The sequence below is a fragment of the Streptomyces tailanensis genome, assembly GCF_008386495.1.
In the GTDB taxonomy this organism is placed as follows: Bacteria; Actinomycetota; Actinomycetes; order Streptomycetales; family Streptomycetaceae; genus Streptomyces; species Streptomyces tailanensis.
Map to the genome: position 1 here is coordinate 1 of NZ_VTHJ01000001.1, position 115,343 is coordinate 115,343.

Genomic DNA, 115,343 nt, shown 5'->3' on the forward strand with positions numbered 1-115,343 from the left:
GAAGGGCCGGGCGCAACGAACGGCGCCGCCAACTCCCGCAGCCCACCCACCCCGTCACCCCCACCCCGGTGCCGCAGAAACACGTCACCACACCCAACGACCACCACCGGCGAAGGTCACGCATTCGATGCAAGAACTGCCGTTCCCTTCCCCCGGGAGTGCTCCTGCCGCCGGCCGGAGACTCACTCCCGCACCACCAGAACACGCTCGCGTGTCCCTGATTGCCACCTGCTCAACACCCTCCCCCACTCTCGGCTTCTCCCCCACTCTCGGCTTCGCTCGAGCGTGGGGGACCCCCATGAGCGGGGGGACCCCCACGCCCGACAGGAGCCCTCCTCTCACCAGTTGGACGCCTCTCGACCGGTACGCGGATCTGCCGTTCCCTCAGCCGACCAGGCGTTTGCGCCAGTCCAGCGGGGTGACGGTGATGGCCCTGGTGGGATCGCCGTCCCACTCCGTGGACAGTCCTTCCGCGGCGAGGGCCGCCACGACCTCGTGACCGACGGCCGTCGTGGTGTCGTCGGCTCCGTCGAACCCGCCGTACAGCAGCATCAGTCCGTGTCCGGCGGCGGCGCCCTCGGTGCACTGCGAGTGGAAGAACACGAACCCCCGGGCGCCGTCGGTGCTTTCGGCGCCTATCTCGCTCGTACCGCAGTTGCGGCAGCAGGTGAAGTTCTCCCGGGCGGTGATGCCGTGCTCGGCCTGGAGCGTCTCGAAGGCGCGGGTGATCCGCTCGGGGTCGGTGATTCCGTCCCAGGTCTCCTGCTCGGCGAGCCGCTCCACCCACAGCCGGTCGACGAGCTCCCGGGCCTGCGGCCGGGAGACGGGCCGGTAGTCACCGTCGACCAGATACTCCTCGGCGGCCTCGCTCAGCTGGGCCCGGTCGCCGTACCCACAGGCCAGCAGCTCCCGTACCCGCTCCTCGACCTCTTCCCGTACGTCGTCCGGGAGTTCCGGCACCTCCTCGGGGGCGTCGAGCTCGACGGGGGTCCACTCGATGCCGCCGTCCCAGCCGTCCGTGCGCCGCGCCCAGCCGGTCATGGCCTCGGCGACCCGCTCCCGGTCGGTGAGGACCGCCCCGAAGAAGCGGTCACGTCCCTCCCGGTACTCCAGCTGGTACTCCCCGCTGCCCTCCTCGTGCCAGACCTGGATGAAGACATCCGGCACGTCCGGTATCCGCTGCGCGACCAGGAACCGGTCGCCGTCACCGCCGATCCGGCACACCAGCTTCCGCAGCAGCTCCGCCGAAACCCGGGCGTGCTTCTGCCAGTTCTCCGTCTCGATCTTGACGGCCAGCTCGGACGTGTCGGACGTACCGGTCGGGTCGCCCCCGTAGATCTTCATGCCCCCCACCATGACATGCCCCACTGACAACGCGATCATGGGGCAAGGCGAAGGGGGCGCCCACCTCGACGGTGGACGCCCCCTTCAAAGAGCCCTCAGTGGACCGGCGATCAGACCTGGCCGGCCTTCTCCAGCGCCGAGCAGCAGGTGTCGACGAGCAGACGCGTCACGACGTACGGGTCGACGTTGGCGTTGGGACGGCGGTCCTCGATGTAGCCCTTGCCGTCCTTCTCGACCTGCCACGGGATACGGACCGAGGCACCGCGGTTGGAGACGCCGTAGCTGTACTCGTTCCACGGGGCGGTCTCGTGCAGACCGGTCAGACGGTCGTCGATGCCGGCGCCGTAGTTCTTGACGTGGTCGAGCGGCTTCGAGCCCTCGCCCAGCGACTCGCACGCGGTGATGATCGCGTCGTAGCCCTCGCGCATCGCCTTCGTGGAGAAGTTGGTGTGCGCACCGGCGCCGTTCCAGTCACCCTTGGCCGGCTTGGGGTCGAGGGTGGCGGCGACGTCGAAGTCCTCGGCGGTGCGGTAGAGCAGCCAGCGGGCCACCCACAGGTGGTCGGAGACCTCCAGCGGGGAGACCGGACCGACCTGGAACTCCCACTGGCCGGGCATGACCTCGGCGTTGATGCCGGAGATGGCGAGACCGGCGGCCAGGCAGTTCTCCAGGTGGGCCTCGACGATGTCACGGCCGAAGATCTCGTCGGCGCCGACACCGCAGTAGTAGCCGCCCTGGGGGGCCGGGAAGCCGCCCTTGGGGAAGCCGAGCGGGGTGCCGTCCTGGAAGAAGGTGTACTCCTGCTCGATGCCGAAGATCGGCTCCTGGGAGGCGAACTTCTCGGCGACCTCACGCAGCGCGGCACGGGTGTTGGACTCGTGCGGGGTGAAGTCGATGTTGAGGACCTCGCAGAGCACGAGGACGTCGTCGCCACCGCGGATCGGGTCGGGGCAGGTGAAGACCGGCTGGAGCACGCGGTCCGAGGAGTGGCCCTCGGCCTGGTTCGTGGAGGACCCGTCGAAGCCCCAGATCGGCAGCGCGTCCAGACCGGCGGGTTCACCCGCGATGATCTTGGTCTTGGAACGGAGCTTGGCCGTCGGCTCGGTGCCGTCGATCCAGATGTACTCAGCCTTGAAGGTCACGGGACACATCCTTCGGGGTGGGTCACTAGGCGCAATTGCGGGTGCTACGGGTGCTGCGGCGCTGCGGCACTGAAACGCCGCGCTGATGCCCGGCAGCCTGTCAACGTGCGATTTCCCGATCATTGCTCGAATGTGAACCCCGTGTTACCGGGTGTCGCTGTGGCACGACTCACGTTCCGATTCCGACGCCCGCGGGGCGGCTCGTATGCGACTACCGCGACAGAGCGTCCCGTACGGCCTCGTCCGTGCGGGCCAGTACCGCCGTGCCGTCGTCCGCGGTGATGATCGGCCGCTGGATCAGCTTCGGATGCCCGGCGAGCGCCTTGATCCACTGCTCGCGCGAACCGGTGTCCCGCGCCCACTCCTTGAGCCCGAGCTCCTTGGCGGCGGCCTCCTGGGTCCGGGTGATCTCCCACGGCTCGAGCCCGAGCCGCTCCAGCACCTCGCGGATCTCGTCCTCGCTCGGTACGTCCTCCAGATAGCGGCGGACGGTGTAGTCGGCGCCCTCGGCGTCGAGCAGGCTGATCGCGCTACGGCACTTCGAGCAGGCCGGATTGATCCAGATCTCCATGGCGCCCACGGTAGCGGGCGGTCGGGCGGTCCAGGAAAACCCGTGTTCCACCTCTGTCACAGGACCACTCAAAACCCTTCTGGCCAGGGGCGATTGTCAGTGGTGGGTAGTAAAATAGAAGCAGTGTTCGAGGGTTGCCGACGGGGGATTTCCGGCGGCGCCCAGACCGCGACAGGAGGATGTCCGTGCCCGCTGCCGCACTGAAGTCGAAGCCGCTGCCCACCCAGTCCACCGTCCAGCATCCCGTCCTGCTCGACCTGCCGTACGCGCCCGTGGTGAAGCACACCCTGCCGCCGGGCCGTCCGCGGGAGTGGTACATCACGCACAACCGGCGACTGAAGGCCATGCGCCTCGCGATCGCCCTGCTCGACTCCGGTGTCTACATGCCGAATCAGGCGCGCAACGAGACGATCCGGAGCACCGCCGAGGTGATCGGCGTGCACCCGCCGTCGGACACCACGTGCCACATGGTGCGGGCGCTGATGCGGTACAGCCGCTGACGCCGACGCTCCGCTGAGAAAAAGGGCGATCTCCGGCCGCCAGGGTTGGCCGGAGATCGCCCTAGCTCTGCCCGCCCGGGGTCCATAAGATGCGGTCGCCCCTCGGTCTTCACAGCTCTTTCACAGGCGGCCCTTTCGTGGGTCGGTCATTCGCGGGCCGAGGGGGGCATCGCGCTGTCTTTGACATGTGCATGACTCTGATTGGAGAACCCCCCATGGCTCGTGGTCTCCTGCTGGGCGGCGCCGTAGCCGCCCTGTTCGCCACCGCGCTTCCCGCGCAGACGGCGTCGGCGGACTCGCCGTTCGACAACCCGCCCCCGGACAAGATCGTCATCAAGGTCGCCACGGTGAACGGCTCCGGCTGTCCCCAGGGCACTGCCGCGGTCGCCGTCTCGCCCGACAACACCGCGTTCACCGTGACCTACAGCGACTACCTCGCCCAGGTCGGCGGCGGCGCCCCGTCCACCGCGTTCCGCAAGAACTGCCAGCTCAACCTGATCGTCCACGTGCCCGGCGGCTTCACCTACGCCATCGCCAGCGTCGACTACCGCGGCTTCGCCTCGCTCCAGCGCGGCGCGAGTGGCGTCGAGAAGGCCTCGTACTACTTCCAGGGCTCCCCGGACACCGCCGCCAGAACCCACACCTTCAACGGCCCCTACGAGGACAACTGGCAGGCCACCGACGAGACCGACTGGGCCCAGCTGGTCTGGGCGCCCTGTGGTGTCGAGCGCAACTTCAACATCAACACGGAGCTGCGCGTCAACCGGGGTTCGTCACCGGCCGGCAGCACGAGCTTCATGACGATGGACTCGACGGACGGTGACATCAGCACGGTGTACCACTTGGCGTGGAAGGAGTGCCCCTCCGGGTGAGCCGGGGTGCCGGGTGCCCTCTTTTTTCTGGGCACCCGGTGCTCGTGCGGGCCTCGCTGGGGGCTGCGCCCCCAGACCCCCTCGGCGGGTTGATCGGCTGCGGGTGAGTGGGGGCTTGTCGCGCCCACGCGGCGGAGCCGCATATTGATACAGCCCCGCGCCCCTTAAAAGCCCCGGACGCGACCCATGCCGTCAAGGGGCGCGGGGAACTGCGCGAGCAACCACGAACCACCCGCAGCCGCCACACAACCCAAACCCTCAAGCTCTCCCGCCCTCCGCTCAGCCCAACTCCCGTTCCAGCGGCGTCCGGAAGCGCGGTGTGACCCGGGTGTCGCCGAGCCACCCCCGCAACCGCTCGGCCTCCACCGCGATCGCGGCCTCGGCCTCCCCGCCGACCCCCTCCGCGTCCAGCACCCGCCACACGATCTCCCCGTCGGACCGCTGGGCCCAGCCGCCCACCACGCGGCCGTTCCACCACACGGTCGGGCCTATGTTGCCGCTGCGGTCGAACAACGCGGGGCGAAGCTCGGGGGAGAGGAACCAGTCACGCTGCTGCCAGCCCATCGCGGTGGGGTCGAGGGCGGGCAGCAGCGCGGCCCAGGGCTCGGCAGGGCAGGCGACCGGCTCCTCGTCCCCGGCCACCACATACCCCATGCCCTCGTCCAGCGTCACGGCCCGCGCGCCTATCGCCGTGAGCGCCCGGCGGACCTCCGTCACCCGCCACCCCGTCCACCACTTCAGGTCGGCCTCGGTCGCCGGACCGCACGCGGCCAGCCAGCGACCGAGCAGCGACGCCTGGGCCTCAGCCACGTCCAACTCGGCGTGCGGGGGCGCGACGGCCCAGCGGAACTGGCTGGACGTCCAGGAGCCGAGCGGGCGTCCCCGTACGACTCTGCCCTCCACGCCCAGCACCTTCAGCAGCCGGGTCGAGACGGTGTGCATGCCCTCGTAGCTCTTGCCGGCGGCGTACACGAACTGCTGCCGCAACCGCGGTTCGTCCTCGGCGAGTTCGGCCGCCGTCGCCTGGCCGCGTCGGCCCAGCGCGGCCAGCGCCGACTCCTCGACCTCCTTCAGCCAGGCCGCGTCGGGCGCCCCGGCCGCCGCCATCTGCTTCAGCAGCGCGGCCCTCTCCTTCGCCGCGACAGCCATTCCGGTCGACGCGTGCACCACGGCGGTCAGGCCGGTGGGGAACACGAAGACGGTGTGCCGCATGCCGTGCATCCGCACCAGGGCCCGGTCCGCGTACAGCGCCCGCTCGGTTTCGGCCACCGTCCGCCCCGGATCGGCGAGCCGCGCGCCCACCGCCAAGTACACCGTCGCGGGATCCGTACCGTGCAACGCGACCAGCGAGTCCGCGATCTCCTCCGGGCCCGCCGCCCGCCTGGATCCGGCCAACCGCTGCCGCGCCGCGAGCCGGTCCCGCCGCTCGCCCGCGCCGATGTACCGCCGCTCGTCCCCCATACCCGCCGCCCCTCCGCCCGTACGTCACACCCGCCGTCGAAAACATCCTCCCGGACACCACTGACAATCGGCTCCCGCCGGCGACAACCGGCTCCCATCGGCGTCCGGCCCCCGTCACCCGATCGCCGTACTGGACATGCGGACGCCCCCCATCCGCCCTTGACTGCCATCAGGAGACGGGACGGGACCAGGGAGGCGGGATGGAGTCATACGGCATACGGCGCACGTGGCAGTCGGCCCGATGACCACGCCCTCGGCCACGTCCTCGACCACGACGCCCGTGACCACGCCCGCGGACCGCGCCCGCGAGGGCAGGGCCGCCCGCAAGCACGTGCCGCGTTCCGCGCACGCCACCTGGATCCCGCCGGTCGACCGCCCGGACCCCGTCGCCGTACTCGAACGCCAGGGCCGGGACCGTCTCCCGGAGCTGCTTCCCATCCGGTACGGGCGGATGGGCGTTTCCCCGTTCGCCTTTCTGCGCGGGGCAGCCGCCGTGATGGCCGCCGATCTCGCCGGCCAGCCGCACACCGGCCTCACCGTCCAGCTCTGCGGTGACGCGCACCTGCTCAACTTCGGTCTGTACGCCTCCCCGGACCGGTCCCTGCTGTTCGACCTGAACGACTTCGACGAGACGTTCCCGGGGCCCTTCGAATGGGACGTGAAACGGCTCGCGGCCTCCGTCGCCGTGGCCGCCCGGGAGAACGGCCATGCGGAGGCCGACGTACGCAAAGCGGCGTACGGCGCGGTCGCCGGGTACCGCCGGACCATGCGGGACCTCGCGGGGCAGGGCGAACTCGCCGTCTGGTACGCGCGCGTGGACGCCGACCGGCTGCCGCCGCTGGCCCGCCCGGGCCGCCGCCGACGCGTCGAGTCGACCCTCGCGCGCGCCCGCCGCCGCACCAGCCTGCACGCGCTCGGCAAACTCACCGAGGTCGTCGACGGACAGCGCCGTATCGTCCAGGACCCGCCGTTGCTGGAGCCCGCGGGCGCCCCCGACATGGCGGCCCTGCGCAAGATCTTCAGCGACTACCGTTCCACCCTCGCCGAGGAGCGCCGTGTCCTCCTCGACCGGTTCCGCTTCGTCGACGCCGCCCGCAAGGTCGTCGGCGTCGGCAGCGTCGGCACCCGCTGCTTCATCGTCCTGCTCGTCGGCCGCGACGCCGACGACCCGCTGTTCCTGCAGATCAAGCAAGCCGGCCGGTCCGTCCTCGAAGAACATCTGCCGAGCGGCCCGTACGACCACCCTGGGCACCGTGTCGTGGCAGGTCAGCGCCTCCTCCAGGCCGCCGGGGACATCTTCCTCGGCTGGATGACCGGACCTCAGGGGCGGCCCTTCTACTGGCGCCAACTGCGCGACATGAAGGGCTCGGCGGAGGTCGTCGGCATGCCTCCCGCCGACCTCCGCGCCTACGCCCGCCTCTGCGGCACCACCCTGGCCCGCGCCCACGCCCGCTCCGGCGACCGGATCGCCATCGCCGCCTACCTCGGCGGCAAGGACACCTTCGAACGCGCCCTCACCGACTTCGCCCTCGGCTACGCCGACCAGACCGCCCAGGACCACGCGGCCCTAGGCGCGGCGATCACGGCGGGCGTGGTGACGGCCCAGCCCGGAGTGTGACCCCCGGACCTGGCCGACTACGCGTACCGCCCCAACAGCCCGCCGACATAGGCCTCCAGCCGTGCCCCCAACACCTCCGGCGTCAGATCCGTCCGCCCCAGCTCCCGCCACGGCACCGCCAGCTTCTCCGCGTCGGGCGCGTAGGCGAGCGCGTCCAGCAGCCGCCAGTACAAGTGCTCCTGATCCCCTGCCAGTTGACGCCCACCCAGCACCTCGTACCGCTCACGGAAGCCGAGCCCGTACTCCGCCCCGTGCAGCAGCGCCAGCGCGGTCGAACAGTGGGCGACATCGAGGTCCGCCGGCCCCCACGAGGTCTCCACCCAGTCCACGACCCCGCTGATCCGCAACTCCTCGCCCTCGCCGGTGAACAGCACGTTCCCCGGATGGAAGTCCCGGTGCAGAAAACACCCCTCGTACGCGGGTGCTTCGCGGCGGATCACGTCCACGGCCCGCTCCCACAGCGGGCCGCCGGGCGTGCGGACCCGCTCGGGCGACGTCCACGCCTGGTACGTACGCGGCCGTTCCGCCGGTACGACCGCGTGGATACGGGCGAGTTGGCCGGCCAACAGGTCCAGCCGCCCGTCCAGGTCCAGGTCCCCGTCGTCCTCCACCCGTACCGACCCCGGCAGCAGGGACATCAACAGCGAGGGGTGATCGGCGAGTTCGGCGGTCGGGTCGGCGGCGTACAGCCGGGGCGTCGGGATGTCGTCGTACGACGCGAGCAAGGTGAGCACCGCCGCCTCACGGGCCAGCAGCCCGGGAGCGTGCCGCCGGAAGAACGGCTTCACGAACGACCGCAGTACAGCGGCCGACCCGTCGTCCAGCGTCAGCCGCCGCATCTGCGAACTCCAGCCACCGCGCAGCGACTCCCACTCACGCACACTCCGACCTTCCGGAAGCTGCTTGTCCACCCAGGCGCGGGTCGCCGTCCAGCCCCGGTCGCCCAGCCCCGCCAGTACGGCGTCGACGAACCGTCGGCGGCCGTCGTCATGGTCCCGGAACCACAGGCCCACGTAGTGGTCGGCGGCGGGGATGTCGACCCGGGTGAACTGGGCCCGGGCGGCCAGCGCGTCCGTGACGGCGTCGGTCACGTCGGTCGGGATGACATGATCCGTGCCCGGTACGACGAGAACGGCCCGCCCGGTGTACGCCCGGAACGCCTCCAGCGCCGGAGACCGGCGCCAACTGCCCGGCGTACGAATGATGTCGCTGAACCGGCCGATCCCCTCCCCGAACGGCACCGGCCACGCCTCCGCCCCGTACACCGCGGGCGAACACAGCCCGATCGCCGCCACCCGCTCGCCGTAGTACACGGCGAGATCGGCCACCGTCTGCCCGCTCATGCTGAACCCGACGAGGATCAGGGGCGCGCCGGCCGGAACACGCGCCCCGATCACGGCGACCGCCTGCTCGAAACGCCGACGCAGACTCAACTCCGCCAGCGCGCCCGTGCTCTCACCATGCCCCGAGAAGTCGAAGGCGACCGCTCGGCAGCCCCGCGCCACGAACTCCCCGAGCAGCGGAACCAGCCGCTCCTTGCTGCCGTTGCCCGCGCCGTGCAGCAGCACCACGGTGGCCGCGGCCGGATCACCCCCGTCCCCGTACACCCCCCTCAGCAGCTCGCCGTCGCACTCGTGTGTGAAGACAGTGACTCCGCTCATGCGCCCCATTCACTCACGTGACGCACTCCCCGTTGTCCGCGATATTCAGATGCGCGCACACGCGCCCGACGAGCATCCTGGAGACGCGCAGCCGAGTCGCCCGGCACCGGATCCCGCGTAGGACAGGCACCACTTTCCGGTCCCAGGGCTACTCTTCTACGCATCGACGGCCGGTCGCCCTCACCCCCAGCGCGCCGTCGGGACAGTCACCGCATCCAGATCCAGGCACAGTCATCACCCACGCCCCAAGGAGTCCCGTCATGGGCACCTTGATCCTTTCGGCGACCGCGGTTCTGGTCGTCCTCGGTTTCTCGAACGAAGTCCTCTGGCTCGCCGCAGTAGCCCTGCTCTACCTCTACGTCCGCTACGGCCGCACGGGGGGAGGCTCGTCGACGGCGCCCTCGTCCGGTTCCCCGGCGAGCGGCGGCTCGGCGCAGCCCGCCTCCTACCGCGCGTACCGCGACCGCCGTGACCAGCAGGCGAAGTGGGAGCGCCGCTACCGACGCGAACGGCCTTTCGAAACGCGTCGGCAGGAGCGCGAAAAGGGCAACAAGTAGACACCGTTGGCTCGGCGCCCCGGGGCCGGTCACAGCCCCGGGGCGTCCCAGAGCGGGAACCAGCGCGTCTTGTCCTTCTCGATGCGCAGGTCGTTCTCCAGTAGAGCGGCTATCTGCAGCTCCAGCGCGTTGTCGCGTTCGTGCCGGCCAGGGAGCGTACACAGCGGATAGAACGTCCCGCGCTTGTAGAGGTAGACGAGCGCCAGCCGTACGTCATCCCTCCCCTCGCCGCCCCGGAACCCGACTACCGAGCACAGCAGTTGCGGCCCGAACCCGCCGCCCTCCATCGCGCTGTTGACGGCATGCAGATCGGTCACCAGCTCGGGCAACTCACGCGGCCCTCGCCGGGACACCAGCCACGAGTACCCGTACTCGTCCCGAGAGACCTCGACACGCACCCCACCCCGTCCCGCATCCGCGTCGAGCAGCGCCCGCACCTCCCGTCGTACGTCCTCGAAGGCCCCGCCCTCGACGGAGGCGAAGCACACCGCGCCCCTTCCGGTCGGGGTGAGGGAGGCCGCCGCCTCCAGGGTGACCGCGGCCGACGGCAGGGCGAAGAGCCGGTCGAGGTCGGGCGGGACGGGCTTCGTACGGCCGAGGATGATGTCCAGAAGTCCCATGCCCGCTCAGCCCGCCTTCCCGGATCCGGGCGGGGCCGCCTCGCCCAACTCCACGGAGATCCGGCCCAGTTGTGCGAGCCGCTGCTCCAGGGGCGGATGGGTGGCGAAGAACCGCACCAGCTGCGGACGGCTGCCCAGCACGGGGGTGAAGTAGAACGCGCTGAAGGCCTGCTGCGTCCGCAGGTCCCGGGTCGGGATGCGCGCGATGTCGCCGGTGACCTTGGTCAGCGCGGAGGCGAGTGCCGAGGGCCGTCCGGTGAGGAGGGCGCCCGCCCGGTCGGCGGCCAGCTCGCGGTACCGGGACAGCACCCGGATCAGCAGGAAGCTCAGCACGTACACGGCCGCCGAGACGCCCATGACCGTGCTGAACACGAGGGCCGTGTTCTGGTCCCGGCGCCCGGCGAACACGTGCGAGTAGAACGCGAAGCGTACGACGAGCCCGGCGATCACCCCGAGGAACGAGGCGATCGTCATCACGGCGACATCCCGGTGCGCCACATGCGACAGCTCGTGCGCGAGCACGCCTTCCAGCTCGTCCGGCTCCAGCCGCGTGAGCAGCCCGGTCGTCACGCACAGCACCGCGTGATCGGCGTTCCGCCCGGTCGCGAACGCGTTCGGCATGTCCATGTTTGCCACCGCGACCTGCGGCTTCGGCACATCCGCCACCGCGCACAGCCGGTCCACCACGCCGTGCAGCCGCGGATACTCCTCCCGCTCCACGATCCGCCCGCGCATCGCATACAGCGCGATCCGGTCGGAGAACCAGAACTGCGCGGCCAGGAACCCCGCCGCGATCACCACGACCAGCACCCAGGACTTCAGCAGCGCGATCAACGCGGCCACGAAGACCACGTACAACAACCCGAGCAGAAACATCGTGACCGTCATCCGAACGGTCAGCCGCGGATCACTCCGGAACCGGTTGGACATCCGTACCACCCCACACTCAGGCAGCCGCTCGTCCCCCGACTTCCATTGTGCGCCCGCAGTCCGTCCCTGCGGACGGCAACCCCGGCCGCCCCCGGCCCTCGGCAGCCCTCAGCCGCCGAGCCCGGCCAGCCGCTTGCGCTGCCGTAGCACGTAGTCGCTGAACAGATGCCGGCCGCGATCGAGCAGCTCGCCCACCTCCGGGTCCCCGAGGCGTACGTCTGCCGATGGGAACCAGCCCTGCACGGACTGGCCGGCCCATGCCCGGAGCTTGTCGTCCGGGTCGTCCAGTACGGCCACGGCTGCCCGCAGCCGTACCACCCCGCCGCACGCGTACAGCAGCCGGAAGGCGGCCACGCGCGTGTGCCGGGCCCGCCCGGCCGCGAGCCTCTCCATCAGCCAATCGGCGGGAAGCCGGCCCGCCGACGGCAGCAGGGCGGTGGTCGTCTCGCGTACGACTCCGGGCGCGGGATCGTCGAGCAGGGGCCGCAGCCGCCGTACGTCGGACACGTCCAGCAGCCGCAGGGCCGCCACCGCACGGGCCCGTACCGGGGGCGCCGGATGGGTGAGCAGCGGCCACAGCAGCTCGGCGTCCGCCCGTTCCCCGCACTCGGCGAGCCCGATGACGGCCCCGGGCCGCAGTGCCGGGTCGTCCGGCGCCGAGCACCAGGCCCGGTGCAGGGGCAGCGGATCGGTCCCGTACTGCCGTACGACATACCGCGCACAGGCCCGCACCAGCGCCGACCGATCGCCCAGGAACTCCACCGCACGCTCGGGCCGCCGTGCCCGCCGCAGCGCGGTGACCCCGGCGGAGCGGGCGCGGGGATTGCGGGCGGTGAGCAGCGGTTCGAGTACGCCGTCGTACGACTCCTCCGGTACGGCGGCGGCCAGGGCGGCGTCCGCGCACAGGTTCTGGACGACGGCGTCCCCGTCGCGGGCGGCGGCGCGGGCCAGCTCGGCGGGAGAGAGGAGCCGTTCCTCGACGACGAGCCGGTACGCGAAGCGGCGTACGGCACGGTCGGGGTCGATGAGGAGGGGCGCGAGCCGGTCCGGCGGCGCCCCGCGCAGGACCTCGGCGAGAAGGGCCGCGGCGAAAGTCCCCCGGTCGCGGCGGCCGACGAGCAGGATCAGCGGCGCCAGGGCGAGGGCGGCGCCCATGTCGAGTGCCTCCCGCAACAGGGCGCGGGCACGCTCACGCACCGGCTCGGCCCAGTCGGCGGCACGGACGGCTACGAGCGGCAGCAGATCCGGGTACGCCATGGCCGGCCGGAGCGCCGCCTCACGGACCCGTCCGTCGCGATGGCACAGGGCGAGCGCGAGCCTGCCCTCGCCGAGGTCCGAATTACGACGCGAAAGGGCGGCGAACCGCCCGCGTCGCCCCTCGACCTCCTCCCGCGTGGGCAGCAGCTCCCGGCCGAGCCAGCAGCGGGTGCCCGCGTCCAGGTCGAGCCAGGCGCGGGGCGAGGTGACTTCGACCGCGTCCCGCAGCGGCACCCCCTGCGCGAGCTTCCGCGCCGCCTCGCCCCCGCTCCGAAAGTCTTCCCGCACGCCCGGCCTCAGTACGACGACCGATAGCTGACGTACCCGATCAGCGCGATCAGCCCCGCCACGCACCCGAACACGATCACCGTCGACACCCACGACGACCGCCGCGGCCCCACCGGATCGGGATCGGCCCGGAACGGCTGCGGCGCGGGCGGGTTCTCCTTCCAGCGCGCGGCCAACATCCGGGCCCGTGCGGAGGGCTCCTTGTGCTCGGCGTTGTCGGCCCACTTGAGGTCGAACTCGCGCTGGCTGTCGTCCTGTTCGGACATCTCCGTATCTCCCCGTAGCGATTCATAACGCTGCTCGAACAGCAGTCCACGGAACCATACGACGGCGCCCCCGCCCTGAGAAACAGGAACGGGGGCGCCGACGGAACAGCGACCGGTGAACGGCCTACGCGTCGATCACACGTCGAAGTAGAGCTCGAACTCGTGCGGGTGCGGACGCAGCTGCAGCGGGGCGATCTCGTTGGCGCGCTTGTACTCGATCCACGTCTCGATCAGGTCGGACGTGAAGACGTCACCGGCGAGCAGGAACTCGTGGTCGCGCTCGAGCGAGTCGAGGACGGCCGGGAGGGAGGTCGGGACCTGCGGAACGCCCGCGTGCTCCTCGGGGGCGAGCTCGTACAGGTCCTTGTCGATCGGCTCGGCCGGCTCGATCTTGTTCTTGATGCCGTCGAGGCCCGCGAGGAGGAGGGCCGAGAAGGCGAGGTACGGGTTGCCGGAGGAGTCGGGCGCGCGGAACTCGACGCGCTTGGCCTTCGGGTTCGAACCCGTGATCGGGATACGCATGGCCGCGGAGCGGTTGCGCTGCGAGTACACCAGGTTGACCGGGGCCTCGAAGCCGGGGACCAGGCGGTGGTACGAGTTCACCGTCGGGTTGGTGAAGGCCAGCAGCGACGGGGCGTGCTTGAGGATGCCGCCGATGTAGTAGCGGGCGGTGTCCGACAGGCCCGCGTAACCGGCCTCGTCGTAGAACAGCGGGTCGCCGTTGCTCCACAGCGACTGGTGGACGTGCATGCCCGAGCCGTTGTCACCGAAGATCGGCTTCGGCATGAAGGTCGCGGTCTTGCCGTTGCGCCAGGCCACGTTCTTCACGATGTACTTGAAGAGCTGGAGGTCGTCGGCGGCGGCGAGCAGCGTGTTGAACTTGTAGTTGATCTCGGCCTGACCGGCGGTGCCCACCTCGTGGTGCTGACGCTCGACCTGGAGGCCGGACTTGGCCAGCTCCAGGGAGATCTCGGCACGCAGGTCGGCGAAGTGGTCGACCGGCGGGGTCGGGAAGTAACCGCCCTTGTAACGGACCTTGTAACCGCGGTTGTCCTCCAGCGCACCGGTGTTCCAGGCGCCCGCCTCGGAGTCGATGTGGTAGAAGGACTCGTTCTCCGAGGTCTTGAAGCGCACGCTGTCGAAAACGTAGAACTCGGCCTCGGGACCGAAGTACGCGGTGTCGGCGATACCGGTGGAGGCGAGGTACGCCTCGGCCTTCTTCGCCACGTTCCGCGGGTCACGGGAGTACTGCTCGCCCGTGATCGGGTCGTGGATGAAGAAGTTGATGTTGACCGTCTTGTCGCGGCGGAACGGGTCGACGCGCGCGGTGGACAGGTCGGCGCGCAGGGCCATGTCGGACTCGTGGATGGCCTGGAAGCCGCGGATCGAGGAGCCGTCGAACGCGAGCTCCTCGGCCGGGTCGAAGGCCTCGGCCGGAATCGTGAAGTGCTGCATCACACCCGGCAGGTCGCAGAAGCGGACGTCGACGAACTTGACGTCCTCGTCCGCGATGAACTTCTTGGCCTCGTCGGCGTTCTGGAACATCCAGCTCCTCCTACTCCCGACCGTCCCGCCGGGGTGGTAGTTCGTTCGTGCGGCCAGTGCGGTGGCACACGCTGCCTTCGACACTAGGGACGCGTGGTTTCTCGTGCGTGACCCATTTGTTTCGCCCACGTTAATCGGACATCCTGCCCCGCACCCCACCTGTCCGTATGTCAAAACGGTCGCAGTACGGTGGTCGCGTGGACAAGAGGCAAGCAATCGGTTCGTGGCTCTCCGGCCCCCGCGCGGCCGCGGAAGAGGCGGGTGTCGACTTCGGATACCGGGGTGAACAACTCGGTCTGCCGGAGGAGGGGCCGGGCTCCATCGCCCGCCCCGGCCGGCGCCTCGGCGCCCTGGCCGTCGACTGGGGGCTGTGCCTCTTGATCGCATACGGTTTGATCACCGACGGCTACGACCAGGCGACCAGCAACTGGGCCCTGCTCATCTTCTTCCTGCTCCACGCCCTGACGCTGGGCACGGTCGGCTTCACTCCGGGTAAGCGCCTCTTCGGCCTCCGCGTGGTCTCCCAGGACGCCGGCGCCGTGAACCCCCTGCGCGCCCTCATCCGCACGGCCCTGTTGTGCCTCGCCATCCCGGCCCTGGTCTGGGACCGCGACGGGCGGGGGCTGCACGACCGGCTGGCGCGGACGGTGGAAGTACGGATCTGATCCGGCTGGTACGACGATGGGGGCGCCCGGAGTGATCCGGGCGCCCCCATCGTCGTACGCATGTCGTCAGCGGGCCTTCGGGCCGCCCTTCGGCATCCGCATGCCCTTGGGCATCGGGCCCTTTGGCAATGGCATGTTGCTCATCAGGTCGCCCATGGCGCGGAGCCGGTCGTTGGTGGCGGTCACCTGGGGGCCGGAGAGGACGCGGGGCAGCTTCAGCATGGTCGTGCGGAGCTTCTTCAGCTCGACCTGGCCCTCGCCGGTGCCCACGACGAGGTCGTGCACCGGCACGTCCGCGACGATCCGGGCCATCTTCTTCTTCTCGGCGGCCAGCAGGCTCTTGACCCGGTTCGGGTTGCCCTCGGCGACCAGGACGATGCCGGCCTTGCCGACGGCCCGGTGCACCACGTCCTGGCTGCGGTTCATCGCCACCGCCGGGGTGGTGGTCCAGCCGCGGCCGACGTTGTCCAGTACCGCCGCGGCGGCACCCGGCTGGCCCTCCATCTGCCCGAACGCGGCACGCTCGGCCCGGCGTCCGAAGACGATCGCCATCGCGAGGAAGGCGATCAGGAAGCCGAAGATGCCGAGATAGATGGGGTGACCGATCAAGAAACCGATCGCGAGGAAGACACCGAAGGTGATGATTCCGAGAGCCGCGAGTACAAGACCGATCTTCTTGTCGGCCCTGCGGGTCATCTTGTACGTGAGGGCGATCTGCTTGAGTCGCCCGGGGTTCGCAGCGTCCGCTGCGGTTTCCTTCCTCGCCATGGCACGAAGTCTACGTGCCCGGGAAAGCGCGGCCGACGGCGGTGCCGGTGGGGACCGGTGACCGGCGACAACGCTGGGGAGCGACGCCGGGCGGCGGCGGTACCGGGGTGGAGCGGTGGGTTACGACATGCGCGGTGGGTTACGACATACGCGAGGCGACGACCTCTTCGAGGACGCGCTCGGCCTCGACACGGTCCTTGGCGCGGCGGCGGTCCTCCAGGACGGAGGTCCAGGCGTTGCGACGGGCGGTGCGCTGACCGCTGCTCATGAGCAGCGACTCGACGGCACGGAGTGCATCGGTGAAGGACGGGATGGCGGTGGCGCGTACGGGCGCGGCCTGCATGATGGAGGTCCCCCCTCGGGAGTGGTGCTCTGGTGAGAGCTGTACGGGGTGTAAAACCAGGGTCACTGATTGGTGTTACCAGGGCGTGACCGACCGGTCAAACACCAATGAAACCTTGATGGGCGGCCCTTGAACGCCGACGCGACCCCGACAGGGCCCTCATCTGCGAGGACGGTCGGGGCCGCGGTCAATCGGCCGTTACTGACGGGTAGCCGCTTGTGCTCAGATTCACACGACCGTGTGGCACTGCGTGCCATTTGGCGGAGTGGTCAGACGGCCTGCGAAGCGACGTAGGAACCCCGCTTCTCGATGGCCATCTGGTACAGGCGGCCGGCGCGGTACGAGGAGCGGACGAGCGGGCCGGACATCACGCCGGAGAAGCCGATCCCGTCGGCCTCCTGCTTCAGTTCGACGAACTCCTGCGGCTTGACCCAGCGCTCCACGGGGTGGTGGCGGACGCTCGGGCGCAGGTACTGGGTGATGGTGACCAGCTCGCAGCCGGCGTCGTGCAGCTGCCGGAGCGCCTCGCTGACCTCCTCGCGGGTCTCGCCCATGCCGAGGATCAGGTTCGACTTGGTGACCAGGCCGTAGTCGCGGGCCTCGGTGATGACCTTCAGGGAGCGCTCGTAGCGGAAGCCGGGGCGGATGCGCTTGAAGATGCGGGGGACCGTCTCGACGTTGTGCGCGAAGACCTCGGGGCGGGAGGCGAAGACCTCTTCCAGCAGCTCCGGGACGGCGTTGAAGTCGGGGGCGAGGAGCTCGACCTTGGTCTGGCCGGCCTCGCGCTCCGCCGTCTGCTGGTGGATCTGCCGTACGGTCTCGGCGTACAGCCAGGCGCCGCCGTCGGGGAGGTCGTCGCGGGCGACGCCGGTGATGGTGGCGTAGTTCAGGTCCATGGTGACCACGGACTCGCCGACGCGGCGGGGCTCGTCGCGGTCGAGGGCCTCGGGCTTGCCGGTGTCGATCTGGCAGAAGTCGCAGCGGCGGGTGCACTGGTCGCCGCCGATGAGGAAGGTGGCCTCGCGGTCTTCCCAGCACTCGTAGATGTTGGGGCAGCCCGCCTCCTGGCAGACCGTGTGCAGGCCCTCGCTCTTCACGAGGCTCTGCATCTTCGTGTACTCGGGGCCCATTTTCGCCCGGGTCTTGATCCACTCGGGCTTGCGCTCGATGGGGGTCTGGCTGTTGCGGACCTCCAGGCGCAGCATCTTGCGTCCGTCGGGTGAGACTGCGGACACATCGGCTCCCTGTGCTTCGATTCTTCGGCGTACACCAGCGTACGCCCGTGCGGTTCTCGGTTCCCTGGGTGGGCAACCTTCGCGATCGGGGCGGCATTCCCTTTTCGCCCCCGCCGCCCCTACCCGTCCCTCCCCCACTCTCGGCTTCGCTCGAGAGTGGGGGGACCCCCATCCAGGGGCTGCCGCCCCTTCGACCCCGCACGCCTGAGAGCTCGGGGGTTGCGGGTTCGTGGGCGGGTGCGGGTTGTGTTGGGTTGCTCGCGCAGTTCCCCGCGCCCCTTAAAAGCAGGGAGTGCCCCCGGGTAACCAGGGGCGCGGGGCTGTGGCATATGCGGCCCCGCCGCGTGGGCGCGACAAGCCCCCACCCACCCGCACCCGCAAACGCACCCAAGGGGGTCGAAGGGGCGCAGCCCCTGGATGGGGGAGGGACGGGTAGGGGCGGCGGGGGCGAGGAACTCTCCGGCGGGTCACGCCGGTGCCCGTTCCACCTCTCGTGGCTTCAGGTCCGCGTTCTCCAGAACCTCCCGCAGGTGCTTCTCGGCCACGGGTAGGACCTCGGCGATGGTGATGTCGCGGGCGAGTTCGTTCGCCAGGGACGTGACACCGGCGTCACGGATACCGCAGGGAATGATGCGGTCGAACCACACGTTGTCCGGGTTCACGTTCAGCGCGAAGCCATGCATCGTGACGCCCTTTGCGACGCGGATGCCGATCGCCGCGACCTTGCGGTCCTCGCGCCGCTGGCCGGCGTTGGAGGGCGCGTACTCGGGCCCGTTGAAGCGCGGGTCGAACTCCTCGTCGGTCATCCGGGGGTCGAGATCCAGCGACAGCCCGCCCAGCCGCTGCTCGACCGGGGCGCCCAGCACCCACACCCCGCTCCGGCCCTCGACCCGGGTCGTCTCCAGGCCGAACTCCGCGCACGTGAGGATCAGGGCCTCTTCGAGCCGCCGTACATGGGCCACGACGTCCACCGGGCGCGGCAGCTTCTGGATGGGGTAGCCGACGAGCTGCCCGGGGCCGTGCCAGGTGATCTTGCCGCCGCGGTCGACGTCCACGACGGGCGTGCCGTCGAGGGGGCGCTCGTTGTCGGCCGTGCGCCGGCCCGCCGTGTAGACCGGGGGGTGCTCCAGGAGCAGCACGGTGTCGTCGATCTCGTCGGCGAAGCGCGCCGCGTGCACCCGGCGCTGCTCGTCCCACGCCTCCTGGTACTCGACGGCCTCCGTGCCGAACCCCATGCGGACGAACCGCAACCCACTCACGGCAAGCGCCTCCCTCGGCGGTACGGCCGTGCGGCGGCACCGCGATAGCTGTGTCAGCCAAGCTGTGTCAGGCACATAACGCGCCCACGCCACTGTACGACCGTACGACCGGGTGCCGTACTCCATGCCCGCCCCCGTCGTACTCCGTGACCGCCCGGCGTACGACGGGAAGCACCGGCGCGCGACGGAGGCCTTTCTCGTCAGCCGCGCAGTGAATCCTCACACGATCGGATGAATGGACACGAAAGTGTGCGATCAGGCGCTTACTCTCCGCTACATTCGCGCCGTTCACAAGGCCGCAAAAGGCTTCTCACCAGGCAATCCGGGAAACCCCGCCAACACCCGGAAGGCAGGAGACCGCACCGCAGATGACGGAACGACCCGCGCAGCGCACCCCCAACCGCCAGCTCGCCGCCCTCATCGCAGAAGCGGGGTTCTCGAACGCGGGACTAGCGCGCCGTGTGGACCAGCTCGGTCTCGAACACGGCCTCGATCTCAGATACGACAAGACGTCGGTCACCCGGTGGCTGCGCGGTCAGCAGCCCAGGGGGACGACCCCCGCGCTCATCGCCGAGGTGTTCACCCGCCGCCTCGGCCGCAGGCTCACCGCCCAGGACCTCGGCCTGGACGCCTGCGCCCCCGTGTACGCGGGGCTGGAGTTCGCCGCGACCCCCGAGGAGGCCATCGACATCGTCAGCGGGCTGTGGCGCAAGGACTCCGGCAGCCACGCCGAGCTGCGGAAGATCGCCTTCACACCCGCCGGGCTCGTCGTGCCGAGCCGGGACTGGCTGATCGGCCGCGCCGACGACCGGGTGGGCCGGGGTGATCCCGGCGGCACCCCCCGCGTCCCCCCGCAGGGCCGCCCGGCCCTGCCCCGGCAGCGCAGCCAGACCGAGCGCGGCCCCGGCCAGAAGGTCACCGGCGGGGACATCGCCGCCCTCCGCTCGGTCGGCGAACTCTTCCGCGCCCTCGACGACGCCTACGGCGGCGGCCACGCCCGCCAGGCCCTGGTGCGCTATCTGGAGCACGAGGCCGAGCCGATGCTGCGCGGCGCGTACGGCGAACAGACCGGCCGGAGGCTCTTCGCCGCCGCCGCCGACCTCACCCGGCTGGCCGGCTGGACCTCGTACGACATCGGTGCCCACGGGCTCGCCCAGCGGTACTTCGTGCAGGCGCTCAGGCTGGCGCAGGCGGCGGGGGACCGGGCGTACGGGGCGTACGTCCTGGTCACGATGAGCCGTCAGGCGGTCTATCTGGGGCACGGACGGGAGGCCGTGCAGCTCGCGCGCGTCGCTCAGCAGGGCGTCGGGTCGGCCGTGCCGCCGGTCGTGCAGTCGCTGCTGCACGCCGTCGAGGCGCGCGGGCACGCGGTGCTCGGGGAGGTGCGGGCCTCCACGGCCGCGCTGGTCCGGGCCGAGCGGGCCCTGGAGACGGCCCGGCCCGGGGATGAAGTCCCCTACTGGGCACGGTTCTTCGACGAGGCCCAGCTCGCCGACGAGTTCGGGCACAGCCACCGCGACCTCCAGCAGTACCGCGCCGCCGCCCAGCACGCCGAGCGCTCGCTGCAACTGCGCGCCCCCGCGTACGCCCGCAGCCGCCTCTTCTGCCGGGTCGTCCTCGCCTCCGCCCGGCTCGGGCTCGGGGAGCTGGACCAAGCCTGTCAGTTGGGCGCGGAGGCCGCAGGGCAGGCCGCGGAGATGCGGTCGGTGCGGGCCGTGGAGTACGTACGGGACTTCGAGCGCAGGCTGGAGCCGTACCGGGACGCGGCACCGGTCCGGGGGTATCGGGACAAGGTGGCGGCGTTGGGATAGGGGGACGATGAGGAGGGGGCGCCCGGTGACAGGGCGCCCCCTCCCGGCCTACGCGGCGTTTTCCAGGGGCTCTTCCTGCGGCGTCGGGTGGGCGTCGAGGTCGGTGAGGATGGCGTGGGCGGCTCGGCGGGCCGAGTGGAGGGCGCCCTGGACGGTGCTGGTGTCGCGGTGGTCGCCGCAGACGTAGAGGCCGGCGAGGAGGCGTACCGGGCGGCGCGGGTCGTGCGGTGCGGGCATCGCGGGGACGGCCTCGGGGGTGTGGTGGACCGCGAGGAGCTCCCAGCGGGTCGTGGACGTCCGGTAGAGACGGGCCAGTTGGGCGCGGACCGTGGCGTCGAGGTGCGCGGGGTCCGGGGGAGTGCCCAGCACGGTGGACGTGATCAGAGCGCGGCCCGCCGGGGCCCGGGCCGGGTCGACCTGGCTGATGACCGCGGTGTGCGAGACGGGCCCGCTGCGGTCCGCGTCGAGGAGCAGCGCCGGTTCGCCGAGCGGGGGCTCGTCCGTCGCGTGGTGCAGGACCGTCACCGGGTGGAACTCCGGTACGCGCAGCCCGGGGAGCAGTTCCGCGGCGGACCGGGCGTCCGTGGCCAGCACCACGGAACGGCAGGGGAGTTCACCGTGGTCCGCCGTCGTCACCGAGGTCGTGCTGATCTCGGTGGCCCGGACCCCCGTGCGGACGGTGCCCGGCGGAAGGGCGGCCGCGAGGAGCTCCGGCAGGGTGTCGGCGCCGCCCTCCGGTATGCACAGTCGGCCCGTCGCGAAGGCGTGCAGGGCCAGGTCGGCGCAGCGGCTGGAGGTCTGGAGCGTCGGGTCGGCGAGCAGGGCGGCCAGCAGCGGCCGTACGAAACCGTCGATCGTCCGGGGCGGGAAACCCCGGGTCGCCAGCGCCTCGGCGATCGGCACCTCCGCCCGGGTGGCGAGCCGCGCCGGCGCGGTCGCGGCGAGCCGGGCCAGGGCCATGGCCAGCCGGGACTGGTCGGCGGGGGAGCCCAGGCGGCCCGGACGCGTACCGGCCGAACGGCCCGGGGAACGGCTCTGGTTGCGGGGCAGCCTGGGGGCGCTTGCGAGGGCGCGCGCGGCTGTGAGTGCGCCCCTTGCGCTTCGGAGGGTCGGGGTGGCGCCGGCGCGGTGATGATGGCCGTCGGCGTGCAGCAGGACGCCGGGGGCGAACGGGCGCAGCGGCAGGGTGTCCAGGCCCGGCGTTCGACGCAGCTCGGGGTAGGACGTGGAGAGCAGTGGGGCGGTGCGGTCGAGGCGGAAGCCGTCGACCTTCTCCGTGGCCATCCGGCCGCCGATGGCCGGCGTGGCCTCCAGGACCGTGGTCGTCAGACCCGCCCTGGTCAGATGACCGGCCGCCGCGAGGCCGGCCACGCCGGCTCCCACGACGATGACGTCCACGGGTTCCGTGTCCGCTGAGTACGTCGATTGGTACACCGGCTCAAGCACGGGCCCCTCCCGGAGGTCGCGCGGCTGCTGGGGAGGTCATGCCCCCAACGCCCTTCTGAAATACCTGAGTTCGCGACGAGGGTGAAGGGGTGGGGGCGAGCCGGGGAAGTAGCGTGTGACCTCGCACGGGGGCATGGCCGGGGCACCTGTGCGCCCGGCGTCCGGCCGGGGAGGTTTCGCCCCCGCCGCCCCTACCCGTCCCATCCCCAGGGGAGGCTGCCCCTTCGACCCCGCCAGGGGCCGTGCCTCCTCGCCCCCGCACCGCCACGGGCCTCCGCCCCCAGACCCCCGCTGGGGGATGAGGGGGGTGGCTGAGGTGCGTGTGTCCGTGACGGTTGTGTTGGGTTGCTCGCGCAGTTCCCCGCGCCCCTAAAAAGCCTGGGTGCCTGTGTAGGGGTCCGGGTGTGACTGGGGGGTGGGCCGTACGGCCAAGGCGTCGTGCAGGTCGGAGAGGCGGTCCAAGATCGCGGCCCGTTGTTCGACGAGGCCGCCGACCGGGGTGAACTTGCTGTCGGCGAGAATCGCGGCCACGGTCTCGCGCAGGTCGCTGAACGCGTCCAGCCCTTGGATCCGGTCGGTTTTGGCGTTGGCGTCGGCCACGATGTCCTCGGCCTGACGCATGGCGGTGGCTACCACCTGGCGGGCACGGCGCTCGGCGTCGACGCGCAGCTTCTCGGCCTCCAGACGCAGCTGCTCCGCGCGGTGCTCGATCTCGGCGAGCCGCTGCTGGGCCTTGGCCTGGCGGGTGGCCAGGTCGCGCTCGGACTGCTCACGCCGCTTGGCGAGGTTCGTCTCGAAGTCTGCGGCGGCCCGCGCGGCCTTTGCACGGGTCTCCTCGAAGAGGGCGTCAGCCTCCTCGCGCTTGAGCCGCACGTCCGTCTGCGCCTCAGCCCGCAGCCGGGAGGCCTCGCTCTTGGCCCTCTCGACGATCCGGACGCCCTCGTTCTCGGCCTCGGCCTTGCGCTCCTCGGCATAGGCCTCGACATCGTCGCGTACCTGCTGGGCCGCGGACTCCGCGAGCGCGCGGTGCTGCTGGGCCGCGCGCAGGGCCTCCTCGCGTATCGCGTCGGCGTCCACCGCGTGGGCCCCGGACGGAACGGATGCCGGCCTCTCCTCCAACGCGGCGAGTTGGTCGACGACCTCGCGGGCAGCGCCGGGGCGGGCGTCGGGCTCGCGGGCCAGCAGGCGCATCACCAACGCGCTCAGCTCGGCCGGAACTTCGGGGTTCAGCAGGTGCGGTGGCTCGACCTGCCCGACGGCGATCAAGTGCATCTGCGCGAACTGGTTGTCGGCGACGAGCGGCGGCCGGCCGGTGAGCATGAAGTAGAGCACGCAGCCGAAGGAGTACAGATCGGTGCGGTGATCCACGGACTGCTCGCCGCGCGCCTGCTCCGGTGACATGTACAGCAGCGTGCCCATGACCACACCGGTGCCGGTGAGCCCGCTGACCAGCACCGTGTCACCGAGGAACTTGGCGATGCCGAAGTCGAGCACCTTTAGGTCGCCGTCCCCGGCGAACATGATGTTGTCCGGCTTGATGTCGCGGTGCACGATGCCCTGCCCGTGCGCGGCGTCGAGGGCCTGCGCGACCTGGCGCCCCCAGCCGACCGCCCGTGTCCAGTGCGGCCGTCGCTCGAAGACGGCGTCGGCGAGGGTGCGCCCGGTGAGGCGCTCCATCACCATGTACAGGGCCCGTTCGCCGTCGAGGTCGGCCTCGCCGCAGTCGTGGGCGATCACGGTGTGGCGGCCGGGCAGCCCGGCGGCGGACCTGATCTCGCGCTGGAACCTGAGGAACGTCTCGTGCTCGCCCAGCCGCGGCAGCGCGGTGACGAGCTTGACCGCGACGTCGCGCTGCATCCGCTTGTCACGGGCGCCCCACACCTGGCCCATCGCGCCCCGCCCCAGCCGCTCGACCAGTTCATACCGGCCGTCCAGCATCGCCCCCCGCATAGCGCCCTCCCCGCTGCCCGCCGAGTCCGCCGCCAAGCCTAGAAGATCGCCCGCACGCACGGGCGTCGGGGAGCGGATTCCCGGAAGGCGGATCATGGCAGGCTGAACGCATGCGTGCTGCTCGGCTCATCAAGATGGTGCTGCTTCTTCAGTCGCGGGCGTCCATGACCGCCGCTGAACTGGCCCGCGAGCTGGAGGTGTCGGAGCGGACGGTCACCCGGGACGCCCAGGCGCTGTCGGAGGCCGGGGTTCCGGTTTATGCGGACCGGGGCCGGGCGGGCGGGTACCGGCTCATCGGTGGCTATCGGACACGCCTCACCGGGCTGGCCCGGAACGAGGCCGAGGCGCTGTTCCTGTCCGGCGTACCGGGCGCCCTGCGCGACATGGGTCTGGAGGACGCGGCCTCCGCCGCCCGGCTGAAGGTGTCGGCCGCCCTCCTCCCCTCCCTCCGCGACGCCCCCCGCACCGCCGCCCAGCGGTTCCACCTCGACGCCCCGGGCTGGTTCAACGAACCCAAGACCCCCGAACTCCTCCCCGCCATCGCGGACGCGGTGTGGGACGACCGCCGGATCACCGCGCGCTACCGGCGGGGAGATACCGAGGTCGAGCGGGTGCTGGAGCCGTACGGTCTCGTACTCAAGGCCGGGGTCTGGTACCTGTGCGCACGCGTCCCGGAGCCCGCCCCCGGCTCCTTCCGTACGTATCGCATCGACCGCTTCACCACGGTCGACACCGGCTCCGATCGGTTCGTCCGTGACGAAGACTTCGACCTTCCCCGCTACTGGGACGACCAAGCCGAGCGGTTCGCCCGCTCGATCCTGCGTGCCGAGGTCGTCGTACGGCTCTCGGCGGAAGGTGTGCGGAGGCTGCCGTACGCCGTGGATCCCGTCGCGGCCCGGGACGCGCTCACGGCGGTGACCGACGGCCCCGACGACTGCGGCCGGGTCACGGTCACGCTCGGGGTCGAGTCGGAGGAGGTCGCGCACAGCCAGCTCACGGCGCTCGGACCGGAGGTCGAGGTGCTGGCGCCCGAAACCCTCCGGGCCCGGTTCGCGGACGACGCGCGGCGGCTCGCCGCGCTGTACACGTGACGCGGGACACAGCGCGCGGGCCGACAATCCGTCGCCCTCCACGTGCGTCCCACCCCTCCAGGCACGATGCTTGTCCCGTGATGGACGAGACGGAGTTCTGGGAGTTGGTGGACACAACCCGGGAGGACGCCGAGGGCGATCCCGAGGACCACGCCGACCTGCTCGTGGAACGGCTCGGCCGGCTCGACCCGGAGGCCGTGCTGGACTTCGCCCGGCACTTCGAGTCGCGTTACAACCGCGCGTACACCTGGGATGTGTGGGGCGCCGCCTGGGTGCTGCTGGACGGGGCCAGCGACGACGCGTTCGACTTCTTCCGGTGCTGGCTGATCGGCCAGGGCCGGGAGGTCTTCGAGGGCGCGGTGCACGACCCGGACTCGCTCGCCGACCTGCTGGACGACTTCGACGAGGAGATCGACGGCGACGGCGAGGAGCTGGGATACGCCGCGGACGAGGCGTACGAGCAGCTCACCGGCGTCGTCGCCCCGGACCTCGGCATCCCGCCCGCGCCCGGCGAACCCGAGGGCACCCCGGTCGACTTCGAGAACGAGACCGCCCTCGCGGAACGCTATCCGAAGCTCTGGGAGCGGTTCCGGACCCAAGTTTAAGCAGGTGTAAGCAGGTGTAAGAGGGTCAGGCGCGCAGGCCGCGGCTCGTCGTGCGCGGCAGGTACGCGTACTGCTCGGTGGTGTGCGGCTGGGCGCGGTGGCGTTCCCTGCCCGGGGCCGGGTGCTCGGGGGCCGACGCGCCGTGCAGCGGGGCCGAGTTGGCCCGCTCCAGCGCGGACGCGGTGACCGCGGACGGGCCGAGCACGACGACGGCGGTCGCGCAGGCCACCGTCCAGGGGCTCCGCAGGGCGGAGGACCAGGACCTCTTCGGGTTCCGGTTCCGGGACGTGTTCGACATGTTCTTCGTACGGCTGCTCATCATCTTCCCCACCTCCGGTCGGCGTGACACGACGAAGTTAGGGCGCGGATCTTGGAGAAGTCTGTGAGACCTCGGCGCGCTGTCTGTGAAGCTCATGAGATCCGGCTCAGACCGATGAGAACCGTCTGTAAGAGCCCTCCTACCCCGTCCTACGACCGTCGTCCCTGGAGCCGTGCCGCCAGTTCTCTGATCGCGGGCAGGCGTTCCGCGAGGGCCGCGCCGGGGCAGCTGGTCATGTAGCCGTCGCTGTGACCCGCGAGGGTGGGCAGCAGGGCGGTGGTGCCGGCGGCGTAGCGGCTGAGGCTGTTGCTGGAGGTGAGGCGCACGCTGCCGCGTGGGTCGAGGCCCGTCAGGCCGAGTTTCCAGGCGGCGAGGGCGGCGATCGCGTCGGTCATGGCCTGCGGGACCGGCACGCCGGCGGTGAAGGTGCCGAGGGCGGCGATGCCGGTGGTGCGGTGGTTGAAGCCCTGGGTGTGGGCGCCGGTGACGGGGCGGTCGACGCCGCCCGCGCGGCCCTCGTAGATGGTGCCGCAGCGGTCGACGAGGAAGTTGTAGCCGATGTCGTCCCAGTCCTTGGCGCCGGTCTGGCCCGCGTACAGGTATCGGATGATGCGGGGGGCGTCGGCGCAGTCGTAGTCGATCGGCGAGTCCGTGTGGTGGATGAAGACGGCGGTGACCCGGTCGTCGTAGCGGGCGGGCGGCTGGCTGCGGGCGTCCCCGGCCAGCCAGCGGGCCCTCGGCACGATGGGGGGTCTGGGCGCCTGGTGCGGGAGGGCGGGACGGGTCTCGACGGGCTGCCGGGCGGGGCGGTGCGCCGTACGGTCCACGCCGATCGCGTACAGCACCAGCGCCAGGACGGCGGCCAGCCCCGGCAGACAGGCCAGCGTGAGGAGGAGGGGACGGGGCAGGGTCGTCCGCGCGCGGAGCACGGCGTCGGCGAGTCGTGTCCGCTCCCGGAGCAGCCGTATACGCGCGTGACTTGTCCGGCGCCGCCACACGCGTGACAGCCGCCGCATTCGCGCCCCTCGCGACACCCGGAACACACGCATGCGCCCAGCCTCCCCCGACTGTCCGCCCGCCGCATGTGGGGTGTGCCACCCGGTGGAAGTGGAAGGAACCAACTGCGCGGTCCGGGACGTTTTACGGTTCCAGGCAGATTTCGCGGTTCCAGGCAGATGTGGCGCACCGGTGGCCGATTTTCGTACGCCGCCGACGCGCCGTACGGACGTAGCTGATCACTGCGCCCAACCCACGCGTACTACAGGGTCCCAAGAGAAAGGCGGCTGGAGTGGACGTGCTCGACATCCTGCTGATGCTGGTGATCCTGGCCTACGCGGCGTCCGGGTACCGTCGCGGCCTGGTCGCGGGATGTGTGTCCCTGGCCGGTTTCGTGGGCGGCGCGGCGATCGGCGTGTGGGTGCTGCCCTGGGTGATGGAGCTGGTGGAGGCGGGCACTCCGGCGGCGACGGTCACGGCGGTGCTGACGGTGCTGGTACCGGGGGTGATCGGGCACGAACTGGCGGGCCGGCTGGCGCTGACGCTGCGCCGGGAGATAGACCGCAGCCCGCTGCGCATGGCCGACGGCATCGGCGGGGCGGCGGCCAACACGGTCGCCGTGCTCATCGTGGCCTGGGTGGCCGCGAGCGTCCTCGGGGCCTCCTCCTCCGCGGTGGTCACCAACTCGATCCGCAACTCCGCGCTGCTCGGCGCCGTGCAGAACACCATGCCGGACACCACCCCGGCCTGGTTCTCCAACGCCACCTCCGCGCTCACCGAGGCGGGCTTCCCCCAGGTCTTCAACCCGTTCGAGAACGAGGCGACGGCCGAGGTCGCCAAGCCCTCCGGGGACAGCGTCACGGCGGCCGCGACCAGCGCCGCCAAGCACAGCACGGTCAAGATCGAGGGCGTCTCGGGCACCCAGGGCCGCGAGGGCAGCGGCTTCGTGTACGCCACCGAGCATGTGATGACCAACGCCCATGTGGTGGCCGGCATCGACGACCCGAGCGTGCGCGTGGGCGGCGTGGGCAAGGCGTACGAGGCGCGCGTGGTGCTCTTCGACGCCGACAAGGACGTGGCGGTGCTCTACGTCCCCGGTCTGCGGGCGCCCCTCCTGCGCTTCGACGACAGCGCCTCGCGCGGCGACGCGGCGGTCGTCGCCGGCTACCCGGAGGACGGTGGCCTCGACCTCCAGGCGGCCACCGTCGCCAGCCGTATCGACGCGACCGGCCGCAACATCTACAACACCGACACGGTCACCCGCGACATCTACTCGATTCGCTCCACCGTCCGCCCCGGCAACTCCGGCGGCCCCCTCCTCACCACCCAGGGCCAGGTCTACGGCGTCGTCTTCGCCCGCTCGACCTCGGACGCCGAGACGGGATACGTCCTGACCGTGGACGAGGTCGCAGCCGAGGCGGAGCGGGCGGCGACCTCGACGACGGCGGTGGACACGGGAGAGCTCACGACTTCGTGACGTCGTAAGGGGGTTGGTGGGTGGTCAGAGCCGACAGCCCATCAGTACGTCGTCCACGTACGCCCCGTCCAGCAGGAACTCCTCCGGCAGGATCCCCTCCACCACGAACCCCTCGGACTCGTAGAGCTTCCTGGCCGGGGTGTTGTGCCCGAGGACCCGCAGGGTGAGCCGGCGGGCTCCTCTGCGCCGGGCCTCGTCCTGCGCGGCCCGCAGCAGCGTCCGTCCGACCCCGGCCCCGCGCGCCTCGTCGGCGACGACGAGCCCCTGGATCTGGCGGACGTGCGCGTTGCAGGCGAGGGGTGACGGCAGACCGAGCCGGACGTAGCCGACGACGATGCCGGCGACTTCGGCGACGAGGTGGTCCCCGGGTCCGTAACGCTCGTTGAAGAAGGGGGCGTACGGCTGTCTGGGGCGCTCCTGGACGGAGTGCGGCGGGGACCAGGTGACGCGGTCGAGTCGGCCGAGGGTCTCCTCGTCGTCCGGGGTCGCGAGGCGTATGTACGGAACAGGCATGCCGGTCACTGTACGGCGGCCGGTACGCCACCCCTGGCCCGCGTGCTCGGCCGCTGACCGGCAGGATGGGGGCATGAACGATGATGCGTCCGTGCCGTCCGTGCCGCCGCCCGGTTCCCGTGTCGTGATCGCCGGGGCGTCCGGCCTGATCGGTTCGGCGCTGGCCCGTTCCCTCACGGCGGACGGGTACGAGGTGCTGCGGCTCGTACGGCGGGAGCCGCGGGCGCGGGACGAGGCGCGCTGGGATCCGGAGGCCGGGCGGGTCGACGCGGCGGCGCTGGAGGGGTGCGCGGCCGTGGTGAACCTCGCGGGCGCGGGGGTCGCGTCCCGCCGCTGGACGAAGGCGTACAAGGCGACGATCCGCCGCAGCCGGGTGCTCGGCACCTCGACGCTCGCGAAGGCCGTCGCGTCCCTGGACGCGCCGCCGGGTGTGTTCGTCAACGGCAGCGCGATCGGGTTCTACGGCTCCACGGGCGACCGGGTGGTGGACGAGTCGGCGCCGGCCGGGGAGGGGTTCCTGCCGTCGTTGTGTGTGGAGTGGGAGGGGGCGACGGAGGCCGCGTCGGCTGCCGGGATCCGGACGGTGTTCGCCCGTACGGGGCTGGTAGTGGCCCGGGGTGGGGGTGCGTGGGGGCCGTTGTTCCCGCTGTTCAAGGCCGGGCTCGGGGGGCGGATGGGGGACGGGCGGCAGTACTGGAGCTTCATCGCGCTGCGGGACGAGGTCGCGGCGTTGCGTCATCTCATCGACTCGCCGTCGCTGTCCGGGCCGTTCAATCTGACGGCGCCGGCGCCGCTGACGAATCGTGAGATCACGGCGGCGATGGGGCGGGTTCTCCGCCGGCCCACTCTCTTCACCGTGCCGGCGCCCGTGCTTCGGCTGGTTCTCGGTGAGGTGTCCGGGGATGTTCTCGGGAGTACGCGGGCGGTGCCGACGCGGTTGCTGGAGTCGGGGTTCGAGTTCGCGTATCCGGGGATCGAGGAGACGATTCGGGTGGCGGCGAGCGGCTGAGCGGGGTCTTTTCTCGCCCCCGCCGCCCCTACCCCTCCCACTCCGCCGCCGTGCGGAACTTCCCCGTCTCCCGGGGCAGGGGTCCTCCTCGGTCTTCACCCAGGCACCCTCGCGGTTGCCGTTCCAGATGCCGGCGCTCTACGCGACGAGGTGGGACATACTGCGAGGCACGAGGGCGGCACGCATGATCCTCGTGCCGGACGGGGCCCTACGTCGTGTCTGACAAAGATCATGACGTGGCGGCGGTCTTCCTCCAGGCACGTGGTGGGACTGCGTGTGGGAAGGTCATGCGTGTGATCAACCAGGATGGCGGCTCAGGCCGCCGCGAACTCGTACTCGTGGGCGAAATGAGCCCTGCGGACGTCGTGCTTGTCTACCGCGAGGCGCTTCGCGTGCTGCGTTCCGGCATCGACGCAGCCCACCTCGACGCCTATAGCGACGATGCCTGGCCAACCGCTGTGCTGCACTCGTACGAACGCGCGCTGTCCCTGGCACGGGAGGCGGTGGCGGATGGCCATCGCTCCCGGCGCGCCGATCCCGGGATGGGGATCGACATCGACGTCCACGACGACGCGCAGTTCGAGCTGATGTTGGACTTGGCTCCCCACACGATCAACGCCGAAGGCCGACGAGGGAACCGGCTGATCTTCAGCGCCAGTGACTCGGGAACCTCCCTGTGGATTGCCGTGACACAGGAACAGGAAGTGGAACTCCTGTCCCGACTGGACGCGTTGGGAATACCACCAACCGCGCTCGCCGTTCAGCCACGCGGCCGCTGAGGCGCATTATTTACCTCAGCGTCATGGGACGGGTAGGGGCGGCGCGGGGCGAAAACCCCTCGCCGCCCCCCGGCGTCAGAGCCCGTACCGCTCCCGCGCCTCCTTTACCGCCGTCGCCTTGACCTCACCCCGCCGCGCCAGCTGGGCCAGCGCGGCGACGACGATGGACTGGGCGTCGACGCCGAAGTGGCGGCGGGCGGCCTCGCGGGTGTCCGACAGGCCGAAGCCGTCGGCGCCCAGCGAGGAGTAGTCCTGCTCGACCCACTGGGCGATCTGATCGGGAACCTGGCGCATGTAGTCGGAGACCGCCAGCACCGGCCCGTCGGCACCCTGCAGCGCCTGCCGGACGTACGGCACCCGCTCCTCGCCGCGCAGGAGGGCCGCGTCGGCCTCCAGGGCGTCACGGCGGAGCTCCGACCAGGACGTCGCCGACCAGACGTCCGCCGCCACACCCCATTCCTCGGCGAGCAGCTTCTGCGCCTCGACGGCCCAGTGGATCGCCGTGCCGGACCCCAGCAGCTGGATCCGCGGGGCGTTGGCCACCGGCGACAGCCCCGCCGACTCCGCCGTGTTGAAGCGGTACAGGCCCTTGACGATGCCCTCGTCGATGCCGAGGCCGGCCGGCTTGGCGGGCTGGGGGAGGGGCTCGTTGTAGACCGTCAGGTAGTAGAAGACGTTCGGGTCCTCACCCGGGGCCGCCTCGCCGTACATGCGGCGGAGACCGTCCTTCACGATCGCCGCGACCTCGTACGCGAACGCCGGGTCGTACGTCAGCGCCGCCGGGTTCGTGGCCGCGATCACCGGCGAGTGACCGTCCGCGTGCTGGAGGCCCTCGCCCGTCAGCGTCGTACGGCCGGCCGTGGCGCCGACGAGGAAGCCGCGGCCGAGCTGGTCGCCGAGCTGCCACATCTGGTCGGCGGTGCGCTGCCAGCCGAACATCGAGTAGAAGATGTAGAAGGGGATCATCGCCTCGCCGTGCGTGGAGTACGCGGTGGACGCGGCGATGAAGTCCGCCATCGAACCGGCCTCGGTGATCCCCTCGTTGAGGATCTGGCCGTCCTTGGCCTCCTTGTAGTACATCAGCTGGTCACGGTCGACCGGCTCGTACGTCTGGCCCTTGGGGGAGTAGATCCCGAGGGAGGGGAAGAGCGACTCCATACCGAAGGTGCGTGCCTCGTCCGGCACGATCGGCACCCAGCGCCTGCCCGTCTCCTTGTCGCGGACCAGGTCCTTGATGAGGCGTACGAAGGCCATCGTCGTCGCCACGTTCTGGGAGCCCGAGCCCTTGTCGAAGGACGTGAACGCCTTCTCGGCGGGGGCGGGCAGGGGCGCGAGCGCGTGCGTACGGCGGGCCGGGGCCGGGCCGCCGAGGGCCGCGCGGCGCTCCTGGAGGTAGCGGACCTCGGGGGAGTCGGCGCCCGGGTGGCCGTAAGGCACCACACCGTCGACGAACCGCGCGTCCGAGATCGGCAGTTCCAGCAGATCCCGCATCGCCTTGAACTCGTCCACCGACAGCTTCTTCATCTGGTGGTTGGCGTTCTTCGACGCGAAGCCCTCGCCGAGGGTGAAGCCCTTGACGGTCTGGGCCAGGATGACGGTCGGGGCGCCCTTGAACTCGACGGCGGCCTTGTAGGCGGCGTACACCTTGCGCGCCTCGTGACCACCACGGGAGAGGTGGAAGCACTCCAGGATCTTGTCGTCGCTCAGCAGCTTCGCCATCTCGACGAGTGCCGGGTCGGCGCCGAAGAAGTCCTGGCGGATGTAGGCCGCGTCGCGGGTCTGGTACGTCTGGACCTGCGCGTCCGGTACCTCGCGCAGACGGCGTACGAGCGCGCCGGTGGTGTCGAGCTGGAACAACTCGTCCCATGCCGAGCCCCAGAGCGACTTGATGACGTTCCAGCCGGCGCCGCGGAACTGGGCCTCCAGCTCCTGCACGATCTTGAAGTTGGCGCGGACCGGGCCGTCGAGGCGCTGCAGGTTGCAGTTGATGACGAAGGTGAGGTTGTCCAGGCCTTCGCGGCTCGCGAGGGCGAGGGCCGCCGTCGACTCCGGCTCGTCCATCTCGCCGTCGCCGAGGAACGCCCAGACGTGGGAGTTGGAGACGTCCTTGATGCCGCGGCTGGTCAGGTAGCGGTTGAAGCGCGCCTGGTAGATCGCCGAGAGCGGGCCGAGGCCCATCGACACCGTCGGGAACTCCCACAGCCAGGGCAGGCGCCGCGGGTGCGGATACGACGGGAGGCCGTTGCCGCCCGACTCGCGGCGGAAGTTGTCGAGGTGCTGCTCGTTCAGGCGGCCGTCGAGGAAAGCGCGGGCGTAGATACCGGGGGAGGCGTGGCCCTGGATGTAGAGCTGGTCGCCCGAGCCGTCGGCCTCCTTGCCCTTGAAGAAGTGGTTGAAGCCCGTCTCGTAGAGCCAGGCTGCGGAGGCGAAGGTGGCGATGTGGCCGCCGACGCCGTATTTGGAGCCGCGGGTGACCATCGCGGCCGCGTTCCAGCGGTTCCACGCGGTGATACGGCGCTCCATCGCCTCGTCACCGGGCACGCCCGGCTCGGCGGCGGTGGGGATGGTGTTGACGTAGTCCGTCTCGAGCAGCTTGGGCAGCGCGATGCCGTTGCCCTCCGCGCGCTCCAGGGTGCGGCGCATCAGATACGCGGCACGGTGCGGCCCGGCCGCCTTGGTGACGGCGTCCAGCGAGGCCTGCCATTCGGCGGTCTCCTCCGGATCGCGGTCGGGGAGCTGGTCGAGCGCGCTCGGCTGGATGGCGTTGGGGTCGGTCATTGCGCCGCCTTCCTCAGTCGAAGGGGGTTCCCTCATCGGTAAGGGTTCGGGGTTGCCCTTGGTCTTTGGCAGGACAGGGCGAAGGGCTTGGGTGCGGTAACACCCTGCGGCTCCCGCCGCGCGGCCCGTCGGCGACTGTAACTCGCTGATCGATGATCGATCAAAGGGTTGAGAGGCAAAACTTCTTGATCACGAGAAAGTAGGCACGCGGTGCCTCCGGCGGGGACACCGGGTGCCGTGTTACTCGGGAGTTTGCGCAGGTGGGGCGGCGTTTGAGTGGGGGATGCGGCGGGGCCGGGCGCATATCGGCTCCGGCCCTGTGGGTTTTGGGATGCGAAAGGTCAGCTCGTGGCTGTCTGTGCGGTCGGCGGCACCATGCCGGCGGGCTGCTCGGTACGGGCGGAGGCCTCGTCGGCGCCTTGCTCGCGCTGTCCCTGTTCTTGTTCGGCGCTGCGGCGCTGTGCGGCCTGCTCGCGGGTGATCACTTCGGTGGCGGCGCCGACGGCGAGGGCGATCGGCCACTCGATGATCTGGGCGGCGGCCATACCGCCGAGCGCTCCGTAGAAGGCCAGCTTGCGCGGTGAGGGAAGCCGCGCCATGCCCTGCTGCCCCGACCGCGCCATGCCCTTGCGGACACCCGTGAACAGGTCACCGGGTGTCACATACGGGATCGGTACCCGTGGGTGCGCGGTGTGCAGGTGGACGACCTTGTCGTACGCGTGATGCTCGGCCGACTGTTGCCGCTCGGATTCCGGCTGCGCCTGCTCGGTTTGCGGTGCTTGCTGCGTCTGTGGGGAAGTCATCTCCGTCCCTCCCGATACTGGGCGACGTGAGTGAAAGTCTTCTCCCTACTGCGCCTTCCATCCTTGGGTGGCGATAAACGACTCAAACCCGAAAAATCGGGTAAACGAGACGATCCCGACGAACCCTGTGAAGCGAGCGGCCTCAGGCGTACGCGGCCGCCGGGCGCCCGCTGTTGAGGAACGCCTTCCAGAGGGCCATGGACAGGCGGATCAGCGCGGCCTCGATCACGGCGATGGCTACGTTGGTCAGGATCGCGGCGAGGAAGTGCGGCATGGTTCCGTCTACTTTCATATGAATCGTGCGGGGGGCCATTCCTTTGTCCGGTATCAGGGCTTCCGGGAGGCAGCCGCAAGATGACGTCCAGGTGAACTCGCGACGGATCCCATCACCGAAGGCAGCGCGACGGACCCCGCCGCCGAGGCCAGCGCGATCGTCCAGCCCACCGGGCCGAGCGGCCGGCTGCCGAAGAAGTGGCTGAGCCCCGGCACGCTCACCACCCCGCCCAGCACCACCAGGGACCCCACCACGGCCGCCGCGACCACCGGATCGCGGCCCGCGTCCGCCAGCGTCTGGAAAAGCTGGGAGGAGACCAGGGCGACCAGCGCGACGGTGTCGGCGCGCCCCCGCGTACCGGTCGCCCGGGCCACCAGCCAGGCCACGGCGGCGGCCGCCGTGGTGACGACGGCACGCAACCGGATGTGCCGGTTCAGGGCCGCGCCGAGCGACGCCTCGGGCCCCTCCGTGAGCAGCCTGTCGGTGGCGTGGTCGGCGGGCGGGCGGGCGGCGATGGCCATGGCGGGCAGCATGTCCGTGAGCAGGTTGACCAGCAGGAGCTGGCGGGCGTTCAGCGCGCTGCGCCCGGTGAGCACACTCGTCGCCAGGGTGAAGACGATCTCCCCGACGTTCCCGCCGAGCAGGACGCCCAGCGCCTTGCGCACCGACGCCCACATCGCCCGGCCCTCGACGATGGCGTCGACGATGGTCTCGATGCGGTCGTCGGTGACCACCACGTCGGCGGCGGAACGGGCCGCCGGAGTCGCCCGGGAGCCCAGCGCGATGCCGACGTCGGCGATCCGGATGGCGGGCGCGTCGTTGGCGCCGTCGCCGGTCACGGCCACGATCCGGCCCGCCAAGCGCAGCGCGCGCACGATACGCACCTTGTGCGCCGGGGTGACCCGGGCGAACACGGTGACGCCCGGCAGCGCCCGCGCGAGCCCGGCGTCGTCGAGGGCGTCCAGCTCCACCCCGGTCATCAGCCGGGGCTCCTCCTCAGGCCGCAGCTCCCGGGCGATCGCCGCCGCCGTACTGGGATGGTCCCCGGTGACCATGACGATGCGCACCCCGGCCGTGGCCAGCCGCCGTACGCTCTCGGCCGCGGTCGCCCGTACGGGATCGGCGAGGCCCAGCAGCCCCAGCAGACACAGCCCGTCGAGGTTCTCGTCGCTGAAGTCCGCGAGGTCGGCCAGCGCGGTGTCGTCCCGCGGCGCGTCCTCGGGCAGGACGTGCTCGGCCACCGCGAGGACCCTCAGGCCCTGGCGGGCCAGCCGGTCGGTCTCCGCCTCCATGACCTCCCGCGCCCGGTCGTCGAAGGGCATGCTGCCGCCGTCCCGGCGGATCCGGTCGCAACGGGCCAGTACGACCTCGGGGGCCCCCTTGACGACGATCCGCGCCCGGTCGCCGGAGCGCCCCAGCACGGCGTGGAAGCCCCGACCGGGCTCGAACGGCAGCTCCGTCACCCGGTCCCAGGCCTCGTCGGGCAGCCCCGCCGCCCGGGCCGGGGCGGCACCCAGCAGCTCGGCCCCGGCCGCGATGGCACGGTCGGTGGGATGGGCGAGGGACGCGGCGGGCCCCGGCGGACCGGCCAGCGCCGCCACGGCCACGACCCGGCGCAGCGCCGGGCTCAGCCGGTCGGGCGAGCTCCGCTCCACCCCGTCGGACACCTGCTGGAGGCTGATCCGGCCCTCGGTGAGCGTGCCGGTCTTGTCGAAGCACAGCACATCGGTACGCCCCAGCGCCTCGATGGTGGAGGCGCCGCGTACGAGGGTGTCGCGGGTGGACAGCCGACGGGCCGCGGCCAGTTCCGCGACCGTAGCGACGAACGGCAGCCCCTCCGGTACGGCGGCCACGCACAGGCTGACCGCCGACCCCAGGGCGGCGCCCGGCGGACGCCTGCGGAGCAGTTCGACGGCGAGGAGGACGACGCCCGAGGCGACCGACATCGGCAGGAACCACCGGCCCAGGGTCTTCAGCCGCCGCTCCACACCGCTCGCCGGCGGCTCCTCCCCGGGAGCGGTCTGCGCCGCGCTGCCCGCCTCGGTGGCCGTCCCGGTGGCCACGACCACGGCGACCGCGTGACCGGCCGCCACCGTCGTCCCCTGGTACAGCATCGACGTACGGTCCGCGACGACCCGGGCCGACGTCGGAGCCGTGCTCTTCACGACGGTCTGCGACTCGCCGGTGAGACTGGACTCCTCGGTCTCCAGCCCCGTCGCCCGCACCACCCGGCAGTCGGCCGGGACCGAGTCACCGGGTTCGAGTTCGATCACATCGCCGCGCACCAGGTGCTCGGCGGCCGCCTCGACCGCCTCGGACCGGTCCGGGCGGCGCACCCGCACCCGTACGGAGGTCGCCTCGACCAGCCGCTGGGCCGCCCGGTCGGCCTTCTGCCGCTGCACCCCGCCCACCAGCGCGTCCGTACCCAGCACCCCGCCGATGAGGACGGCGTCCACCACGGAACCCAGCGCCGCCGAGATGCCGCCGCCGATCGCCAGCACGGGCGTGAGCGGATTGGCCAGTTCCTCCACGAACCGGCCGAGCAGGGTGGCGGCACCGGCGCGCCGGTCACCGCCCTCGACCTGACGGCGCCGTACGGCCTCGGTCTCGTCCAGCCCCCGGGAGGAGGTGCCGAGCCGCGCCATCACCTGACGTACCGTCATGGCGTGCCAGGGCGTGGGCTCGATGGCCGCCGGAGCCGGGCGGGTGTGCAGCCGCCGGCCCGCCCAGAAGCCCGCGGCGATCCCCGCGATGGTCATCCCGTCGCTCACCAGCCGGGCCTGCGCCCAGGCCCTCGGATGGGGTACGAAGAGGCCGAGGGCCGAGCCCGCGAGGGCGCCGCCGCCCTCCAGCCGGGTGCACAGCACACTCACCCGGCGGGCCTCCGGCACCGCCGTCAGCAGCAGATGGACGACATCCGGCGGGGCCGCGACATGGGCGTCCCACGGCACATGGCGGCCACTGCCGAGCACCCCGACGGCCAGATCCGCCCGGGCGAAGGCGCGCCGCGTCCGGGCCGCGACCACCGCCACACCATGGCCCTCGGCCTGGAGCGAGCGGACCAGCGCGGCCGTACGGCGGTGCCCGGTCGGGGCCGCCTCGGGAAGGCCGAAGCGGCGGTGCAGCCCCGGCGGGCCGCCCACCAGCCGGACCTCGCCGCACTCCCGCGCCGCCCGCACCAAGTGCTGGGCCAGCGGCTGCAGTTGGGGTACCAGTCCGGCCACGGCGACCGGCGTACCCTCCCGCGACACGAGCACGACCCGCGCACCCTCCTGGGCCCACCGCTCCATCAACGCGGCCGTCTCCTCGGACACCACCGCGCCCCCCGGCACACCGCCCGCGTCCGTGAACGGCTCCAACGCCCACCCCGCCAACTGGGATGGCACGGCGCGCCCCTTGCCGCGTCGCGGACCCGGCTCGCCTGGCGCGCCCGGCTCGATCAGTTCGAGGATCCGCGCGTGCAACTCGTCGTCTTCCGGGGTGGGTTGAGCGTCGTCGGCGGGGCGGCCGTTCGGGCCCTGTCGGGGGCCGTCGGTGTGCTGACCGTTCGGGTCGGCTTGTGGGCCGTCGGTGCGTCGGCCGTCCGGCCCGGCTTCCGTCGTGGCCGCGTGCGGCCCATCCGCGGCGCCCCCCAGCCCGTCGGGGCGTGCGGCCTCCTCCGTGTCGTCCCCCGCCCCGTCCGGGTGCGCGGAGTCCGTTCCGGTCCGCACCTCCTTCGGGTGCTCGGCGTCCGTGCCGCCCTCCGTTCCGTCCGGGAGTTCGCCATTCAGGCCCGCCGCCCCTTCTCCCGGCCCGCCGGGCGGTGTCAGGCGGGCCACGCCCTCGACCATCCAGCCGCCGTCGGCCAGCACGCGGGCGTCCAGGACGACGGTGTCGATGCGGTCGAGGCGGCGCAGGGCCTGCGGCCGTAGGACCAGGGCTCCCCGGTCGGAGAGGGTCCTGGACACCGAGGAGGCGTACGACTCGCCGCCGTAGCGGGGGCCGCGCGGTGTCCCGGCGGTCAGCAGCGCCAGCCCTCGGTCGTGGCTGAGCGTGCCGACCGCGGTGAGGCCGTACGCCGCGACGGACGCCGGCACCGCCACATTGGCGTACCGCTCGCTCGGCCCCGGCGGCAGCGGGGCGGGCCGCGCGTAGGCGGGCGCCGCGTCATGGCGGTACGCCCCCTCGTGCGCGGCGAGCCTGCGCGCCCACTCCTCCCAGGTCCTGCGGCGGCCCTGGACCTCCGCGTACCGGGCGGCGGCCAGAACGGTGTTCACCGCGGCGCCGAGCGGCCGGAACGTCAACGTCGTCAACAGCAGGTTCGTCGCATGCCAGCCCCGCTCCGCGGCGACCTCGCCGAACCGGTCGGCGATGCCCTCGCGCAGCCACGGGGTGGCCTCCACGAGCTGGACCGCCGAGATCACCACCGGCGGCAGCCCGCGCAGCCGCAGAAGGTTGCCGACCGACGCCACCCCCACCGCCACCAGGCCCGCACCGAGGTGAACGCCCGCCTCGACCAGCACCCCCGCCCGGCCGGGAAAGCCCAGCGCGGCGGCGCCCCGTTCACCCTTGTCCGGTCCGGTGCCGCCCGCCTCCGGCCCCGCGGCGTCCGCGGCCGAGACCAGGGCGACGACGCGCTCCAGATCGGTCTCGGGCGCGCAGCCGACGTACACACAGCCCAGGGCGCCGTTCACCTCGGCCCGGCTCACACCCGGCACCCCGCGCAGTGCCTTCTCCACCTCGCGCGCCTCGCCCGCCGTGCCGGGAAGCCCCAGCCGCCGGGTCTCGACCTGCACACCGCCGGCGGTCCGCCAGAGCCGTGGCGTACGGGGCGCGTCCCCTTTCCCTGGTGCTGCCACGGTGGTCAACCACTCGGTCGCGGAGCGCACAGACCGGGAGATCATGGACGGCGACAGCACGGGCCAGATCACGTGGACCTCCACGATCGGCCTCGGGGGGCGTGACCGGAGTCCCGAACGACTCACGGCTCCCACCAGTATGCGCACGCCCTACCAGCGCCGTCCTGCGCAGGAGAGCGAACGGGGGGAGAGGCTCGCGGGCTCAGGCGGGTACGTCGGCGACGCGGGGAGCGCAGCCGAGCACATGCTCCTTCACCAGGCGCCCGATGTCCGGATCCCGACGCTTGAACGCGTCGACCAGCGCCTGGTGCTCCTCCGCGTACGACTCCTGCCGAGTCCCCAGCCACCGGATCGACAGGGCCGTGAACACCTCGATGCCCAGCCCCTCCCAGGTGTGCAGCAGCACGCTGTTCCCGGCCGCCCGGACCATCTCCCGGTGGAAGGCCACGGTGTGCCGTACCTGGGCCGTGCCGTCGGCGGTGCGGTCCGCCTCGTACAACGCCGCGACCTGTGGTTCCAGCGCCGAGGTGTCCTCCGCCAGCCGCGCCGCCGCCAACTCGGCGGCGATCTGCTCCAGGCCCGCGCGGACCGGGTAGATCTCCTCCAGATCGGTGGCCGTGAGGTTCCGTACGCGTACGCCCTTGTTCGGCGCGGACTCGATCAGCCGCAGCGACTCCAGCTCGCGCAACGCCTCGCGTACGGGTGTCTGGCTGACCTCCAGCTCCGTCGCGATCCGCCGCTCCACGATCCGCTCACCCGGCTTCCAGCGCCCGCTCACGATCCCCTCCACGATGTGCTCGCGGATCTGTTCGCGCAGCGAGTGGATGACGGGCGCGGTGGTCATGAGGGCTCCTTAGGGCGCGTCGACGTTTAGACAATAAGGCCGGTTCCCTCCGGGGGTTAGCCGCACAGGGGCGCTTTAGTGCAGGTGAGACGAGACTTACACGGTGTGAGGGGTGACCGGGCGCCCAGTAGCTCGGTTCGGTCTGTCGTCGGGCGGGTGCGGGTCGTGTGTGGTTGCTCGCGCCCACGCGGCGGAGCCGCACATCGACACAGCCCCGCGCCCCTGAAAAAGCCGGTGCCCGCCCGGAAGCTCCGGACGGGCACCGTTGTGCTGTGGTGAAGGACCCTTACAGGCCGAGCTCGACCTCGAACTCGCCCGCCTCCAGGATCGCCTTGACCGCCGTCAGGTAACGGGCCGCGTCGGCGCCGTCGACCAGGCGGTGGTCGTAGGAGAGGGTCAGGTAGGTCATGTCGCGGACGCCGATGACCGTGCCCTCCTCCGTCTCGATCACGGCGGGGCGCTTGACCGTGGCGCCGATGCCGAGGATCGCGACCTGGTTCGGCGGCACGATGATCGTGTCGAAGAGCGCGCCGCGCGAGCCGGTGTTGGAGATGGTGAAGGTCGCGCCGGAGAGCTCGTCCGGGGTGATCTTGTTGGCCCGGACCTTGCCCGCCAGGTCGGCGGTGGCCTTGGCGATACCGGCGATGTTGAGGTCGCCCGCGCCCTTGATGACCGGGGTCATCAGGCCCTTCTCGGAGTCCACCGCGATACCGATGTTCTCGGCGTCGAAGTAGGTGATGGTGCCCTCGGCCTCGTTGATCCGGGCGTTGATGACCGGGTGGGCCTTCAGCGCCTGGGCCGCCGCCTTCACGAAGAACGGCATCGGGGAGAGCTTGACGCCCTCGCGCGCGGCGAAGGAGTCCTTGGCCTGGGCGCGCAGGCGCATCAGGCGGGTGACGTCGACCTCGACGACCGAGGACAGCTGCGCCTGCTCGTGCAGCGCCTTGACCATGTTGTCGCCGATGACCTTGCGAATGCGCGGCATCTTGACGGTCTGGCCGCGCAGCGGGGAGACCTCCAACTTCGGCGCCTTCTTCGCGGCAGCCGGAGCGGCGGCGGCCGGAGCCGGAGCAGCGGCGGCGGCCTTCGCGGCCTCGGCGGCGGCGATGACGTCCTGCTTGCGGATACGACCGCCGACGCCGGTGCCCTTGACGGTGGCCAGGTCGACACCGTTCTCGGCGGCGAGCTTGCGCACCAGCGGGGTCACGTAGGCACCCTCGTCGGTCGCCTGGGCCGCGGCGGGCACGGCGGCCGGAGCCGGGGTGACCGGGGCGGGCGCCGGAGCGGCGGCCACGGGAGCCGGAGCCGGAGCGGCAGGCGCGGGGGCCGGAGCCGGAGCGGCAGGCGCGGGGGCCGGAGCCGGCGGGGCGACCGGAGCCGCGGGCGCGGGAGCAGCCGGGGCCGGAGCCGGGGCAGCGGCGGCGGGCGCCGGAGCCGGGGCGGCCGGAGCGGGGGCGGCCGCCGGAGCGGCACCCGGGGCGCCGATGACGGCCAGCTTGGCGCCGACCTCGGCCGTCTCGTCCTCGCCGACCACGATCTCCAGCAGCACACCGGAGGTGGGCGCCGGAATCTCGGTGTCCACCTTGTCGGTCGACACCTCCAGCAGCGGCTCGTCGGCCTCGACGGAGTCGCCGACCTCCTTGAGCCAGCGGGTGACGGTGCCCTCGGTGACCGACTCGCCCAGCGCGGGCAGGACGACGTCGGTGCCGGAGGCGCCGACCCCTGCGGGAGAAGGCGTCGCGGCGGGGGCAGCGGCGGCAGGCGCGGGCGCCGGAGCGGCCGGGGCCTCGGCGACCGGCGCCGGGGCGGGCGCGGCGGCCGGAGCCGGAGCCTCGGCGGCGGGGGCCGGGGCGGCGGCGGGCGCGCCCGTGCCGTCGTCGATCACGGCCAGCTCGGCGCCGACCTCGACCGTCTCGTCCTCGGCGACCTTGATGGACGCGAGGACACCGGCGGCGGGGGAGGGGATCTCGGTGTCGACCTTGTCGGTGGAGACCTCGAGCAGCGGCTCGTCGGCCTCGACGCGCTCACCCTCGGCCTTCAGCCAGCGGGTGACGGTGCCCTCGGTGACGCTCTCTCCGAGCGCCGGAAGGGTTACGGAAACCGCCATGGTTTCTGTTGCTCCTTAGGAATTGCGGAAGTCTGGATCGTCGCTTCGTCGACCGAGGGTCAGTCGTGCGAGTGCAGCGGCTTGCCGGCCAGAGCAAGGTGGGCCTCGCCCATCGCCTCGTTCTGCGTCGGGTGGGCGTGGATGAGCTGGGCGACCTCGGCGGGGAGCGCCTCCCAGTTGTAGATCAGCTGGGCCTCGCCCACCTGCTCGCCCATGCGGTCGCCGACCATGTGGACGCCGACCACGGCACCGTCCTTCACCTGGACGAGCTTGATCTCGCCAGTGGTGTTGAGGATCTTGCTCTTGCCGTTGCCCGCCAGGTTGTACTTCAGAGCGACGACCTTGTCCGCGCCGTAGATCTCCTTGGCCTTGGCCTCGGTGATGCCCACGGAGGCGACCTCGGGGTGGCAGTACGTCACCCGCGGCACACCGTCGTAGTCGATCGGGACGACCTTCAGACCGGCCAGACGCTCCGCCACCAGCATGCCCTCGGCGAAGCCGACGTGCGCGAGCTGGAGCGTCGGGACCAGGTCACCGACGGCGGAGATGGTCGGGACGTTCGTACGCATGTACTCGTCGACCAGGACGTAGCCGCGGTCCATGGCGACGCCCTGCTCCTCGTAACCGAGACCGGCGGAGACCGGGCCGCGGCCGACGGCGACGAGCAGCACCTCGGCCTCGAACTCCTTGCCGTCGGCGAGGGTGACCTTGACACCGTCCTGGGTGTACTCGGCCTTCGAGAAGAAGGTGCCCAGGTTGAACTTGATGCCGCGCTTGCGGAACGCGCGCTCAAGAAGCTTGGAGGAGTTCTCGTCCTCGACCGGGACGAGGTGCTTCAGACCCTCGATGACCGTGACGTCCGTACCGAAGGACTTCCACGCGGAGGCGAACTCGACGCCGATGACACCGCCGCCGAGGACGATCGCCGACTTCGGCACACGGTCCAGGACGAGGGCGTGGTCCGAGGAGATGATGCGGTTGCCGTCGATGTCCAGGCCCGGCAGCGACTTCGGCACGGAGCCGGTCGCCAGCAGGACGTGGCGGCCCTGGACGCGTCGGCCGCCCACGTCGACGGAGGTCGGGGAGGACAGGCGGCCCTCGCCCTCGATGTAGGTGACCTTGCGGGAGGCGATGAGCCCCTGCAGTCCCTTGTACAGGCCGGCGACGACGCCGTCCTTGTACTTGTGGACGGCCGGTACGTCGATGCCCTCGAAGGTGGCCTTCACACCGAACTGCTCGCTCTCGCGGGCCTGGTCGGCGATCTCGCCCGCGTGCAGCAGGGCCTTCGTGGGGATGCATCCCCGGTGCAGGCAGGTGCCGCCGACCTTGTCCTTCTCGATCAGGGCGACGTCCAGGCCCAGCTGCGCCCCGCGCAGGGCCGCGGCGTAACCACCGCTACCACCGCCGAGGATCACTAGGTCGAAAACGGTGCTGGCGTCGTTCGCCACGTCACGTCCTCCATGCATGTGCGCCACGCCGGTCTGCGGTGACCGGTCGGCGGCTGGTGTCCGGCCGCTCTTCTTCGGCCCTGTGGTGGGGGCCCTGTCCTGCCGTGCCCCATCTTCGCACTTGTCGCCACCGAACGAGACGCCGGGCCGGGGTGTGAGACACCACACGCTCACTTGTGACGAGGGGCTGAGGTGAGACACCCGAGGGGCGCGGGGCTGTATCGATATGCGGCTCCGCCGCGTGGGCGCGACAAGCCACAACGGCCTCGCAGTCGCCCACGCCCCTTAGGCATCGAGCTCTTAGGCGAACATCACCCCAGGTCACCCGAGGCAGCCAGCTCGGCAAGCCGCACCAGAGTCCGCACCGCCGTCCCCGTCCCACCCTTCGGCGTGTACCCGAAGGCACCCCCCTCATTGAACGCAGGCCCGGCGATGTCCAGATGAGCCCAGGTGATCCCCTCACCCACGAACTCCTTCAGGAACAGCCCGGCGACCAGCCCACCCCCGTACCGCTCACCCATGTTCGCGATGTCGGCGGTGGGGGAGTCCATCCCCTTGCGCAGATGGTCCGGCAGCGGCATGGGCCAAGCCGCCTCGCCGACCTCCTCCGCCGCCTCGTGCACCGCGGAGCGAAACGCGTCGTCGTTCGCCATGATCCCGAACGTCCGGTTCCCCAGCGCCAGCATCATCGCCCCGGTCAGCGTCGCCACATCGACGATCGCGTCCGGCTTGTCCTCCGACGCCTTGGCGAGCGCGTCGGCGAGGACGAGCCGCCCCTCGGCGTCGGTGTTGAGGACCTCGACGGTCTTCCCGCTGTACATGCGCAGCACGTCACCCGGCCGCGTGGCGGAGCCGGACGGCATGTTCTCGGCGAGGGCCAGCCAGCCGGTGATGTTGACCTCGAGACCGAGGCGCGCGGCGGCGACGACCGCCGCGAACACCGCGGCCGCGCCGCTCATGTCGCACTTCATCGTCTCGTTGTGCCCGGCGGGCTTCAGCGAGATACCGCCCGAGTCGTACGTGATGCCCTTGCCGACGAACGCCAGGTGCTTCTTCGCCTTGGCGGACGTGTACGACAGCTTCACCAGCCGGGGCGCGGCGGCCGAGCCCGCGCCGACGCCGAGGATGCCGCCGTAGCCGCCCTTGGCCAGCGCCTTCTCGTCGAGGACCTGCACCTTGATGCCGTGGTCCTTGCCCGCAGCCGAGGCGATCGCGGCGAACGACTCGGGGTTGAGGTCGTTCGGCGGGGTGTTGATCAGGTCGCGGGCCCGGTTGAGCTCCTCGGTCACGGCGATCGCGCGCGCGGCGGCGGCCTTGTGGGCGTTGTCGCGCGGCTTGGCGCCGAGCAGGGCGACCTCGGCGAGCGGTGCCTTGCCGTTCTTCGCCTTGGCGTCCTGACTGTTCTGCTTGTACGTGTCGAAGGAGTACGCGCCCAGCAGCGCGCCCTCCGCGATCGCGCCGACGGCCGCGGCGTCCTCGACCGGCAGCGCGAACGCCGCCTTCTTCGATCCGGACAGCGCCCGGGCCGCGGCACCGGCCGCCCGGCGCAGCGCCTCGGCGCCGAACGACCCGTCCTTCTCGGGCTCCGCTCCCAGGCCCACCGCCACCACGAGCGGCGCCTTGAAGCCGGACGGCGCGGGCAGCTTCGTCACCTCGCCCTCCGCGCCCGAGGCGCCGAGGGTCTCCAGGACGTTGGCCAGCTTGCTGTCGTACGCCTTGTCCACAGCCTCGGCGCCGAGGGCCACGAGCGGCCCCTTGGCGCCCTTCGCGACACCGACCACGATCGCGTCGGCGCGGAGGCCCGACGCGGCGGCGGTGCTGAGAGTGAGAGCAGTCACGGTGGTGAAATCTCGCTTCCAATTGAGTTTCGGGGCGAACAGATGGCGAACGGATGGAGTCGACCTGCCGAGAACGAGCCTAGGCCCTGTTCGGCCCATCGGATCTGGGGCACGGGGACGATTGCGCACTCGCCGCCCGACGGCGTCCGCTCCGACCAGCCTCCCCGACTTTCGGCTCCACCCGTGCAGGGAGATCCCCATGACTTCGCCGTAGGGGGATCCCTTATCGAAGAAGTGGGAGCTCGGGGTGTGGTGGGGGCCGGCCGATCACCCGAAGGTGAGGACGACCAGCGTCGCCGTCGCCGCGGTCTCCGCAAGCCCCCCGAACACGTCACCCGTCACCCCGCCGAACCGCCGTACGCAGTGGCGCACGAGGAGTTCGGCGACGGCGAGGGCGGCGACGACGGCGAGGACCGCGCGGGCGGCGTCGTACGCCCCGAAGAGTGCCCCCGCGCAGGCCACCGCCAGTACGGCGGCCACGACGGCGATCACCGCGCCCCGCACCGGCACCACGCCCGCGACCGCCGCCCCCAGCCCCTCCGGCCGGGCGGCCGGTACGCCGGTACGCGCGGCAAGCGTCAGCGCGAGCCGGGCGGTGGTCGCCGACACGGCGGCGGCGAACGCACCCAGGGCCCAGGACTCGCCGTACGCCTCGGTGAGCGCGGCGACCTGGGCGAACAGCACGAACACGAGGGCGATGACGCCGAACGGCCCGATGTCCGACTGCTTCATGATCCGCAGTGCGTCCTCCGCGGGTTTGCCGCTGCCGAGCCCGTCGGCGGTGTCGGCGAGCCCGTCCAGGTGCAGACCACGGGTGAGTACGGCCGGTACGGCCACGGAGGCCACGGCGGCGAGCAGCGCCCCCGAACCCAGGACCAGCAGGAGGCCGCCGAGCGCGGCTGAGACCAGGCCGACCACGACCCCGGCGGCGGGCGCGCACAGCATCCCGGCGCGCGCGGCCTCGCGGTCCCAGCGGCTCACCGTCACCGGCAGCACGGTCAGGGTGCCGAAGGCGAAACGGAGGCCGTCGGAGAGCGTCGGCTCGGGCGCAGGGGTCGTGGATTCGGGCTCTGGGGCCGGGGGCTCGGGGGTCGTGGACACCGGCGCAGGGTACCGGGCGGGCTCGACGGCACCCCGGGGCGGTCGTGGATAAAGTGCGCATATGGGTCACTGGTGGGAGCGGAACATCATCGAGCCGGGCAAACTGCCGCTGCTCCTCGCGCTCAGCGCGTTCGTGCTGACGTTCCTCATCACCCGGCTGATCACCCGTCTCATCCGGGCGAACAAGGGGCCGTTCCGCAACATCAGCGGCAGCGGCGGCGTGCACATCCACCACGTGGTCCCCGGTGTCCTCCTCACCATCGTCGGCGGCTTCGGCGCGATGGCCGCCCACGGGCGTGGCATCGGCTCACTGATCTCCGCCGTGCTGTTCGGCATGGGCGCCGGGCTGGTGCTGGACGAGTTCGCGCTGATCCTGCATCTCGACGACGTGTACTGGAGCGAGGAGGGCCGCAAGAGCGTCGAGGTGGTGGTGCTGACGGCGGCCCTGGTGGGCCTGGTCCTCAGCGGCTTCCTCCCCTTCGGCGTCAACGACCTCAGCGAAGAGGAACTCCAGGACCGCGGGACCGCCATCCTCACCATCGGGACGAACTTCCTGATCGCCCTGATCGCACTGAGCAAGGGCAAGGCACGGATGGCCATCTTCGGCGTGATCATCCCGCTCATCGCCGTCATCGGCGCGATCCGCCTCGCCCGCCCCACCTCGACCTGGGCCCGCCATTTCTACCGCCGCCGCCCCCGAGCCCGAGCCAGGGCCCGCCTACGCGCCTACCACCACGACCGCCGCTGGTCCGCCCCAACCCGCCGCCTCCAAAACTGGATCGGCGGCACCCCCGACCCCGATTCCACCCCGGCCGACCGCAGCTGAAAAAACCGGGCGCAGCCCGTTTTTTCAGGGGTGCGGGGAACTGCGCGAGCAACCCAACACAACCCGCACCCGCCCACGAACCCGCAACCCCCGAGCTCTCAGGCGAAGCGGGGCCGAAGGGGCGGCGGGGGCGAGAAAAACCCGATGACAGACCTACGTGGCGTCCAGATCGTCGATCACCGACTCCTCGACATCGACCTTCTCCTCGACCTCATCGACGGCCTCCTCCCGCTCCGGAAGCTCCGCGGCCAGCGCGGCGGCAGCCCGCACCAACGGCAACGCCAACAACGCCCCCGCCCCCTCCCCCACCTTCACCCCATGGTCGAGCAGCGGCTCGATCGCCATCCGGTCCAACGCCTTGGCCTGCGCCGGCTCCCCACTGCTCTGCCCGGCAAGCCACCAGTCCGGCGCCCGGAAAGCCACCCGCTGAGCCACCAACGCACACGCGGCCGAGACCACCCCGTCCAGAATCACCGGCATCTTCCGCACCGCGCTCTGCAACAGGAAACCGGTCATGGCCGCGAGATCCGCCCCACCCACGGTCGCCAGCAGCGTCAGCTGATCACCGAGCACCGGCCGGGCCCGCCGCAGCGCGTCCCGCACGGCCGCGCACTTCCGCATCCACGTCAGATCGTCGATCGCCCGCCCACCCCGCCCGGTGACGACGGACGCGTCGGTCCCGCACAACCCGGCGACGAGCACCGCCGCCGCCGTGGTCCCCCCGACGCTCACATCACCGAGGACGACGAGGTCGGTCCCGGAGTCGGCCTCCTCGTCCGCGAGCGCGACACCCACCCGGAACGCGGCCTCCGCCTCCTCGATCGTCAGCGCGTCCTCGACATCGATCCGCCCGGACCCGCGCCGCACCCGATGCCGTACGACGTCCTCGGGCAGCGAGTCCGGGTCGCAGTCGAGCGCCAGATCCACCACGCGCACGGGTACGTCGAGCCGCCGGGCGAGCACCGACACCGGACTGCTTCCGTCGAGCACGGCCCGCACCAACTGGTCGGCGGTACCCGCGGCCCGCGCGGAGACGCCGAGTTCGGCGGCCCCGTGGTCGCCCGCGAACAACAGCACCCGGGCCTGCCGGATCGGCCGCACCGGCACGGCCGACTGCGCCGCCGCCAGCCACTCACCCAGGTCGTCGAGGCGGCCCAGCGCCCCGGGCGGCACGATCTGCCGCTCCCGCCGCGCCTCGGCATCGCGGCGCACCCCACCGTCGGGGCGCTCGATCAGATCGGTGAAGTCGTCGAGATTAAGCGAGCTCATTCGCCGAACAGTACCGGCAGCGATCGAACACGACCGCGCCACACCGGGCCCCACAGCGCTCAGAGCCTTTACCGCACCACCGCCACGTCATTGCACCGGGGAGCGCGATCACTTCCGTACCTTTTTGAGGCCAATGTCCGTACGTGCGTCGCCGTCGCCCCCCAGGAGCCGAAATGCCCTCCACCCCGCGGCCGGACCCCGGCCAACTCGCCCCGGGTGCCGATCCCTTCCACGAACCGCGCCGGGACGACTGCCCCTGGTGCGGCTCGCGGAGGTTGCGCACACGGGAGCGTGCGCCGGAGGGGGCGCGGCGCACGCCGGGCACGTACGCCGCTGTCGACGAGTGCCGGGACTGCTCCCACGCCTTCCAGAACCCCCGGCTCACCCTGGAGGGTCTGCTCCTGCGTCACCGCCGGCACCCCGTCGAGGACCACATCCACGCGAACCCCGCCGGACGCCTGCGCCGCCGGCACCACCGCACCGCCGCCCGCGCGATGCTGCCGTACGCCGAGCCCGAGAGCTGGCTCGACGTCGGCACCGGCCTCGGCCACTTCCCGGAGGCCGCGCGCGAGGTCCACCCGTACACCGCCTTCGACGGCCTCGACCCGACGGAACGCGTCGAACGGGCCTGGGCGGCCGGGCGGATCGAGGAGGCGCACCAGGGGCTGCTCACCGACCCGGCGATCGCCGCCCGGCTGCGCGCCCGCTACGACGTGGTCAGCATGTTCCACCACCTGGAACACACCACCGACCCCCGCGAGGAACTCCGCGCCGCCCGCACCGTCCTGCGCCCCGACGGCCACCTCCTCGTCGAAGTCCCGGACCCCGCCCGCCCGTTCGGCGTCCTGCCCCACGGCCGGTGGTGGCCCTGGAAGACGCACGACAGACCGCGCCCCCTCCACCTCATGCCCCCGCGCAACCTGCTCGCCGAACTGGAGGCCCAGGGCTACCAAGTGATCGCCACACGGGCCTCCGCGCCCTTCCCGCCCCGCGCCCACCGCATCGTCGCGCGCCGCACAGCACTCCCGCCCGCCCCCTCAGCCTCGTAGGACCCGCTCAGCCCCGAAGGGGCAGTGCCTGGCCCGCCACCACCAGCAGTACGTGCTCGCACTCCGCCGCGAACGCCGCGTTCAGCCGCCCGAGTTCGTCCCGGTAGCGCCGTCCGGAGGCGGTGGCCGGCACGATGCCGGACCCCACCTCGTTGGAGACGGCGACGACGGTACGGTGGGTGTGCCGTACGGCCTCGGCCAGCTCGCTCACCCGCGCCCGCAGCGCACGCTCCCCGCCCCCCGCCCACTCCGCGTCGTCCCAGGCCCCCACCGCGTCCATGACATCCGTCAGCCACAGCGACAGACAGTCGATGAGCAGCGGCGCCCCGTCGTCATCCTTGAGCAGCGGTACGAGGTCGCAGGTCTCGACGGTGCGCCAGGACCCGGGCCGCCGCTCACGATGGGCGGCGACCCGCGCGGCCCACTCCGAGTCCCCGCCCCGCAGCCCGCCGGTGGCCACGTAGAGCACGTCCGGAAACGCCTCCAGCCGCCGCTCGGCCTCCACCGACTTCCCCGACCGCGCCCCACCGAGCACCAGCGTGCGCCGAGGAACATCCGGTACGTCCTCGTAGACACCCACCGTCAACGTCGTCCCGTCCGGCACGGCACGCGCCCCCACCGCGGCGAGCCGCCTCGTCAACTCGCCGCCCGGCGGCACGTCATGGTCGATGTGCACGGCGATGACATCGGTGGTGGGCCCGACGGCCCCCACGGCCCGCAACCTCGCCAGGGCATCGGGCCGCCCGAGCACATCGAGAACAACCATGTCGTACGGCTCCACGCCCTCCTGCTCCTCCACCCCGGCGGGCGCACCCCCCGGCGGCAGGTACAGCACCCGCTGCCCGCTCGGCCCGGTCACCGCGTACCCGGTCCCCGGCGCGTCCAGCGCCAGCGCCCGCACCCGGTGCCCGGTCAGCAGCGCCAGCTCCCGCCCGTCCGGCACCCGCCCCGGCTGGGGCACCCCCGCCGGCACCGCCATCGCGGGCCCGTCATGCGGATGCGACAGCAGCACCTGCCGCACCCCGGCCAGCGAGTGCCCGGCCCGCGCGGCCGCGAGAGCGGCACCGGGCGTCAGGTCGAGCAACAACGTGCCATCCACAAGCACCGCGGTCGCCCCCCGTGCGGCCACCCCGAGCGCGGTCGCACACGCCGCGCACGGACAGTCGGGGCGGGGCAGTCCCGCGGGGGCACCGGTGCCGAGCAAAGTCAGTTCCACACCCCCGATTTTCCCGTGTCCCCATGAACACCCGCAGGTCTTGCGCGTCCGACTAGGCTCAGAGGGAACCGGATCTTGCTCGGTCACTGTGTGTGCGGTGCCGGGCCGGTACTTACGGAGGCTCACATGGCGGCATGGACGTGGCGTTTCGAGAAGGCCGACGGGGCGGAGGTCCAGCCCGCGGTCCAGCCCGAGGAGTTCACCACCCAGGGCGACGCCGAGTCCTGGATCGGCGAACACTGGAAAGCGCTGCTGGAGGGAGGCGCCGACCAGGTCCGTCTCTTCGAGGACACGACGGAGATCTACGGCCCGATGAGCCTGCATGCGCAGGAGGCGTAGCCGCTCCACGGGGGGCGGGGCTTAAACACGGGGCTCCGCCCCGATCCCCGCGGGAGAGCTCGGGGGGGGGCTTGTTCGGCGGGTGCGGGTGATTCGTGGTTGCTCGCGCAGTTCCCCGCGCCCCTGAAAACCATGGGGGCACCCGGTGCTTTTAAGGGGCGCAGCCCCTGGATGGGGGGATGGGACGGGTAGGGGCGGCGGGGGCGAGAAAAACTCAGCCCCGAACCCCGCACAGATGCAACAACGCCGCCACCTGCCGATAAGGATCCGTCCGCCCAGCCCGCTCCTCCGCCGCGAGCAACGCCTCCAAGTCCCCGTCCCCCGAAGGAACAACCGCGTCATCCGAGGCCAGATCCGTGAACACCCGCACCCCGTACCACGCCCGCAACGGCGCCCCGATCCCCCCAAGCGCATCCGTCAACGTCCCCAGCCGATCCGCCCGCACATCGAGCCCCAGCCGATTCCGATACGCGGTGGTGTCGAACGCCGCCAACGCCCCCGCCCAGTCCCCGGCCAGCCCCGCCCGCATCGCCAGCGCGTCACCGTTGCGCACCAGCAGCGACAGCAGCCCCCCGGGCGCCAGCATCCGCGCCAGCCCGGCCAGCAGCGCATCGGGCTCCTCGACGTACATCAGCACGCCATGGCAGAGCACCACATCGAAGCTGCCCGGCAGGAAGTGCACCCCCGTGTCCCGCCCGTCGCCCTCGACGATCCGCATCCGCCCCCGGATGCCCTCGGGCTCGGCGGCCAGCGCCTCCCGGGCGACGGCGATCAGCTTCGCCTCGCGCTCGATACCGGTCACCTGGTGCCCGGCCCGGGCCAGCCGCAGTGCCTGCGTCCCCTGCCCCATACCGACGTCGAGCACCCGCAGCCGCTGCCCGACGGGGAAGCGTGCGGCTATCTGCTCGTCGACCTGGCGGGATACCAGTTCCTGCCGTACGACCTCACGCAGCGTCCCCAGCCGATTCAGCCAGGCCTCGGCCGCACCTCCGGAGGAAGTCGTCGTGCTCAGGGCCGCTCTCCGCGCTTGACCAGCGGCTTCGGCAGCCGGAGGCGACGCATCTGGAGGGTGCGCATCAGGGCGTAGGCGACGACGCCCTTCTTGTTCTCGTTCGGGAAGCGGGTGTTCAGCTGCTTCTTCAGCCGGATCCCGAGCCCGATCGAGTCGACGACGATCAGGATGATCACGAAGAGCCACAGCAGCAGCGCGATGTTCTGCAGCGACGCCACCTGCACCATGCTCAGTACGAGGATGAGCACGGCCAGCGGCAGGAAGAACTCCGCGATGTGGAAGCGGGAGTCCACATAGTCACGGGCGAACCTGCGCACCGGGCCCTTGTCCCGCGCGGGCAGATAGCGCTCGTCACCGGTGGCCAGCGCCTGGCGCTGCTTCTCCAGTGCGGCGCGGCGCTCGTCGCGGGAGCGCTTGGCGGCCTCCTTGCGCGTCGTCGGCGTGTTGGCCACGCTGCGACGCTGGGACTGGGCCTCACTCCGCTTGGGAGTGGGCCGCCCCTTGGGGGCCTGCGGGTCACGGGTCTGCTTGGAGTCGGTCGGCGCCTGATCGGCTACCGGGGCCTTCTCGTTCTTGGCGCGGCTACGGAACACAAAACCCAAGGGTACGGGGTGCCGGGGCATGGACCCCAGCCGAGTGGGGAACGATCCGGCAACACCCGGCGTCTGTGCCGGTGACAGAACAGGGGCGAAGGTGGCTTGAAACCCGGTGGAAGGGGGAGGGCGGTAAGGGTTCGCCCGTAGTGGATCTGAGGTATTCCGGGAGACGGCCCGTACGTAACCCGGGGAGACACCTACTCCCTACGCCGGATCAGTGCCGTGCACAGTCGTCCTTGGGGATGAGCGCATCCGTCCCCGAACAGTGCGGTAATGGATGCAGGGCCCGTACTGTGGGTTCTGTCGCAGACCTGTGAGCTGGAGTCCGTCAGAAGGGGGCGCGCGAAGCCCATGAGCGGTGTCATGAAGCGTATGGGGATGATCTTCCGCGCGAAGGCGAACAAGGCCCTTGACCGGGCCGAGGACCCGCGCGAGACCCTCGATTACTCGTACCAGAAGCAGCTGGAGCTGCTCCAGAAGGTGCGCCGAGGCGTGGCCGACGTGGCGACGTCCCGCAAGCGCCTGGAGCTCCAGCTCAACCAGCTCCAGTCCCAGTCCTCGAAGCTGGAGGACCAGGGCCGCAAGGCGCTCGCGCTGGGCCGGGAGGACCTGGCCCGCGAGGCGCTCTCCCGGCGCGCCGCGCTTCAGCAGCAGGTGACGGACCTGGAGACACAGCACTCCACCCTCCAGGGCGAGGAGGAGAAGCTCACCCTCGCCGCCCAGCGACTTCAGGCCAAGGTCGACGCCTTCCGTACGAGGAAGGAGACGATCAAGGCGACGTACACCGCCGCCCAGGCCCAGACCCGTATCGGCGAGGCCTTCTCCGGCATCTCTGAGGAGATGGGCGACGTCGGTCTGGCGATCCAGCGGGCCGAGGACAAGACCGCGCAGCTCCAGGCCCGCGCCGGCGCCATCGACGAACTCCTCGCCTCCGGTGCCCTCGACGACTCCTCCGGCCTGCACAAGGACGACATCCAGACCGAGCTGGACCGCCTCTCCGGCGGTACGGACGTCGAGCTGGAGCTCCAGCGCATGAAGGCGGAGCTGGCCGGCGGCTCCTCCGCGCAGCAGCAGGCCATCGAGGGCGGCACCGGTCAGGGCTCCGCCCAGCAGCAGGGCCAGCAGCAGGACACCCCCCGCTTCGACAAGCAGTAGTGCGCACCGTTGGGTCCCACGCCTGAGGAGGGCGACATGATCGTACGGATCATGGGGGAGGGGCAGGTGAAGCTGGCCGACAGCCACTTCGCCGAGTTGAACAAGCTGGACGACGAACTCCTGGAGGAAATGGAACGCGGCGACGGCCCAGGCTTCCGCACCACACTCCACGCCCTCCTGTCCAAGGTCCGAGACCTGGGCACCCCCCTCCCGGACGACGCGTTGGAGCCTTCGGAACTGATCCTCCCCGCCCCGGACGCGACCCTGGAGGAAGTCAGGGAAATGCTGACCGACGACGGCCTGATCCCCGGTTGATTCGTCGGCTGCGGCTGAGTGGGGGTTGTTCGCGCAGTTCCCCGCGCCTCTTAAAAGCCCCGGGCGAGCCCCAGGCCGCCAAGGGGCGGGGCTGTGACATATGCGGCTCCGCCGCGTGGGCGCGACCAGCCACAACCCACCCGCACCCGCCCAAACACCTCAGCCAACCGAGCTCTAAGGCGTCCAGGCTCAGCGGCGCAGCCCTGGCGCGGGGGCGATAACCCCGTACGGTGAACACCCGTGAGCACCCTCCACCGAGCCAGCACCTTCCTGAAAGCGCACCCCCTCGCGCTGGACGCCACCCTCGCCCTCGGCGCCCTCGTCTGCATGGTGGCCCGCTCCCATGTCGACCCCCACGCCGAATACGGCGACAAATGGGGCACCCGCACCCCCGACGCCCTCGGCCTCACCCTCATGTTCCTCGCCGCCGCGGCCCTGACCGCCCGCCGCCGCGCCCCCATGCCCGTACTGGCCGCCACCTCCGCCCTCACCGTCACGGAACTGATCACCGGCGACCCCCGGGCCCCCGTCGTGATGGCCGCCGTCATCGCCCTCTACACCGTCGCCTCCACCACCGACCGCCCCACCACCTGGCGCGTCGGCCTGCTCACGATGACGGTCCTCACCGGCACGGCCATGCTGGCCAGCGACTTCCCCTGGTACGACCAGGAAAATCTCGCCATCTTCGCCTGGACCGGCATGGCCGCCGCGGCCGGCGACGCCGTACGCAGCCGCCGTGCCTTCGTCGGCGCCATCCGCGAACGCGCCGAACGGGCCGAACGCACCCGCGAGGAGGAGGCCCGCCGCCGGGTCGCCGAGGAACGCCTCCGTATCGCCCGCGACCTGCACGACGTCGTCGCCCACCACATCGCCCTCGTCAACGTCCAGGCCGGAGTCGCCGCGCACGTCATGGACAAGCGGCCCGACCAGGCCAAGGAGGCCCTCGCCCACGTCCGCGAGGCCAGCCGCTCCGCGCTGGGCGAACTCCGCGCCACGGTCGGCCTGCTCCGCCAGTCCGGCGACCCCGAGGCCCCCACCGAACCCGCCCCCGGCCTGGAACGGCTCGACGAACTCGTCGGCACCTTCCACAGCGCCGGCCTCGCGGTCGAGGTCGCCCGCACCGACCGGCACACCGCCCTCCCGGCCGCCGTCGACCTCGCCGCGTACCGGATCATTCAGGAAGCCCTCACCAACGTGCGCAAGCACGCGGGCCGGGAGGCGAAGGCCGAGGTCAGCGTCGTACGCGTGGGCCCGAACATGGAGATCACCGTCCTCGACAACGGCGTCGGACACGACGGCACCGGACCCGTCGACGGTCAGGGCGAGGGCGAGGGCGAGGGCGGCGGCCACGGCCTCCTCGGCATGCGCGAACGCGTCACCGCCCTCGGCGGCACCCTCACCACCGGCCCCCGCTACGGAGGCGGCTTCCGCGTCCATGCGATCCTGCCGCTCCAGAGCCGAACGACGACGACCGAAGAGCCCGTACGACCGTAAACCGCGCGCAACCTCGCCACCACCGTGACCCCGGGGGACCCCGTATGACCATCCGTGTTCTGCTCGCCGACGACCAGGCCCTGCTGCGCAGCGCCTTCCGGGTGCTCGTCGACTCCGAGGCGGACATGGAGGTCGTGGGGGAGGCATCGGACGGGGCGGAGGCGGTGCGGCTGGCCAAGGAGACGCGGGCCGACGTCGTACTGATGGACATCCGGATGCCCGGCACGGACGGCCTGGCGGCCACCCGCATGATCAGCGCGGATCCGACCCTCGCCCATGTACGCGTCGTCATCCTCACCACCTTCGAGGTCGACGACTACGTCGTGCAGTCGCTGCGCGCCGGCGCCTCCGGCTTCCTCGGCAAGGGCTCCGAGCCGGAGGAACTGCTGAACGCGATCCGGATCGCCGCCGGCGGTGAGGCGCTGCTCTCGCCCGCCGCGACCAAGGGCCTGATCGCCCGGTTCCTCGCCCAGCCGGACGACTCGGCCGCCGGCGGCGAGGGCGGTGGCACGGCCCGCTCCGAGCGGCTCGCCACGCTGACGAGCCGTGAGCGCGAGGTCCTCGTGCAGGTCGCCGGAGGGCACTCCAACGACGAGATCGCCGAGCGTCTGGAGGTCAGCCCGCTGACGGTGAAGACGCACGTCAACCGGGCCATGGCGAAGCTCGGCGCCCGCGACCGCGCCCAACTGGTGGTCTTCGCCTACGAGTCGGGGCTGGTACGCCCAAGGGTGGACTGAACTCCGCCCGGGGCTACTCCCTACGGAGTAGGCGCGGGATAAGGAAATGGACCTGGGAGGCGAGGGAGCGAGGGCCTCGATGGCCCAGGGTATGAGGTGAGCGCTCACATCTGCGTCACACGGGCAACACAGGCCACACATGTGCGCATGCGCTCGCGCTCGTCGTCCGCTCACGCCACAGAAGAGAGATCCGGTCACCCATGTCCTGGCTGTCTCGGTTCAGCCTCGCACAACGGACCCTCGTCGGTCTGGTGTCGATCATCGCGCTCGCCTTCGGGGCGATCGCGATACCCCAGCTCAAGCAGCAACTGCTGCCCACCATCGAACTGCCCATGGTGTCCGTGCTCGCGCCGTACCAGGGCGCGTCCCCCGACGTGGTCGAGAAGCAGGTCGTGGAGCCCATCGAGGACAGCCTCGAAGCCGTCGACGGCATCACGGGCGTCACCTCCACCGCCAGCGAGGGCAACGCCGTGATCATGGCGTCCTTCGACTACGGCCCCGACACCAAGCAGCTGGTCGCCGACGTCCAGCAGGCCGTCAACCGGGCTCGGACGCAGCTCCCGGACGACGTGGACCCGCAGGTGATCGCGGGCTCGACGGACGACATGCCCACCGTGGTCCTCGCCGTGACCTCCGACGAGGATCAGCAGGCACTCGCCGACAAGATCGACCGCACCGTCGTCCCCACCCTGGAGGAGATCGACGGCGTCGGCCAGGTCACCGTCGACGGCGTTCGGGACGTCCAGGTCACCGTCACGCCCGACGACGCGAAGCTGGCGAAGGCGGGCCTGACCACGATGGCCCTCTCCCAGGCCCTCCAGGCCGGTGGCGTCACCGTCCCCGCGGGCTCCTTCGACGAGGACGGCGCCAATCGCACCGTCCAGGTCGGCGGCGGCTTCACCTCGCTGCAGCAGATCGAGGACCTGATGGTCCGCGGCCAGAGCGAGGGCGCGGGCGGGGGCGAGGGCGCCAAGAAGCCCGTACGCCTCGCCGACGTCGCCACGGTCAAGGAGGAGGAGGCCAAGGCCGAGTCCATCACCCGTACGAACGACAAGCCCAGCCTCGCGGTCATGGTCACCATGGACCGGGACGGCAGCGCGGTCGCCATCTCCGAGGCCGTCGAGGACAAGCTGTCCGACATGCGCCGGGACGTGGGCTCCGGCGCCACCGTCACCGTGGTCAGCGACCAGGGTCCGGCGGTCTCCAAATCCATCGACGGTCTGACGACCGAGGGCGCGCTGGGTCTGGTCTTCGCGGTCCTGGTCATCCTGGTCTTCCTGGCGTCGATCCGTTCGACCCTCGTCACCGCGGTGTCGATCCCGCTGTCGGTGGTGCTGGCCCTGATCGTCCTGTGGACCCGCGACCTCTCCCTCAACATGCTGACGCTGGGCGCGCTGACCATCGCCATCGGCCGCGTCGTCGACGACTCGATCGTCGTCCTGGAGAACATCAAGCGCCACCTCGGCTACGGCGAGGAGCGCCAGGAGGCCATCCTCAAGGCGGTCCGCGAGGTCGCCGGTGCGGTGACCTCGTCCACTCTCACGACGGTGGCGGTCTTCCTCCCGATCGGCCTGACCGGCGGCATGGTGGGCGAGCTGTTCGGCAGCTTCTCGCTGACGGTGACGGCGGCCCTGCTGGCCTCCCTCCTGGTCTCCCTGACGGTGGTCCCCGTCCTCTCCTACTGGTTCCTGCGCGCCCCGAAGGGCACGCCCGAGGACGCCGAGGAAGCCCGCCGGCAGGCGGAGGAGAAGGAGGCCAAGAGCCGCCTCCAGCGCCTCTACGTCCCCGTCCTGCGCTTCGCCACGCGGCGCCGGCTGACGAGCGTGGCCATCGCGGTCGTCGTCCTGATCGGCACGTTCGCCATGGCCCCGCTGCTGAAGACGAACTTCTTCGACCCGGGGGACCAGGAAGTCCTCAGCGTCAAGCAGGAGTTGAAGCCCGGCACCAGCCTCGCGGCCACGGACGAGCAGACCAAGAAGGTCGAGAAGCTGCTCGCCGACACCGAGGGCGTCAAGGACTACCAGGTCACCGTCGGCTCCTCCGGCTTCATGGCGGCCTTCGGCGGCGGTACGGGCTCCAACGGGGCCTCGTACAGCGTCATGCTGGACGACTCGGCTTCCGCCGCGGACGTCCAGGACCGCGTCGAGGCGGGCCTGAAGAAGCTCTCCGGCATCGGTACGACGACCATCGCGGCCGGTGACGGCTTCGGCAACCAGAACCTGAGCGTGGTCGTGAAGGCCGCCGACGCCGAGGTGCTGCGCAAGGCGGCGGACCAGGTCCGTGACGTGGTCTCGACCATGGACAACGTCACCGACGTGACCAGCGACCTGGCCCAGAGCGTGCCCCGTATCTCGGTCAAGGCGGGCGACAAGGCGGCCGCGGCCGGCTTCGACGACCAGACCCTCGGCGCGGCCGTCGCCCAGTCCGTCCGCGGTACGACCAGCGGGCGGGCCATCCTCGACGACACCGAGCGGGATGTCGTCATCAGGTCGGCGAACCCCGCCGAGACGCTGGACGAGCTGAAGGACCTGCCCCTCGGCGCGGTGAAGCTGGGCGACATCGCGACCGTCGAGCTCGTGGACGGCCCGGTCTCCATGACCCGTATCGACGGTCAGCGGGCCGCGACGATCACGGCGAAGCCCAAGGGCGACAACACGGGCGCGATCAGCACGGACCTCACCGCCAAGCTGGACGCTCTCAAACTCCCCGCGGGCGCCACGGCCGAGATCGGCGGCGTCTCCTCGGACCAGGACGAGGCCTTCGCCTCGCTGGGCCTCGCGATGCTCGCGGCGATCGCGATCGTCTTCATGCTGCTGGTCGCGACCTTCCGGTCCCTGATCCAGCCGCTGATCCTGCTGGTCTCGATCCCGTTCGCGGCCACGGGCGCGCTCGGCCTGCTGGTGATCACCGGCACGCCGATGGGTGTCCCCGCGATGATCGGCATGCTCATGCTGATCGGCATCGTGGTGACCAACGCGATCGTCCTGATCGACCTGATCAACCAGTACCGCCGACAGGGCTACAGCACGGTCGAAGCGGTCATCGAGGGCGGCCGCCACCGCCTCCGCCCGATCCTGATGACAGCCCTGGCCACGATCTTCGCCCTCCTCCCGATGGCACTGGGCATCACCGGCGAGGGCGGCTTCATAGCCCAGCCACTGGCGGTGGTCGTCATCGGCGGCCTGATCACCTCAACCCTGCTGACACTGCTCCTCGTCCCGACCCTCTACACCATGTTCGAACTCCGCAAGGAACGCCGAGCAAAGAAGAAGGCCCTGAAACGAGCAGGCACCCCGGCCAAGGCGACAGAGCCGGAGTCCCCGGAGCCCGCAGGGGTCTAGCCCGACAATATGACGTCCCCGCGCCCCGTGCTTTTTAGGGGCGCGGGGAACTGCGCGACAAGCCCCCACTCACCCGCACTCGAAACACCCGAGGGGGTCGAAGGGGCGCAGCCCCTGGATGGGGGAGGGACGGGTAGGGGCGGCAGGGGCGAGAAAATCGGGGGTGCCCTTCGAACAGGAGGGGCACCCCCGATCGGCGTACGCACAGCGCGAGCGTTACGGCAGCGCCAGCATCCGCTCAAGCGCCAGCTTGGCGAACGCCTCCGTCTCCTTGTCGACCTCGATCCGGTTGACGAGGTTGCCCTCGGCCAGCGACTCCAGCGTCCAGACCAGATGGGGCAGGTCGATGCGGTTCATCGTGGAGCAGAAGCAGACCGTCTTGTCGAGGAACACGATCTCCTTGCCCTCGGGAGCGAAACGGTTCGCCAGTCGGCGGACCAGGTTCAGCTCGGTCCCGATGGCCCACTTGGACCCGGCAGGCGCGGCCTCCAGCGCCTTGATGATGTACTCGGTCGACCCGACATAGTCCGCCGCCGCCACGACCTCGTGCTTGCACTCGGGGTGGACCAGCACATTCACCCCGGGAATCCGGGCCCGCACGTCCTCGACCGACTCCAGGCTGAACCGCCCGTGCACCGAGCAGTGCCCCCGCCACAGAATCATCTTCGCGGCCCGCAACTGCTCCGCCGTGACGCCCCCACCCGGCTTGTGCGGGTTGTAGACGACGCAGTCGTCGAGCGACATCCCGATGTCCCGCACCGCGGTGTTCCGCCCCAGATGCTGGTCGGGCAGGAACAGCACCTTCTCGCCCTGCTCGAAGGCCCAGTCCAGCGCCCGCTTCGCGTTCGAGGAGGTGCAGATCGTGCCACCGTGCTTACCGGTGAACGCCTTGATGTCCGCGGAGGAGTTCATGTACGAGACGGGCACGACCTGCTCGGCTATCCCGGCCTCGGTGAGAACGTCCCAGCACTCGGCGACCTGCTCGGCCGTCGCCATGTCCGCCATCGAACAGCCCGCCGCCAGATCCGGCAGGACCACCTTCTGGTCGTCGGAGGTCAGGATGTCCGCCGACTCGGCCATGAAGTGCACACCGCAGAACACGATGTACTCCGCCTCGGGTCGCGCCGCCGCGTCCCGGGCCAGCTTGAAGGAGTCGCCCGTGACGTCCGCGAACTGGATGACCTCGTCGCGCTGGTAGTGGTGGCCGAGCACGAAGACCTTGTCCCCGAGCTTCTCCTTGGCCGCGCGGGCGCGCTCCACCAGGTCGGGGTCGGACGGGGAGGGGAGGTCGCCGGGGCACTCGACACCGCGCTCGCTCCTCGGATCGGCCTCACGGCCGAGCAGCAGCAGGGCGAGGGGCGTCGGCTGTACGTCGAGCTCCTGGGTCTGGGCGGTGGTCACGACACACACCCTTTCTGTTCTGCGGCTCGCCGGCCCGGGGAGGGCCGGCGGGACATACGGGCTAAGCCTTTTCGTCGAAATGACGCTATCTATCATAACCGCTTCGCGTCACGTTGACGATGGTCATAGTGTCGATGTGACGTGAATCCCGATATCCCGAAGGCCTGTGAACCCGAAGGCTTGTCCACAGCCTTCTGTCGGCACTCCGGCGCATGTGCGAGCATGAAGAAGGCCACCCAAAGACCCAAAGACATGTGCTCCGCCCGGAATGAATCCACGGCCCCGCCGGTTGCACTCGTCAGCAAGCAGTCTCCGTACAACCCGGGAGAGATGTAGATGTCCGTATCGGACGAGACCAGCACCGTCACCGACGGCATCATCCTGTCCGACGCCGCCGCGGCGAAGGTCAAGGCCCTGCTCGACCAGGAAGGCCGTGACGATCTGGCGCTGCGCGTCGCCGTTCAGCCCGGCGGCTGCTCCGGTCTGCGCTACCAGCTCTTCTTCGACGAGCGTTCCCTCGACGGCGACGTCGTCAAGGACTTCGGCGGAGTCAAGGTCGTCACCGACCGCATGAGCGCTCCCTACCTGGGCGGCGCGTCCATCGACTTCGTCGACACCATCGAGAAGCAGGGCTTCACGATCGACAACCCGAACGCGACGGGCTCCTGCGCCTGCGGCGACTCCTTCAGCTGAGCCCCCGCACATCCCGTAGCAGTACGCGTACGCACGCGAAGGCGGCGTCCCCCTCCGACGGGGACGCCGCCTTCGCGTACGTGTGTACGTGCCAGCTGTTACTGCTGTTACTGCTGTTACGGCTCCAGCTCCGAGATCCCGCCCTCCGGGATCTTCTCGCCGTCCGACCCGACCACCGCGCGGTCACCGAGCGGCTGGTCCAGATCCACGGTCCGCTCGATCGCCTTGGCGATCAGGATGCAGACCTTGTCCTCCCAGGGGGTGTCGGTCACGGTGACCGTCACCTTGCCCTCCTCCTCGGTCGCCGAGGCCGAGTAGTCGCTGCACACCCCGCCCCAGAAGGTCACGGTCAGCTTGTCGCCGTCGACCGTGTAGCCCTGGATCTCGACGTCCCGCGAGGCCGGGTTCGCCGTCGGCTCGTCGCCGGGGGCGTCCGGGTCGGCCGGTGCCTCGGTGGGCTCCGACCGTGGCTCGGGAGAGGCCAGGTACTCCGGGTCGATCGCCGGATGCGTCACCGTGTAGCTCTCCGCGGCACCCGTCGGCCGTACCTCGAACATCCAGGACGGCACCAGCGTCGGTCGGCCGTCCACCTGGTGCGAGGCGAGCCCGAACTCCGCCTTCTCGACCGTCACGGTGTCCGGCGTCGAGGCCGTCGTCAGTGGCTCCGGGCCGACCTCCTGCCCGGAGCCGTTCATCAAATCCAGCGCCCGCTCCGCGTCGACCACGGGATACGTGTCGCTCTTCACCGGCGACTTCAGGTTGCCGTTGCCGCCGACCACTTGACCGTCGGCGCCGACCTGGACGCCGGTCGTCCAGCCGTAGGTGGGCAGCCCGCCGACTTCGGGATCAGCGTTCACCACGCGTACGGCGCCGAGGAGTTGGGAGGCGTCGAGCTTGGCGTCGTCCTGGCCGACGGCCTTGAACACCGGGGCCGCCGCCTTCTTGGCCACCGCCTCGCTCACGGGATCGCCGACCTCGGTCGTGGTGCCGAAGGCGCAGACGTCGCCCTTCTTGCAGTCGTCGGTGCCCGCCGCGAACTTGCTGAACGTCCAGGCCCCCGGCGACTGCTTGTTGACCTGCAGAGTCGGTCCCGAACTGTCCCCCACGCTCCCGACCCGCCAGATCTCGCCCTCGGCCGTGGGCGTGCCCTCGACACCGAGCGCCTTCGCGAGCCGGGCCACCTCGGCGGCCGTCACCTCACCCTTGACCGCGTAGACGGGCGCCGAGTCGGGACCGTCGGGCAGTTCGCCGCTCGCGCGGTAGGTCACGCCGTTGGGGTTGGGCTCACCCGGGGCGATGCCGTTCGAACCCTCGGTGTAGCCGTCGAGCGCCAGCGGCGGGGGAGTGCCGTCGCCCCCCGGAGAACTGGAACCACCGGAACCCCCAGATCCGCTGGAAGCGGTGGTGGCGAGGTACGCCCCACCACCCCCGACGAGCAGCACGGCGACAGCCATCGACACGACAGCCACCCGCGAACGCCGCCGACGCGACGGCTCGGCCCCACCGCCGACCTCGACGACATGCCCACGATCACCGTCCTCGGACGCGTCACCGTCATCCACGTCACTCCCGGTGACCTGGGCGGTCTCGTCCGTCTCGCCCGTCCGGTCCGTCCCGTCCGCCTTCTCGGCCTCGGTCGAGCCGGGCTCGGCGGTCGTCTCGGCCTCGGCGGCCGCGTCGGACTCGGCGGTCATGCCGGGCTCACTGGCGTCATCCCCGGCAGCCCTGATCTCCTCGATGGCGTCAGGCTCGGGGCCCTCGTCCGGGTTCTCGGGGTTGTCGGGTCGCTCGGAGTTCACCGCATCGCTCCTTCGGCTGGTCGTACACCGCATCCCCTATACGGGGGACAGCGATGGGACGCGGCGGAGGAGCCGATGGTTCCCTGTTCGGGCGCTGGAGCCAGGTCGACGCCCTCAGTCGCCGTAGTCGGACATCGCGTCCACGAGCCGCGCGGAGGTCGCCGGCACCGTCACCCCATGAATGAGCGAAGGGGACACCGGAGCCGTAATGACCTTCGCGGGGGCCGCCCAGTGCGGCACCATCCGGGCGCAGTCGCCGCGCAGGGCCGCGAGATCGCCGTCGAGGTCGAGCGGGGCGGTGCCGTGGATCTTGGGGTTCGTCATATCGGAACCGTATGCACCACGAGCCCCGCGAAGAAAGCCCTACTATCGGGTAGTTTTGCCTGCTTCAGAGCGCGCGGACGACCCGGTAGCGTGAACTGTCAATTGCCTCCCCCTCGCAGGAGCGTGTCCCCGCCGTGCGTATCGCAGTCTCCGGCTCCATCGCCACAGACCATCTGATGACCTTCCCCGGCCGCTTCGCCGACCAACTCGTCGCGGACCAGCTGCACACGGTCTCCCTCTCCTTCCTCGTCGACCAGCTCGACGTACGCCGGGGCGGCGTCGGCGCGAACATCGCGTTCGGCATGGGTCAGCTCGGCACCACCCCGATCCTCGTCGGCGCGGCGGGCTCGGACTTCGACGAGTACCGCGCGTGGCTCGACCGGAACGGTGTGGACACGGCCTCCGTGCGCATCTCCGAGACGCTGCACACGGCCCGCTTCGTCTGCACCACGGACGCCGACCACAACCAGATCGGCTCCTTCTACACCGGCGCCATGAGCGAGGCCCGCCTCATCGAGCTCAAGACCGTCGCGGACCGCGTCGGCGGCCTCGACCTGGTCCTCATCGGCGCGGACGACCCCGAGGCGATGCTCCGCCACACCGAGGAGTGCCGCTCCCGGGGCATCCCCTTCGCCGCCGACTTCTCCCAGCAGATCGCCCGCATGGACGGCGACGAGATCCGCATACTGCTGGACGGCGCCACGTACCTCTTCTCCAACGAGTACGAGAAGGGCCTCATCGAGTCCAAGACCGGCTGGTCGGACGCCGAGATCCTCGGGAAGGTCGGGCACCGGGTGACCACGCTCGGCGCGCGGGGCGTCCGCATCGAGCGCGCCGGCCACGACCCGATCGAGGTCGGCTGCCCCGACGAGGAGCGCAAGGCCGACCCCACGGGCGTCGGCGACGCGTTCCGCGCGGGGTTCCTCTCGGGGCTTGCCTGGGGTGTCTCGCTGGAGCGAGCCGCGCAGGTCGGGTGCATGCTCGCGACGCTGGTCATCGAGACGGTGGGTACGCAGGAGTATCAGTTGCGGCGGGCGCACTTCATGGAGCGGTTCACGAAGGCGTACGGGCAGGATGCCGCGGAAGAGGTTCAGGCTCACCTCGGCTGAGGCCGGCCTCGGCGACCACTGGGTTGCCAAGTTCGGTGCGTTGCCGGCTGCGGGTTCGATGTGGCTGGTCGCGCAGTTCCCCGCGCCCCTAAAAACTAGGGGCGCGGGTAGCGTCTTAACTCACCCTTCGCACCACATACGCCGAGCCCTTCTCCGCCTCTTCCTCGCCTACGTACTCCTGGCCCCGCATCTCGCACCACGCCGGGATGTCCAGGCGGGCCGCCTCGTCGTCGGAGAGGACGCGGACCGTGCCGCCCACCGGTACATCCCCGATGACCTTCGCCAGCTCGATGACGGGGAGCGGGCATCGTCTGCCCAGCGCATCCACCACGAGGACGTCGTCCCGTACGACGGCCACGTCGGCCGGTACGGGCGCCCCCAGCTTCTCCCGTACCGCCGCGACCGCCTCCGGCAGCACGGCCAGGAACCGCTCGACGTCCGCCTCCATCGCCCCGGCCGGCAGTGACACCCGGACGTTCCCCTCGCTGAGCACGCCCATGGCCCGCAGCACATGGCTGGGCGTCAACGTGCTGCTCGTGCACGAGGAACCCGAGGACACGGAGAAGCCCTCGCGGTCCAGCTCGTGCAGCAATGTCTCCCCGTCGACATAGAGACACGAGAAGGTGACCACGCCGGGCAGTCGGCGCGTCGGGTGCCCGGCCACCTCGACGTCCGGTACCAGCGACGGCACGCGCGTCCGGATGCGGTCCGTCAACTCCCGTAGCCGTACGGCCTCCGCGTCAGCCTCAGCCCGTACGGCGCGCAGTGAGGCGACCGCCGCCACGATGGCCGGGATGTTCTCGAAGCCGGCGGCCCGCCCCGACTCCCGCTCGTCGGCGGGTCCTTGAGTCGCGAACCTGACGCCCTTCCGTACGACGAGCAGCCCCACCCCGGACGGGCCACCCCATTTATGGGCACTCCCGGTCAATACCGACCAATCCCCGTCGACCCGCCCCCACCCGAGCGACTGCGCCGCGTCCACCAGCAACGGCACCCCGGCCTCCCGGCACACCGAGGCCACCTCGGCGACCGGCTGTTCGGTCCCCACCTCATGGTTGGCGGACTGCAGACAGGCGAGCGCGGTGCCGGACCGGAGGGCTTCGGCGTACGAGGACGCGGTGACCGTACCGGTTCGATCCACGGCCACCCGGGTGACCGTTCCGCCGTCCGCCTCGAACGCCTCTGCCGAATGGAGCACCGAGGAGTGTTCGACCGCTGACACGATCAGGTGGCGCCCCACCCGCCGCCGCCCCGCCAACACCCCCGCCACGCCGGAGTGCACCGCCCGCGTCCCCGACGACGTGAACACCAACTCGTCCGCCCGACACCCCACGGCCTCGGCGGCAGCCTCCCGGGCGGCATCCAGCAACATCCGCGCCCGCCGCCCCTCCTTATAAAGACGGGCAGGATCGGCCCACCCTTCGTCGAGCGAGGCGACCAATGCCTGCCGGGCAACGGGATGAAGAGGGGCGGAGGAAGCAGCGTCGAAGTAGACCACACAGCAACGCTATAGGCAGAGGCTCGCAGCGGCGCCCCTGAAAGGGGCGCGGGGAACTGCGCGAACAACCACAACGGACCCGCACCCGCCAAATCACCCGAACTCCCGAGCTATTACGCGCCCGGCGTGACCCCCGGCGAGTTGGTACCCCCTCCCCGCGCACCCCCAAATCGCGTCCAGTAGGGTTTGGTCCGCATAAACATCCAAACCCCTGCCCGTCGCAGGGCGGCGACCGACCACCGAGTAAGGCCAGGCCGCAGCCATACCGCGCGGGCGAGACTCTCGGGAAGGCGCTACGTGAGTCCCAACGGCTCCGACCGCTCGCCGCGGCGCCCGATGCGGCGGAAGCTGCTGCAGGCACTGACTGCGGGCCTGGTCCTGGCGACCGCCACCGGTTGCACATACAAGGACTTCCCCCGCCTTGGTATGCCCACCCCGACCACGGAAGAGGCTCCCCGGATCCTCTCCCTCTGGCAGGGTTCGTGGGCGGCCGCGCTCGCCACGGGCGTACTGGTCTGGGGCCTGATCCTGTGGAGTGCTTTCTTCCACCGGCGCAGCCGCACCAAGGTCGAAGTTCCCCCACAGACCCGGTACAACATGCCCATCGAGGCGCTGTACACGGTTGTCCCGCTGATCATCGTCTCGGTGCTCTTCTACTTCACCGCCCGCGACGAGTCGAGGCTCCTCGACACGTCGAAGAAGCCCGACCTCACGGTCAACGTGGTCGGCTTCCAGTGGAGCTGGTGCTTCAACTACGTCGAGAACGTCGACGGCTCGACCGGCGACGCGAAGACCGACGAGAACCTGGCCGCCATCCCGGACCGGTTCAAGGAGGACTTCCCGGCGGACGCCGGCGGCGTGTACACCTGCGGCATCCCCGGCGACGAGAACCCGCAGACCGGTAACCCCGGCCCGACCCTCTGGCTCCCCAAGGGCAAGACGGTCCGCTTCGTCCTCACCTCGCGTGACGTCATCCACTCGTTCTGGGTGGTGCCGTTCCTGATGAAGCAGGACGTCATCCCGGGCCACACCAACGCCTTCCAGGTGACCCCCAACCAGGAGGGCACCTTCCTGGGCAAGTGCGCCGAACTGTGCGGCGTGGACCACTCTCGGATGCTCTTCAACGTGAAGGTCGTCTCCCCCGAGCGCTACGAGCAGCACCTCAAGGAGCTCGCGGAGAAGGGCCAGACCGGTTACGTCCCGGCCGGCATTGAGCAGACGAGCCACGAGAAGAACCGGGAGACGAACCAACTGTGAGCATCCTCAACGAACCTCAGGGTGCTGCCGCCGGCGAGGGCTCGTACGAAGACGAGCTCCCGGTCCGGCGCAAGCAGCCCGGCAACGTCGTGGTGAAGTGGCTGACGACCACCGACCACAAGACGATCGGCACGCTGTACCTGGTCACGTCGTTCGCGTTCTTCTGCATCGGCGGCGTCATGGCGCTCCTCATGCGCGCCGAGCTCGCCCGCCCGGGTTCGCAGATCATGTCGAACGAGCAGTTCAACCAGGCGTTCACGATGCACGGCACGATCATGCTGCTGATGTTCGCGACGCCGCTGTTCGCCGGATTCGCCAACTGGATCATGCCGCTGCAGATCGGCGCGCCCGATGTGGCGTTCCCGCGGCTGAACATGTTCGCGTACTGGCTGTACCTCTTCGGCTCGCTGATCGCGGTGGCCGGCTTCCTCACCCCGCAGGGTGCGGCCGACTTCGGCTGGTTCGCCTACTCCCCGCTGTCGGACGCGGTCCGCAGCCCGGGCGTCGGCGCCGACATGTGGATCATGGGTCTGGCCTTCTCCGGCTTCGGTACGATCCTCGGCTCGGTCAACTTCATCACCACGATCATCTGCATGCGCGCGCCCGGCATGACCATGTTCCGCATGCCGATCTTCACCTGGAACGTGCTGCTGACCGGTGTCCTGGTCCTGCTCGCCTTCCCGGTCCTCGCGGCCGCGCTGTTCGCCCTGGAGGCGGACCGCAAGTTCGGCTCGCACATCTTCGACGCCTCCAACGGCGGCGCACTGCTGTGGCAGCACCTCTTCTGGTTCTTCGGCCACCCAGAGGTGTACATCATCGCCCTGCCGTTCTTCGGCATCATCTCCGAGGTCATCCCGGTCTTCTCCCGTAAGCCGATGTTCGGCTACTTCGGTCTGATCGCCGCGACCATCGCGATCGCCGGCCTCTCGGTCACGGTGTGGGCGCACCACATGTACGTCACCGGCGGCGTGCTTCTACCGTTCTTCTCCTTCATGACGTTCCTCATCGCCGTACCGACCGGCGTGAAGTTCTTCAACTGGATCGGAACGATGTGGAAGGGCTCGCTGTCCTTCGAGACGCCGATGCTCTGGGCGACCGGCTTCCTGATCACCTTCACCTTCGGTGGTCTGACCGGTGTCATCCTGGCCTCGCCGCCCATGGACTTCCACGTCTCGGACTCGTACTTCGTGGTGGCGCACTTCCACTACGTCGTCTTCGGCACCGTGGTGTTCGCGATGTTCTCCGGCTTCCACTTCTGGTGGCCGAAGATGACGGGCAAGATGCTGGACGAGCGCCTCGGCAAGATCACCTTCTGGACGCTGTTCATCGGCTTCCACGGCACGTTCCTCGTCCAGCACTGGCTGGGCGCCGAGGGCATGCCGCGCCGGTACGCCGACTACCTGGCGGCCGACGGCTTCACCGCCCTGAACACGGTCTCGACGATCAGCTCGTTCGTGCTCGGTCTGTCGGTCCTGCCGTTCTTCTACAACGTGTGGAAGACGGCCAAGTACGGCAAGAAGGTCGAGGTCGACGACCCGTGGGGTTACGGCCGTTCGCTGGAGTGGGCGACCTCCTGCCCGCCGCCGCGGCACAACTTCCTCACCCTGCCGCGGATCCGCAGCGAATCCCCGGCGTTCGACCTGCACCACCCGGAGATCGCCGCGCTGGAGCAACTCGCGCACGGCGGCCCCCGCGCCAATGAGCTCGCGGGCAGCGGCGTCAGCAAGGAGGCCGGCAAGTGAAGATCCAGGGCAGGATGTTCATCTGGCTGAGCGTCTTCGTCCTCGCCATGGCGATCGTCTATGGCGTGTGGTCGAAGGAGCCGGCCGGTACCACGGCGCTCTTCCTGGCCTTCGGCCTGTGCATCATGGTCGGCTACTACCTGGCCTTCACGGCCCGGCGGGTCGACGTGGGCGCGCAGGACGACAAGGAGGCCGACGTCGCGGACGACGCGGGCGAGCTGGGCTTCTTCAGCCCGCACAGCTGGCAGCCGCTGTCCCTGGCCGTCGGTGGCGCGCTCGCCTTCATGGGCGTCGTCTTCGGCTGGTGGCTGCTGTACTTCTCGGCCCCGATCATCCTGATCGGCCTGTGGGGCTGGGTCTTCGAGTACTACCGCGGTGAGAACCAGAACCAGTAACACGCGCTGAGCGCACGGAAGCCCGGACACTCCGCCAGGAGGTCCGGGCTTCCCCCGTTTGCCACACCGGACGTACCCCACTCGGGTCACCCGGCGCGCCACGCCTGACGGCCGTTCCTACGTTGAACCCATGAGCACCTCACCGCGAAACCGCACGGTCGTCGGCTGCACCCTGCTGGTGGTCTCGCTGGGAGCGGGCGTCACCGCCTGCGGTTCCGGCGGCCACCCGCTCTCGGCCAAGCCGTACGACGCGGCCGACCAGATCTCCTTCAACACCCCCACCGGCGACGGCGCGAAGGCCGACCCGGCCAAGCCCCTGGAAGTCTCCGCCGAGGACGACGGCCGTATCACCGACGTCACCGCCGTGGACGCCGCAGGACGCTATGTGGCGGGCGAACTCTCCGCCGACGGCGGCCGCTGGCACTCCACCTCACCGCTCGCCGCCAACGCCAGCTACACCGTCCGCGTGAGCACCGAGGACGAGGACGGCGCCCCTGGCCGCGAGACCCTCGCCTTCGACACCGGCCGCCCCCGCACCAAGAAGCGCCTCGACGTCACCTTCGGCCCCGAGGCGGGCAAGTACGGCGTCGGCCAGCCCGTCACCGCCGAACTCAGCACACCGGTCAAGGACACCGCGGCCCGGTCCGTCGTCGAACGCGCCCTCAAGGTGGACTCCATGCCCGCCGTGGAAGGCGCCTGGCACTGGGTGGACGACAAGAAGCTCCACTACCGCCCCAAGGAGTACTGGCCGGCCAACGCCACCATCAAGGTCCGCAGCAACCTGACCGGCATCAAGATCGGCGACCGGCTCTGGGGCGGAGAGGCCAAGCCGATCGAGCTGACCACCGGCGACAAGATCGTCGCCGTCACGGACGCCTCGGCCCACCAGATGACCGTCTACAAGAACGACAAGGTCATCAGGCAGATCCCGGTCACCACCGGCATGCCCGGCTACGACACCCGCAACGGCGTCAAAGTCGTCCTCGCCAAGGAAGGCACCGTACGGATGACCAGCGCCAGCATAGGCGCGGCCGACTTCTACGACCTGACCGTCCACAACTCCGTCAGGGTCACCAACAGCGGCGAGTACGTCCACGCCGCCCCCTGGTCCACCGGCTCCCAGGGCTACGCCAACGTCAGCCACGGCTGCACCGGCATGAGCACCGGCAACGCCCAGTGGTTCTACGACACCATCAACGAGGGCGACATCGTCCAGGTCGTCAACTCGGGCGGCGACACCATGGCCCCCTTCGGCAACGGCTTCGGCGACTGGAACCTCGACTGGGCGAAGTGGCGCGAGGGCAGCGCACTGGCCGGGGGCGCCAAGCAGGGCCCTGACACGACGGCCAGGGCACGCCTGCAACCGGAGTCGGCGTGATTCAGGCGCTCAGCGCACTTCCGCGCCGCAGCAGCGAAGCCAGGGCCGAGGCGAACTCGACCGGCTCAACCGGCAGGGTGACCGCCGCGTCGGCCCGGCTCCAGGTCGCGAGCCACGCGTCCTGGGGCCGCCCGATCAGCACCAGCACCGGCGGACAGTGGAAGATCTCGTCCTTGATCTGCCGGCAGACCCCCATGCCTCCCATGGGCACGGCCTCACCATCAAGGACACAGACATCGATCCCGCCCCTGTCCAGCTCCTTGATGACGGCGGCGGGAGTCGCGCACTCCACGAACTCCACCTGCGGAGCATCCGGCGCCGGACGGCGCCCCGTCGCCAACCGAACTTGTTCGCGGGTGTTGGAATCGTCGCTGTAGACCAGCACCGTGGCGGTCGGCTGCATTGTTCCTCCGTGACGTCAGCGTCGTAAGGACAGGCCCGATGCGCGGATGCTACTCCCTTGAACACCACGTCAACAGCGGTCCGGAAGGGAGCAACACTCCGAACGGTACCCCCCGGGGTGAGGGCGGGATAAGCGACCGACATAATGTCGGTCGTGGCGACAGCAACGACAGTAGACAAGGGTCACGCGCACCCGTCGGTCAACCGGCCGAACCTCACCAGTGTCGGAACCATCATCTGGCTGAGTTCCGAGCTGATGTTCTTCGCGGCCCTCTTCGCGATGTACTTCACCCTGCGATCGGTGACCGGTCCGGAGTTCTGGTCGGAGAAGGCCGACACCCTGAACTTCCCGTTCTCGGCGACCAACACCACGATCCTGGTGCTCTCCTCTCTCACCTGCCAGCTCGGCGTGTTCGCCGCCGAGCGCGGGGACGTGAAGAAGCTCCGGATGTGGTTCATCGTCACGTTCGTGATGGGTGCGATCTTCATCGGCGGCCAGGTGTTCGAGTACACCGAGCTGGTCAAGCACGAGGGCCTCTCGCTCTCGTCCGACCCGTACGGCTCGGTCTTCTACCTGACCACCGGCTTCCACGGCCTGCACGTGACGGGCGGCCTCATCGCCTTCCTGCTGGTCCTCGGGCGCACCTACGCGGCCAAGAGGTTCACCCACGAGCAGGCGACCGCGGCCATCGTCGTGTCCTACTACTGGCACTTCGTCGATGTCGTCTGGATCGGCCTCTTCGCCACGATCTACATGATCAAGTAATCGGGCGGGCGAGCCGGGCGGACTTCAACGCCGAGCCTCGCACCGAGAACGACCCTTCCAGAAGCACCGACGCAGAAGATCCTGACACCGGGGTAATCCGTGAAAAAGCTCTCCGCACGACGACGCCATCCGCTGGCGGCGCTTGTCGTCCTACTCATCGCGCTGGCGGCCACCGGGGGGCTGTACACCGCCTTTGCGCCCGCGGACCAGGCCGTAGCCGATGAAACCGCCCAGACCCTCACCATCGAGGAGGGCAAGAAGCTCTACGCCGTGGGCTGCGCCAGCTGCCACGGCACCGGCGGTCAGGGCACCACCGACGGTCCGCCGCTCACTGGTGTGGGCGCCGCGGCCGTCGACTTCCAGGTCGGCACCGGCCGTATGCCGGCCCAGCAGCCGGGTGCGCAGGTCCCGAAGAAGAAGGTCATCTACTCGCAGGCCCAGATCGACCAGCTCGCGGCGTACATCGCCTCCCTGGGCGCCGGTCCGGAGATCCCGACCGAGAACGCGTACAACCCCGAGGGCGCGGACATCGCCGAGGGCGGCGAACTCTTCCGCACCAACTGCGCGCAGTGCCACAACTTCACCGGCAAGGGCGGTGCGCTGTCCGAGGGCAAGTACGCGCCGACCCTTGAGGGTGTCGACCCGAAGCACATCTACGAGGCCATGCAGACCGGCCCGCAGAACATGCCGTCCTTCCCCGACACCACGCTGTCGGAGGAGAACAAGAAGGACATCATCGCGTACCTCGAAGCGGTCAACGGCGACGACACCGTGGAGCCCGGTGGCCTCAGCCTCGGCGGGCTCGGCCCGGTCAGCGAAGGCCTCTTCGGCTGGGTGTTCGGGCTCGGCACGCTGATCGCCGTCGCCGTCTGGGTCACCGCTCGGACCGCAAAGGCCAAGAAGTCATGAGTAGCCAAGAGATTCCAGAAGAGAACCTGCCCGCTGAGCAGGGCGACGCGCACGGCGCGGTGAAGGTCGCGGACGAGAAGAACCCCTTCGCGGACCCCGGCCTCCCGCCCCACGAGCACCGGATCCAGGACATCGACGAGCGGGCCGCCAAGCGGTCCGAGCGCACGGTCGCCCTGCTGTTCACGGTGTCGATGCTGGCCACGATCGCGTTCATCGCCGCGTACGTGGCGATCCCCGTCGACAAGGCGATCTACGTCTGGCCGATCGGTCACATCAGCGCGCTGAACTTCGCGCTGGGCATGACCCTCGGTCTGGCCCTGTTCTGCATCGGCGCGGGCGCGGTCCACTGGGCCCGCACCCTGATGTCCGACGTGGAGGTCGCCGACGAGCGGCACCCGATCGAGACCTCGCCCGAGGTCCGCGCGCAGGTCCACGCGGACTTCAGGGCGGGCGCCGCCGAGTCGGTGATCGGCCGTCGCAAGCTGATTCGCAACACGATGCTCGGCGCGCTGGCCATGGTCCCGCTCGCCGGTGTCGTCCTGCTGCGCGACCTCGGTCCGCTGCCCGGCACCTCGCTGCGGCACACCACCTGGGCCAAGGGCAAGAAGCTCGTCAACATGAACACCATGGAGCCGCTGCGTCCCTCGGACGTCGCGGTCGGTTCGCTGACCTTCGCCATGCCGGACGGCCTGGACGAGCACCAGCACGACTTCCAGAAGAACATCGCCAAGGACGCCCTGATGATCGTCCGGATCCAGCCGGACGACATCAAGGACAAGCGCGAGCTGGAGTGGTCGCACGAAGGCATCGTGGCGTTCTCGAAGATCTGCACCCACGTGGGTTGCCCGATCTCCCTGTACGAGCAGCAGACGCACCACGTCCTCTGCCCCTGCCACCAGTCCACCTTCGACCTCGCCGACGGCGGGCGGGTCATCTTCGGCCCCGCGGGTCACGCTCTTCCGCAGCTGAGGATCACCGTCGGTGAAGACGGCTACCTCGAAGCGGTCAGCGACTTCGCAGAGCCCGTCGGTCCTGCCTTCTGGGAGCGCGGATGAGCACTACGACCACCACCGACGCACGCGACTCGCGCGCGAAGGCACCGGCCGGCGAGCGCGTCGCCGACTGGGCCGACGGCCGGCTCGGGATCTACTCCCTGGCCAAGGCCAACATGCGCAAGATCTTCCCCGACCACTGGTCCTTCATGCTGGGCGAGGTCGCGCTCTACAGCTTCATCATCATCATCCTCACGGGTGTGTACCTGACGCTGTTCTTCCACCCGTCGATGAACGAGGTGGAGTACCACGGCCCGTACGTCCCGCTGCAGGGCCAGCTGATGTCCGAGGCGTTCAACTCGACCATGTACATCTCGTTCGAGGTGCGCGGTGGTCTGCTGATCCGGCAGATCCACCACTGGGCGGCGCTGATCTTCCTCGCGGCGATGTTCGTGCACATGATGCGTGTCTTCTTCACGGGCGCCTTCCGCAAGCCGCGTGAGGTCAACTGGGTATTCGGCTTCCTGCTGTTCGTCCTCGGCATGTTCACCGGCTTCACCGGTTACTCGCTCCCGGACGACCTGCTCTCGGGCACCGGTGTCCGCTTCATGGAGGGCGCGGTCCTGTCCGTGCCGATCGTCGGCACGTACCTGTCGTTCTTCCTCTTCGGCGGGGAGTTCCCGGGCGGCGACTTCGTGGCCCGCTTCTACTCGGTCCACATCCTGTTGCTGCCGGGCATCATGCTCGGCCTGTTGGTGGCGCACCTGATCCTGGTCTTGTACCACAAGCACACGCAGTTCGCGGGCCCCGGCAAGACGAACAACAACGTCGTCGGCATGCCGCTGCTCCCGGTGTACATGGCGAAGGCCGGAGGCTTCTTCTTCCTGGTCTTCGGTGTCATCGCGATCATCTCGGCGATCGCCACGATCAACCCGATCTGGAGCATCGGCCCCTACCGTCCGGACCAGGTGTCCACCGGAGCCCAGCCCGACTGGTACATGGGCTTCTCCGAGGGTCTGATCCGTGTCATGCCGGGCTGGGAGATCAACTTCTGGGGCCACACGCTTGTCCTGGGCGTGTTCATCCCGCTGATCATCTTCCCGCTGGTCCTGGTCGCGATCGCGGTCTACCCGTTCATCGAGTCCTGGGTCACCGGCGACAAGCGCGAGCACCACATCCTGGACCGCCCGCGCAACGCCCCGACCCGTACGGCCTTCGGTGTCGCGTGGATCACCTGGTACATGGTCCTGCTGATCGGTGGTGGAAACGACCTCTGGGCGACCCACTTCCACCTGTCGATCAACGCCATCACCTGGTTCGTCCGGATCGCGTTCTTCGTGGCTCCGGTCATCGCGTTCATCATCACCAAGCGGATCTGCCTCGGCCTGCAGCGCCGGGACCACGACAAGGTGCTGCACGGTCGCGAGACCGGCATCATCAAGCGCCTGCCGCACGGTGAGTTCATCGAGGTCCACGAGCCGCTCAGCCAGGAGCAGCTGCACACGCTCACGGCGCACGAGCAGTACAAGCCGGCCGAGATCGGTCCCGCGGTCGACGAGAACGGTGTCGCCCGCAAGATCACGCGCCGCGAGAAGCTCCGCGCCAAGCTGAGCAAGGGCTACTACGGCGAGGACAGCCAGATCGCCAAGCCCACCGTCGAGGAGTACAAGGAGATCACGAGCGGCCACGGCCACCACTGATCGCTTGAACGCCTGACTGCTTCGCCACACCACGGTCGAAGGGCCCCCGTCCGATCTTCGGACGGGGGCCCTTCGCCGTGCGTGGAGCTGGATAGGGTGGGGTTCACACGGTTCTGATCCACGCCTGTGGTCCACAACTGATCCGACGACTGATCTACGACAACCAGGAGCGGCCTTATGAGCGCTGTGACCCCCGCTGGAGGCGACACCGCGGCGGGCCGTTCCTGGCCCGAGGTACTGAACGCGCTGCTGTCCGGGCGTGACCAGGACGCCGGCGCGACGTTCTGGGCGATGGACCAGATCATGCGCGGCGAGGCGACGGACGCGCAGATCGCCGGGTTCGTGGTGGCGCTGCGGGCCAAGGGCGAGACCGTCGAGGAGATCACCGGGCTGGTGCGGGCGCTGTACGAGCACGCCAACGTCATCGAGGTGTCGGGGAAGACCGTCGACATCGTCGGTACGGGCGGGGACGGCGCCAAGACGGTCAACATCTCCACGATGTCGTCGATCGTCGTCGCCGGTACGGGCGCGAAGGTCGTCAAGCACGGCAACCGGGCCGCGTCGTCGGCGTCCGGTGCGTCCGATGTGCTGCAGAAGCTCGGCGTCAATCTGGAGCTGACGCCGAAGCGGGTGGCGGAGGTCGCCGAGGAGGCCGGGATCACCTTCTGCTTCGCGGTGAAGTTCCACCCGGCGCTGCGGCATGTGGCCGCGGCGCGTGGGCAGTTGGGGATCCGGACCGTGTTCAACGCGCTGGGGCCGCTGGCCAACCCCGCGAAGGTCAAGGCCCAGGCGGTCGGTGTGGCGGACCCCCGGATGGCGCCGATCATGGCCGGTGTCTTCGCCGAGCGCGGCAACTCGTCGCTCGTCTTCCGGGGCGACGACGGTCTCGACGAGCTGACCACGACCGCGACGTCCCGGGTGTGGGTCGTACGGGACGGCAAGGTGACGGAGGAGGCCTTCGATCCGCGGGACGTGGGGCTGGATCTGGTGCCGGTCGAGGCGTTGCGGGGGGCCGACGCGTCCTACAACGCGGATGTCGCGCGGCGGCTGCTGGGTGGGGAGAGCGGGCCGGTGCGGGATGCGGTGCTGCTGAACTCGGCGGCGGCGCTGGTGGCGCTGGAGCCGGGGGCGGGGTCGCTCGCGTCGCAACTCCGGGACGGGATGGCGAAGGCCGCGGAGTCGATCGACTCGGGTTCGGCGAAGCGGGTTCTCGACCGCTGGGTCGCGGCCACCAACGTTTAGCGCCCCCGCCGCCCCTACCCGTCCCTCCCCCACTCTCGGCTCCGCTCGAGCGGGGGGACCCCCATCCAGGGGCTGCGCCCCTTCGACCCCCTGGGGTGTGTTGTCCGGCTGCGGGTGGGTGAGGGCTTGTCGCGCAGTTCACCGCGCCCCTTCAGGGGCGCGGGGAACTGCGCGAGCAACCCGCCTCGGGTCCTTGTTCCGGTATCCGGACAGGAGTTGCGGCGCGGCGATCATCTGACGTACGTTCCCGTACAGGTCATGAGTGACAGCCACAAGGCCCCGGCCGGCTGTCCGGCAACCCTCCGTCCGTGGCGGGGTGCCCCGGGTGAGGACCAGGTCGTAGGCAGAAAGGTCTACGGCAAGCGCGGTCGAGGGAGCCTTCCGTGAGCAAGCGAATGCGATAGGGCCGCAGAGCCCCGCCTCCGCACACCCCTTTTCACCTCACCGCCGCAGAGCCACATCCGCTCGCCGGTGAATTCCGCCTGCCTTCACGGGAGTTCCGCCATGTCTGTCTCCACCCTTGCCGCCGACCAGTCCGTTTGCGCCCCGCTGCCTGTTCTGGGCCGGAATGTCACCGTCCCGCTCGTCACCGGCGGCGAGGTCAGCTACGCCGCGCTCGACTACGCCGCCAGCGCCCCGGCGCTCCAGCGGGTGTGGGACGACGTGGCGGCGTACGCCCCGTACTACGGGAGCGTGCACCGGGGCGCCGGATACCTGTCGCAGCTGTCCACCGACCTGTTCGAGAACGCCCGCAGGACGGTCGCCGAGTTCCTGGACTGCCGCGCCGACGACCAGCTGATCTTCACCCGGTCGACCACCGACTCGCTGGGTCTCCTCGCCGCCGCGCTGCCCGCCGACTGCCAGGTCTTCGTCTTCGAGACCGAGCACCATGCCTCGCTGCTGCCGTGGCGCGACGCCCGGGTCACCTACCTCGACGCGCCGCGTACGCCCGCCGAGGCCGTGGCCACGCTGGAGCGGGCCCTCGCCGACCGGGACCCGTACGGCACCGCGCTTGTCTGCGTCACCGGTGCCTCGAACGTCACCGGCGAGATCTGGCCGGTGCGCGAGCTGGGCGCCGCCGCGCACGCGCACGGGGCGCGGATCGTGCTCGACGCCGCTCAGCTGGCGCCCCATCACCCCGTCTCCGTACGGGAGTTGGACGTCGACTGGGTCGTGTTCTCGGGGCACAAGCTGTACGCGCCGTTCGGGTCGGGCGTCCTCGCCGGGCGGGCCGACTGGCTCAGCGAGGCCGAGCCGTACCTGGCCGGTGGCGGCGCCTCCCGCAAGGTGGCCCGGCTGGCCGACGGCGGGGTCGATGTCGAGTGGCATGTCACCGCCGCGCGCCACGAGGCCGGCTCGCCCAACGTCATCGGCGCCTACTCCATCGCCTCCGCCTGCAAGGCCCTCACCGAGGCCGGGTTCGACACGCTGGTCGCGCGTGAGCAGTACCTGATCGACACCGTGCGGGCCGGTCTCGCCGAGGTGCCTGAGGTGCGCGTCCTCTCCCTCTTCGGGGACGACGCCCCGCGCGTCGGCGTCATCTCCTTCGTCGTCGACGGCTGGAACAGCTCCCACTTCGCCGCCGCGCTCTCCGCCGAGTACGGCATCGGCGTACGCGACGGTCTCTTCTGCGCCCACCCGCTGGTCCGCACCCTGCTGGGGAGCGCCCCGGAGGCCGAGGGCGAGTGCGGTGCCCCCGAGGCCGCGCCCGGTGAGAAGTCCCTCAACGCGATCCGGGTGAGCTTCGGGGCAGGTACGCCCGACGAGCACGTGGAGCGGTTCGTGGGCGCCGTGAAGGAATTGGTGCGGGAGGGCGCGAAGTGGAACTACCGCACGGAGGACGGGCGTTGCGTCCCCGCTGTCTGATCCGCGGACATGGGGCCAGTAGACATGTGTTCGGGGAAGAGGGGGGTGGCTAGAGTGATCGGTCGGTCCGGTGGGCCGATCACCAGGGGGAGAGCAGATGAGCAACGGGACGAACCGGATAAAGGTGTTCGCCGTCGCCTCGGCGATGGCGGCGACCGCGGTGCTGTCGGGCGGCGGGACCCAAGCGTGGGCGGCCGGCGCCGGTGAGGTGTCGGCGTCCGCGAAGAGGGACTGCGCCCAGGGGTATCTGTGCCTGTGGGGCAAGACGAACTTCGAGCGCGGCCGGGGCACATGGTCGGTGAAGGCGACCGAGAGCCACAGGTGCGGCAAGGGCGTGTGGAAGCCGCGCAACCCCAAGCGGTTCGCGCGCTCGGCGTGGAACCGCACCACGAAGGTCTGGTACGGGAAGACCGGGAGCGGCACGGAGCGGCAGATCGTGCGCAAGACCGGCATGTACGGGTCGCTCATCGCCTCCATCCCCAAGTCGGCCTCGATCACACAGTGGTGCTGGAAGAAGAAGTGACCCGCAGCCGGGCGCCGGGGGACGCGTAGGTCCTCGCCTCCGTCACCCGCGCCCCCAACAACACCATCCGCAGCGCCCGTTCCGTGGCGTCCGTGAGGAGTTCGCTCGCGCGGACCATGGCCTCGGCGAGGGCCATCGGGGCGGGCAGGATGCCGGTGTACGCGTCCACGCCCGGCACTTCGTGCGCCCCCTCGCCCAGGGTGCCCGCGAGGGCCAGGACCGGCCGGGCGTGCAGCTTGGCCCGGCGGGCCACCTCGGCGGGGACCTTGCCCCGGGGGGTCTGGTGATCGAGGGAACCCTCGGCGGTGATCACCAGGTCGGCGCGGGCGAGGCGGGCGTCGAGGTCGAGATGGGCCAGGAGGACGTCGAAACGGGGGAGCAGCCTGGCGCCCAGGGCGGCCAGACCGGCGCCGAGACCGCCGGAGGCGCCGGTGCCGGTGCCATGGCGGAGGTCGGTGCCGACAGGGGCGAGGTCGCGAGTGAGCACGTCCGCCCAGTTCTCCAGTGCGGCGGACAACTCCTCGACCTGCGCGGGCGTCGCGCCCTTCTGCGGGCCGAAGACACGGGCGACGCCGCGTTCGCCGCACAGCACGTTGAACGGGTTGCAGGCGACGAGCAGCTCCACGTCCTTGAGACGGGGATCCAGACCGGCCGGGTCGATTCGGCTCAACCGCATCAACTCCCGGCCGCCCGAGGGGAGTTCGCGTCCATCCGCGTCCAGCAGCCGCGCACCCAGTGCTTGGAGGGCGCCCGCACCGCCGTCCGAGGTGCCCGAGTCGCCACACCCGACCAGGATCCGTCGTACGCCGGTGTCGAGCGCGGCGCGGATCAGCTCACCGACGCCGTACGTGGTGGTCGCGCCGGGATCGCGCAGGCCGCGCGGCACGAGGGACAGCCCGGCGACCGCGGCCATCTCGACGACGGCCGTCCCCGGCTCCTCCGTGTCGCCGGTGCCGAGGAGGGCGAAATGGGTGCCCACCGGCTCACCGATCGGGCCCGTCGCGGGCAGGGCGACGAGGCGGCCGCCGGTCGAGGCGGCCAGCGCGGCGGCCGTGCCCTCACCGCCGTCCACCAGGGGGATGAGGTCGACCTCGGCGTCGGGCACGACCCGGCGGACGCCGGCCGCGATGGCCTCGGCGGCGGCCTCGGCGGACAGGGACTCCTTGAAGCCACTGGGGGCTACGGCGACTCGGTTCAGCATGGTCTGGGCTCCTGAGGGGTCGTGGGTGAGTGGAGTCATCAGTGGCCGCCGTGTCACGGGCGGCCCAGCGGTACGCCCAGCAGCGGCCAGACCGCGACCGCGAAGAGGACGACGAGGGCGGCGGTCAGCGGGGCCAGGACGGCGGACAGACGGAGCAGGTCGCGTGGTGTGTAGGTGGGCGTTCCGGGGAGGTCGGCGAAGAGCGCGACCGGCTTCGCGGAGGCCGGCAGGGTGTGGCAGAAGCCCGCGGCCGCGGTGGACGCGAGCGCGGCCGCGACCGGGTTGACCCCGGCGCCCACGGCCGCCGCGACGACCAGGGGAACGAGCACCGACGACCGTGCCGAACGGGACTGCAGGACGAGATGTGCGGCCGTGCTGATCACCACGACCGCCGTCAGGAACACCAGCGGAGTGACCGCCGAGGGCAGCCCGGCGACCAGCCACTTCGCGGCCCCCGAGTCACTGAGCGCGACCCCCATCGCCATGGTCGCCGCCATGAAGAGCAGCATCGACCAGGGCACCGTCTTCAACGCCTCCTTCAGCCGTACGGTGCCCAGCGCGGGCGAGGACGCGACGATCGCGCCGATCAGCGCCACCACCGCCGGCGGCACCCGGTGGAGGGGCTCGGCGCACCACAGGACCACCACCGTGGCCAGCAGCAGGGCGCAGCGCGACTCGGCGGGGGTCCAGGGACCGGTGACCGGCTGCTCACTGTGGTGCTGGATATCTTCGACCGTGATCCGTACCGGACCGCGGCGGTCCGCGCGCCGGGTCGTCGTCAGCAGTACCGCCTCGGCCGCCAGATGGGACGAGACGATCGCCAGCGGCAGGCCCAGCAGCAGCCACTCGGTGAAGCCGATCCGGTCGCCGGTCGCCTCCCACAGCACCGACACCGTGATCAGATGCGCGCCCGCGCCGATCAGCGTCGCCACCGCCGACAGAAGGATCACGGTCGGGAACAGCAGTGCCAGCATCACGACCAGTCGTTTCCGGTCGGCCAGCACCTTGGCGAGGGCCAGGAACACCGGCAGCGCGAGGGCCGCCCGGCCGGAGGTGGCGGGCACCGCGAACGCCGTCACCACCAGCGCGGCGGTCGTCAGATGCACGAGCTGCCGGACGCTGCGCGCCCCGCTGACCAGGAACGCCGCGGCCCGCCCTGCCAGCCCCGTCCTCGTCACCGCCGCCGCCAGTACGAACGCGCAGATCAGCAGCCACACCGTCGAGTCACCGAGGGTGCCGAACAGGGTGTCGCTGCTGATCACCCCGGTCGCCGTCAGCGCGAGTCCGGCGCCGAGGGCGATGTAGGTGTCGTCGACGGGGGTGCCGATCCAGGCGGCCGTCGCCAGCGCGAACACCGCGAGGGTCAGCCTGGCCTCGCCGCCCAGCCCCGGGAAGTTGCCGGGGACGGCGAGGAGGGCGCAGAGGGAGAGGGCCACGCACAGGGTCGCGGTCAGACGGAAGTTCAGGGTCACGTCATCAAGGGTTCAATTTGGCTGTTAGCCCTTGATGAGTCGTTTATGAAAGACGCCTCATGTGGGGGTGTGTTCGGTTGGTTGGCGGCTGCGGGTCTGTGGGGGCTGGTCGCGCCCACGCGGCGGAGCCGCATATGTCACAGCCTCGCGCCCCTACCCTGCTGCAGGGAGCCGGTAGCCCATGCCCCTCACCGTCTCCAACTGCCCTGCCCCCAGCTTCTTTCGCAGTGCCCGCACGTACACATCCACGATGTTCGACCCCGGGTCGAAGTCGTACCCCCACACATGCGACAGGATCTGCTCCCGCGACAGCACCTGGCCCGGATGCCGCAGGAACAGCTCCAGCAGTACGAACTCCCGCGCCGTCAGGTTCACCGGCCGCTCGCCGGCCCGTGCCCTCCGCGTGCGCAGGTCGAGGGTCAGTTCCCCGCTCCGCAGCATCGTCACCTCGGGCGCCCGGGCCGCCGTACGCAGCCGTAGGCGCACTCGGGCCAGCAGCTCCTCGAAGCGGAACGGCTTGGTCATCCAGTCGTCGGCGCCGCCCTCCAGGCCGGCCACGGTGTCGCGTACGGAGTCCCGGGCGGTCAGCACGATGACCGGGACGGTCACGCGAGCCTCGCGCAGTTCGCGAAGCACCGTGAAGCCGTCGCGGCCGGGCAGTCCTATGTCGAGGACGATGAGGTCGAAGCCGCCGGTGAGGGCGTACTCGTAGGCCGCGTCGCCGTCGCCGACCACGGTCGTGGTGAAGCCTCCGGCACGCAGGCCCTTCTCGACGAAGGAGGCGATCCTTTCCTCGTCCTCCACGATGAGGATGCGGTTCACGTGCGTGCCCCTTCCAGGGTGAGGATGAAGGTGGCGCCGCCGCCCTCCGTGTCGTGGAGTCGTACGCGGCCGCCGTGGGCCTCGGCGATCGCGCGGACGATCGACAGGCCGAGCCCGGCACCGGAGCCGCGGGCGCCGCGTCGGGCCGTGCCCCGCCGGAACCGTTCGAAGATCACCTCGGCGTCCTGCGGCTGCACACCGGGCCCCGAGTCGACGACGTAGAGCTCGACGGCCGAACTCCCGTTGACCCGGGAGCCGATGCGGATGGTCTGGCCGGTGGTGGTGTGCTGCACGGCGTTCTGGGCAAGCTGGACCATGGCCTGGGTGATCCGCTGGGGGTCCAACTCGGCTTCCTGGTCGGCGACTTCGGCGAGTTGCCAGTCGCGTTCGCCGAGGGTGCGGGCCTTGACGTAGACGTCGGCGGTGAGTTCGGCGAGCTGTACGGGCTCGGGGCGGACGAAGTCGGGCCGTTCGGCCTTGGCGAGCAGCAGCAGGTCCTCGACGATGCGGCTCATGCGGTCCAGCTCGTCGGTGACCAGCCGGATCGTCTCCTCGCGCTCGGCGGGATCGTCGCCCATCACCTCCAGATGGCCCCGCACGATGGTGATGGGCGTACGCAGCTCGTGCCCGGCGTCGTCGACGAACTCCCGCTGCGCGGCGAAGGCCCGCTCCAGCCGGTCGAGCATGGCGTTGAAGGTCTCGGCGAGCGCGGCCACGTCGTCCCGGCCGTGCACCGGGATGCGCTGGGTGAGGTCCTGCTCGGTGAGCTGGGCCGCGGCGGAGCGCACGACCCGTACGGGCTTGAGGATCCGCCCGGCGACGACCCAGGCGATACCGGTCGTCATCAGCAGGGCGACCCCGGAGATGGCGAGCAGCACCTGGAACACCTCGTCCGCGCGCCGCTCCTCCCGCTGCGGGTGGAAGGCGACCACGAACGCGGCGTCCGATTCACCGCCGTACCGGGCCACCTCGACCTTCGCCCAGTGGATGTCCCCGGACGCCCGCTTCAGCACACCGGTGGAGTCGGGCGAGTCGAAGATCGCGAGCTGGGCGTCGTCGTCCTTGTGCAGGGGCAGCGTGACGGGGATGTCGCGCCGCTGGATGATCTGCGCGGGTTCCCGGCCCGGCCGGCCCACCAGGCCGATCAGTTCCTCGTCCAGGTCGGCGTTCTGCCGGTCCAGGAAGACGTACAGCAGCCGCGACGGTTCCGTGAACGGCTCCCCGGTCTCCGGATCGACGCCCCGTGCCTGGAGATTGGTGAACTCCCCGGCCTCCTGCACGAGCAGTTTGTTGATGCGCTGGTCCACGTCCCGCAACAGGATCGAACGCGTGGTCGCCGCCACCGCCGCCAGCGCCACCGCCATCACGAGCAACAGCCACAGCAGAATCCTGACCCGCGCGGACACCCACCGCCGCGACCCGTCAGCCGTCGTCCCCGGCTCCGTCGTCGGCGTCGTCCTGTCCTCGGTCATCGGCATCGTCATCATCCGCGGGGCTGTCGGTCACCGGAGGCCGCGGCACGACCTCGTCACTCGGAGTCGCCGACGGCCGCGTGGAGGTGGGCGTCGGCGCAGGACTCGAAGCCCCCTTCTCCAACTCCACCTTGGGCGGCACCTTCGGCGCCTCAGGACTGTCGGTGAGGGCAAAGCTGGTGGCGGCGATCCCGAGAGGAATCGCCACGACGGCGGCGAGAGTCGCGATACGACGAGAGAATGAGAAAGCCATGAGCGAAATCGTGCCGGGGGCACACGTTACGGAGGATGAGCCGCAGATGAGGGTTCTTTCATCTGCGCGACCTCAGTTGTCCAGCCCGATGGCGAACGCGGCCTCAAGGTCATGCTGGGAGTAGGTCCGGAACGCGACGTGCGTATCGGTCGCCAGCACCCCGGGAATCTTGCTGATCGCCCCCGGAATCACATCAGCCAGATCATCGTGCGCCTTCACCCGAACCATGGCGACCAGATCGTACGTACCGGTCACGGAGAACACCTCGCTCACGGACTCAAGCGCGGCAATGGACTCCGCGATCTCCGGAATCCGGTCCACGCTGGTCTTGATGAGCACGATCGCGGTGATCACGACTGTTTCTCTCCCTCAGGGGCGGGCACTGGGCCTTTCACTCTAGCCCTACGCCCATGACGCCCCCACGCGTAGCCGAACCCCACCCCGAACCCCACCAGATGCGCCAGATACGCGACCCCCGGCCCCGACGTCTCCCGCCCCGCGGCCAGCCACTGCAGGCTCACCCAGAACGGCAGCGTCACCCAGGCCGGGAACCGCAGCGGGAGGAAGAACAGGAAGGGAAAGAGGCTCGTCACGCGTGCTCGGGGGAACAAGAAGAGAAACGCGCCGAGGACCGCGGAGATCGCCCCGGACGCGCCGACCAGCGACTGCGGGGACCCGGCGTGCGTGGCCGCGTACGCCCCGAGGGCGACGTAACCGCAGCCGACGTAGAAGAGGGCGAACTCCACATGGCCCATGCGTTCCTCGGCCATCGCCCCGAAGACGAAGAGGAAGAGCATGTTGCCGAGGAGGTGCAGCCAGCTGCCGTGGACGAAGAGCGCGGTGAGCGGGGTGAGCGCCGCCCGCGGGGAGCCGGTGAAGAGCTCGACCGGTACGACACCCCAGCGGCGGAAGTACGCCCGCTGCGCGACGAGCAGCTCGTCACCGGTGCCGTACGCCGGATTCAGGCCCGCCGCCGGCCCGATCAGGAAGATCACACAGCAGAGGATGATCAGCCCGTACGTCACCGGCGCCGACTCATTTTGTACGGTCTTTCCGATCACGATCAGAGCATGACGTAACGGGACCCACCCGCCCAGACCGCCTCGCCGCCGGAGCTGATCGGCCTCGGCGTCGGTGCCGCTCCGTAGGCGGAGCGGCACGGGATACCGGTCAGGCCGTAGGGTTACGAGCCACACGCACCGGGAGGCCGGGGCGTCACGGAGACTGGAAGAAGGAAGAGCAGCCACGATGACGGTTCCCCTGCCGACCGCCACGACCCGCTGGCGCTGCACGCTGTGCGGCAACCTCACGCGTTTCGACGTGACCCGCTCCTCGAAGGTCGTCGAGTACGTTCACCTCGACCTCGCCGGGGAACCGAAGGTCGAGGAGCGCGAGGTGGTCAGTGAGACCATCGAGTCGGTCCGCTGCCGCTGGTGCAACGCCGTGGATCAGGTGGAACTCGTGGACAGGCCGGGCGCCGACTCCTGAGGGAGGCGGCCCCGCACGGACAGTGGGGTGACGGATGGTGGAGACCGCAGGCGGGGGGCCGGGCGACGGCGCCGCTGAGGTGCTCGACCGACCGCTGCCCGACGGCGTGCGCAAACGCGTCGTGCAGATCGTCTCCGACGGCTTCGGCGGACTGACCGTGGGCGAACTGCCCGCACAGTTGCGGCAGTACGCCCGGTTCGCGCCGAATCGCCGGGTGAAGTTCGCGGGCAACGCGATGGCGGCCGCCGTGGAGACCGACACCCTCTTCCGCCAGCGGATCGGGGAGCGGTTCAGGGAGGCCCACCCGGAGCTGGCCGGCGCCCTCGACGCGGGCGCCCCGCCCCCGGCCGCCGATCCGCTGGACGTGGCGGCCGCCGCGTACGTCCTGCGCCCCACGGGCTGGGTGAAGCTGGTCACCGCGGCCGGCGAGGAGGCCCTGCGGGCGGAGGCGGAGCGCGCCGACGAGGAGAACCGCGCCGAGCTGGAGCGGCTGCGCGAGCAGCTCGCCGAGGCGCGCGGCCAGACGAAGGCGGAGACGGAACGGCTGCGTACGGAGCTGGAATCGGCCAAGAAGGAGGCCGACTCGCTGCACCGCAAGCTCCGCTCCGCCCTCAGCGACGTCAAGCGCGGCGAGGCCGCCCTGCGTAAGCTGCAGGCCGAGATGGAGAGCGTACGCGCCGAGGGGCACGCCCAGGTGTCCGCCGCCGAGAGCGAGACCCGGCGGCTCAAGGCCCGGCTCGGCGAGGCGGAGGCGGCCCTGGAGGCCACCCGGCGGGCGGCCCGCGAGGGACGCAGCGTCGAGGACATGCGCGTACGGCTGCTGCTGGACACCGTGCTGGACGCGGCCCAGGGGCTGCGCAGGGAGCTGGCGTTGCCGCCGGTGTCCGTACGGCCCGCCGAGACCGTCGACGCGGTCGAGCCGGGGCGGATGACGCCGAAGGACATCGCGGCCCGTGCGCTGTCCGAGAACGACCCCGCGATCCTGGACCAGTTGCTGGCGCTGCCGCAGGCGCATCTCGTCGTCGACGGCTACAACGTCACGAAGACCGGCTATCCGCAGATGCCGCTGGAGAAGCAGCGCCTCAGGCTCCTCGGGCAGCTCTCGCAGCTCGCCGCGCAGACCGGTGCCGAGGTGACGTGTGTCTTCGACGGGGCCGAGCTGGCCGCGCCCGTCCTGCTCGCGCCGCCGCGCGGGGTGCGGGTGCTGTTCTCCAAGCCGGGTGTCACGGCCGACGAATTGATCCGTCAGCTGGTGCGCGCCGAGCCACCCGGGCGGCCGGTCATCGTGGCCTCCACCGATCGCGAGGTCGCCGACGGGGTCGCCAAGGCGGGCGCCAGGCCGGTCGCTTCCGCGATGCTCCTCAAGCGGCTTTCCTGACCCTTCGGTACCGTCCGCCCCGTCAAGTCCCAACGGCAACGTACGGGCGCTATGACCGAATTGGGTCGAACTGTTGCGCAACGTAGCGTCAACCGAGCATTACTGCTTGTGTGTTGAGTGTAAATAGTGCGCCCTGGGGCGGGATTTTTCCTGTGGGGGATTTGAAGTGATCATCATTAGGTCACTAGGGTCTGGGCTCAAACCTCTCAACGGGTGATCATCGCCGGAGTCCCCGCCGGGCGATCGCTCACATTGAAGGAGTTCACCTACCGTGGCGTCCCACCGTCGACCCAAGCAGCCGAGCCGTGCGCGTGTGACCGTGCTCACCACTGCCGCCGCCGCTGCCGTGGCCCTGACCTCCCAGGCGGCCAACGCCGCGCCTGTCGACAAGCCGAGCAAGGACGAGGTCAAGACCAAGGTCGACAAGCTCTACGAGGAGGCCGGGCGGGCCACCGACAAGTACAACGGGGCCAAGGAGAAGGAGGAGAAGCTCCAGAAGGAGATCTCCACCATCCAGGACAACGTCGCCCGTGGCCAGGAGGACCTCAACGAGCTGCGTGAGGGCATAGGCCAGGCCGCCAGCGCCCAGTACCGCTCGGGCGGCATCGACTCCTCGATCCAGCTCTTCCTCTCCGCCGACCCGGACGACTATCTCGACAAGGCCGCCACGCTGGACCAGTTGAGCAGCCAGCAGGTCGACGCGCTCAAGAAGATCCAGGAGAAGCAGCGCTCGCTCGCGCAGCAGCGCGAGGAGGCCAACGAGAAGCTCGGGGACCTCGCCGACGTCCGCGAGTCGCTGGGCAAGAAGAAGAAGGAAGTCCAGTCGAAGCTGGCCGAGGCGCAGAAGCTCCTCAACACCCTGACCGCCGCGGAGAAGGCGGCCCTGGACCAGGAGGAGACGCGCGCCAGCCGCTCCGCCGGTGAGCGCGTCGACCTCGGCAACGAGGTGCCCGCCTCCCAGCGTGGCGCGGCCGCCCTCGCCGCCGCCGCCACCCAGCAGGGCAAGCCGTACGTCTCCGGCGGCAGCGGCCCCAACTCGTACGACTGCTCCGGTCTGACTCAGTGGGCCTACGCCCAGGCCGGTGTGTCCATCACCCGGACCACGTACACGCAGGCGAACGACGGCACCCGGATCACGCGCGATCAACTCGCCCCCGGCGACCTGGTGTTCTTCAACAACCTGGGTCACGTCGGCCTCTATGCCGGCAACGGCACGGTCATTCATGCACCGTACCCGGGCAAGGTCGTCCGCTACGAGTCGATGAGCACCATCGGCACCTTCCAGTTCGGCGTCCGTATCTGACGCCTGCTTCGGCTCCTTGAGGGCTTCTGAGGGCTTCACGGCTCCGATGGTCGCGGTGTGACCATCGGAGCCGTTCTGCTTCAAGATCAGGACACCGGGCCGCCCGAACGGGCGAATTCCCGCACTTCACGCTGACCCCGCGCCCCGCCGGTGACCTGGGTCCCGAGCGGGGCGTCACGCTGTGTGTCCGCGGAGGTCTTTGGCTGTGACAGGGTCGCGCGGCTACTGTCGGCCGCGCTTCCCTCACTCGCCGTGAGGGCACCCGCCGTGAGGGCACCCCCTCCGGGTGCCGTTCCGGCTTCGGGGAGGGCCCTGTCCGCCGTCGAAGGGAGTGCGGCTTCCCGTGGTGTCCCACAGTCGCCTTGTACCGTCCGGGTTCGACCGGGGCGCAGCCGCCGCCCTGAGCGTGCTGTCCGCCGCGGCCTCCGCCCTCGGCGCCGTCCCCGTCCAGTCGGCCGTCGCCGCCCCGCACGACCACCCCACCCGCGCCGAGGTCGACCGGCTGTACGAGGAGGCCGAGAAAGCCACCGAGGCGTACAACAAGGCCGACGAGCGCGCCGACCGGCTCCGCGACCAGATCGGCACCGCCCAGGACCAGATCGCCCGGAAGCAGGACCGCATCAACACCATGCGGGAGTCGCTGGGTTCGCTCGCCGGGGCCCAGTACCGCTCCGGCGGCCTCGACCCGGCCATCGCCCTGCTGTTCTCCGACAACCCGGACGACTACCTCGACACGGCCGCCGCCCTGGACCGGATCGGCGCCCACCAGGCGGGCGAACTCCACGCACTTCAGCAGGCCATGCGCGACATCGCGCAGCAGCGCGCGGAGGCCTCCGGCAAGCTGACCGAGCTGGAGAAGAGCCGCAAGGCCGTCGCCCTGCACAAGCGGACGGTCGAGCGGAAACTCGCCGAGGCCCGGCGGCTGCTCCACTCCCTCCCGGACGACGAGCGTGCCGAGTTCGACCGTGCCTCCCGCTCCGGCGGCGAGCGCCGCTCCGCGATGGAGAGGCCCGACCTCGCCGAAGCCGGCGCCGGTGCCCCCAACGCCCGCGCGTCCGCCGCCGTCGCCGCCGCGCGCTCCGCCCTCGGCAGGCCCTACGTGTGGGGCTCGTCCGGCCCCTACGGCTTCGATTGCTCGGGCCTCATGGTCTGGTCGTACGGCCAGGCCGGGGTCGCGCTTCCGCGCACCTCGCAGGCCCAGCGGTACGCCGGCCGCCAGGTCCCGCTGTCCCAGGCGCAGCCCGGCGACCTGGTCATGTATCGGTCCGATGCCAGCCACGTCGGTATGTACGTAGGCGACGGCCAAGTCATTCACGCCCCCTACCCGGGCGCCCCCGTCCGCTACGACCCCGTCGGCATGATGCCGATCACCTCGGTCACCCGCCCCTGACGCCCATTTCCTTCGTCTTACCTTCGTCGTAGAGCCCGGATCGACCTGCCGTACGGCGACGGGGGCCCCGTACGATCGGGAACGTGGCTGGTCGAAGGCGCACGACGTGTCCCCGGCCCGGGTCGGGGGTCCGGCACGGGCTCCCTTCGGCACTCGCTCTTACGCTCGCCCTCGTCGGCTGCGGCGGGAACGCGGTGACCGACTCCGCCCGCGCCGACGTCGAGCGGATGCTCGACCGGCGGGCGGAGGCGGTCCTGGAGCGGGACGAGACGGCGTTCCGGGCCACGGAGGCAGCCGCCGAGTTCGCCCGGCCCGAACTGGCCGCCGGGGCCGCCGAGTTCGCGAACCTGCGGGACCTTCCGCTGGCAGCCTGGTCGTACGACCTGGGCGACTTCGACCGCTCCGGCGACCGGGCCACGGCCGAGGCGGCCCTGCGCTACCGGGTACGCGGCTACGACAAGGCGCCCGTCACCGCCGTACGCACGCTGTCCCTGGTCCGCGACGACGACGGGGCCTGGTACGTCGCCTCCGACGATCCCTCGGAGGAGGGCACCATGCAGCTGTGGGAGCAGGGGGCGATACGGGCCGTCCGCGGCGAGCGGAGTCTGGTGCTCGGGGTGGGCCGGCCGGAGGGGACCCTGCGGGAGTACGCGCGACTGGCGGACCGGGCCGTGCCCGCCGTGACCGAGGCGTGGGGCGAGGACTGGGCGGGCCGGGTCGTGGTCCTTGTGCCGCACTCGCTGGAGGAGATGGCGGGGCTGCTGGGGGCGCCCTCGGACGGGTATCGGGGCATCGCCGCGGTCACGACCGGCGAGGTGAGCGAAGCCAAAAGGGGGTCCCCCCGGCCGGAGGCTGCGGGAGGATCGGCGAAGGCCCCCGCTGACCGGATCATCGTCAACCCCGACGCGTACGCCGTCCTCGGCGCCTTCGGCGAGCAGGTCGTCCTCACCCACGAGACCACCCACGTCGCCACCCGCGCCCACACCAACGCCGCCACGCCCCTGTGGCTCTCCGAGGGGTACGCGGACTGGGTCGGCTATCGGGCGACCGGGCGTTCGGCGTCCGAGGTGGCGCCGGAGCTGCGGCGCGCGGTGGCGGAGGGCAGGGCGCCGGCCGGGCTCCCCGAGGACGGCGACTTCGGCTTCTCCGGTGACTCGGGGCGGCTCGCGCAGGCCTATGAGGGGGGCTGGATGGCGTGCCGGCTGATCGCGGACCGGTGGGGCGAGGTCCGGCTGAACGAGTTCTACCGGGCCGTCGGCGCGCACGGGAAGCGGGCCGGGTCGGTGGAGACCGCGCTGCGGGAGGTGCTCGGGACGACACCGTCGAGGTTCAGCGAGCAGTGGCGGGCGTATGTGAGGACTCAGCTGGGCTGACACGGGGGTCATGCCGCCAGCGCCTGAGAGCTCGTGGGGTGCGGATTGTTCGGCGGGTGCGGGTGGTTCGTGGTTGCTCGCGCAGTTCCCCGCGTCCCTTGACGGCATGGGTCGCGCCCGGTGCTTTTGAGGGGCGCGGGGCTGTGTCGATGTGCGGCTCCGCCGCGTGGGCGCGACCAGCCCCCAGTCACCCGCACCCGCCGAACAATCCGCACCCCGAGCTCTCCCGCGATCACGAGCCCAAGGGTTCCTTCGTGCGGGTCGGCTGGTCAGGGGCGAGCAGGGGTACCCGGCGGGGGACCGTTGCCTGCCAGAGTTCGAGGGCGGCCAGGAGGGTGGCGAGGACCAGGAGGCCGTTGCGGGTGAAGAGGAGGGTGATGCCGAGGGCGTCGCTCGTGACCACGTGGGAGAACCAGATCGGGAACTCCAGGACGGTCACGAAGGACGCGACCAGGACGAGCCCCGCGGGCAGCACCATGCGGCTGGCCCGGAAGCAGAGGCAGACCGCCGCGAGGCCGACCAGCCACACCATGTACTGGGGGCTGATCACCCGGCTGGTGGTCGTGAACATCAGCACCGCCACGAACGCGGCCTCCGCGAGGGTGTGCGGGGTGAACCGCCGCGCGCGCACCCGCCACAGCAGCAGCCAGCCGAAGGCCACCGCGCTGAGCGCCAGGGCGGCGTTGCTGACGACGTCGACATACGGGCCGAGAAACTCGACCGAGCCGTAGTTGAGCAGCACCTGGCCGTTCCAGCCGAACTGCCGGGCGACGTGGAAGACGAGGGAGCCCAGCGACTCCACCTCGGTGCCCCGGTCGCGCTGGAAGGTCAGGAAGGCGAAGGCGCCGGGCATGGAGACGGCGAAGAGGGCGGCCAGCGACACGGCGGTCACCGCCGCCGAGGCCCAGGGCCTGCGCCCGCGGGCACCCAGGAGCAGCAGCACCGGCCACACCTTCAGCAGGGCCGCGAAGGCCGTGAGCGCCCCCATCACGCGCGGGTGGCGGCCACCGGCGAGGAGGGCGGCGACCGCCACAGCGGCCACCATCACGTCGTAGCGGGCGTACACGGTCGGGCCGAGCAGCGGCAGGCCCACCACCCACACCCAGGCACCGCGCCAGGTCTTTCCGGGGCGGGCGCCCGCGTACAGGAGCAGGGTGAGCACGACCAGGTCGGCGAGGAAGGCGAGGACGAAAAAGGCCGACGCGTAGTCCAGGAAAGGCAGCAGCCCGGGGGAGAGGATCGCCAGGGCGGCGGCGGGGGGGTACTGCCACGTCACATCGTCCAGGGGATACGTTCCTGTGCGCAGGATCTCGTACCAGCCCTGGTAGATCACCGACACGTCGCTGGTGACGTCCGGGCCGGGGAACACGTACACCTTGAAGACGAACAGCAGCAGGAGCAGCCGGGTCGCGCCCCAGGCCGTCAGCAGCCCGAACGGGAGCCGTCGCGTGCCCGTCATGTCCACCTGAGCCAACCGAGCCACCTGTGCCCCTGTCCGTGTGCGCCGGAGCGCCGTCTGCCCCGCGTATGTTCCCCGCATGTGGGGACATGATCCCCCGTCGGGCTGTGAAGCGACCGTGAAGTCCGGCCGGACCGTGTGAGGGGCGGGTGCGGAGGCCTTGAGGATGCCTGTTCGGTAGGGTCGGCGGCGATGCACAAGACCCTGATCGTGACCAACGACTTCCCGCCCCGGCCCGGCGGAATCCAGGCCTTCCTGCACAATATGGCGCTGCGGCTGGATCCCGAGCGGGTCGTCGTCTATGCCTCGACCTGGAAGCGGAGCCGGGAGGGCGTGGAGGCGACGGCCGCCTTCGACGCCGGGCAGCCGTTCACTGTTGTACGCGACCGGACGACCATGCTGCTGCCGACGCCCAGCGCCACGCGTACGGCCGTCGGTCTGCTGCGGGAGCACGGCTGTACGTCGGTGTGGTTCGGGGCGGCGGCCCCGCTCGGCCTGATGGCGCCCGCGCTGCGGAAGGCGGGCGCGGGGCGGCTGGTGGCCACCACGCACGGGCACGAGGCGGGGTGGGCGCAGCTGCCCGCCGCCCGGCAGTTGCTGCGGCGGATCGGCGAGGCCACGGACACGATCACGTACCTGGGCGAGTACACGCGCTCCCGGATCGCCACCGCCCTCACCCCCGAGGCGGCCGGACGCATGGTGCAGCTGCCGCCCGGCGTCGACGAGAAGACCTTCCACCCGGACTCCGGCGGCGACGAGGTACGGGCCCGGCTCGGGCTCACCGACCGGCCGGTGGTCGTGTGCGTCTCCCGGCTCGTGCCGCGAAAGGGGCAGGACACGCTGATCCTCGCGATGCCGGCGATCCTTGCCAAGGAGCCGGACGCGGTGCTGCTGATCGTCGGGGGCGGACCGTACGAGAAGGAGCTGCGGAGGCTGGCGTACGAGACCGGGGTCGCCGATTCCGTCCGCTTCACGGGGGCCGTCCCCTGGTCCGAGCTGCCCGCCCACTACGGCGCCGGTGACGTCTTCGCCATGCCGTGTCGCACCCGGCGGGGCGGCCTCGACGTGGAGGGGCTCGGCATCGTGTACCTGGAGGCCTCCGCGACCGGACTGCCCGTCGTCGCCGGTGACTCCGGCGGCGCCCCGGACGCCGTGCTCGACGGCGAGACCGGCTGGGTCGTGCGCGGCGGCTCCCCGGACGAGGCCGCCGAGCGCGTCATCACCCTCCTCGGCGACGCCGAGCTGCGCCGCCGCATGGGGGAGCGGGGGCGGGAGTGGGTGGAGGAACGGTGGCGGTGGGACCTGCTGGCCGAAAAGCTGCAGTTGTTGCTGTAGGGGCAAAAGGGGCATCCCGTATCTCTGGTGTGAACGCGGGCGTCCGCAGATCCTGTGAGCATGACAGAGAAACTGACGCAACATCAGCTTTCCCGCCGTCGCATACTCGGTATGGTCGCCCTCCGGACGGCCACCGCGGCCGGCCTCACCCGCGTCGGCCTTCAGTCGGCCCAGGCCGTCGAACCCGCCGCCGTCGACAACTCCCCGGCCATCGTGATCGGTTCGGGCTACGGCGCCGCCGTGGCCGCCCTCCGCCTCGGCCAGGCCGGCATCCGCACGATCGTCCTGGAGATGGGCCGCCTCTGGAACACCCCCGGCTCCGACGGGAAGATCTTCTGCTCCACGCGGGAACCGGACCAGAGATCCATGTGGTTCAAGACCCGCACCGAGGCCCCGCTCGCCACCTTCCTGTGGCTGGACGTCGTCAACAAGGACATCAGCCCGTACCCCGGAGTCCTCGACCGGGTCCGCTACGCCAACATGTCCGTCTACGTCGGACGCGGCGTCGGCGGCGGCTCACTGGTCAACGGCAGCATGGCCGTCACCCCCCTCCGGTCGTACTTCGCCGAGCAGTTCCCGACCGTCGACACCGCCGAGATGTACGCCACGTACTTCCCGCGCGCCCGCGCCATGCTCGGCGTCAACACCATCGACCCGGCGTGGTTCGAGTCCACCGAGTGGTACCGCTTCAGCCGGATCTCCCGCGCCCACGCCGAGAAGACCGGTCTGAAGACCACCTTCGTGCCGAGCGTCTACGACTTCGGCCACATGCAGCGCGAAGCCGCCGGTACGGCGACGAAGTCGGCCCTCGCCGGTGAGGTCATCTACGGCAACAACCACGGCAAGCGCAGCCTCGACAAGACCTACCTCGCCGCCGCCCTCGGCACCGGCAACGTCACCCTCCACACCATGGAACGCGCCAAGGGGATACGAAGAGCGAGCGACAGCACGTACGTCATCACCGCCGACCGCGTCGACGACACGGGCGCGGTTGTCGAGACCAAGGAGTACGGCTGCACGTACCTCTTCCTCGGCGCGGGCAGCGTCGGCACCACCGAACTCCTCGTCCGCGCCCAGGTATTGGGCACCCTGCCCGCACTGGACGCGAGCGTCGGGACCGGCTGGGGCACCAACGGCAACGTGATGCTGGGCCGGGCCAACCACCTGTGGGACACGGTCGGCGAGAACCAGTCGACCATGCCGGTCCTCGGCATCGACGACTGGGCCAACACCGCCAACCCCGTCTTCGCCGAAATCGCCCCGCTGCCCACCGGGTTGGAGCACTGGGTCAGCCTCTACCTGGCGATCACCAAGAACCGGGAGCGCGCGTCCTTCACGTACGACGCCGCGAGCGACTCGGCGAAACTCGGCTGGAGCGCCGCCCAGAGCGCGGTCTCCGTGTCCATGGCCAAGAAGCTCTTCGACCGGATCAACTCGGCGAACTCCACGATCTACCGGTACGACCTCTTCGGCTCGTCCAACAAGGTGTTCGCCGACGACTTCACCTACCACCCGCTGGGCGGCTGCGTGCTGGGCAAGGCGACCGACAACTACGGGAGAGTGAAGGGGTATTCGAAGCTGTACGTCACCGACGGCTCGCTGGTGCCCGGCTCCATCGGGGTGAACCCGTTCGTCACGATCACCGCGCTCGCCGAACGCACGATGGCGCGGGTCCTCGCCGAGGACACCGCGCCATGAGGCGTACGACCGCCGGCTACTTCTGGTAGATCGCCTCGATCTCGTCCGAGAAGTCCTTCGCCACCACATTGCGCTTGAGCTTCAGGGACGGCGTCAGGTGGCCCGAATCCTCCGTGAACTGGGAGGACAGAATGCGGAACTTCCGCACCGATTCCGCCTTCGACACCGCGGCGTTGCCGTCGTCGATCGCGGCCTGGATCGCCGCGTTCAGGTCCGCGTCCGCACGCAGCGACGCCGCGGTGGAGCCCGCCGGCTTGCCGTGCTCGGCGGCCCAACGGCCCAGGAACTCCTCGTCGAGGGTGACCAGCGCGCCCACGAAAGGCCGCCCGTCGCCGACGACCATGCACTCGGCGACCAGCGCGTGCGCCCGGATACGGTCCTCGATCACGGCCGGGGCGACGTTCTTGCCGCCCGCGGTGACGATGATCTCCTTCTTGCGGCCGGTGATCCTGAGGTAGCCGTCCTCGTCGAGGGTGCCGATGTCACCGCTGTGGAACCAGCCGTCCGCCAGCGCCTCCTCGGTGGCGGCCGGGTTGTTCCAGTACCCCTTGAACAGATGGTCGCCGTGCAGCAGCACCTCGCCGTCGTCGGCGATCCGGACCACCGAGCCGGGCAGCGGCTGGCCGACCGTGCCGATCTTCTGCCGGTCCCAGGGGTTGAAGGCGGTGGCGGCACAGGTCTCGGTCAGGCCGTAGCCCTCCAGGACCGTGAAGCCGATGCCGCGGAAGAAGTGGCCGAGGCGCTCGCCCAGCGGGGCGCCGCCGGAGATGGCGTACTCGCCCTTGCCGCCGAGCACCGCGCGCAGCTTGCTGTAGACGAGTCTGTCGAAGACCAGGTGTTTGATCTTCAGGCCGAGGGACGGGCCCGACGGGGTGTCCAGGGCCTTGCTGTACGCGATCGCCGTGTCCGCGGCCTTGTCGAAGATCTTGCCCTTGCCGTCCGCCTGCGCCTTGGCGCGGGCCGAGTTGTAGACCTTCTCGAAGACACGCGGGACACCGAGGATCAGCGTCGGCCGGAAGGAGGCCAGCTCGTCGGTGAGGTTCTTGATGTCCGGGACCGTGCCCAGCTTGATCGGCGCCATCATCGGCGCGACCTGCACCAGCCGCCCGAAGACATGCGCGAGCGGCAGGAACAGCAGGACGCTGCACTCGCCCGTGCGGAACAGCGGACGCAGCCGCTCGACGACGTTGCCGCACTCGGCGAAGAAGCTGCGATGGGTGAGGACACACCCCTTCGGGCGGCCCGTCGTACCGGACGTGTAGACGATGGTCGCCGGGTCGTCGGCCTTCGCCAGCGAGCTGCGCTCCTCGACGGCCGCGTCGGTGACGTCCTGGCCGAGCCGCCCCAGCTCCTCCACGCCACCGCCCTCGATCTGCCACACGTGCTTCAGCGCGGGCAGCCGGTCGCGCACCGACTCGACGGCGGCCGTGTGACCGTCCAGCTCCACGATGCAGGCGGTCGCGCCCGAGTCGGAGAGGATCCACTGCACCTGCTCCGGCGAGCTGGTCTCGTACACCGGCACGGTGATCGCGCCGGCCGACCAGATCGCGAAGTCCAGCAGCGTCCACTCGTACCGCGTACGGGACATGAGCCCGACCCGGTCGCCCGGCTGGACGCCGGCGGCGATGAGCCCCTTCGCGGCGGTCCGCACCTCGTCGAGGAACCGGACAGCGCTGACGTCCTGCCAGGCGCCGCCCACCTTGCGGGCGATGACGGCGACATCGGGATGCTGCGCGGCGTTTCTGCGGACGATGTCGGTCAGGTTGCCGTCCGTCGGGACCTCGTACAAAGCCGGAAGGCTGAACTCGCGCAAGACTGCTGCTCCTCATAGGGCGCCGACGCCATGACTGACGTGCGTGCTGCGACGGGCGGTCCAAGGCTGGGGCGGTCGCTCAGGCCTCACGTGGTTCCTTGCGGTCCCCCGCTGGTTGAAAACCTGAGCACAACTGGACTGCCCGGACGTTACCCGCCGGTATGGCATCTACGCGAGGGGGGTCCGGCGAGATGTTCTCCGCGTCACATAGGTGGGCTCTTCCGGGAACACTAATCCACGCACTTACTGACTGGCCAGTAACCGCAGGACCCATCGACTCTGTTCACGTATGCCGCACACGCCTACGCTTGATCGTCATGGCACGCACAACGGGCGACACCCGCACAACACGCATTCATGTGGTCAGCGACGTGCATGGCAACGCACGCGACCTGGCGAGAGCGGGTGAGGGCGCGGACGCCCTGGTGTGCCTCGGTGACCTGGTCCTTTTCCTTGACTACGCCGACCACTCGCGCGGCATCTTCCCGGACCTCTTCGGCGCGGAGAACGCGAGCCGGCTCGTCGAACTGCGCACCGCCCGGCGCTTCGAGGAGGCGCGTGAGCTGGGGACCCGGCTGTGGGCGGGTGTCGGCGGCGACCGGGCCGCCGTCATCGAGAAGGCGGTGCGCAAGCAGTACGCCGAGCTGTTCGCGGCGTTCCCTACGCCGACGTACGCCACGTACGGCAATGTCGATATGCCGATGCTGTGGCCGGAGTACGCGGGTGAGGGGACCACCGTGCTGGACGGCGAACGGGTGGAAATCGGGGGGTGGGTCTTCGGGTTCGTGGGCGGCGGGCTCAGGACCCCCATGCGGACGCCGTACGAGATCAGCGACGAGGAGTACGCGGCGAAGATCGAGGCGGTGGGCGAGGTGGACGTGCTGTGCACGCACATCCCGCCGGAGGTGCCGGAACTCGTCTACGACACCGTGGCGAGGCGTTTCGAGCGGGGGAGCCGGGCGCTGCTGGAGGCGATCCGTCGTACGCGGCCCCGGTACTCACTCTTCGGACATGTCCACCAGCCGCTGGCCCGGCGGATGCGGATCGGGGCGACGGAGTGCGTGAACGTGGGGCACTTCGCGGGGAGCGGGAAGCCGTGGGTGCTGGAGTGGTGAACCCTGGGTGGTGACCGGGGGGCCGTGGGCGCGCGGTAGCCTTCACGCTGCACATACGTGCGCACCCACCTCCCTCACCGGACAGTCTCTGGAGGAGCCACGGCGATGGCGGAATTCACCAGTTCGAGCATCACGATCGAGGCCGCGGCGGCCGATGTCATGGGGGTGATCGCCGACTTCGCCCGCTACCCGGACTGGACGGGTGAGGTGAAGGAGGCGGAGGTCCTTCGGACGGATGAGCAGGGACGGGCCGAGCAGGTCCGGCTCGTCATGGACGCGGGGGCGATCAAGGACGACCAGACGCTGGCGTACACGTGGACCGGGGCGAACGAAGTGTCCTGGACGCTGGTGAAGTCCCAGATGCTGCGGTCGTTGGACGGGTCGTACATCCTCAAGCCGGTCGGGGACGGGGTGACCGAGGTGACATACCAGCTGACCGTCGACGTGAAGATCCCGATGCTCGGGATGATCAAGCGCAAGGCGGAGAAGGTCATCATCGACCGGGCGCTGGCGGGCCTGAAGAAGCGGGTCGAGTCGGGCGCGTGATCGGCCCACCCACCCGCCCGTCCCGCCATGCTGATGAGGGGTGCCCTCGGGGCCAGGTTTCAGGCGACGGTTGCTTGTTGTGTGCGGGCAGGGGGAGCGGGCTCGCGCCCAGTAGCTCGGTGGGATGTGTTGTCGCGCGACCGCGGGTCGTACGTGGCTGATCGCGCCCACGCGGCGGAGCCGCATATTGATACAGCCCCGCGCCCCTTACGGGGCGCAGGTCGCCTGCATAGCCGCGGGCAGTCGTGCCGCTGGGACGATGGGGGAGGGCGGGCGCGGCGGCATCCTGTCAGCGCCGGGGAGCGGGACGCCGCCCCGGCCCGCGCCCGCGCCGGGGGCCTGCTCGGATACCGTTCACCTCCATGCGCACCATCCTGATCACCGGGCAAGGCGGCAGTGGCCGTACGACGGTTGCTGCGGCCACCGCGCTCAAGGCGGCCCGTGAGGGGGTCCGCACGCTTGTGTTGAGTGCGGACCGGACGGACAGTCTGGGGGCTGTACTGGGGGTGGGCACGGGCGCCGAGCCCGTACGGGTCGCACCGGAGCTCACCGCCTGGCGGCCCGACGCCGCGGCGGACTTCCGGGAGGACCTCGTCGCGTTTCAGGAGCGGGCCGCGTCGGTGCTCGATCTGCTCGGGGCAAGTCGGCTGGACGCCGAGGAACTCACGCCCCTCCCCGGCGCCGAAGAGCTGGCGCTGCTGCGGGCGCTGCGCGACGCCGCGCTGTCCGAGGCGTACGACCTGGTCGTCGTGGATCTGCCGCCCGCGCCGCAGGCACTCGCGCTGCTCGGGCTCCCGGAGGAGCTGCGGCGCTATCTGCGGCGGCTGCTGCCGGCGGAGCGGCAGGCGGCCCGGGCGCTGCGGCCGGTCCTCGGCCGGCTGGCCGGGGTGCCGATGCCCGCGGAGTGGCTGTACGAGACGGCCGCCCGCTGGGACGTCGAGCTGGCCGCCGTCGCCGCGATCGTCGAGGACCCCGGCACGACCGTACGGCTGGTCGCCGAGCCCGGCCCGGCCGGCGCCGACCACGTACGCGTCGCGAGCATCGGCCTCGCCCTGCGCGCCCTCCCCGTGGAGGCGCTGATCGCCAACCGGATCCTCCCCGAGAACACGCACGACACCTGGCTCGGCGGCCTGGTCGCCCAGCAGCAGAAGGCCCTCGCGGAGTGGCGGGAGGACCGTCCCGTACGGGAGGTCGCCCACCTCGGCCGGGACCCGCGCGGCACCGACGATCTCACCGCCCTCGACGTACCCGGTGCCGACGACACCCACGGCGCTCCCGCCCGCGTCGAGTGGCCCGTCGTCGACCGGCTCGGCGACGGGTCACCCGACGGGCCACACGACGGGGTGCTCGTCTGGCACCTCCCGCTGCCCGGCGCCATACGCGACGAGCTGGACCTCATCCGGCGCGGCGACGAGCTGGTCGTCACCGCGGGCCAGTTCCGCCGTATCGTTCCGCTGCCGTCCGCGCTGCGCCGCTGCACGGTCGACGGCGCGGCCCTCAGGGACGGCGAGCTGAGGATCCGTTTCGCGCCGGACCCGCGGTTGTGGCCGCAGGGTCGGTGAACCGGGTACCCCCGTTCGGGTAACGTCGAAGGTACGAACCGTAGGCAGGAGTCCGCCATGAGCGAAGAGCGCCCCACGTCCGACGCCGCCGGGGAGGACGCGCGCACGGCAGACGAGCGCACGGCTGACGAGCGCACCGCTGACGACTGGGTGCGTGCGACCGACGCCGACGCCTGGGCCACGGCGTGCGAGGAGGACCTCGCCGCGGAGAAGGCCCGACGCCGCGCGAAGTACGGGCCCCCGCCGGGCTCGGCCGCCGAGGAGCTTCGCAAGCTGGTCGACACCGTCGCCGGCAAGCTCTCCGGTCTGCAGTCGCCGTTGTTCGGCGCGGTGGCCGGTGGCGCGGCCCAGCAGATGGTCAACCAGGTCGTCCGCCAGGCCAAGGCCGCCGTCGAACCCGTCATCGAACGCAACCCCGACGTCTTCGACCACCTCGCCGCCGCCGGAGGCGAACTCCTCGCCGCGTACCGCTCCGCCGTCGAGGCCCAGGAACGACGCTGGACGACCCGTGACACCGCCCACCGGGAACGCCGTGAAGAGGGCGATGATCCGGGCCCCGGCGAGCGCATCGACCTGGACTGACGCCGGACTGTCCGCCGGGCGGACGACGGGCGTCCGAGGGGATGCCCTCGGGTACGGTTGGCCGTAGCGGGGCTCGACCGAAACTGAGGGATTCATGGGACTCACCATCGGCGTCGACATCGGCGGTACCAAGATCGCGGCGGGCGTGGTCGACGAGGACGGCAACATCCTCTCGACCCACAAGGTGCCGACCCCGGGCACGCCCGAGGGGATCGTGGACGCCATCGCCGCCGCCGTCGAGGGCGCGCGAGCCGGGCACGAGATCGTCGGCGTGGGCATCGGCGCCGCCGGCTATGTCAACCGGCAGCGGTCGACCGTGTACTTCGCCCCCAACATCGACTGGCGCAACGAGCCGCTGAAGGAAAAGGTCGAAGCACGCGTCAAGCTCCCCGTCGTCGTGGAGAACGACGCCAACGCGGCCGCGTGGGGCGAGTACAAGTTCGGCGCCGGCAAGGGCCACCGCAACGTCATCTGCATCACCCTCGGCACCGGCCTCGGCGGCGGCATCATCATCGGCAACAAGCTGCGCCGCGGCCACTACGGCGTGGCCGCCGAGTTCGGCCACATCCGGATGGTCCCGGACGGGCTGCTGTGCGGCTGCGGCAGCCAGGGCTGCTGGGAGCAGTACGCGTCCGGCCGCGCTCTCGTCCGCTACGCCAAGCAGCGCGCCAACGCGACCCCCGAGAACGCCGAGATCCTCCTCGGCATGGGCGACGGCACCCCTGACGGCATCGAGGGCAAGCACATCTCCATGGCCGCCCGCCAGGGCGACCCCGTCGCCGTCGACTCCTACCGCGAACTCGCCCGCTGGGCCGGCGCCGGCCTCGCCGACCTCGCCTCCCTCTTCGACCCGTCCGCCTTCATCGTCGGCGGCGGCCTCTCGGACGAGGGCGAACTCGTCCTCGACCCCATCCGCAAGTCCTACAAGCGCTGGCTCGTAGGCGGCAACTGGCGCCCGGTCGCCGAGGTCATCGCCGCCCAACTCGGCAACGAGGCGGGCCTGGTGGGCGCGGCGGACTTGGCGAGAGAGCCGGACCCGATTATGTAGGGGCAACTTTTCACCGCAGGGTGCCACCCGCGCCCCTTAAGGGGCGCGGGGAACTGCGCGATCAGCCACGAACAACCCGTAGTCGCAAACGGACATATGCACCCGAGCTCTTGGGCGTACATTGATCCACATGGAGCCGCTCCCCAAGTCCCGCAGCAACCCCGACGGTTCAGCCACCATCCGCGTCCTCAGCTACAACATCCGCTCCATGAGGGACGACACCGCTGCCCTGGCCCGTGTCATCGAGGCCTGCACCCCCGACCTGGTCCTCATCCAAGAAGCCCCCCGCTTCTTCCGCTGGCGCAAAAAACTCGCCCAACTGGCCGCGACCTCCGGCCTGGTCACCCTCTCCGGCGGAGCCACCGCCTCCGGCCCAGCCCTGCTGTGCAGCCTCCGGGCCACCGTCGAACACACCGAGGACATCCTCCTGCCGCTCACCCCCGGCCTGCACAGACGCGGCTTCGCCACGGCAGTGGTCCGCTTCGGCCGGGCCCGCCTCGGCGTCCTGTCCTGCCACCTCTCCCTGCAGAAGGACGAGCGGTACGAACAGGGCGGCATGCTCCTCGACCGCCTCGCCGGACTGGGCGTGGAGCACGCCGTCGCGGGCGGCGACCTCAACGAACGCCCGAACGGCCGCACGTTCAGGCGCCTCGCCACCGAACTCCAGGACTGCTGGACCACGTCCCCCTGGGGCGGCGAGTACACCTCCACCCCCGCCGACCCCCACCAGCGCATCGACGCGATCCTGGCCACACCCGGCATCGAGGTCCTCGGCTGCGGAGTCCCCCTCAACCACCCGGGGATCACCGACCACGACCTGAGGGCGGCCACGGACCATCTCCCGGTCCTGGCCGCCCTCAGAGTGCCCGCCGCGTCCTAGCTCTGGGCCGTGGGCCGCTGCTTGGCCTTGTCGACGATGGCCCAGCTGTCGAGGTACGAGAGCTGGGTGTACACCTTCATGTTCTTCCCGTCGCCCGAGCTGCGCTCGTGCCGGAAGCCGAGGAACGCATACGTCTCAGGGTCGAAGATGAAGTAACTAGCGCCGACCCGCTCGGGTTGCGTCGGGTCGTCGTACGTGATGGCCACGCCGGTGCGGCCCTTTGCGTCCTTCTGGTTCGGCACCGCCTTGACGCCCGGCACCATGCCCAGCGCCTCGTACGCCGCCGGACGCAGTCCCTCCGGCATCACCGGCACATGCATGAGCAGCCCGGCGAGGCTGAAGTGGATGTGCGACCACTCCCGGTCGGTGATCTTGTCCAGCGAGGTGTTCTTCTCCTTGCGGGGGAAGAAGTCGTTCTGGATCGCGAGGATCAGCTGCTCCGGTTCGGTGGGCAGCTTCTTCAGCCTGCCCCAGTCCCGCGGCGGCCAGCTGCTCGCGTTCTCAGGGAGCGGCGGTGACCACCAGCCCTTGCCGACCTCCATGATCCAGGAGGGCTTGGAATCGTCCACGGACCGCCAGACCTCGTCGACGTGGGTCTTCGTGGTGCCCGTCTTCTGGTTGATCTCCTTGATGATCACCTTGGTGTAGATGAACTGGTCGTCGCGCGGGACGACGGTCCGCTCGTGCTCGCGGGCGTATGCGGCGGCGCCGTTGAGCACCGCCTGCGCGCTCACGTTCCGCATCGCGGGAGAGCTGACGACCGGCGGCTTCGCGGTCTTCCCCCGGCTGCCGTCGCCGTCCTCCACGGCGACCAGGACACCGGCCGTGACCGCGGCGGCCATCGCACCGGCCAGGGCGATGCGCAGAAGTGGGCGGCGTACCCCCGGGGCTGGCCGGACCCTCGTGCTCGTCGCGCGATCCGCGTCCGGCGCGGTGATCACGGCGAGCAGCCGGGCCCGCCCCCGCCGCCGTGCCTCGTCGTCCAGCGGGGGAGTCCCCGCGTCGAAGCCGGCGAGGCCCCTGAGGCCGCTCAGCTCCCTCAGCTCCCTCAAATCCCTCGGTTCGTCGATGTCACGCATGGGCGTCTGCCTCTCGGAAAGCGGTCGGATCGGATCCGCCCAGTGCTTCGCGCAGTTTGCTGCGAGCCCGGTTCAGCCGGGATCTGATCGTGCCGACGGGCACGTCGAGGGCCTGGGCCGCCTCCTCGTAGTCGAGGCCGGCCCAGGCCACCAGCAGCACCACGTCGCGGTGCCGGGCGGAGAGCCCGCCCAGCGCGGCGGCCAGTTCCCGGCGCACCCCCGTGGCACCGGCCCTGGCGACAGCCCGGTCCGCGACCGGCTCCTCGTGCTCCACCGGCTCCGGCAGCCGGGCCAGCGCCTTGAACCGGCGCGCCTCGGCCCGGCGGTGCCGGCCCACGAGGTTGGTCGCGATGCCGAACAACCAGGGGCGGGCGTCGGCCCGCTCCAGGTCGTACGTGTGACGCCGCTGGAAGGCGGTGATGAACGTCTCCGCCATCAGATCCTCCGCCGCCTCGGGACCGAGCCGCCGCGCCGCGTAACGGTGCACGGCGTCGGCGTACCGGTCGTAGAGCACGGCGAACAGCTCGGGCTCGTCCCGGGACCGCGCGATCACACGGGCATCACTCTCCTCGCGATCCTCGTCGCGGGTGCCGACGCCCGGTGGTCCGACGGTCATCGGGGCTCCTTTCGTTCGTCCGAACGCCTCGAAGGCTTGGGCTCATTGGGTCGTTCACCTGTCCTTCGCCGCTCGGCACGATCGGGTTCCATTTCCGTCGCACGGGCACGGCGAGGCCTGCGTACGGCAACGGCGGGGGCCCGCCCGGAACGTTCCCGGACGGGCCCCTCGTACGGCGATGCGGCGATACGGCGGTGGGGTCAGACGACCGCGCCCCGTCCCGGATCGTCGTCGTCCTCGTCGTCGGGCTTCATGCGCATCACCAGCGTGGCGAAGCCGCCGAGGAAGCCGCCGATGCCGAGGGTGGTGAGCCACCAGGTCATGTCCCAGCCGAACAGGACGGCGAGCAGCAGCAGGACCGGCCCGCCGACCACCCCCAGCCAGGCGAACTTGGCGGTCGCGTCGGCCTCCGGCAGCGGGGGCGGCTCGGGCGGTACGAAGTGGCCCTCGCCGTCATCCTCGTCGTCGTCCTCGGCGGTGTCCTCGCCGACGGGGTCGGGCACGCTGTAGTCGCGCGGACCGGCGCCCACGCCCGGCGCGAACGCGACCGAACTGCCCAGCGGCTTCGGGGCCGCGGGGCCGGCGGTATCGGCGGAGTCACCGGGGGACTTGTCCGCGGAGTCGTCCGGCTCGGCCTCGAGCAGCGCCAGGTCCTCCACCGACTTGAACGGCTTGGCGCCCGGCGGGTCCGGCGGCTCCTCGCCGAACCCGGCGACGATGGCCCGCCACGCGGCGTCCTCGTCGAACGGCACGTGCTGCTCCTTGCCCGGCGACTCGCCGGAGGAGGCGCCCGCGGAGCCGCCCGAGGAGTCACCGTGGCGCTCGCCGAGCGGCGCGCCCTGCTCCTCCGGCTCACGCTCGGAGTCGTGCTCAGCCACCAGTGGCCGTCCCTTCCCTCTGTCCCACGGACTCCTCGTCGGATCCCGCACCCGACCGCTTCTCGGATCCCGTATCGGACTGATGTACGGATCCTGCTCCGGACTCCTTCACAAGACGGGTGACGAACCTGTGGCTCTCCTCGAAGATCCGGCCCGCGTCGTGGTCCAACGTCGCGACGTGGTGGCTCTGTTCCAACAGGATCTCCGTGACGTCCCTCGACGACACCCGGCCGAGGACGCGATCGGAGTCGGCGGGCGGCACCACATGGTCCCCCGGACTGCGCAGCAGCAGCAACGGCTGTGTCACCTGGGGCAGTTCGCCGTCGACGAGCCGCAGGAAGATCCGCAGCGAGTGCGCCGCGTGCAGCGGCACCTTGTCGTAGCCCAGCTCCTCGACACCCTCCTTCGCGATGTCGCCCGTGATCCCCCTGGTCGTGGGGACGAGGTGCCGGACCACGGGGAGGGCGTACGCGGCCAGGCCGTGCACCTTGTTGGAGGGATTGACGAGCACGACGCCGTCGACCGCGTCCCCGTGCTTCGCGGCCAGCCGCAGCGCCAGTGCGCCGCCCATGGACAGCCCCGCGACGAAGACATGGGCACAGCGCTCGCGCAGGACGCGCAGTTCGCGGTCCACCTCGGCGTACCAGTCCTGCCAACCGGTGACGCGCAGCTCCTCCCAGCGTGTGCCGTGCCCCGGCAGCAGCGGCAGCGCGACGGTCAGGCCGCGCCCGGCGAGGTACTCGGCCCAGGGGCGCAGGGCCTGCGGGGAACCGGTGAAGCCATGGCAGAGGAGGACTCCCACCTCCCCGCCCTCGTGGCGGTAGGGCTCGGCTCCAGGAAGGACCGGCACGGTTCGGTCTCCTGTTCATGAGAAGGGTGTGAAACGAGTCCGGGTGTGCTTCACCGTACGCGACCGCACTGACACCGACCAGGGGCTTCGGCCGGTGGAGGGCCCGTTGGGGAAGCAGGTTGCGGGCGGTGGGGGAGTCGGTGGCGGGCCTGACACCGGCCGGGGCGTCGGCCTCTTCCGTCAGCCGTCCGGGTTAAGGTCTGATCTACAGAACACAGAGAGGCACTCGGTTGTTGTACGGCGCGATGAAGGTCGCTATCGGGGGACCGTTGAAGGTCACCTTCCGGCCCTGGGTGGAAGGCCTGGAGAACATTCCGGCCGAGGGCGCGGCGATCCTGGCGAGCAACCACCTCTCGTTCTCCGACTCGTTCTTCCTGCCCGCCGTGCTCGACCGCAAGGTCACCTTCATCGCGAAGGCCGAGTACTTCACCACGCCCGGCATCAAGGGCAAGCTGACGGCGGCCTTCTTCAAGGGCGTGGGCCAGCTCCCCGTGGACCGCTCCGGCGCGCGCGGCGCGGGCGAGGCCGCCATCAAGAGCGGCATACAGGTCATCGAGAGCGGCGAGCTGTTCGGCATCTACCCCGAGGGCACCCGCTCGCCCGACGGCCGCCTCTACCGCGGCAAGCCCGGCGGCCTGGCCCGCGTGGCCCTCGCCACCGGCGCGCCCGTCATCCCCGTCGCCATGATCGACACCGAGAAGATCCAGCCGCCGGGCAAGGTCCTGCCAAAGGTGATGCGCCCCGGCATCCGCATCGGCAAGCCCCTCGACTTCAGCCGCTACCAGGGCATGGAGCACGACCGCTTCGTCCTGCGGGCGCTGACCGACGAGGTCATGTACGAGATCATGAAGCTCTCCGGCCAGGAGTACGTCGACATGTACGCGACCGCCGCCAAGCGGCAGATCGCGGACGCGGCCAAGGCCGAGAAAGAAGCCGGCAAGGCCGCCAAGGCGGCGCTCGCCAAGGCCGAGAAGGAACAGGCGGACAAGGAACGGTCGGGTTCGTAGGTTCGTAGCGAACGGGGGTTGGGGGCGTGCCCAGGCGCGAGAGAGTCATGAGGATGTCGGTCGAGCAGCCGCTGTGGCGCGCGCTCACCGGCTACCGCGTCCTGACGATGATCTACGCGGTCGGCCTCTTCATCAGCGCGTACGACAAGTTCGAGCGCCCCTGGCTGGCCATCGCCTACTTCGCGGTCCTGGCCGGCTGGACCCTGGTGACCCTGCCCAAGGTCGCGAACGCGGCCAGCTGCACCAAGCGGTTCCTCGCCGCCGACCTCACCATCGCGATGGTCGGCATCCTGCTCACCCGGTTCGCCGACTCGGCCGCCCGGGTCGAGTCCGGCGGTCCGACGCTGCCGTCGATATGGACCGCGGGCGCGGTGCTGGCCTTCGCCATCAAGGGCGGTTGGCGCTGGGCCGCCTTCGCCTCCACGCTCGTCGCCGTCGCCAACCTGATCCACCGCGGCGCCCCCACCCGCGACACCATCCACAACGTGGTGCTGGTCTGGGTCGCCTCCATCGCCATCGGCTACGTCGTCGAGGTCGCCCGCGCCTCGGAGCGCACCCTCGCCCGCGCCCTGGAGATCGAGGCCGCCACCCGCGAAAGGGAACGCCTCGCCCGCGACATCCACGACGGCGTGCTCCAGGTCCTCGCCATGGTCCAGCGGCGCGGCAACGCCCTCGGTGGTGAGGCCGCTGAGCTGGGCCGGATGGCCGGCGAGCAGGAGGTCGCGCTGCGCACCTTGGTCTCCGGCGGCCTCGTACCCGTGTCGCGGATCTCCGAGGACGAGGCCGAGGGCGCGCTCGTACGGGCCGTGGAGGAGCCGGACGCCCCGGACACCCCGGACGACGCGGCGGGCCCGCTGGACCTGCGCACCCTCCTCGCCGCGTACGCCGGCGCGAAGGTGACCCTCTCCGAGCCCGGCAACCCGGTCCCGCTCGTCCCGTCGGCCGCGCGCGAACTGGCCGCCGCCGTCGGTGCCGCCCTGGACAATGTGCGGAGGCACGCCGGAGACGAGGCCCGGGCCTGGATCCTGGTCGAGGACTGGCCGGACGAGATCATCGTGACCGTACGGGACGACGGCCCCGGCATCCCCGAGGGACGGCTCGCCCAGGCCGAGGGCGAGGGACGGCTCGGGGTGGCCCTGTCCATCCGGGGGCGGCTGCGCGACATCGGCGGCACGGCCGAGCTGATCTCGGTCCCGGGCCAGGGCACGGAAGTCGAACTGAAGGTACCGAAGGCCTCCGAAGGGCCGAAGAACGCACGGGGGAAGGCGGAGAAGCGGTGACGGAGAACGGTAGGCCGGTGGACGGACTCGACGGACAGCCGGCGCAGGGCGGACAGCCCACGCTTGGCCCGATCAAGGTCATGGTGGTCGACGACCACCCCATGTGGCGCGACGCGGTCGCCCGCGACCTGGCCGAGTCCGGCTTCGACGTGGTCGCCACGGCGGGCGACGGAGAGCAGGCGGTGCGCCGCGCCAAGGCCGCCGCGCCCGACGTCCTCGTGCTGGACCTGAACCTGCCCGCGAAGCCCGGCGTCCAGGTCTGCAAGGAACTGGTCGGCGCCAACCCCGCCCTGCGCGTCCTCGTCCTGTCGGCGAGCGGCGAGCACGCGGACGTCCTGGAGGCGGTCAAGTCCGGCGCGACGGGCTACCTGCTGAAGTCCGCCTCGACCGAGGAACTCATCGACGCGGTACGCCGCACCGCCGTCGGCGACCCCGTCTTCACCCCCGGCCTCGCAGGCCTGGTCCTCGGCGAGTACCGCCGTCTCGCCTCCGAACCCGCACCCGCACCGGGCGCCGACGAGCCCAAGGCCCCGCAGCTCACCGACCGCGAGACCGAGGTCCTCCGTCTCGTCGCCAAGGGCCTGAGCTACAAGCAGATCGCCGAACGCCTCGTCATCTCGCACCGCACCGTCCAGAACCACGTCCAGAACACCCTCGGCAAGCTCCAGCTCCACAACCGGGTGGAACTGGTCCGCTACGCGATAGAGCGCGGCCTGGACGACGAGTAAGCCGACCTGGGACGAGCAGTAAGTCAATCCGAGGAGTAAACCAACCTCCCGACAGTTCACCGGAATTGCCCTTACCCGGTCATGTCGAAGTGACCTGAGTCACCATTACCGTGCTGCGCAAGGCTTACGGCAACGGCGGCGAAGGGACATTTCCATGCGGGTCGGAGTACTGACCGGAGGCGGCGACTGCCCCGGGCTCAACGCCGTCATCCGGGGCATCGTCCGCAAGGGCGTGCAGGAGTACGGCTACGACTTCGTCGGCTTCCGGGATGGCTGGCGGGGTCCTTTGGACAACGACACCGTCCGTCTCGACATCCCCGCCGTACGCGGCATCCTGCCCCGAGGCGGTACTATCCTCGGCTCCTCGCGCACCAACCCGCTCAAGCAGGAGAACGGCATCCGCCGCATCAAGGACAACCTCGCCAAGCAGGAGGTCGAGGCCCTCATCACCATCGGCGGGGAGGACACGCTGGGGGTGGCCGCGCGTCTTTCCGGCGAGTACGGCGTGCCGTGCGTGGGCGTCCCGAAGACGATCGACAACGACCTCTCCGCCACGGACTACACCTTCGGCTTCGACACGGCCGTGGGCATCGCGACGGAAGCGATCGACCGTCTGCACACCACCGCCGAGTCCCATATGCGTGTCCTGGTCGTCGAGGTGATGGGCCGTCACGCAGGCTGGATCGCCATCCACTCCGGCCTGGCCGGCGGCGCGAACGTCATCCTCATCCCCGAGCAGCGGTTCGACGTCGACAAGGTGTGCGCCTGGGTGACCTCCCGCTTCAAGGCGTCGTACGCGCCGATCGTGGTCGTGGCGGAGGGGGCGATGCCGAAGGACGGCGACATGGTGCTGAAGGACGAGTCCCTGGACTCCTTTGGCCACGTCCGCCTCTCCGGTGTGGGCGAATGGCTCGCCAAGCAGATCGAGAAACGAACCGGCAAGGAGGCCCGCACCACGGTCCTCGGCCATGTCCAACGCGGCGGCACCCCCAGCGCCTTCGACCGCTGGCTCGCCACCCGCTTCGGCCTCCACGCCATCGACGCCGTCCACGACCGCGACTTCGGCAAGATGGTCGCCCTCCGCGCCACCGACATCATCCGAGTCCCCATCGCCGAGGCCACGGCCAAACTGAAAACGGTGGACCCCAAGCTGTACGAGGAGGTCGGAGTCTTCTTCGGCTGACTTGAGGGAAGCGCCGCGGAAGAGCTCGGGGGTTCGGCTTCGTTGGCGGCTGCAGGTGGCGGGTGGTTGCTCGCGCAGTTCCCACCCACCCGCACCCGCCATACAAACCGACCCCCCCGAGCTGGAAGGCGAAGCGGGGTCGAAGGGGCAGCCGCCCCTGGGGGATGGGAATGGGTAGGGGCGGCGGGGGCGAAAAACCCTAGAGCGCCCGCAGGGACTGAAGCCCCGCCACCAACTCCCGCACCACCGACACCCCATCAAGCGTCAGCACGGACTCGGGATGGAACTGCACCCCCGCGAACCCGGCCCCCCGCACCGCATGCACCTCCCCACTCACACTCCGACTGACCTCAACCCCACGCGCAGCCAACTCCGCCACCGCCCCGTCATCACAGCGCGCCACAAAGCTGTTGTAGAACCCAACCGTCTCGCCCCGCCCAAACAGATCGATCTCCGTCTGCGCCCCCTGATACGGCACTGACTTCCGCACGATCTCCAGCCCCAACTCCGCCGAGATCAACTCATGCCCGAGACACACCCCGAGCACCCCGTACCGATGCCCCCGCAACACCTCGGCGGTCAGCGACCGCAGGAACCGCATCTTTGGATCACAACCGTCCCCCGGATCCCCGGGCCCGGGCCCGAGCACCACAACCCCCTCGTGCGCGAGCACACCCTCCCGCAGCCCCGGCGAGTCGTACCGCCGTACCGTCACCTCCAGGCCGGCCGACCGCAGCAGATGCGCGAGCATGGCCGTGAACGTGTCCTCGGCGTCCACGACGAGCGCATGCCCCGTCAGCTCGGACGTCCGCTCCTGCATCCGCAGCCAGAACGGCGCCAGCGAAGCCCGCCGCCCGTCCAACGCCGCCCGCACCCGCGGATCCTCCGCCAACCCGGGCCGCACCCGCTCCCGGCCGGGCCGCCCGGCCCGTACACCCAGCGCCGCCAGCACCCCCGCCGCCTTCGCATGCGTCTCGGCGACCTCACTCGCGGGATCGGACCCCCGTACGAGCGTGGCGCCCACCGGCACCTTCAGTTGACCGTCCGCGGCGATGTCGGCGGTACGGATCAGAATCGGCGAGTCCAGGGTCTGCGCACCACTCGCGTCCCGCCCCACCAGCGCCAACGCCCCGGCGTAGTACCCCCGCCCACCCGCTTCGTACCGCTCGATGACCCGGCACGCGTTCTGCACCGGCGACCCGGTGACCGTGGCGGCGAACATGGTCTCCTTCAGGACCTCCCGCACATCCAGCGACGACCGTCCGCGCAACTCGTACTCGGTGTGCGCGAGATGGGCCATCTCCTTCAGCCGCGGCCCGACCACGACCCCGCCCATGTCGCCGACCGTGCACATCATCTTGAGTTCCTCGTCGACGACCATCGAGAGCTCCTCGATCTCCTTGCCGTCGGCGAGGAAGGCCAGCAGGTCCTCCGGCGTCGGCCCGCCGGCCGGGTAGCGGTACGTGCCGCTGATCGGGTTCATCACGACCGTCCCGCCCGCCCGTCTCCCACCACCGCCCTCAACCGAGAGCGCTTCGCGCCCGCCCCTCCTGCTCGACATCCGGACGTGCACCTCGGGGCTGGCCCCGACGAGGGTCCGCTCCCCGGTGTGGACCACGAACGTCCAGTACGCGCCCCGTTCGCCCTCCAGCAGCCGCCGGAACAGCGCGAGCGCGTCGGCGCGGCCGAAGCCCGGGATCGCGCCCTCGTATGTCCGCCGGATCACGAAGTTCGCGCCCTCGCCCCGCCCGATCTCCTCGCGCAGCACCCGGCCGACGATCTCCGCGTACTCCTCGTCGGGCACATCGAAGCCGCCGCCCTCGACCCGGACGTCGTGCGCGGGCAGCTGGGCGAGGGCCCGCTCCAGCGGGAGGGCGTACGACTCCTGAGGTGTCAGCACGGACAACGGCGTCCCGTCGTCGCGGACGTCGAAGCCGCGTTCGCGGATCTGGCGGAAGGGGACGAGGGCCAGCCCCTCGTCGGGGATGTCGGCGAGCCGCTCGTACGCGCGGACCGGGCCGATCAGGACCTCCACGGTGTCGTGGTCGTGTCCGGGTGTGCGGCGGCGCAACAGCGCGAACGGGCGGGGATCGTCGAGCAGGAAGTGCAGGTCGGGCAGATGCATGGCGTGGGTTCCTTCTCAGTGGGATCAGCTGGATCAGCTGGAGAGGAACGGCCGGACCCGGAAACACCGAAGGCCGCCCCTCGGGCGGCCTTCGCGAAGTCTTGCGTACGCGCAATCAGTGGGCCGCCGGATGAGCGGTCCACCACCAGTTCTGGATCGAGTGCGCGAACATGCGCCGCACCTTACCGGAGATCCACGAGAACTCACGTGATCCCGCCGCTCAGATCGAGCGCGATGCGTCTCACTTGATGAGCAGGTGGATGGACCCCCGACACAACCCCGTAATGTGGACGTCGTGACCGTGAACGCTAAGTCCAGCGCGAGCGCTGGCAACACCTGGCGAGACCTGCCCGCGGCGCAGCAGCCCGAGTACCCCGACACCGAGGCTCTGCGCGCAGTTGTTGCGGAGCTCGAGTCGTATCCGCCGCTCGTCTTCGCGGGCGAGTGCGACCAGCTGCGTGCCCGGATGGCGGCCGTCGCCAAGGGAGAGGCGTTCCTCCTCCAGGGCGGCGACTGCGCCGAGGCCTTCGACGCCGTCTCGGCCGATCACATCCGCAACAAGCTGAAGACGCTGCTCCAGATGGGCGCGGTCCTCACGTACGCGGCCTCCGTGCCGGTCGTGAAGGTCGGCCGGATCGCAGGCCAGTACTCCAAGCCCCGCTCGAAGCCGACCGAGACCCGTGACGGCGTGACGCTCCCGACCTACCGGGGCGACTCCGTCAATGGCTTCGACTTCACCGAAGAGGCCCGCATCCCGGACCCCGAGCGTCTGAAGCGGATGTACAACGCCTCCGCCTCCACGCTCAACCTGGTCCGTGCCTTCACCACCGGCGGGTACGCCGACCTGCGCCAGGTGCACGCCTGGAACCAGGACTTCGTGAAGTCGTCCCCGTCCGGCCAGCGCTACGAGCAGCTCGCCCGCGAGATCGACAACGCGCTGAACTTCATGCACGCCTGCGGCGCGGACCCGGAGGAGTTCCGCACCGTCGAGTTCTTCTCCTCGCACGAGGCGCTGCTGCTCGACTACGAGTCGGCGCTGACCCGCGTGGACTCGCGCACGGGGCACCTGTACGACGTCTCCGCGCACATGGTGTGGATCGGTGAGCGCACCCGCCAGCTGGACCACGCGCACA

General features: G+C 70.7%; 101 protein-coding genes, 1 pseudogene and 1 riboswitch (1 of these 103 running past the window's edge). Of the genes and pseudogenes, 50 read left to right on the forward strand and 52 right to left on the reverse strand.

What is annotated here, in order from left to right:
* Positions 1-384: 384 nt before the first annotated feature.
* From F3T56_RS00005 to F3T56_RS00015, 3 genes are all read right to left on the reverse strand, one after another.
* Entirely contained in the window at positions 385-1,344 is a 960-nt protein-coding gene (locus tag F3T56_RS00005; RefSeq protein ID WP_149822534.1) for a DUF6891 domain-containing protein, read from the reverse strand.
* A gap of 110 nt (positions 1,345-1,454) precedes the next feature.
* Positions 1,455-2,486 carry a glutamine synthetase gene (gene glnII, locus F3T56_RS00010; protein WP_149822535.1) on the reverse strand — a complete coding sequence of 344 codons (1,032 nt, stop codon included), beginning with the start codon at positions 2,484-2,486 and terminating at the stop codon, positions 1,455-1,457.
* A gap of 211 nt (positions 2,487-2,697) precedes the next feature.
* On the reverse strand, positions 2,698-3,057 hold the full coding sequence (locus F3T56_RS00015) for an arsenate reductase family protein (protein WP_149822536.1): 360 nt from the start codon (positions 3,055-3,057) through the stop codon (positions 2,698-2,700).
* A 185-nt stretch (positions 3,058-3,242) separates the two neighbouring features.
* Here F3T56_RS00015 and F3T56_RS00020 point away from each other — a divergent pair, with 185 nt between their 5' ends.
* Positions 3,243-3,557, forward strand: a complete 315-nt coding sequence (locus tag F3T56_RS00020; RefSeq protein WP_149822537.1) for a hypothetical protein — start codon at positions 3,243-3,245, stop codon at positions 3,555-3,557.
* A 215-nt stretch (positions 3,558-3,772) separates the two neighbouring features.
* Positions 3,773-4,429, forward strand: a complete 657-nt coding sequence (locus tag F3T56_RS00025; protein WP_149822538.1) for a DUF4360 domain-containing protein — start codon at positions 3,773-3,775, stop codon at positions 4,427-4,429.
* 279 nt (positions 4,430-4,708) lie between these two features.
* On the opposite strand, the gene F3T56_RS00030 is transcribed toward F3T56_RS00025, so the two are convergent.
* Positions 4,709-5,890, reverse strand: coding sequence for a winged helix DNA-binding domain-containing protein (locus F3T56_RS00030; RefSeq protein ID WP_149822539.1), 1,182 nt, complete (start codon positions 5,888-5,890; stop codon positions 4,709-4,711).
* Between the two features lie 280 nt (positions 5,891-6,170).
* Between F3T56_RS00030 and F3T56_RS00035 the strand changes: the two genes are divergently transcribed.
* Positions 6,171-7,508, forward strand: coding sequence for a DUF2252 domain-containing protein (locus F3T56_RS00035; RefSeq protein ID WP_149822540.1), 1,338 nt, complete (start codon positions 6,171-6,173; stop codon positions 7,506-7,508).
* A gap of 17 nt (positions 7,509-7,525) precedes the next feature.
* Here the strand turns inward: F3T56_RS00035 and F3T56_RS00040 are convergent, their stop codons facing one another.
* Positions 7,526-9,169 carry an alpha/beta fold hydrolase gene (locus F3T56_RS00040; protein ID WP_149822541.1) on the reverse strand — a complete coding sequence of 548 codons (1,644 nt, stop codon included), beginning with the start codon at positions 9,167-9,169 and terminating at the stop codon, positions 7,526-7,528.
* A gap of 260 nt (positions 9,170-9,429) precedes the next feature.
* On the opposite strand from F3T56_RS00040, the gene F3T56_RS00045 reads away from it, so the two are divergent.
* A complete protein-coding gene (locus F3T56_RS00045) occupies positions 9,430-9,726 on the forward strand; it encodes a hypothetical protein (protein WP_149822542.1) in 297 nt (98 codons plus the stop codon).
* Between the two features lie 29 nt (positions 9,727-9,755).
* On the opposite strand, the gene pspAB is transcribed toward F3T56_RS00045, so the two are convergent.
* The 5 genes from pspAB to glnA form a co-directional block, all read right to left on the reverse strand.
* Positions 9,756-10,346, reverse strand: coding sequence for a PspA-associated protein PspAB (gene pspAB, locus F3T56_RS00050; protein ID WP_149822543.1), 591 nt, complete (start codon positions 10,344-10,346; stop codon positions 9,756-9,758).
* 6 nt (positions 10,347-10,352) lie between these two features.
* Positions 10,353-11,276, reverse strand: a complete 924-nt coding sequence (gene htpX / locus F3T56_RS00055) for a zinc metalloprotease HtpX (RefSeq protein WP_149822544.1) — start codon at positions 11,274-11,276, stop codon at positions 10,353-10,355.
* A 108-nt stretch (positions 11,277-11,384) separates the two neighbouring features.
* Complete coding sequence (locus F3T56_RS00060) at positions 11,385-12,821, reverse strand: HEAT repeat domain-containing protein (RefSeq protein WP_149822545.1); 1,437 nt, start codon at positions 12,819-12,821, stop codon at positions 11,385-11,387.
* An 8-nt stretch (positions 12,822-12,829) separates the two neighbouring features.
* Positions 12,830-13,087, reverse strand: a complete 258-nt coding sequence (locus F3T56_RS00065) for an SCO2583/SCO2584 N-terminal domain-containing protein (RefSeq protein WP_149822546.1) — start codon at positions 13,085-13,087, stop codon at positions 12,830-12,832.
* A 135-nt stretch (positions 13,088-13,222) separates the two neighbouring features.
* Positions 13,223-14,632, reverse strand: coding sequence for a type I glutamate--ammonia ligase (gene glnA, locus F3T56_RS00070; RefSeq protein ID WP_149822547.1), 1,410 nt, complete (start codon positions 14,630-14,632; stop codon positions 13,223-13,225).
* A gap of 197 nt (positions 14,633-14,829) precedes the next feature.
* Between glnA and F3T56_RS00075 the strand changes: the two genes are divergently transcribed.
* Entirely contained in the window at positions 14,830-15,297 is a 468-nt protein-coding gene (locus F3T56_RS00075) for an RDD family protein (RefSeq protein ID WP_149822548.1), read from the forward strand.
* Positions 15,298-15,363: 66 nt separating this feature from the next.
* Here the strand turns inward: F3T56_RS00075 and F3T56_RS00080 are convergent, their stop codons facing one another.
* The 4 genes from F3T56_RS00080 to lipB form a co-directional block, all read right to left on the reverse strand.
* Positions 15,364-16,065 (reverse strand): DUF4191 domain-containing protein, encoded by a 702-nt coding sequence (locus F3T56_RS00080; protein WP_149822549.1) that lies wholly within the window; start codon positions 16,063-16,065, stop codon positions 15,364-15,366.
* Between the two features lie 139 nt (positions 16,066-16,204).
* Complete coding sequence (locus F3T56_RS00085) at positions 16,205-16,408, reverse strand: SCO2195 family GlnR-regulated protein (protein WP_149822550.1); 204 nt, start codon at positions 16,406-16,408, stop codon at positions 16,205-16,207.
* A 269-nt stretch (positions 16,409-16,677) separates the two neighbouring features.
* The gene (lipA, locus tag F3T56_RS00090; protein ID WP_149822551.1) at positions 16,678-17,643 is read right to left on the reverse strand and encodes a lipoyl synthase; all 966 of its coding nucleotides are present in this window, start codon (positions 17,641-17,643) and stop codon (positions 16,678-16,680) included.
* Between the two features lie 467 nt (positions 17,644-18,110).
* Positions 18,111-18,902, reverse strand: a complete 792-nt coding sequence (lipB, locus tag F3T56_RS00095; protein ID WP_149822552.1) for a lipoyl(octanoyl) transferase LipB — start codon at positions 18,900-18,902, stop codon at positions 18,111-18,113.
* Positions 18,903-19,270: 368 nt separating this feature from the next.
* Here lipB and F3T56_RS00100 point away from each other — a divergent pair, with 368 nt between their 5' ends.
* Positions 19,271-20,713, forward strand: a complete 1,443-nt coding sequence (locus F3T56_RS00100) for an NsdA family TPR-like regulatory protein (protein WP_149822553.1) — start codon at positions 19,271-19,273, stop codon at positions 20,711-20,713.
* A gap of 48 nt (positions 20,714-20,761) precedes the next feature.
* On the opposite strand, the gene F3T56_RS00105 is transcribed toward F3T56_RS00100, so the two are convergent.
* A complete protein-coding gene (locus F3T56_RS00105; RefSeq protein WP_149822554.1) occupies positions 20,762-22,159 on the reverse strand; it encodes an NAD(P)/FAD-dependent oxidoreductase in 1,398 nt (465 codons plus the stop codon).
* A 563-nt stretch (positions 22,160-22,722) separates the two neighbouring features.
* Positions 22,723-24,205: pseudogene (locus F3T56_RS49965) on the reverse strand (serine/threonine-protein kinase); the annotation flags it as partial.
* Between the two features lie 14 nt (positions 24,206-24,219).
* On the opposite strand from F3T56_RS49965, the gene F3T56_RS00115 reads away from it, so the two are divergent.
* The gene (locus F3T56_RS00115) at positions 24,220-25,200 is read left to right on the forward strand and encodes a helix-turn-helix transcriptional regulator (protein WP_149822556.1); all 981 of its coding nucleotides are present in this window, start codon (positions 24,220-24,222) and stop codon (positions 25,198-25,200) included.
* A gap of 80 nt (positions 25,201-25,280) precedes the next feature.
* Positions 25,281-25,805 (forward strand): DUF4240 domain-containing protein, encoded by a 525-nt coding sequence (locus F3T56_RS00120; protein WP_149822860.1) that lies wholly within the window; start codon positions 25,281-25,283, stop codon positions 25,803-25,805.
* 25 nt (positions 25,806-25,830) lie between these two features.
* Here the strand turns inward: F3T56_RS00120 and F3T56_RS00125 are convergent, their stop codons facing one another.
* Together F3T56_RS00125 and F3T56_RS00130 are read right to left on the reverse strand one after the other, a co-directional pair.
* The gene (locus F3T56_RS00125; RefSeq protein ID WP_149822557.1) at positions 25,831-26,127 is read right to left on the reverse strand and encodes a hypothetical protein; all 297 of its coding nucleotides are present in this window, start codon (positions 26,125-26,127) and stop codon (positions 25,831-25,833) included.
* Between the two features lie 146 nt (positions 26,128-26,273).
* On the reverse strand, positions 26,274-27,140 hold the full coding sequence (locus F3T56_RS00130) for a peptidoglycan recognition protein family protein (RefSeq protein ID WP_149822558.1): 867 nt from the start codon (positions 27,138-27,140) through the stop codon (positions 26,274-26,276).
* A gap of 272 nt (positions 27,141-27,412) precedes the next feature.
* Between F3T56_RS00130 and F3T56_RS00135 the strand changes: the two genes are divergently transcribed.
* Entirely contained in the window at positions 27,413-28,597 is a 1,185-nt protein-coding gene (locus tag F3T56_RS00135; RefSeq protein WP_149822559.1) for a MarP family serine protease, read from the forward strand.
* Positions 28,598-28,621: 24 nt separating this feature from the next.
* Here the strand turns inward: F3T56_RS00135 and F3T56_RS00140 are convergent, their stop codons facing one another.
* On the reverse strand, positions 28,622-29,110 hold the full coding sequence (locus tag F3T56_RS00140) for a GNAT family N-acetyltransferase (protein WP_172638738.1): 489 nt from the start codon (positions 29,108-29,110) through the stop codon (positions 28,622-28,624).
* Between the two features lie 73 nt (positions 29,111-29,183).
* Between F3T56_RS00140 and F3T56_RS00145 the strand changes: the two genes are divergently transcribed.
* On the forward strand, positions 29,184-30,119 hold the full coding sequence (locus tag F3T56_RS00145) for a TIGR01777 family oxidoreductase (RefSeq protein WP_149822560.1): 936 nt from the start codon (positions 29,184-29,186) through the stop codon (positions 30,117-30,119).
* A gap of 293 nt (positions 30,120-30,412) precedes the next feature.
* The gene (locus tag F3T56_RS00150) at positions 30,413-30,898 is read left to right on the forward strand and encodes a hypothetical protein (protein WP_149822561.1); all 486 of its coding nucleotides are present in this window, start codon (positions 30,413-30,415) and stop codon (positions 30,896-30,898) included.
* Positions 30,899-30,973: 75 nt separating this feature from the next.
* Here the strand turns inward: F3T56_RS00150 and aceE are convergent, their stop codons facing one another.
* From aceE to F3T56_RS00190, 9 genes are all read right to left on the reverse strand, one after another.
* The gene (gene aceE / locus F3T56_RS00155) at positions 30,974-33,676 is read right to left on the reverse strand and encodes a pyruvate dehydrogenase (acetyl-transferring), homodimeric type (protein WP_149822562.1); all 2,703 of its coding nucleotides are present in this window, start codon (positions 33,674-33,676) and stop codon (positions 30,974-30,976) included.
* A gap of 341 nt (positions 33,677-34,017) precedes the next feature.
* A complete protein-coding gene (locus tag F3T56_RS46840; RefSeq protein WP_216372909.1) occupies positions 34,018-34,479 on the reverse strand; it encodes a hypothetical protein in 462 nt (153 codons plus the stop codon).
* 142 nt (positions 34,480-34,621) lie between these two features.
* Complete coding sequence (locus F3T56_RS45965; protein ID WP_172638739.1) at positions 34,622-34,771, reverse strand: hypothetical protein; 150 nt, start codon at positions 34,769-34,771, stop codon at positions 34,622-34,624.
* A 35-nt stretch (positions 34,772-34,806) separates the two neighbouring features.
* Entirely contained in the window at positions 34,807-39,663 is a 4,857-nt protein-coding gene (locus F3T56_RS00165; RefSeq protein WP_246203306.1) for a cation-translocating P-type ATPase, read from the reverse strand.
* Between the two features lie 130 nt (positions 39,664-39,793).
* Positions 39,794-40,435 carry a GntR family transcriptional regulator gene (locus F3T56_RS00170; RefSeq protein WP_149822563.1) on the reverse strand — a complete coding sequence of 214 codons (642 nt, stop codon included), beginning with the start codon at positions 40,433-40,435 and terminating at the stop codon, positions 39,794-39,796.
* A gap of 286 nt (positions 40,436-40,721) precedes the next feature.
* Positions 40,722-42,542 carry a 2-oxoglutarate dehydrogenase, E2 component, dihydrolipoamide succinyltransferase gene (sucB, locus tag F3T56_RS00175; protein WP_149822564.1) on the reverse strand — a complete coding sequence of 607 codons (1,821 nt, stop codon included), beginning with the start codon at positions 42,540-42,542 and terminating at the stop codon, positions 40,722-40,724.
* A 59-nt stretch (positions 42,543-42,601) separates the two neighbouring features.
* On the reverse strand, positions 42,602-43,990 hold the full coding sequence (gene lpdA / locus F3T56_RS00180; RefSeq protein ID WP_149822565.1) for a dihydrolipoyl dehydrogenase: 1,389 nt from the start codon (positions 43,988-43,990) through the stop codon (positions 42,602-42,604).
* A gap of 311 nt (positions 43,991-44,301) precedes the next feature.
* Positions 44,302-45,828, reverse strand: a complete 1,527-nt coding sequence (locus F3T56_RS00185; RefSeq protein WP_149822566.1) for a leucyl aminopeptidase — start codon at positions 45,826-45,828, stop codon at positions 44,302-44,304.
* A 267-nt stretch (positions 45,829-46,095) separates the two neighbouring features.
* A complete protein-coding gene (locus F3T56_RS00190; RefSeq protein WP_149822567.1) occupies positions 46,096-46,929 on the reverse strand; it encodes an adenosylcobinamide-GDP ribazoletransferase in 834 nt (277 codons plus the stop codon).
* A gap of 61 nt (positions 46,930-46,990) precedes the next feature.
* Between F3T56_RS00190 and F3T56_RS00195 the strand changes: the two genes are divergently transcribed.
* Positions 46,991-47,755 carry a hypothetical protein gene (locus tag F3T56_RS00195; protein ID WP_149822568.1) on the forward strand — a complete coding sequence of 255 codons (765 nt, stop codon included), beginning with the start codon at positions 46,991-46,993 and terminating at the stop codon, positions 47,753-47,755.
* A gap of 153 nt (positions 47,756-47,908) precedes the next feature.
* Here F3T56_RS00195 and cobT read toward each other — a convergent pair whose 3' ends face one another.
* The gene (gene cobT / locus F3T56_RS00200; protein WP_149822569.1) at positions 47,909-49,024 is read right to left on the reverse strand and encodes a nicotinate-nucleotide--dimethylbenzimidazole phosphoribosyltransferase; all 1,116 of its coding nucleotides are present in this window, start codon (positions 49,022-49,024) and stop codon (positions 47,909-47,911) included.
* A gap of 173 nt (positions 49,025-49,197) precedes the next feature.
* On the opposite strand from cobT, the gene F3T56_RS00210 reads away from it, so the two are divergent.
* Positions 49,198-50,073: a class I SAM-dependent methyltransferase gene (locus F3T56_RS00210; protein ID WP_149822570.1), complete on the forward strand. Its 876-nt coding sequence runs from the start codon at positions 49,198-49,200 to the stop codon at positions 50,071-50,073.
* Between the two features lie 7 nt (positions 50,074-50,080).
* Here F3T56_RS00210 and F3T56_RS00215 read toward each other — a convergent pair whose 3' ends face one another.
* On the reverse strand, positions 50,081-51,289 hold the full coding sequence (locus F3T56_RS00215) for a bifunctional adenosylcobinamide kinase/adenosylcobinamide-phosphate guanylyltransferase (protein ID WP_172638740.1): 1,209 nt from the start codon (positions 51,287-51,289) through the stop codon (positions 50,081-50,083).
* 126 nt (positions 51,290-51,415) lie between these two features.
* Here F3T56_RS00215 and F3T56_RS00220 point away from each other — a divergent pair, with 126 nt between their 5' ends.
* Entirely contained in the window at positions 51,416-51,628 is a 213-nt protein-coding gene (locus F3T56_RS00220) for a hypothetical protein (protein WP_149822571.1), read from the forward strand.
* Positions 51,629-51,842: 214 nt separating this feature from the next.
* Here F3T56_RS00220 and F3T56_RS00225 read toward each other — a convergent pair whose 3' ends face one another.
* Together F3T56_RS00225 and F3T56_RS00230 are read right to left on the reverse strand one after the other, a co-directional pair.
* Positions 51,843-52,478, reverse strand: a complete 636-nt coding sequence (locus F3T56_RS00225; protein ID WP_484422095.1) for a class I SAM-dependent methyltransferase — start codon at positions 52,476-52,478, stop codon at positions 51,843-51,845.
* 158 nt (positions 52,479-52,636) lie between these two features.
* A complete protein-coding gene (locus F3T56_RS00230) occupies positions 52,637-53,263 on the reverse strand; it encodes a DUF3043 domain-containing protein (RefSeq protein ID WP_149822572.1) in 627 nt (208 codons plus the stop codon).
* Between the two features lie 246 nt (positions 53,264-53,509).
* Here F3T56_RS00230 and F3T56_RS00235 point away from each other — a divergent pair, with 246 nt between their 5' ends.
* The 5 genes from F3T56_RS00235 to F3T56_RS00255 all read left to right on the forward strand — a co-directional run bounded on the left by F3T56_RS00235 (position 53,510) and on the right by F3T56_RS00255 (position 60,278).
* A complete protein-coding gene (locus F3T56_RS00235) occupies positions 53,510-54,391 on the forward strand; it encodes a PspA/IM30 family protein (RefSeq protein WP_149822573.1) in 882 nt (293 codons plus the stop codon).
* Between the two features lie 36 nt (positions 54,392-54,427).
* The gene (gene pspAA / locus F3T56_RS00240; protein ID WP_149822574.1) at positions 54,428-54,706 is read left to right on the forward strand and encodes a PspA-associated protein PspAA; all 279 of its coding nucleotides are present in this window, start codon (positions 54,428-54,430) and stop codon (positions 54,704-54,706) included.
* Between the two features lie 240 nt (positions 54,707-54,946).
* The gene (locus F3T56_RS00245) at positions 54,947-56,200 is read left to right on the forward strand and encodes a sensor histidine kinase (protein WP_149822575.1); all 1,254 of its coding nucleotides are present in this window, start codon (positions 54,947-54,949) and stop codon (positions 56,198-56,200) included.
* 44 nt (positions 56,201-56,244) lie between these two features.
* Positions 56,245-56,937, forward strand: a complete 693-nt coding sequence (locus tag F3T56_RS00250; RefSeq protein ID WP_149822576.1) for a response regulator — start codon at positions 56,245-56,247, stop codon at positions 56,935-56,937.
* Between the two features lie 200 nt (positions 56,938-57,137).
* Positions 57,138-60,278 carry an efflux RND transporter permease subunit gene (locus tag F3T56_RS00255; protein ID WP_149822577.1) on the forward strand — a complete coding sequence of 1,047 codons (3,141 nt, stop codon included), beginning with the start codon at positions 57,138-57,140 and terminating at the stop codon, positions 60,276-60,278.
* A 216-nt stretch (positions 60,279-60,494) separates the two neighbouring features.
* Here F3T56_RS00255 and nadA read toward each other — a convergent pair whose 3' ends face one another.
* Positions 60,495-61,679 (reverse strand): quinolinate synthase NadA, encoded by a 1,185-nt coding sequence (gene nadA, locus F3T56_RS00260; protein ID WP_149822578.1) that lies wholly within the window; start codon positions 61,677-61,679, stop codon positions 60,495-60,497.
* 336 nt (positions 61,680-62,015) lie between these two features.
* Here nadA and F3T56_RS00270 point away from each other — a divergent pair, with 336 nt between their 5' ends.
* Entirely contained in the window at positions 62,016-62,372 is a 357-nt protein-coding gene (locus F3T56_RS00270) for an iron-sulfur cluster assembly accessory protein (protein WP_030582488.1), read from the forward strand.
* Between the two features lie 116 nt (positions 62,373-62,488).
* On the opposite strand, the gene F3T56_RS00275 is transcribed toward F3T56_RS00270, so the two are convergent.
* Together F3T56_RS00275 and F3T56_RS00280 are read right to left on the reverse strand one after the other, a co-directional pair.
* Positions 62,489-64,171: a hypothetical protein gene (locus F3T56_RS00275; RefSeq protein ID WP_149822580.1), complete on the reverse strand. Its 1,683-nt coding sequence runs from the start codon at positions 64,169-64,171 to the stop codon at positions 62,489-62,491.
* 114 nt (positions 64,172-64,285) lie between these two features.
* Positions 64,286-64,495 carry a hypothetical protein gene (locus tag F3T56_RS00280; protein WP_149822581.1) on the reverse strand — a complete coding sequence of 70 codons (210 nt, stop codon included), beginning with the start codon at positions 64,493-64,495 and terminating at the stop codon, positions 64,286-64,288.
* A 134-nt stretch (positions 64,496-64,629) separates the two neighbouring features.
* Here F3T56_RS00280 and F3T56_RS00285 point away from each other — a divergent pair, with 134 nt between their 5' ends.
* Positions 64,630-65,604 carry a carbohydrate kinase family protein gene (locus F3T56_RS00285; RefSeq protein ID WP_149822582.1) on the forward strand — a complete coding sequence of 325 codons (975 nt, stop codon included), beginning with the start codon at positions 64,630-64,632 and terminating at the stop codon, positions 65,602-65,604.
* 115 nt (positions 65,605-65,719) lie between these two features.
* Here F3T56_RS00285 and F3T56_RS00290 read toward each other — a convergent pair whose 3' ends face one another.
* On the reverse strand, positions 65,720-67,102 hold the full coding sequence (locus tag F3T56_RS00290; protein WP_149822583.1) for a cysteine desulfurase/sulfurtransferase TusA family protein: 1,383 nt from the start codon (positions 67,100-67,102) through the stop codon (positions 65,720-65,722).
* 297 nt (positions 67,103-67,399) lie between these two features.
* Here F3T56_RS00290 and ctaC point away from each other — a divergent pair, with 297 nt between their 5' ends.
* The 4 genes from ctaC to F3T56_RS00310 all read left to right on the forward strand — a co-directional run bounded on the left by ctaC (position 67,400) and on the right by F3T56_RS00310 (position 71,874).
* On the forward strand, positions 67,400-68,359 hold the full coding sequence (gene ctaC, locus F3T56_RS00295; protein ID WP_149822584.1) for an aa3-type cytochrome oxidase subunit II: 960 nt from the start codon (positions 67,400-67,402) through the stop codon (positions 68,357-68,359).
* Positions 68,356-70,101 (forward strand): aa3-type cytochrome oxidase subunit I, encoded by a 1,746-nt coding sequence (gene ctaD, locus F3T56_RS00300; RefSeq protein WP_149822585.1) that lies wholly within the window; start codon positions 68,356-68,358, stop codon positions 70,099-70,101. Before ctaC ends, ctaD begins: the two co-directional genes overlap by 4 nt.
* A complete protein-coding gene (locus tag F3T56_RS00305; protein ID WP_149822586.1) occupies positions 70,098-70,496 on the forward strand; it encodes a cytochrome c oxidase subunit 4 in 399 nt (132 codons plus the stop codon). Before ctaD ends, F3T56_RS00305 begins: the two co-directional genes overlap by 4 nt.
* Before the next feature lie 130 nt (positions 70,497-70,626).
* Positions 70,627-71,874, forward strand: a complete 1,248-nt coding sequence (locus F3T56_RS00310) for a L,D-transpeptidase (protein ID WP_149822587.1) — start codon at positions 70,627-70,629, stop codon at positions 71,872-71,874.
* A gap of 1 nt (position 71,875) precedes the next feature.
* On the opposite strand, the gene F3T56_RS00315 is transcribed toward F3T56_RS00310, so the two are convergent.
* Positions 71,876-72,277 carry a response regulator gene (locus tag F3T56_RS00315; protein ID WP_149822588.1) on the reverse strand — a complete coding sequence of 134 codons (402 nt, stop codon included), beginning with the start codon at positions 72,275-72,277 and terminating at the stop codon, positions 71,876-71,878.
* Between the two features lie 144 nt (positions 72,278-72,421).
* Here F3T56_RS00315 and ctaE point away from each other — a divergent pair, with 144 nt between their 5' ends.
* The 7 genes from ctaE (at position 72,422) to F3T56_RS00350 (ending at position 80,274) form a co-directional block, all read left to right on the forward strand.
* A complete protein-coding gene (gene ctaE / locus F3T56_RS00320) occupies positions 72,422-73,042 on the forward strand; it encodes an aa3-type cytochrome oxidase subunit III (protein WP_149822589.1) in 621 nt (206 codons plus the stop codon).
* 99 nt (positions 73,043-73,141) lie between these two features.
* Positions 73,142-73,951 (forward strand): cytochrome bc1 complex diheme cytochrome c subunit, encoded by an 810-nt coding sequence (gene qcrC / locus F3T56_RS00325; protein WP_149822590.1) that lies wholly within the window; start codon positions 73,142-73,144, stop codon positions 73,949-73,951.
* Entirely contained in the window at positions 73,948-75,006 is a 1,059-nt protein-coding gene (gene qcrA, locus F3T56_RS00330) for a cytochrome bc1 complex Rieske iron-sulfur subunit (protein WP_149822591.1), read from the forward strand. Before qcrC ends, qcrA begins: the two co-directional genes overlap by 4 nt.
* Positions 75,003-76,643 carry a cytochrome bc1 complex cytochrome b subunit gene (gene qcrB, locus F3T56_RS00335; RefSeq protein WP_149822592.1) on the forward strand — a complete coding sequence of 547 codons (1,641 nt, stop codon included), beginning with the start codon at positions 75,003-75,005 and terminating at the stop codon, positions 76,641-76,643. The genes qcrA and qcrB overlap by 4 nt, the downstream gene beginning before the upstream one ends.
* Before the next feature lie 177 nt (positions 76,644-76,820).
* Positions 76,821-77,885, forward strand: a complete 1,065-nt coding sequence (trpD, locus tag F3T56_RS00340) for an anthranilate phosphoribosyltransferase (RefSeq protein WP_149822593.1) — start codon at positions 76,821-76,823, stop codon at positions 77,883-77,885.
* Positions 77,886-78,139: 254 nt separating this feature from the next.
* Positions 78,140-78,256, forward strand: a riboswitch (SAM riboswitch).
* A gap of 133 nt (positions 78,257-78,389) precedes the next feature.
* Positions 78,390-79,751: an aminotransferase class V-fold PLP-dependent enzyme gene (locus F3T56_RS00345; RefSeq protein WP_149822594.1), complete on the forward strand. Its 1,362-nt coding sequence runs from the start codon at positions 78,390-78,392 to the stop codon at positions 79,749-79,751.
* Between the two features lie 97 nt (positions 79,752-79,848).
* Positions 79,849-80,274, forward strand: a complete 426-nt coding sequence (locus F3T56_RS00350) for a peptidase inhibitor family I36 protein (protein ID WP_149822595.1) — start codon at positions 79,849-79,851, stop codon at positions 80,272-80,274.
* On the opposite strand, the gene F3T56_RS00355 is transcribed toward F3T56_RS00350, so the two are convergent.
* From F3T56_RS00355 to F3T56_RS00385, 7 genes are all read right to left on the reverse strand, one after another.
* Positions 80,246-81,475 (reverse strand): glycerate kinase family protein, encoded by a 1,230-nt coding sequence (locus tag F3T56_RS00355; protein ID WP_149822596.1) that lies wholly within the window; start codon positions 81,473-81,475, stop codon positions 80,246-80,248. The two genes, F3T56_RS00350 and F3T56_RS00355, sit on opposite strands and share 29 nt — an antisense overlap.
* A 53-nt stretch (positions 81,476-81,528) precedes the next feature.
* Positions 81,529-82,947: an SLC13 family permease gene (locus F3T56_RS00360; protein ID WP_172638741.1), complete on the reverse strand. Its 1,419-nt coding sequence runs from the start codon at positions 82,945-82,947 to the stop codon at positions 81,529-81,531.
* Between the two features lie 153 nt (positions 82,948-83,100).
* Positions 83,101-83,769 carry a response regulator transcription factor gene (locus tag F3T56_RS00365; RefSeq protein WP_149822597.1) on the reverse strand — a complete coding sequence of 223 codons (669 nt, stop codon included), beginning with the start codon at positions 83,767-83,769 and terminating at the stop codon, positions 83,101-83,103.
* Positions 83,766-85,241: a sensor histidine kinase gene (locus F3T56_RS00370; protein WP_172638742.1), complete on the reverse strand. Its 1,476-nt coding sequence runs from the start codon at positions 85,239-85,241 to the stop codon at positions 83,766-83,768. The genes F3T56_RS00365 and F3T56_RS00370 overlap by 4 nt, the downstream gene beginning before the upstream one ends.
* Positions 85,192-85,494, reverse strand: a complete 303-nt coding sequence (locus F3T56_RS00375; protein ID WP_149822598.1) for a small secreted hydrophilic protein — start codon at positions 85,492-85,494, stop codon at positions 85,192-85,194. Before F3T56_RS00375 ends, F3T56_RS00370 begins: the two co-directional genes overlap by 50 nt.
* A 72-nt stretch (positions 85,495-85,566) precedes the next feature.
* Positions 85,567-85,848, reverse strand: a complete 282-nt coding sequence (locus tag F3T56_RS00380) for an Lrp/AsnC family transcriptional regulator (RefSeq protein WP_149822599.1) — start codon at positions 85,846-85,848, stop codon at positions 85,567-85,569.
* Entirely contained in the window at positions 85,845-86,555 is a 711-nt protein-coding gene (locus F3T56_RS00385) for a rhomboid family intramembrane serine protease (RefSeq protein ID WP_246203307.1), read from the reverse strand. The genes F3T56_RS00380 and F3T56_RS00385 overlap by 4 nt, the downstream gene beginning before the upstream one ends.
* A 187-nt stretch (positions 86,556-86,742) precedes the next feature.
* Between F3T56_RS00385 and F3T56_RS00390 the strand changes: the two genes are divergently transcribed.
* The 5 genes from F3T56_RS00390 to F3T56_RS00410 all read left to right on the forward strand — a co-directional run bounded on the left by F3T56_RS00390 (position 86,743) and on the right by F3T56_RS00410 (position 92,426).
* The gene (locus tag F3T56_RS00390; RefSeq protein ID WP_009309707.1) at positions 86,743-86,982 is read left to right on the forward strand and encodes a hypothetical protein; all 240 of its coding nucleotides are present in this window, start codon (positions 86,743-86,745) and stop codon (positions 86,980-86,982) included.
* Positions 86,983-87,016: 34 nt separating this feature from the next.
* Entirely contained in the window at positions 87,017-88,360 is a 1,344-nt protein-coding gene (locus tag F3T56_RS00395) for an NYN domain-containing protein (RefSeq protein ID WP_149822600.1), read from the forward strand.
* Positions 88,361-88,631: 271 nt separating this feature from the next.
* On the forward strand, positions 88,632-89,663 hold the full coding sequence (locus tag F3T56_RS00400) for a C40 family peptidase (RefSeq protein WP_172638743.1): 1,032 nt from the start codon (positions 88,632-88,634) through the stop codon (positions 89,661-89,663).
* A 343-nt stretch (positions 89,664-90,006) separates the two neighbouring features.
* Positions 90,007-91,053: a C40 family peptidase gene (locus F3T56_RS00405; protein WP_149822601.1), complete on the forward strand. Its 1,047-nt coding sequence runs from the start codon at positions 90,007-90,009 to the stop codon at positions 91,051-91,053.
* 83 nt (positions 91,054-91,136) lie between these two features.
* On the forward strand, positions 91,137-92,426 hold the full coding sequence (locus F3T56_RS00410; protein WP_149822602.1) for a hypothetical protein: 1,290 nt from the start codon (positions 91,137-91,139) through the stop codon (positions 92,424-92,426).
* A gap of 232 nt (positions 92,427-92,658) precedes the next feature.
* On the opposite strand, the gene F3T56_RS00415 is transcribed toward F3T56_RS00410, so the two are convergent.
* Entirely contained in the window at positions 92,659-93,885 is a 1,227-nt protein-coding gene (locus F3T56_RS00415; protein ID WP_172638744.1) for a glycosyltransferase family 87 protein, read from the reverse strand.
* Positions 93,886-94,077: 192 nt separating this feature from the next.
* Here F3T56_RS00415 and F3T56_RS00420 point away from each other — a divergent pair, with 192 nt between their 5' ends.
* Complete coding sequence (locus tag F3T56_RS00420; RefSeq protein WP_149822604.1) at positions 94,078-95,220, forward strand: glycosyltransferase family 4 protein; 1,143 nt, start codon at positions 94,078-94,080, stop codon at positions 95,218-95,220.
* 60 nt (positions 95,221-95,280) lie between these two features.
* Positions 95,281-96,918: a GMC oxidoreductase gene (locus F3T56_RS00425; RefSeq protein ID WP_484422094.1), complete on the forward strand. Its 1,638-nt coding sequence runs from the start codon at positions 95,281-95,283 to the stop codon at positions 96,916-96,918.
* 16 nt (positions 96,919-96,934) lie between these two features.
* Here F3T56_RS00425 and F3T56_RS00430 read toward each other — a convergent pair whose 3' ends face one another.
* Complete coding sequence (locus F3T56_RS00430; protein WP_149822605.1) at positions 96,935-98,731, reverse strand: AMP-dependent synthetase/ligase; 1,797 nt, start codon at positions 98,729-98,731, stop codon at positions 96,935-96,937.
* Positions 98,732-99,090: 359 nt separating this feature from the next.
* Between F3T56_RS00430 and F3T56_RS00435 the strand changes: the two genes are divergently transcribed.
* From F3T56_RS00435 to F3T56_RS00460, 6 genes are all read left to right on the forward strand, one after another.
* The gene (locus F3T56_RS00435) at positions 99,091-99,846 is read left to right on the forward strand and encodes a metallophosphoesterase family protein (RefSeq protein ID WP_149822870.1); all 756 of its coding nucleotides are present in this window, start codon (positions 99,091-99,093) and stop codon (positions 99,844-99,846) included.
* A gap of 105 nt (positions 99,847-99,951) precedes the next feature.
* Positions 99,952-100,392, forward strand: a complete 441-nt coding sequence (locus F3T56_RS00440; protein WP_149822606.1) for an SRPBCC family protein — start codon at positions 99,952-99,954, stop codon at positions 100,390-100,392.
* Positions 100,393-100,754: 362 nt separating this feature from the next.
* Positions 100,755-101,954 carry an ArsA family ATPase gene (locus F3T56_RS00445; RefSeq protein ID WP_149822607.1) on the forward strand — a complete coding sequence of 400 codons (1,200 nt, stop codon included), beginning with the start codon at positions 100,755-100,757 and terminating at the stop codon, positions 101,952-101,954.
* A gap of 57 nt (positions 101,955-102,011) precedes the next feature.
* Positions 102,012-102,536, forward strand: coding sequence for a DUF5304 domain-containing protein (locus F3T56_RS00450; RefSeq protein WP_149822608.1), 525 nt, complete (start codon positions 102,012-102,014; stop codon positions 102,534-102,536).
* 94 nt (positions 102,537-102,630) lie between these two features.
* Positions 102,631-103,584 (forward strand): ROK family glucokinase, encoded by a 954-nt coding sequence (locus tag F3T56_RS00455; protein WP_149822609.1) that lies wholly within the window; start codon positions 102,631-102,633, stop codon positions 103,582-103,584.
* A 130-nt stretch (positions 103,585-103,714) separates the two neighbouring features.
* The gene (locus tag F3T56_RS00460) at positions 103,715-104,464 is read left to right on the forward strand and encodes an endonuclease/exonuclease/phosphatase family protein (RefSeq protein ID WP_149822610.1); all 750 of its coding nucleotides are present in this window, start codon (positions 103,715-103,717) and stop codon (positions 104,462-104,464) included.
* Here the strand turns inward: F3T56_RS00460 and F3T56_RS00465 are convergent.
* The 4 genes from F3T56_RS00465 to F3T56_RS00480 all read right to left on the reverse strand — a co-directional run bounded on the left by F3T56_RS00465 (position 104,461) and on the right by F3T56_RS00480 (position 107,887).
* Complete coding sequence (locus F3T56_RS00465; protein WP_149822611.1) at positions 104,461-105,543, reverse strand: CU044_5270 family protein; 1,083 nt, start codon at positions 105,541-105,543, stop codon at positions 104,461-104,463. The genes F3T56_RS00460 and F3T56_RS00465 overlap by 4 nt on opposite strands.
* Positions 105,536-106,159 (reverse strand): RNA polymerase sigma factor, encoded by a 624-nt coding sequence (locus tag F3T56_RS00470; protein ID WP_149822612.1) that lies wholly within the window; start codon positions 106,157-106,159, stop codon positions 105,536-105,538. Before F3T56_RS00470 ends, F3T56_RS00465 begins: the two co-directional genes overlap by 8 nt.
* Before the next feature lie 200 nt (positions 106,160-106,359).
* Entirely contained in the window at positions 106,360-107,037 is a 678-nt protein-coding gene (locus tag F3T56_RS00475; RefSeq protein WP_149822613.1) for a hypothetical protein, read from the reverse strand.
* Positions 107,030-107,887, reverse strand: a complete 858-nt coding sequence (locus F3T56_RS00480; protein ID WP_149822614.1) for an alpha/beta hydrolase — start codon at positions 107,885-107,887, stop codon at positions 107,030-107,032. The genes F3T56_RS00475 and F3T56_RS00480 overlap by 8 nt, the downstream gene beginning before the upstream one ends.
* Before the next feature lie 245 nt (positions 107,888-108,132).
* Here F3T56_RS00480 and F3T56_RS00485 point away from each other — a divergent pair, with 245 nt between their 5' ends.
* The 4 genes from F3T56_RS00485 to F3T56_RS00500 all read left to right on the forward strand — a co-directional run bounded on the left by F3T56_RS00485 (position 108,133) and on the right by F3T56_RS00500 (position 112,085).
* On the forward strand, positions 108,133-108,894 hold the full coding sequence (locus F3T56_RS00485; RefSeq protein WP_149822615.1) for a lysophospholipid acyltransferase family protein: 762 nt from the start codon (positions 108,133-108,135) through the stop codon (positions 108,892-108,894).
* 26 nt (positions 108,895-108,920) lie between these two features.
* Positions 108,921-110,174: a MacS family sensor histidine kinase gene (gene macS / locus F3T56_RS00490; protein WP_149822616.1), complete on the forward strand. Its 1,254-nt coding sequence runs from the start codon at positions 108,921-108,923 to the stop codon at positions 110,172-110,174.
* Between the two features lie 80 nt (positions 110,175-110,254).
* Positions 110,255-110,902 (forward strand): response regulator, encoded by a 648-nt coding sequence (locus F3T56_RS00495; protein ID WP_149822871.1) that lies wholly within the window; start codon positions 110,255-110,257, stop codon positions 110,900-110,902.
* A gap of 154 nt (positions 110,903-111,056) precedes the next feature.
* Positions 111,057-112,085: a 6-phosphofructokinase gene (locus F3T56_RS00500; protein ID WP_149822617.1), complete on the forward strand. Its 1,029-nt coding sequence runs from the start codon at positions 111,057-111,059 to the stop codon at positions 112,083-112,085.
* Positions 112,086-112,284: 199 nt separating this feature from the next.
* Here F3T56_RS00500 and F3T56_RS00505 read toward each other — a convergent pair whose 3' ends face one another.
* Together F3T56_RS00505 and F3T56_RS49970 are read right to left on the reverse strand one after the other, a co-directional pair.
* Positions 112,285-114,210 carry an anthranilate synthase family protein gene (locus tag F3T56_RS00505; protein WP_149822618.1) on the reverse strand — a complete coding sequence of 642 codons (1,926 nt, stop codon included), beginning with the start codon at positions 114,208-114,210 and terminating at the stop codon, positions 112,285-112,287.
* A gap of 115 nt (positions 114,211-114,325) precedes the next feature.
* The gene (locus F3T56_RS49970) at positions 114,326-114,382 is read right to left on the reverse strand and encodes a trp operon leader peptide (RefSeq protein WP_076973970.1); all 57 of its coding nucleotides are present in this window, start codon (positions 114,380-114,382) and stop codon (positions 114,326-114,328) included.
* Positions 114,383-114,505: 123 nt separating this feature from the next.
* Between F3T56_RS49970 and F3T56_RS00515 the strand changes: the two genes are divergently transcribed.
* On the forward strand, positions 114,506-115,343 hold the 5' portion of the coding sequence (locus F3T56_RS00515) for a class II 3-deoxy-7-phosphoheptulonate synthase (RefSeq protein WP_149822619.1). Its footprint extends 515 nt past the window's final position; only the first 838 of its 1,353 coding nucleotides appear in the window; its start codon is at positions 114,506-114,508; the stop codon falls past the right edge of the window.

Coding starts and splice junctions, on each gene's coding strand:
- F3T56_RS00005 (WP_149822534.1), bottom strand. CDS start 1,344: ATGAAGATCTACGGGGGCGACCCGACCGGTACGTCCGACACGTCCGAG.
- F3T56_RS00015 (WP_149822536.1), bottom strand. CDS start 3,057: ATGGAGATCTGGATCAATCCGGCCTGCTCGAAGTGCCGTAGCGCGATC.
- F3T56_RS00025 (WP_149822538.1), top strand. CDS start 3,773: ATGGCTCGTGGTCTCCTGCTGGGCGGCGCCGTAGCCGCCCTGTTCGCC.
- F3T56_RS00030 (WP_149822539.1), bottom strand. CDS start 5,890: ATGGGGGACGAGCGGCGGTACATCGGCGCGGGCGAGCGGCGGGACCGG.
- F3T56_RS00040 (WP_149822541.1), bottom strand. CDS start 9,169: ATGAGCGGAGTCACTGTCTTCACACACGAGTGCGACGGCGAGCTGCTG.
- F3T56_RS00045 (WP_149822542.1), top strand. CDS start 9,430: ATGGGCACCTTGATCCTTTCGGCGACCGCGGTTCTGGTCGTCCTCGGT.
- pspAB (WP_149822543.1), bottom strand. CDS start 10,346: ATGGGACTTCTGGACATCATCCTCGGCCGTACGAAGCCCGTCCCGCCC.
- htpX (WP_149822544.1), bottom strand. CDS start 11,276: ATGTCCAACCGGTTCCGGAGTGATCCGCGGCTGACCGTTCGGATGACG.
- F3T56_RS00065 (WP_149822546.1), bottom strand. CDS start 13,087: ATGTCCGAACAGGACGACAGCCAGCGCGAGTTCGACCTCAAGTGGGCC.
- glnA (WP_149822547.1), bottom strand. CDS start 14,632: ATGTTCCAGAACGCCGACGAGGCCAAGAAGTTCATCGCGGACGAGGAC.
- F3T56_RS00080 (WP_149822549.1), bottom strand. CDS start 16,065: ATGGCGAGGAAGGAAACCGCAGCGGACGCTGCGAACCCCGGGCGACTC.
- F3T56_RS00085 (WP_149822550.1), bottom strand. CDS start 16,408: ATGCAGGCCGCGCCCGTACGCGCCACCGCCATCCCGTCCTTCACCGAT.
- F3T56_RS00100 (WP_149822553.1), top strand. CDS start 19,271: ATGACGGAACGACCCGCGCAGCGCACCCCCAACCGCCAGCTCGCCGCC.
- F3T56_RS00115 (WP_149822556.1), top strand. CDS start 24,220: ATGCGTGCTGCTCGGCTCATCAAGATGGTGCTGCTTCTTCAGTCGCGG.
- F3T56_RS00120 (WP_149822860.1), top strand. CDS start 25,281: ATGGACGAGACGGAGTTCTGGGAGTTGGTGGACACAACCCGGGAGGAC.
- F3T56_RS00125 (WP_149822557.1), bottom strand. CDS start 26,127: ATGATGAGCAGCCGTACGAAGAACATGTCGAACACGTCCCGGAACCGG.
- F3T56_RS00130 (WP_149822558.1), bottom strand. CDS start 27,140: ATGCGGCGGCTGTCACGCGTGTGGCGGCGCCGGACAAGTCACGCGCGT.
- F3T56_RS00140 (WP_172638738.1), bottom strand. CDS start 29,110: ATGCCTGTTCCGTACATACGCCTCGCGACCCCGGACGACGAGGAGACC.
- F3T56_RS00145 (WP_149822560.1), top strand. CDS start 29,184: ATGAACGATGATGCGTCCGTGCCGTCCGTGCCGCCGCCCGGTTCCCGT.
- aceE (WP_149822562.1), bottom strand. CDS start 33,676: ATGACCGACCCCAACGCCATCCAGCCGAGCGCGCTCGACCAGCTCCCC.
- F3T56_RS46840 (WP_216372909.1), bottom strand. CDS start 34,479: ATGACTTCCCCACAGACGCAGCAAGCACCGCAAACCGAGCAGGCGCAG.
- F3T56_RS45965 (WP_172638739.1), bottom strand. CDS start 34,771: ATGAAAGTAGACGGAACCATGCCGCACTTCCTCGCCGCGATCCTGACC.
- F3T56_RS00170 (WP_149822563.1), bottom strand. CDS start 40,435: ATGACCACCGCGCCCGTCATCCACTCGCTGCGCGAACAGATCCGCGAG.
- sucB (WP_149822564.1), bottom strand. CDS start 42,542: ATGGCGGTTTCCGTAACCCTTCCGGCGCTCGGAGAGAGCGTCACCGAG.
- F3T56_RS00195 (WP_149822568.1), top strand. CDS start 46,991: ATGGGTCACTGGTGGGAGCGGAACATCATCGAGCCGGGCAAACTGCCG.
- cobT (WP_149822569.1), bottom strand. CDS start 49,024: ATGAGCTCGCTTAATCTCGACGACTTCACCGATCTGATCGAGCGCCCC.
- F3T56_RS00210 (WP_149822570.1), top strand. CDS start 49,198: ATGCCCTCCACCCCGCGGCCGGACCCCGGCCAACTCGCCCCGGGTGCC.
- F3T56_RS00220 (WP_149822571.1), top strand. CDS start 51,416: ATGGCGGCATGGACGTGGCGTTTCGAGAAGGCCGACGGGGCGGAGGTC.
- F3T56_RS00225 (WP_484422095.1), bottom strand. CDS start 52,478: ATGGGGCAGGGGACGCAGGCACTGCGGCTGGCCCGGGCCGGGCACCAG.
- F3T56_RS00230 (WP_149822572.1), bottom strand. CDS start 53,263: ATGCCCCGGCACCCCGTACCCTTGGGTTTTGTGTTCCGTAGCCGCGCC.
- F3T56_RS00235 (WP_149822573.1), top strand. CDS start 53,510: ATGGATGCAGGGCCCGTACTGTGGGTTCTGTCGCAGACCTGTGAGCTG.
- pspAA (WP_149822574.1), top strand. CDS start 54,428: ATGATCGTACGGATCATGGGGGAGGGGCAGGTGAAGCTGGCCGACAGC.
- F3T56_RS00250 (WP_149822576.1), top strand. CDS start 56,245: ATGACCATCCGTGTTCTGCTCGCCGACGACCAGGCCCTGCTGCGCAGC.
- F3T56_RS00255 (WP_149822577.1), top strand. CDS start 57,138: ATGTCCTGGCTGTCTCGGTTCAGCCTCGCACAACGGACCCTCGTCGGT.
- F3T56_RS00270 (WP_030582488.1), top strand. CDS start 62,016: ATGTCCGTATCGGACGAGACCAGCACCGTCACCGACGGCATCATCCTG.
- F3T56_RS00280 (WP_149822581.1), bottom strand. CDS start 64,495: ATGACGAACCCCAAGATCCACGGCACCGCCCCGCTCGACCTCGACGGC.
- F3T56_RS00310 (WP_149822587.1), top strand. CDS start 70,627: ATGAGCACCTCACCGCGAAACCGCACGGTCGTCGGCTGCACCCTGCTG.
- F3T56_RS00315 (WP_149822588.1), bottom strand. CDS start 72,277: ATGCAGCCGACCGCCACGGTGCTGGTCTACAGCGACGATTCCAACACC.
- ctaE (WP_149822589.1), top strand. CDS start 72,422: ATGTCGGTCGTGGCGACAGCAACGACAGTAGACAAGGGTCACGCGCAC.
- qcrA (WP_149822591.1), top strand. CDS start 73,948: ATGAGTAGCCAAGAGATTCCAGAAGAGAACCTGCCCGCTGAGCAGGGC.
- qcrB (WP_149822592.1), top strand. CDS start 75,003: ATGAGCACTACGACCACCACCGACGCACGCGACTCGCGCGCGAAGGCA.
- trpD (WP_149822593.1), top strand. CDS start 76,821: ATGAGCGCTGTGACCCCCGCTGGAGGCGACACCGCGGCGGGCCGTTCC.
- F3T56_RS00345 (WP_149822594.1), top strand. CDS start 78,390: ATGTCTGTCTCCACCCTTGCCGCCGACCAGTCCGTTTGCGCCCCGCTG.
- F3T56_RS00350 (WP_149822595.1), top strand. CDS start 79,849: ATGAGCAACGGGACGAACCGGATAAAGGTGTTCGCCGTCGCCTCGGCG.
- F3T56_RS00355 (WP_149822596.1), bottom strand. CDS start 81,475: ATGCTGAACCGAGTCGCCGTAGCCCCCAGTGGCTTCAAGGAGTCCCTG.
- F3T56_RS00370 (WP_172638742.1), bottom strand. CDS start 85,241: ATGACCGAGGACAGGACGACGCCGACGACGGAGCCGGGGACGACGGCT.
- F3T56_RS00375 (WP_149822598.1), bottom strand. CDS start 85,494: ATGGCTTTCTCATTCTCTCGTCGTATCGCGACTCTCGCCGCCGTCGTG.
- F3T56_RS00390 (WP_009309707.1), top strand. CDS start 86,743: ATGACGGTTCCCCTGCCGACCGCCACGACCCGCTGGCGCTGCACGCTG.
- F3T56_RS00395 (WP_149822600.1), top strand. CDS start 87,017: ATGGTGGAGACCGCAGGCGGGGGGCCGGGCGACGGCGCCGCTGAGGTG.
- F3T56_RS00415 (WP_172638744.1), bottom strand. CDS start 93,885: ATGACGGGCACGCGACGGCTCCCGTTCGGGCTGCTGACGGCCTGGGGC.
- F3T56_RS00420 (WP_149822604.1), top strand. CDS start 94,078: ATGCACAAGACCCTGATCGTGACCAACGACTTCCCGCCCCGGCCCGGC.
- F3T56_RS00425 (WP_484422094.1), top strand. CDS start 95,281: ATGACAGAGAAACTGACGCAACATCAGCTTTCCCGCCGTCGCATACTC.
- F3T56_RS00440 (WP_149822606.1), top strand. CDS start 99,952: ATGGCGGAATTCACCAGTTCGAGCATCACGATCGAGGCCGCGGCGGCC.
- F3T56_RS00445 (WP_149822607.1), top strand. CDS start 100,755: ATGCGCACCATCCTGATCACCGGGCAAGGCGGCAGTGGCCGTACGACG.
- F3T56_RS00450 (WP_149822608.1), top strand. CDS start 102,012: ATGAGCGAAGAGCGCCCCACGTCCGACGCCGCCGGGGAGGACGCGCGC.
- F3T56_RS00455 (WP_149822609.1), top strand. CDS start 102,631: ATGGGACTCACCATCGGCGTCGACATCGGCGGTACCAAGATCGCGGCG.
- F3T56_RS00460 (WP_149822610.1), top strand. CDS start 103,715: ATGGAGCCGCTCCCCAAGTCCCGCAGCAACCCCGACGGTTCAGCCACC.
- F3T56_RS00465 (WP_149822611.1), bottom strand. CDS start 105,543: ATGCGTGACATCGACGAACCGAGGGATTTGAGGGAGCTGAGGGAGCTG.
- F3T56_RS00470 (WP_149822612.1), bottom strand. CDS start 106,159: ATGACCGTCGGACCACCGGGCGTCGGCACCCGCGACGAGGATCGCGAG.
- F3T56_RS00485 (WP_149822615.1), top strand. CDS start 108,133: ATGAAGGTCGCTATCGGGGGACCGTTGAAGGTCACCTTCCGGCCCTGG.
- F3T56_RS00495 (WP_149822871.1), top strand. CDS start 110,255: ATGGTGGTCGACGACCACCCCATGTGGCGCGACGCGGTCGCCCGCGAC.
- F3T56_RS00500 (WP_149822617.1), top strand. CDS start 111,057: ATGCGGGTCGGAGTACTGACCGGAGGCGGCGACTGCCCCGGGCTCAAC.
- F3T56_RS00505 (WP_149822618.1), bottom strand. CDS start 114,210: ATGCATCTGCCCGACCTGCACTTCCTGCTCGACGATCCCCGCCCGTTC.